This is a genomic window from Moorena sp. SIO3B2 (genome assembly GCF_010692525.1).
GTDB classification, from domain to species: Bacteria; Cyanobacteriota; Cyanobacteriia; order Cyanobacteriales; family Coleofasciculaceae; genus Moorena; species Moorena producens.
In genome coordinates, this window is the sequence record NZ_JAAHHE010000007.1 from 56,810 (window position 1) to 145,012 (window position 88,203).

An 88,203-nucleotide genomic window follows, 5' to 3' on the forward strand; every position below is an offset into this window, starting at 1 on the left:
TAAAGAGTTAACGGTTAATGCTATTGCCATCAACTCTTCTAGTTGTTCGAGAGTTAAAGCTTGAATTCTCAGGGATATCTCTAAAGGAATCTCTGAAAATCGCAGTTTAAGGATGCGCTCTAAACTGCCTCGACGTTCTTGTTGGATGCCTTGCTCAATGCCTTGTTCAATCCCTTGTTCAATGCCTTGTTCAATCCCTTGTTCAATCCCTTGAGCAACACCCTCTTGTAAAATTTCCTGATACCAGGGTGATTCACGTAATACTGTCATATCCCACCTCATGATTTGTTGAATTAAGGGTATTTCTAATACAAAGCTAGCGAAAAAAGCTAACAACGGTTCTAGTTGGTTCAAGGTTTGATCTGCTCTTAGTGCCTGGACGGCTGAGCGCAATTTCGCTTCACTACCACCTCCAAATAAAATTGGGACAAATGGTAATAATGATGTCAAGGGTTGTGCCAGTACCAAGTCAGCATCTACTTCCCACAGATTAATTACCCGATAATCTTGATACGCCTTTAATCCCATGAATTCGCTTTCGTAGCAATTTTCAATGGTAACGGTGGCTGGAGGCGGCAAGATGTTAATTAATACTGGATAAGTGGATAGGTTGTATTTTTCTTCCGCTAAGGCGACATAATTGCGCATACGCTGAGGCATTGCCTGACTATAGCGTAGTTGCAATTCATTGAGAATCAGAAATTCTTGATGTTCAGGACTATAAGCTTTTACAATGACATCGCTTTCTCGACTAATCCATTGAAATTCAGCATCGAGTAACTCCGATGCTCGCACTTGAGGATTACCAGTTACCCATTGCACCCAAGCATTGGGTGCTAAACTGATTAAGCGTTTGCTACCAATATCTGCACGTTTTGCCATAGACAATTACCGAATTAAGACTAATTACTGAGTCACGCCCAGGGCTGTTTCTGGGGTCGGACTAAAATTTGATTACTGGGAAGCTGGGTCTCCCGCACTTCCCACACTCCCTGCTCCTTAAGATTCTTCGTCTATAGGCTGGTCGTCTATAGGCTGGCCGTCTATCGGGTCTCCTAAATCGAAGATAATAATAAAATCAGCATCAGGCATCAGTCGTTTCAGAGCCTGCAAGTGCCCCTCCGCATCTGATCGGTTGCGAAAACGACGCACAACCATCCGCTGCATCTTCGGCAATAGACGAATGAGCGCCCATGGATATAGGCGTTGAGAGTAGGACATAAAATATTAGGTATCTCCTTAACTGGGGGTCTAGAGCCAGCCTGGGGTCCTGGAGAAACTGTCGGCTGGCTCTTACCGTGGAGCGTTTTAGCGCCCACGGTATTTTTATTATAACACAAATAATCTTTAATTATAACATATTTTGAAAATTTTTGTAACAAATTTTTTAGGGAGTAGGGAGTAGGGAGTAGGGAATAGGGAGCAGGGAGCAGGGAGCAGGGAGTTGTGGAGTGGGGAAAAATCCTGTGTACCAAGCTCAATAATTAATTGATTAATTATTTTAGTGAACTAACTATTGCGATAGGGATTGGCTCCGCTGCGCGATGCTCAGTACGAGCCGCTACGCGATTGGCCTTAGGCCACGCTACGCGATGCTCGGTACGAGCCGCTGCGCGAACGCATCCACCAACCATATCCTAAATCTTCCGTCAATTCCCGATTCCCGATTCCCGATTCCCTGACATTGTCAATTTTTCTTTTATCTATTAGACTATTATTATAGGAATAGTTAAAGGAGAGTCAACTGATGAACAAGTGTGTTGGTACTACTGAAGCAGCATCTTTATTAGGAATTTCCTCTAGACGATTGCGACAACTCCTTGAGAAGGGTCGCGTCCGGGGTGCCTATAAAACCGGGAAATTCTGGATTATTCCTCTGTTCAACCATTTGCCACAAATTACTAAAGGTACCCGTGGACCAAAGGGCAAATGGCGTACCAGTCGTCCCCCCGCTTTAGCTAAGATTAATGTCAATCGCAATCACATTGGCTCGAATATCAAGAAAAGCCCCAAAGATCGGAAGCCAGTGATTTCAGTAAAACGAAAGGGCACTAATCTCTACGGCAACGAAGTCGAAATCCTCGGTCCTTGTAAGATTGTTTATCAGCCGGATAATCCACTTGATTGTGGCGCTCGTTTGTGGATCGAAACTTTCAGTGATATTCACTTCATTGGTGGCAGTTTCCCGGCTAGTAGCTGATCATCATAGTCAGAGTCAGGGACTGTAAACGGGATTGACCCTAGGTTATGCTAAGCGATGCTCGGTACGAGCCGCTACGCGAACGCATTCGCCAATCCTAAGATTTACCTGATAGCAAAACCAGTATCTGCTCGCCTAATTGGTGAGATAAATCCTAATACAATATCTGATTTAGGAATTGATAGCTCTACCAATTTCTCAGCAATACGCAAATCAGTGCCATCGTAGTGTACCCAAACTTTTCCATCATGACTAACATCAATATGTAGATAACAACCGTAAGTGCGTTTAGAGCCACGCCATCCGTTGAAATACAGCAGGTAGTGTCCCCTCTCATCATCTAAAATAATCTGACTCTTAACCTGATCATCAGGACGCTCACCCAGCTTCCCAGTTTCTATGGTAATTTTACGAACAATTGACTTATACTTCCCTAGTTTATCCATCGCTCAATAGTTGCTTCATCGATCCGATACACCAACATTTTAACCTGATAGCGAGCCAGTAGTTCTGTAATAAAGTCTTCCTTGAAAAAATCTTCATAGGTATCATCTGGTACAGCTAAAAATAATGTTCGTTCCGGCATCTTTTTTTCAAGAGCATACTTATAAAAACTAAACTGACCCAAAGCTTGATAAAAATCATGAAGCGTTGAGACACCAATAAAGCTTTTTATTTCTATAGCAATTTTTTCACCATCTTTTTCAGCAGCAATTAACCGTTCAGCTCCTAAATCAACCTGAATCTTACGTTTGCCAGCTTCTACAATGAGGGGGTCATCCGTAATCAACCATCTTTCCTTGACTAGCGCTGCTTTTACTAATTCATGATACTTGTCTCTTGCCATAGTAGAATAGCAACATCTCTAGACAAACCCTACCGATAATAAAATAGTGATACCAAAATCCTGATGCCCGGCAGTATTCCCTACCACTGTAACGGTAAGCAAACCGTAAATATACTTCCTTTGTTTAACTGCGATCGCACTTTCACACTCCCCCCCATCCCCTCGACCAAAGTCTTGACAATGGATAGACCCAAACCCGCGCCACCGGTAGAACGAGTTCTAGTTTCATCGACCCGATAGAAGCGGTCAAAAATACGGGCTTGTTGTTTTAAAGGAATACCAATACCACGATCACAGACCTCAATTCTGCCACGGCCATCCACCTGAGTTAACTTAACAGTGACTGGTTTATCGACACTAGAGTATTTTACGGCATTATCAATCAAATTCAGTAGGACTTGTTTGAGGCGATTGATATCACCTTTGACCCAAATTCCAGGTTTAATACACTCAACCTTAATAACTCGCTTAGTATATTGTCTTGCCATCTCAGCCACCTCTTCGACCAACTCATCTAGGACAAAGGATTCTAGATTGAAGTGTATATGACCACTATCCGCTCGTGCCAAATCCAGTAAATCCTGCAACATTTGCACAGTGCGGTCAGCTTCTGAAGAAGCAATTTCTAGGGCTTCGCGCTGAGGTGGACTCAAATTAGCACCGCGACGTAAGGTACTTTGGACGTAGCCAGAGACTAAGGTTAAAGGAGTGCGCAATTCATGGGATACATTGCTAACAAATTGCCGTTGATTTTCTAAGGCTTCATTCAGACGCACTAGCATTTCGTCAAAGGTTTGTGCCAATTCTCTGACTTCAGTGGGAGCATTATCGAGCTGTATTTGCACATCCCCCAAATCATCAGCAGAAATACTCTCAGTTAGCTGACTCATCAACTGTAGTGGTTGGAGCGATCGCTTAATATAGAATGCGATCGCAATACACATCCCTCCAATAGCCAGTGCTGTAGCAATCCCCAGACTCCGGATCAGCTGCAAAAACATCTGTTGATCACTAGTAATGTCTTGGGCAATGTAAAACTTACCGAGATTGGCTTGCTTAACTTCCAAAGTAGTGCCGCAAACCACCCAGTAACTTCCATTTACTTCCAAGACTTCTGGCATGGGCGGTATCCGTGACAAATACTTTGGAGAAGTCAGAGTGTCCATAACCTCTAGGGCTTCAGATTGAGCAACAATACCATTGTTGGGATGCTTTACCCAGAGTAGGGTGTTACTATTGCTGAGTTTATCAATTGCCTTTTGCATCCCGGTTTCCGGGGTAACCATATCGCTATAGATTTCCACATCCTGGGGGAAGCGCTCTGCAATATAACTAATACTCTGTTTGTGAGTGGAAACCAGAATATGCTGCATTTTCCAGCTGGTCCAAATTGCCAAACTGCCCATACCTAAGGCTGAAACAGCGGCAATTCCTAAGGTTAGTCTTACCCGTAGGGAACGTAAATCAAGCTTTAGGTAGGAGTTATTCAAGAATTTTTCCAGCAAACGGCTGGGGAACTTCATCAGTCTTTGTAGGAATATTTATATTAATATTACTGATTATCAGTTTGACAGAACAATCTGAGAAATTACTGATAGACTAGTTAGAATCAGATAACTAATATCTTGTTCGGGACCATGGGGATTGTCAAGCTAGGGGAATTGGGAATTGGGAATTGGGAATTGGTAACTATAATTACTATTTATCCATAACTACTGGACTAGAAACACTACCGATAAGGGTAGATCTCATATTTGTCAAAAAGAAGGGGAGTGTGGGGAGTGTGGGAAGTGTGGGAATTTTATTATAATAATTTTTTCCTAATTTCATCCATTGAGATGCACCCAGCCTAAGGTTAGTAACAGTCTAAGCTATCAGCTAATGGGCTACTTGAGGTGTTACTTGAGGTGCTAATGGGCGACAGATGGTGCTACAGATGGTGCTATTAGCTTATGGCCGCTTGGGCAAGCTACGACAAAAGGTTTTGAATAAAACAAGCAACCATTCGTTTAATCTGAGTTCAATCTGCTGTTCGCGCAGCGTGAGCCTTTAGCTCACGGCTGACAGCTGACTGCTGAATGCTTATATTTCATTTGATGAACATAGCGCAATTATGTGTATCGGTAATCAGTAAAATAACGTATATTTATACTATCTACCAATCGTAATTCATTTGTGAACAATAACAAGTGGTGAGAGGCTTACCTATCACCCGATAACTCTATTACCCTATCACCTGATCTAAGCTTGGGTATATTAGACCTCTTGCCAAAGTCCAAAAGTAGTCTCCATAATCCTTCCGAGATCAGATATCCGAAGTTTTCTACTTCTGTAAGAAGTCTAGTTTCTAGTTTTATCAATATCCCGTTCTAGTCATTAGCGACCATTTAATTATGAAACGTTTTGGAAATTTACTGCTAATTTTGTCAGGAATCCTAATGGCGGGTGAAGCCTCAACTGCCTTAGCTGAGTCTCCTAAAATCGGGGAATCGGAACCAATCCAACACAGTAGTGAACCTCTAACTGTCTCACATTTAGGGGCTACTGAGGTTTCTGACATGTCAGAGGATACTGAAGTCCTTAGGTCAGAGGATATATCTGAGACTGAAGCACCGACTACCGATGCCCCTACCGAAACTTCGGATACTGGTATACCTATACCTATAAATCCTATAGATATAGAAGTGCCATTACCGGATAATTCCACTGAAGACACCGAGCAGCCAGATATCTTAGTGGATAGGGAACTTCCAGAAACAGACACTTCTACGACAACTGTACCTACAATAGACTCAGATACCAAAGATACAGAAGCTTTGGATACAGAAGCTTTGGATACAGAAGCTTTGGATACAGAGGCTTTGGATACAGAGGCTTTGGATACAGAAACTTTCGATACAGAAACTTCGGATACAGAGGTAGAGAAAGAAGAAAGCACAACTGCTGAAGACGCTGAAGAAAAAGACCTGGAAGCAGAAGCTGAAGAACTTAGCCCAGAAGAACTGGCAAAACAGCAGAAACTTATTGAAGCCGATAGACTTTATCTAAGTGGAGATATAATTGCTGCTGAACAGTTATATCGTGAAGCAAAGAATCCTTTTGATAATCCAGAACCAGTTCAAGAACTACCGGAGGCAATTTACGACACCGCTCAACTCTCTCCTGCTGGGGGAGTGTATTGGCGTAACTATGAGTCAGGGTTAGAAAAGAATTTAGAAAGTAAAATTCTGATTCCCCTCAAGTTTTTAGTAGAGCAGCAACCAGAATTTATTCCCGGTCATATACGCTACGCTCAAGCTCTAAAAGATTATGAGCGGCTTGATGAAGGCTTATTAGTTTTAAAGCAAGCTAAAAATCTATATCCCCATGAGCCGGAATTAATCAAGGTAACCATGGCAATGCTAGCAGAATCAGAAAATTGGTTTGAAGCATCTCTGGTAGCTCGTGAATTTGCCCTGTTTAATACTGAGCATCCTCAATCGGAAGAGTTTCTCCAGCTCGCTGATCAACATCTAGACCGCCACATTTCCCATCTCCGGAATGAAATGACCGGTAATACAATAATGAATGTGATTACTGGAACATTAGGTTATGTTTTTACTGGCAATCTTTTTGGTCCGCTATCGGCAATAGAGTCAACTGTATTAATGCTCCAGGGAGAATCAGGGATTGGGAAAAGAATTGCTAAGCAAGCACAAAAGCAATTACCGATGCTAGAAGACGAAGAAGTGTTGGAGTATGTGCGCGAGATAGGCAATAAACTTACCAAGGTAACAGGTCGCGATGAGTTTAACTACGAGTTTTATGTAGTCATGGATGACCAACTCAATGCTTTTGCTCTACCAGGAGGTAAAATATTTATCAACGCTGGGGCTATCCTAAAAACCAAGTCCGAAGCAGAATTAGCTGGTTTACTGGCTCACGAACTATCCCATGCTGTCTTATCCCACGGTTTCCAGTTAGTCACTCAAGGTAACTTGACCGCTAACATTGCCCAATTTATTCCCTATGGTGGCACTGCTGCTAATTTAATTGTACTTAACTACAGCCGAAATATGGAACGTCAGGCTGATGATTTAGGAAATAAAATTCTTACTGCTAGTGGCTATGCAGCAGATGGATTGCGCAATTTGATGATTACCCTCCATGATCAAGGTGGACCAAAACCATTATTTCCTTGGCTTTCAACCCACCCAGAAACTAAAGAACGGATTAATAATTTAGAAGCTATAATCGACAGTAATGGTTATAACCGTTATACTTATGAAGGTGTAGAAAAGCACCTAGAGATTCAGAAGCGAGTTGCTCAACTCCTGAAAGAGTATGAGGAAAAACAGAAGGAAGAAGAGGAGGGCAAACAGGAGGAAAAACAAGAAGATGAGCAGCAGCAAACACAGGATAAAGAACAGGAGCTAAAACCAGAAAATGAGCAGGAGCAACAACAGTAGGAGTAATATTGTAAGTATTCAGCTAATGCGCTACGCGCACGCTACGCGAACAGGGATCAGCGGTCAGCGGTCAGCTTTGTGGCACAGGCTTCCAGCCTGTGACTTCACTGAGATTAAACCAATGCTTACGTTTTATTCAATAGCTGATAGCTTATAGCTGAATACTTACGATTACATTGCTTCGAGTTCCTTACCTTTGGTTTCCCGAACTGCGAAAACAACTAAGAAAAAGGAGATAGCAGCAGCAATGGTATAAAGACCATAAGCAGTACCTAAACCAAATCTAGTCAGGAGAATGGGGAAGGTGATGGTAATGAAAAAATTGGCCAGCCATTGAGTTGAAGCACCAACAGACAGTGCAGAGCCTCGAATCTGGTTGTTGAACATTTCCCCTAGCATCACCCAGACCACTGGTCCCCAGGAAAAGCCGAAGCAGAACACATACAGGTTAGCGGCTAAGAGGGCAACAATCCCTTGAGAGTGAGTCAGAATCAATTCACCAGCGCTATCCAACTGGGCGAAAGTAAAAATAAATGCCATTATCCCCAAGGTCAAGGTCATGCCAATAGACCCAAGGAGCAGAAGGGGTTTGCGTCCAAACTTGTCTATGAATGCGATCGCTAAAAGGGTAGTAAGAAGATTAATAGCGCCAGTAATAACATTAATTAGCAGGGAATCCCCTTCTGAAAACCCTACCTCTTGCCATAACACATTACCATAGTAGAATACTACATTAATTCCCACAAACTGTTGGAAGATAGATAGCCCCATGCCGACCCAGACAATGGGAAGCAGCATACCATTTTTACCAATCAGATCAGACAGTTTAGGCTTGCGCTCCTTGAGAACTGTTTGCTGAATTTCCAAGACCTTGGCTTGGACATCACCACTCTCAATCTTGGCGAAAACAGCAGCAGCTTTTGTCAAGCGGCCAATAGAGACCAAAAACCGGGGAGATTCCGGAATCAACCAAGCCCCCACCCAATAAACAGTTGCTGGAATAAGCTCCATCCAGAACATCCAGCGCCAAGCCGGTATAGAAAACCAAAGTGGTGCTTCTGCTGAACCGGTAGCCATACTAATCAAGTAGTTGCTGACAAAAGCAATAAAAATACCAATAACAATGGCCAATTGCTGCAGAGAACCTAACCTTCCCCGTAGGTGAGCTGGAGAAACCTCTGCGATGTAAGCTGGACTAATTACACTAGCGGCACCCACAGCAATGCCACCCACCAGTCGATAGACTACAAAATCCCAAATACCGATTGCTATACCAGAGCCAATGGCACTGATAGTAAATAAAGCAGCAGTCATCAGCATCACCTTTTTGCGGCCATACCAATCTGCCATCTGTCCAGCGTAAAACGCCCCAACTGCAGAACCTAGCAGCATCGAAGATACTGAAAATCCCGTCCCGACACTAGTGGAGTTAAAGGCTTTTTGCAGTGCTGTAATGGTGCCATTAATCACTGCACTGTCGAAACCGAATAAAAAACCACCAATGGCAGCCACTCCGGAAATCAGGATTACAAAAGATATATGGTATTCTTGTTTGTCATTTATCATTGATAGCAGTTCTCAATGGGCTTAGGTACTTTCGTCTTGGATTAATGGGAGTAGGGAGTAGGGAGTAGCGCTGGATCGCTTTTCAATTTTCCATGTTCATCTATACCTAGAAGCTTTTGCTCTAATTCTTTAGGTGGACAAGTTGCCAGTTAAGCAACTGTCTATGGAAAGAACAACCTCTTACCTTAGGCATAGCACGGTCCAATAGTAGACAGAGCTAGGATTAGAGCCAAATATTGCCAAGACCCTAACTACCACGGGATTGTGTACAGGTTTAAATAGTGGCATGGGATACCTCACCAGGCTTTAGATAACGAAAGTAGAGTTTAAAGGTAAGGTAAAGCTCAGGGAGCAGGCAGCAAATGGAATCAACTAAAAACCCCACCATGGAAGAGATGAACCTATTCTCAGAGCCTGGCACTGGCAAGGTAGAAAAGACAATTACTCCTCATAAGCCAGGACGAGTCAAGTATAAAGCAACTTACTGGCCAGCAGAAGTATGCTCCGATTTTCAAGTCACCCTTGAACCTGAAGACCCAGTTACAGTTGTTGGTCGGCGCGGCATTACCCTGATTGTGGTACCAGTGGGTTATATTTTTCCCGACGATTCCCAAGAGTCGAGCCATAACCTAGCCACAGGGATTGTCTCACGCTTGTTGAGTTGGACTCAACGATTAGCTTGAGTGTTTACAGTATTTTCACATTAAACCAAACTAATTAACTTCAGAAGCCCAATACTGTCCACGGGTCAGTATTGGGCTTCTGGGTTTACTTGAACTTTGGCACTAATAGCAAAGGGAATAGGGAACAGCGGATCTCGGAGTAGAAAACAAAAATTATCACAATTCCTACACTGATCCCTAAAGATCACTTTTTGACGGACTTAGAAAATAAGGCGTTGCTTAATTTTTAATAGTTTTGTGGAATGGGCATGTTTGCGTGGAACTGGCATCTTGTGTAGAACTGGCATCTTGTGTAGAACTGGCATCTTGCCAGTTTCATGCTTATTGTCGGGCGGGCAGGATGCCCACTCTACTCCTATTCAGCGCGAAGACTGACGCAACGCCAAAAATAACTCTACCGCTAAAGTTAGTTATTAATAATCATCCTACTTTATAAGTGAGTTTACTAGAACTTTGACAATAAGGTAACTTTTTAAGTTATAATAGTGTTATCGGTATAGTTTTTGGAGACAACTATGAATAAGTGCGTTTGTACTACTGAAGCGGCATCTCTTTTAGGTATTTCTCCTCGGAGATTGCGCCAACTCCTAGAGAAGGGTCGGGTCCGAGGTGCCTATAAAAGTGGGAAATTCTGGATTATTCCCCTGTTCAACAATCTGCCCCAAATCATTAAAGGTACTAGAGGACCAAAAGGAAAATGGCGTACTAGTCGTACTCCGGCTCTAGCCAAGATTAATGTCAACCGCAATCACATTGGCTCGAATATCCACAAAAGCCCGGAAGAGCGCAAGCCAGTGATTTCAGTAAAACGAAGTGGCAACAATTTATACGGCAACCAGGTAGAAATCCTCGGTCCTTGCCGGATTACTTATCAGCCGGATAACCCACTGCCTTGTGGCGCTCGTCTGTGGATCGAAACCTTCAGCGATGTTCACTTCATTGGTGGTAGTTTTCCTGCTCGTGGTTGAAACCCAAGTTGCTAGATGCAGAGCAAAACACAGATATCAAAGTTTGTCGAGAATGGCAACAACTGATCACAAAATTGTGATCACAAAGCTATGGAAAGCCCCCGAATTTTATCCGTGGCCATTGACTTGATGCAAAAACTTTTCCAAGCGATCCATCCCCTTCTCAATGGAAGCCATATCCGTAGCATAGGAAAGACGGATACAATCATCAGCACCAAAGGCAATACCAGGAATTGCAGCAACTTGCTCGGAACTGAGTAAGCGATCGCAAAATTCCAAAGAGCTTAAACCCGTTTGACTAATGTTAGGGAATAAGTAGAAAGCAGCGTCTGGCTTCAGACAAGTCAGTCCAGCCATGGCCGTGAGCCGCTCTAACATGACCTGTCGCCGTTGGGCAAAGGCTTGGCGCATCTGTTCTACACAGTCAAGGGAACCTTCCAAAGCTGCGATCGCACCATACTGAGCAAAGGTACAAACATTGGAGGTGCTATGACTTTGAATCGTGGTCATTGCTTTAATTAGCTCTACTGGACCTGCTATATAACCGATACGCCAGCCAGTCATAGCAAAAGCTTTAGCAAACCCATTACTAATGATAGTGCGCTTGAATATTTCTGAGCTTACTTCCCCAATACTAAGGTGTTGAGCCCCATCGTACCGAATTTTCTCGTAAATTTCGTCAGAAACCACCAGAATATCTTGCTCTACCACTACTTCCGCCAAGGCTTTTAGTTCTGCGGGAGTATAAACCATACCGGTGGGATTAGACGGAGAGTTGAGAATAAATAATTTAGTTTGGGGTGTAATGGATGAACGGAGCTGAGCCGGTGTAATTTTGTACCCTTGAGTGGCATCTGTAGGAACAATCACAGGTTTACCACCAGCCAGCTTCACCATTTCTGGATAGGAAAGCCAGTAGGGAGCAGGAATAATCACCTCATCTCCCACTTCAATCAGAGCCAGCATCAAGTTGAATAGGGATTGCTTACCGCCATTGGTGACAATAACGTTCTGTGTATCGTAATTGAGGTTATTCTGATGGCGCAGTTTATTTGCGATCGCAGCTCTTAGCTTCGGTTCCCCAGCGGCTGGACCATACTTAGTCTTTCCTTCATCCAGGGCTTGCTTACTGGCTGCTTTAATATGAGCGGGAGTGTCAAAATCCGGTTCTCCAGCGCTAAAACTACAAACATCAATCCCATCTGCCTTCATGGCTTTGGCTTTAGCAGCAATGGCTAAAGTTAAGGAAGGGGTAACTTGACCAACTCTTGATGCCAGCTTCATTCTCACAAATAATAACTGAGGAATTGTTAATGCGATTGCCTTGACAATCTTATAATTATCCCATAATGCATAGCCATTTTGGACTAATTTTAGATTTATTTTAGATTTATTTTAATATTTATTTTATTTTTCAGCCTTGTCCCTTTGTTACCTAATCAGGGCTAATCAGGGCTAATCAAGGCTGTAGAGGTTTGCTGTCAAACCATGAACTTACGTTAACTAAAGACTAGAAACTATATATTTCTTAAATTGATGTGTTTTTTTGCTGCAATTGACTGGCAATTAATTCAGACTTAAATTTATTGTTTACTTGACTAACTAGCAGGGCAAACGCATCTAAATTCTAGAAGCCTTACTCAGAAAAGATTGTCAAATTAATAAGCAAAATTACTTATCAAATCACTCTTATATCGAGTAAGCATTTCAAAACAAGATGTGTTTACCCTGCACTAAGTAGGTAGCTATAAAAGAAAAAGTTTGTTAGTTCTAAGTGTCAAAGTCCTGAGTTTTTTAGTTAGGAACTGACTCAAGGACTTTCATCACAGCGCGAAATTTGCCCCGACAAGTTTGTTTGGGCTTCTTTGTGTCTACTAATTGATTTTCCTGTCACTGTCGGAAGAGGATATTGTAAATGTTAGAGGTAGAGAAATACTACAGAATCCTGGAGCTGGAGCCTGGAGCTTCACAGGAGGAGATTCACCAGGGCTACCTCGATTTGACCTGGGTATGGCATCCTGACCGTTTTTCTGGTAATCCCCGGCTACAACAGAAAGCTCACTGCAAGCTGCAACAAATCAATGAAGCTCATGCCCAATTGCGCTCTTTACAAAGAACTCTCGGTTGGAAAAATAGACACCCCAAGCCTAAACCCCAGAAGCAATCACCATTAAAGAACCAATATCGTCAGTCAGGTTTATATAAACGGGAAGTTAATCCTGTGACCACCGAAGCTAGTGAAAGTAAAACTGGGAGTCAGAATCAGGGAAGTCCAAAGTCTAGGCGTGTCTATACTAGCCAGAAAATTGATGATTGGTTAGATTAACTGACTGGTGATTACTTGTGATTACTTGATTGGTGCTTTAATTGCTTAACGTTTCTACATCTTGTCGGTAGGCAATTAAGGCGTGACGCTTCCGGTATTCGGCTATAGCACGCAGAATTGCATCAGACACTTCCCGGGATACGATCGTCTTAATTTCAACATTGGTGTTGTAGCCCGCAATATCTCCTAGGCGTCTGCCGTGACCACCTTCTCCCCGTACATCACTAACAGTATAACCAGTAGCCCCGTGGCTTTTGATGAGCTTCACAAGGCTTTCTCGAATTACTGATTCACCAATGATGGTGACTAAGACAGCACTATTGATGGGAGCATCTTCTGTAGACATAGGAAATTCCTTAATTCCTGATATCTATTAGTCTATAAGCATCTAGTATAGACTTTTATAGTTGTCAATGGTTAGTTGTCAACGGGGTTGCCGGTAGATCAGGCTACGAGATTAACCTATGGTCACGCTAAGCGAACCCATTGACAACTAAGCTCAACTATACCGATTAGTGGGTAATTTCAAATCCCTGCAAACCTTCCGGTGTCTCATTCTTAACCACCACATTGTCAACCACAGCATTTAACGGTCCGGTATGACACCAACGCACCATAGCTTCTACTGCTGCGGTATTCCCTTCAAACACCGCTTCCACACGCTTATCAAGAAGATTTCTCACCCAGCCATTCACCCCTAGATGCTTAGCTTGAAGCATTGTGGAGTAACGATAACCAACTCCTTGAACTCTTCCGGAAATGAAAACATGGGCGCGAATTTGCTTGTGTGGTGTTGATGAGTTTTGCATTTAGCAGTTTGCTGTTGACTACACCAATTAATGTTGAAGGTTGTTCGCCGTAAGCGTCCGAAGTAGGGTAAGTTGACTGTAACACTAGGGATTACGGTCAACCTTCAACCAACCTTCAACATAGTTACCCCAAAGCATGGAAGTTGATCGTATTGTTTAGCTACAGCGCACCAGCGGCTGTTTTATCCAATACACCTCCAGATAGGTGTGTGGTGATATTCATCGCTTGCAATACTGGGGCTTTGTCTAAGCCTTGGGGATAATCAATTACGCTGACAGCCCCATTTCCCTGCTTGATATTCCAAATTAATGCTGGACTCAAGCCAAGAATGTCACAAAGTACTACTTTATTGATAGCATCATGAGCCACCACTAAGCCAGTCTGAAATCCTGAACCAGATGCCGTAGCCGATTGAACCATCCCATTCCAGGATGCTACTGCCCTTTCCAAAACATCCTGTAAGTTCTCTCCTTCTGGCATTTGTACCGTTTCTGGGGCAACTTTCCACTGATTGAGCAATTCACCATACTCTTGGGAAATCTCTGATTCTAATTTACCCTCCCATAAGCCATGACTGATTTCCCGGAGTCCATCATCAACTTGTAAATTGACATTGGGGTGAGACTGGAGAATAATTTCAGCAGTTTCCTTAGGACGCAGCATGGGGCTACTTACTGCAAAATCAATGGGTATATCTTTGAGAAACTCAGCCGCCTGATGTCCTTGTTTACGACCATTGTCATTTAAAGGCACATCAATCTGTCCTTGAAAGCGAGACTCACGATTCCAATCGGTTTCACCGTGGCGCACCAACAACAGACGCAACCCTTGGTCAATATCTCCCCTTCTTGGCAAGGTTTCTCCCAAGTGGGAGGTTTGATTGAGGGATTCCAATTGTACGGTTTCTCCCCAACCACCAGTGAAATTGAGTACATTGATACCACAATTGGATTGCCTGATACTATGGTAACGATCTGGAGAAACCCCAATCGCACTGCTAATTAAGCAGCGATTGATACCATTATGGGCTACGATTAAAATCGTACCTCCTTGATAGAGGGGGATAACCTCTTGCCAAAACTGCTGTGCTTGTTTGTATAGTTCAAGCACAGGGAAATGTTCTTTAGACCCGACCGCTGTGGGAATGACCATGGAAAATTCATGGGGACGTTCTTTCCAACGGTGGTACTCTTCTGGGAATTTTTCCTTAACTTCGTTCTTTTTCAGATTTTGCCAAAGGGGTAAATCGATTTCCATCAGCTGATCTGATGGCTGTAACTGGGGAGCGTCTGGCAAATAGGATAGGATAACCTCTGCGGTTTGCTTTGCCCGTTGTAAAGGGGAGCAGTAGATGGCATCAAAGCTGAGGCTACTCAGGGCAGTACCAACTTTTTGGGCATCAGCACGACCAATGTCTGTCAAGACTGACTGATCACTGCGTCCTTGAATGATCTGCTGAGTGTTGTAAGTACTTTGACCGTGACGGACAATAACGACGCGGGTAGCCAATCTCTTATTCCTCCATGAGCAGGTATGTGGTTCAGCTGGGTCAGCTAGGGTGACAAATGTATACTGGGTCTACTGAGATGATTCCGAATCATCAAGGTAATTGTAACCTAGCTAGATCATCCCTAAACTGGCAGTGTAAAGTTGGTGACTAGTTACTTGGTTAGTAGTCCATTGAGCAGCAAAAAACTATGTAACTAATGAGCAAAATGCTTGTGTGTTGGGGGGTTGGATGACTATAAAACGGTTGGTTTTAATTGTACTGACGATTTTTGCGATCGCTAGAATTGGCCTTTCTCTGGTAGAAAGCTGGGGTCAGCCCCAGATTCAAACTAGTCTGGAACTTCGCCAAACCAATCTAGTACTCCATGGCTGGGAGTGGCAGAACACAAACCCTGATTCTGCTACATCTGAGCAGTCTAATCAGGAGTCTAAGGTAGATTGGACTGTGGCTCGTAATGCTTTGATTGGTGCTGAGCCGTTTCAATCTGCTCAAAAACAGTATGAAACAGCCCGTCAATTGGCTCAGACCAATCAGTCAAAGGTCCTGACCAAACTCCAAAAATTTTCCATAGGGAAGGTAACCACACCAAATGATGGAGCGCCATCACAATCACCAGCCACTCCCCTGACCGAAAACTCCTATCCCTCCCAGCAACAGCAATTGCAAGAGTCATTGTCTGACATCGAACAGCTGATTGCTAAGCTGGATTTGCGTATTGGAATTCTCCAAGCTCAACAAGGAAAAACCGATGCTGCTATTGAAACCTGGGATGCACAGACATACCCTAAGGGCTTAGTGGAAACTGCTGGGGTATTAATGGGTCTATGGAGTGAGCCACCTCTGGTACTACCAGATGCTGAGCAAAAAATTGAACAAAACTTAGATAATTGGTTCCGGTATCGCGCGTTGAGTCAGCTGTATCAAGTGCAGCAGCGCCAAAGTAACCTATTATCACTCCAAACCCAAGAACAAGAAACGGCTGAACAAGCAATTGTCAAATTATTCGTTATTGCTGTCATGCCAGGATTTAACACCCTATTGGGTTTGGTAATCTTAGTGTGCTTGGTTGGTCAGTTGTTGTTTCAAGGTAAGCAATCCCTGATAGCAACCAATCATAATGTCCCATGGAAAACAGCTTGGGATGGGGAAATTATTTGGCAAGTGCTGATTTTTGGCTTTTTCGCCATCGGTCAACTCCTGTTACCGCTTTTAATTGGGCTCTCACTGGGGATTGTTGGGATTAACCCAGCCAATTTTACGGTACAGATGAGTGCTTTCTATGTGTTGCTAACTTACCTAATCATGGCATTTGGTGGCTTGTTAGTGATGTACCTTTCCATTAAGCCCTTTTTGCCCCTGCCACAGGATTGGTTTCGGTTCAAGTGGCGCAGCAACTGGATTGTCTGGGGAGTCGGTGGCTATTTGATAGCACTCCCCTTGGTGATTGTGGTATCTCTGATTAACCAACAGTTATGGCAAGGAAATGGCGGTAGTAACCCACTGTTGCCCCTAGCTTTGGAGGGACAGGACACCATAGCTTTAATCATATTTTTTCTGACAGCAGCTGTGGCAGCACCAGTGTTTGAGGAGATAATCTTTCGAGGGTTCTTGTTGCCCTCTTTGACTCGTTATCTACCAGTTTGGGGAGCGATCGCATTAAGTAGTCTGATTTTTGCGATCGCTCATTTGAGTCTCTCAGAAGTCCTACCCCTAGCCACATTGGGAATTGTCTTGGGATTCGTTTACACGCGATCGCGTAATCTCCTAGCTCCCATGCTGCTCCATAGTCTCTGGAATAGTGGTACGCTTCTGAGTTTGTTTGTTTTAGGCAGTAGTTAACAATTGAGTATGACGTGTGAAGTATCAAGTGTTAAGTATTAAGTGTGAAGTATGACGTATTACATTCTTCATCCTTCAAAAAACACCATAAAGCTGTTTAATAAGTACCATAATCTGATTCCCGTACTCCAAATCTGGATTCCAACGTCTGCCTAAGTCATAAACTGAAGGAGCAACACCTCTGGGCACATAGTCAAAACGAGGGTCTACTATCGGGGGCTCGTTAATCATATCAGTACTGGCATATGCCTTCAGGTGCTCAATGTGAGCTTTAACTCCTGTTTTCGGGTCAGGAAATGTAGCACCAGCAGCACTAGCCTCAACAGTACCCAATCCACAGAAGTTATTCTGCTCAGGTTTGACCTTCCCTCCAAAGCGTAAATAATCGGTTTCCAAACACATCTGACAGAAGGCAACATCGTGGTTAACTAACTCATTTTCCGCTTCTTCTATGTAAAGTCTGGGTAAGTCAGGAAATTGTTTTAAACCGTCTTCATTGTTTTTCTCAAGAAAGCTTTTCAATTGGCTTTCCGTGGCATTTCCCATCCCCATAATTTGGTCACCATCTTCCAGTAAGGTGCGGGGAAGTGAATTTAAAATTACAGTTTTTGTCTGATTTTCCCAGGATGCAGCTATATTAAACTCTTGTAAGTCTACCGCTTTGACATATACCACATTTCCGTAACTGATTTGCCGAATATCTTCCCGATCAGTTAGGCTAATCCCGAGCATTTCCACTAAATCAACGGGAATAAAGGCATTGCTATTAATTAAAATACCTTTTTCGTCATACTTCTGTTGTTTAATAAAGATATTGATAGTAGGAAATTCAGGAGTTTTTGGAGTCTGACCGCTCCATTGAATTAACCCTTGAGCAATCCCTTTTGCAAATTTTTCCCGCTGATTTTGCAGTAACTCTAGGTCTTGAGGATTGTCGATAAAACACAACTGCATGAGTACCGAAGAGACTGCTACCTGACGACAAAAGGATAAGCCACGCCGATTTGGAGAGTGGATATCCGGTTTAACGCCACGACTGGGAAGTTCAGGAATTTCTTGGAGTAATGCATTAAGTAAGAGCTGAGCATCCAGCTGCCTTTCATCGTTACCATAGATGTAAAAGGCTTGAGCCCCTCCCAGGGAACCGTTAAAGGCATTGCCATCAATTTCCAAGGCTACGTCACCAGGCACAGCATTGGCATTGATCCATCGAATCGTGTCTCGACGGCTGAGAGAGTCAGGAACAACAATACAATCTACTCCCCGTAATTCCAGCTCTTTAACAATTTCGTTACGGGTAAGTATCATTTCCCGAGATTCTGTTGTGCCTAAAGCCACTACTCCCGGGTCTTTGAGGTCATGACCAGCGGAAATTAGAATACGTGCCATGGGTTGGTCTCTTCTCCTTAGTTTACCGTTTTTTGGTCGGAAAATAATTCGGTAGATAGCTTTAAAAAGTCGTGCTAATAGCTTACGCATTTAAATTGTCAGTTACGGAGAAACAATCAATGAAACAATCAATGATGACTTAGGAATGATGAATACCTCTGGAACTTGTGAATGAATGATACATTGTTTTGCCATTGACCATTGGGTTAGGGTCAATGGTTCTCGATTAAAGTCCCATCTTGGCACGGGTTGCTGGGCCGACAACTCCATCTACATCTAAGCCGTTTTGTTCTTGGAACTGCTTTACAACTCCCTCACTACCTGGTCCATAGACACCATCCGGCTCCAGACTATAGCCTGCTTTGGCCAAGGCTTGTTGAATAGCACGTACGTCTTCTCCCTTCATGTAAGGTTGGCTTAGGCGCAGTACCCGAAATTGTATTGACTTGTCAGATTCGGTCTTGGGGGGTACCGAGATCGAAAACCCTTCTGAAAAACTATTGTTTAGTCGTCTCTCGGTTGATGGTCCGTAGGAACCATCTTCGGCAATCCGGTCATTGATATTATAGCGGTTCCAAACTCGCTGGAATGCCCGCACTGCTAGGGAGCGAATGTCTCGGGTACGTCCGCCTACGTAGTCGAAATGAACTGGGTCCCCCCAACCGAGCCATCGCCAGCCGTACTTCTGGAGGTAAGGTCGCCAGCTCAGGTAATCTGAAATATCAATGGCTAGACCACTTTGGTGATTACTTCGAGACGGACGGGCAGCAATGGGAATACCGCAACGGCGATTTCTGTAGTGGTTATATAACACTAATTGCTGGGCAATGGTGCGATAGGCTGAATTGATTACCATGGGAACGCCCCGGTCTTGAATAGCACGTTCGAGGGCTCTTTTGGCAGCGGGTTGCAGCATAGCCCAGACAGCAGGACCTAGTTCCACATCTAAATCATCAAAACTGATTAGTACATTCGGGATGAGTCGGTTCATTTCATCAATAATCTGTTTGTCTAGCCCCCGAACCACTTCTGTGGAGCAGGAGGTAACATTCCTGACCTTGATGGATATTTTCTTAGGGAACAACTGCTTGTCGTCATCCCAAACTTCCACATGGGGTTCGTAGACGTACCAGGTATTCTTGCCATTAAATTCATCTTTGGTCAAAGCAACCCGCAGGTAAGACTTCTCTTCTTTGAGGTCTACCCAGCTGTGCAGCTCTAGTTCCCTGCCTTTTTTGACCCAAACTTTATCCTCTTCATTTTCGATCTTCTGGCTGGGTACAGGTTGCTGTTTTAGGAAGGTATCATGTACGATTTTCAAAGATAAGACCATCAGTTTCCCTCATAGATGAAATGGTGGCAGTAGTCGTGATTGGTGAGTCGTGATTGGTGAGTGGTAATTGGTGTTTGTTAGTTCAAGTACACTCCTGCCTAGGAGGAGTTATTAGGACGTTTCAAGCTAGCTGTTGTTAGCGGTACCTAACTCAAGACTCTTACACTATATATTTATATTCAATACTAGAGCCTGGGATTATGGGCAAATCCTTGAAAAATTAGCCATAATCCTCCTCTGGTAACGGTTAGAGTCAAGAGGATATCAATGTTGGTGCTTGGTTAGACAGTGAGCAGCTACTGACTCGATTCCTAAGCCCAATCCCTGTTACTGTAATCAGCATTCGAGCCTTAAGTCCTATTATGTCTGCTTTAACAATCCCTCGGGAACCTCTATTAAAATGGGAGGACAAAAATTTTTTTTGCTTGTGCCAGTTTAATAACTAGCATATTATTTAGGAATAAATTACCGATTTGTGATAATGAGCAACTATTATAATAGTTAGGGCGCACCTCGGTGCGCCCTAAAAATAGCTTTAATCTTCTGATGCAAGCGCTGTTTGTTGTTGACAGCGCTTCACTTCCCATCGATTAAGATTGTTCCATTATCTCAAACATAGCGATCTGCGAGAATTTCCAAAGCACGGTCTGAGCATCCCATTAACCACAGGTTTGACATCCCAGTTTTCTCCCCTAGCAAAATTCGCCGTCTACAGCGGAAGGTTTCTTCCTCCAAGTAGGCTCCTAGCAACGTTCGTTTCAGGAAAGGACTCCAGATACCAGTACGTCCATGGAGCACTCGCCAGTTGTCAACTACTAACACCTGTCCGGAAGTCAGTAGAAATTCGGCATTATAGTCAGGATCTTGTAACAGTTGGGAAAATCTTCGGTAGGCTGTCAATAGGTCTTGAATCTTATCGTAGGAAACTTCTAGAGGTATCCTGGTGTTGTGGTTATACCGAATCTGATAAACTTCTCCATTTTCATCTAAGTTAATTAGATGATTACGTCGATAAGCTTCCCATTCGTATTTTCGGGGGCTGAAATCATTTTCCGATAGTTTCTCTTCTACAGAGAGTCGCCGACGACCTGCTGGTATATATTCTGTGGTAAGTAGCTCAAAGAAGTAGGGGTTTTCTGTTTTGATTACCTCTGCTAATTTGAAACCATCAACGACGGTAGAATAGGCTTGTCTGTCGTTATCCGGGTTGTCGTAGAGGGTACATTGCAGATATTGGATTCCAGTGGGAATATCGAAGGCAGTAACGTCTGTATGATTTCTTAAACGCCCCAATTGATAAGAGTGTTGGATAGCTTGAGCAACTGTGTTTTGTCTATCCATAGTAAATACATTGGTGGGATGATAACGTTGCCGTAAAGGCCCCACCCGTTCCACCAATGCCCGAAAGCTTTGTTCGTCATTTGGAGCATTCTCAATTATTGCTACCCCTAGTTCGACGAGCTGATTTAAGTAAGACAATAAAACGTCGTCATCATTCATCACCTCATGATAATCAAAATAAGAGATAGATACTGATGCATCCCAAAGTTGAGGTTTTGATTTTTGTTTAAGGGCTGGGTCATTGTAACAATGAACTCGTAGCCAGGAAGGATCGAATACACTGTGATGCCCTGTTTCCTGACCACCCCAGACAATATCCAAATTCCCTTCAGGATCAATTGTCACCTTTTCAGTAGTTGGGTTTAAAGGAATTTTGAGGAGGTCATGTCCGCTATTGAGGCTTAAGGTATCTCGCTGAAAGCATTTAGGACAGCGACAGCTATCTAGGAGCCAGAGATTATGGTAAAAGCTTTGATGGCCATCTTTCCAAGTGATCTCTACGCCATTGTCACTGGTTGCCATGGATTTGATACAAAAAGCAGGTTTGAGTTGTCGAAGTAGCGTGGTCATGTTAATTTCAAGCTCCTATGTATCAAGCTGCTATGTATGTCGTTTCTTTAGATTGTGGTGCGGTCTGCCAGAATTTCTAAAGCACGGTCTGAGCATCCCATTAACCAGATATCTGACATACCGCTTTTCTTACCTAGTAACAGTCGCCGCCTGCTACGGAATGTTTCTGGCTTCATGTAGGCTCCCAGTAAAACTCGTCGCAGCTGAGGATTATGAATGGCGGTACGCCCGTGGAGTAATCGCCAGTTGTCGTTAACTAATACTTGTCCCGGAGCGATCAGAAATTCGGCGTTATATTCAGGAGCTTCAGCTAGCGCTGTAAATGCTTGGTAGGCTGCATATAAGTCTTGAATCTTATCAGGAGAAACCTCTAGTGGCACTCGGTCTGTTTCATGGTGACGAATCTGGTAGACTTCACCCGTTTCATCCAAATTAATTACATGCTGACGATGATAAGTTTCCCATTGGTACTTCTTGGTGCCAATTTCATGCTTAGATACTTTTTCTTCCACACCCAGGCGACGGCGACCTGTTGGCACATACTCTGTGGTCAGCAACTCGAAGAATTTTGGCTGTTGGGTTCTGAGAACTTGGGCAATTTTAAATCCATCCACTAACGTGGAATATGCCTGTTTGTCATAGTCTGGGTTGTCGTATTGGATACATCCGAGAAATTGCAGTCTGGGAGGAACGTTGTAAGACACATGGTCTGTGTGATTATGTAAACGTTGCATATACTGATAGGCGTGGTGAATATTCCCTGCCAGTTTGTTTGCTGTATCCAACGTAAAGATATGGGTGGGATGATATCGTTCTTGGATCGGTCCAATCCGCTCTATCAGTGCCTGAAAACTTTCTCGATTCTTGGGCACGTTGTCAATGATGACTACTCCCAATTCCAGCATCTTGTCCAACCACAGCAACAGTGCCCAATCGTCTTTCATCACTTCGTGGTAATCGAAATGAGGGATGGACACTGATGAATCCCACAGTTGGGGTTTTCGTCGCTGTTTGAGAGCGGGGTCTGTTTGACAGTGAACTCGCAGCCAAGATGGATCGAATACACTGTGATGTCCAGGTTCTTGACCGCCCCAGACTATATCCAAATTGCCTTCACGATCAATCTTGACCGCTTCAGTGATGGGATTGAGTGGCATTTTCAGGGGGTCATGTCCTTCCCCTTCTGAGCTGTTAAGGCTCAATGTATCCTGCTGGAAGCATTCGGGACAGTGGCAAGCATCCCGCAGCCAGAGGTTATGGTAAAAGCTATGATGACCATCTTTCCAAGTGACTTGTACACCGTTGTTGTTCACTGCAACTGATTCAATCCGAAAAGCGGCTTTGAGTTGCCGAAGTAGGGTTGTCATCTTTCACCTTTATGCTTTGTATTACTTGCTTCCGATTTATTTGAAAACAGGACTTACGCGCTTAAGTGTATTTAGCACCCCTATCTACCAAATTATGGATATTTATGGAAAGTAATGATGTCAAAATACCCCAAAATTGGGTAATTTAGGAGGCAAATGCGTAAGTCCTGGAAAACTAGGCTTCAGCCCCCACCATTACCTCTGACTTAGAGGTCAATTGTTTGCCGTTACTGGTTTGATAGCCGTTGTATTCCAGTTTCTCTCCATTAGGGGTGAGAGTAGGGGTGAGAGTCTGGTAAAAAACTTCTTGACAGCAGTTGTTTTCATCAGCAATCAGTACCCGCGCTTGGTGTCCGCTACTCAAAATTTCAGCGCGATCGCATTGCTCGTTTGCCCAGATAATCAAGGTATCTCCCTCTTTGCACAGTAGCGCTCCCCCTCCATTGGGACAAATTTTTCCTGAACCTGCTTCTCCTGGCAAAACATAGGTTGACCAGCGATTGCCATTGTCAATGTTGACAATTTCTACTTCTTCGAGGGCTAGGATCCCTACCTGTGCCAGCAAGTCGGAGTCAATCGTGACACTGCCCACATAGTGGCGGTTTGCCTCAGTCACACGCACTCGATGTAGCTTGGCGTGCATTAGTTTGATGGTCGCCATGATTTATTCTCCGTTGAGTTGAATGAATTTAAATTCAATTGACTTGAACGAGCCTATTTCTCGACTTAGCGATTGGCATTTTACAATCTCTGTTTGAGATTGCTATACCATCGCTCCAACAATCACCAAAAACCTAACTAATTTCGGTTAATCAGTGATTTATGAGTCTCGAAATAGGATTCTTTTTTCGTTCACAATTATGACTAAATAGGCGCTTTTTAGCAGCTATCTAGTCATCGAATCGAAGTTCACACATTTGTCTTGATCCAGTCGCTCATGGGGGAAACCACGGCAGTCGCTCATGGGGAGGGGCTGTGTGCGGAACCTGCGTCCGCACCTTGTAAGCCCCGTGGGGACCCCCAAGACCGCGCTGCCTCCCCAAGACCGTAATGGTGCGTTTTCCGTAGGCGAATTTAATTCGCCACGGGTCGCACCTCTGCATCGCTTTTTGATACATCACTATTTTCCGGAAAATACATCGATTTACCTTTTTCCCTCCCGCCCTATCCATTTCTATCCATTGCTAAAATAGCCACTTTCAAAGTTATTTAACTGGCGCTCTAGATCCTTTAAAAGCGGCTAGGGAAAATCCTTGCACTTCAAATTATATAAAATCATCTGTTTCTATCCATTCCGTGCTGTGTTGGCTATCTATATTGTCAGTCTTCTTGAGGTTTACGAAGGGGAATCTTTAGACAAGTATCTTGCTCCTTCAACAATAGACAATCTACTGTAGCATAGATACTGCCTTGTTTATTTTTATAGACTACTTCTCCAGAAAGCGGTAAGGGAGCTGTGTGCCATACTCCAGGATGAATTGATATGCCGTAACTACCATCGGAGTAAAGCGCTACAAAATCTTCTGCTTTGACATTGTCCCCAGGAGGAGCTAATAAAAAAATGCTAGGTTCACCATTTTTAGGAATAAAAGCTTCTCCTGCATCTAGATGGGCGCTAAGCCAATTAACTAACACATAGTTAGAGTTAGTCTCAGGATCAACTACAGCCTTTCCTGCTGCCCCACCGCGAGCATTTTTATGGTCAGCGGAAAGCACGGTAGAACCACGCCAATATACTTTGAACTCGTCTTCAATCAATGTACCATAACCCCCCCTAGCAATAAGAGGTCGTTTTCCTGGGTTTGGCCATTTACACAACTCTATTTCAACATCTTCAAAATCCGTGAATACAGTTCCTAATCCTTCAGCATTTTTTGAGTTCAGCTTTTTTAATGGAACGTCATAGTATTTGCATGGTGTAGCCATGATTTTTCCTTAAACTATCAGCAATTAGTGCTTTTTCAGCACTAGAGCAACCATTGGTTCTGATTCAAAGATGTTAAATTCTACTCGGTCGAGTATACTCCATGAAAGCTCTTCGAGAATCTCTTGTAATGAATCGTTGCTTTCGTAGTAGTCAACTCGCAGGGTTAGGACAAAATATCCTCCAGACTTCAATAGTTTGAATAAGTTTCGCAACCCTTTAGGATGGGCGTGACCAAAGGTGAATACCCCCAACACCACAATCCCGTCGAACGCCTCAGGAGTAGAGAAGGTTAGAGGTTCTGCCACGTTCCCTTGGTGCAAGGCAGTGTAAACTTGCTTCTTCCTAGCTACCTCCAGCATTTCCTCGGAGAAGTCAACTGCTGTAATGTTGGTGTATCCTAGCTCTGCCAGAGCCTCACCCACCATTCCTGTACCTGCTCCAACATCAAGAATGCTTGCTGCTTTATTTGGCAGTACTTTTGCCAGAGCCCTAGCGGATAGAACGGGAGAGCAGCGATAGGTCTCGTCTAAGTCAGCATCGTAAATCGTCGCCCAAGCATTGTACTTATCTTGTAACGTTTTTTCATCATTAGTTCCGTAGATCCACGACACGCGATCGCTGACCTTTTGAGAGCGATAGAAACTCCATCCGAGTTCCCGAGCTGCGATCGCCTCACACATCTTATTATAGGAAGCGCTAAGTTTCGGATACTTGCTCAGAGCTAGCTGTGACAAGAGTTGGTAGCTCTTATTGAGGTGTTCGCTCAAGTCTTTAGCCTCCAACACCATCAAGCCAATGTCTCTGAGTGTTTTTGCGTAGGACTCATAGCTAAATGTTGGTTCAAACAGTAGTCGTTGATAAACGTGCTTTTGGCCTTCTGGGCTGATCTCGGACACTGGAGTGATCAGATCATCGAACAGGAAGATGCCTTGTTCCTGAAGAACACGGTAAATCTCCTTCAGAGCTAGCTCTCGCTGGTGGACATGGTAAATGGTGGCTTGGCTCCAGACATGGGTAAAGGAATTGTCTGAGAAAGGTAGGCTAGTTACTGATGCTTTCTGAAAGGACAGGCGTAGGGAGGGATACTCCTGAGCCAAAGCGTTGGCATTGCCAACCCGGACTGCACTGATGTCAATGCCCACAACTTCACATCCTGTCTGCTGGGCTAGCCAGATAGCGGTGTTGCCGTTGCCGCAACCGATATCAAGTACCCGAGATTCACTAGTCAGCCCACTGCAGGCGAGCATATATTCATTCCAACGGTGGCAAGCTGGGACAAAGTCTTGAGCACGAGCGTCAGCTAAGTTTTCAAAGTAGCCCCAATGTAAACTGCCTTCAGAATCCCAGAAGCTACGATACATGCTGTCTTCGTGGTCGTAAAACGCTTCTGTGTCGGCTTCTGTATATTTTTGTGTCATGTTGTTCGTCTAAGTTGAGACTTACAAGTGAGACTTACTAGATTTTCAGGGAATTTCCCTTCATGAGGATAAAATCATAACTGCTCGCTTCTTGAAATACTTCATATTTACTTTATATTTACTTGATATTTTCCTTCATATTTCCTGGCCTTTTGGCCTTTAGGCCACGCGTGCGCGTTCGGCCACGCTACGCGAACAGATTTTTTAAAAATCGGGATCGGGCGTTTTAAGGTATCGTTAGCCCTGGGGTCAACTCTGAAAATCCAATGTTAGCGCGACCTGGGAGTATCAATTAATTTTGGAAAGCTCCATTACAGCAGCTAGGGGATAGTTTAGCCGAGTACTTTACCTATGGGGAAATTGCAATCGCAATTCTATTGACTAAGCTGCTGGCAAAGCTCATTGATTTGGGGCTTTTTTTTCTACACTATTCATACCTCCAAAACTTGTCGAAACCCTTAAGTTAGTGCTATCTCGATTATCTAAGCTGACGGAGCTTTTTTTCCAAGTGTTCTGCTGTCGTGATTAACATAAAAAATAAAATAATGATAACCATTAATAATACCCACTGTAGCCTAGTTGAGCAGCTCTTAGCTTAAGCTGGAAATTAGAGGAATATGTTGCTCTTAATCCTCTAGGCTTTGCCACTATTCCTGAAGCTGTTCACTAAATCTATGCCAAAATCTATCCCAACTTATCCCAAGACTACCTTAACCCAACCAGCTTTGCCTGTAGAAACGATCACATTAGATGTAACTGGCATGAAATGTGCTGGTTGTGTTGGTGTGGTGGAACGGCAACTGAGCAGTAACCCTGGAGTATCGAAAGCCTGTGTCAATCTGGTAACTGGGGTAGCTGTGGTCGAGTATCAAGCTGGTGAGGTGGAACCAACTGTCTTAGCTGAGCTGCTTACATCAAAAGGGTTTCCTAGTCAACCCCGTTTACCTGAAACTGAACAGGGAACTAAGAGCCAGGATAGGTTAACACCAGCCCAGAGACATCAGCAAGAAGCTAGAGCATACCGCCAGCAACTAGTGATTGCTGCTGTCCTGATTGTCTTCTCTACAGTCGGACATATCGGTCATTGGTTCCATGGACCAATGCTGCCAGTATTGAGTACTTTGTGGTTCCATTGGGGACTGGCAACTCTAGCGCTATTATTACCTGGACGCTCTATTATAGTGGAGGGTGGGCGCGGTTTGTGGCACGGTGCTCCCAATATGAATACGTTGATCGGACTGGGGGCAGTGACGGCTTACACCACTAGCTGTGTGGCATTACTATTCCCTAACCTGGGATGGGAATGTTTCTTTGATGAGCCAGTGATGTTGCTGGGTTTTATTCTCTTAGGTCGGACCTTAGAGCAAGGAGCAAGATATCAAGCTACTGCTGATTTTGAGTCTTTGCTATCCCTACAGCCTCAGGTCGCCCGTTTGATTGGAACATTAGACAGTACAGAAGGTGATCAAACGGGTATCGAAATTCCTGTGGAGCAAGTCCGGGTGGGAGAATGCTTAAGGATATTACCTGGGGAAAAAGTTCCTGTAGATGGGGAAGTGATTACGGGAGTGTCATCGATTGATGAGTCAATGCTGACGGGGGAATCCCGACCAGTATTGAAGCAACCAGGGGACATGGTTACTGGTGGTACATTGAATCAATCGGGAGTGCTGGTGGTAAAGGCAATCCGTACTGGTAGGGAAACTACTCTGGCACAAATTGTAGCACTAGTGGAGGAAGCGCAAACTCGGAAAGCGCCAGTACAGCAGTTAGCGGATTTGGTAGCAGGGTATTTTACCTACGGGGTGATGGCGATCGCATTTTTAACCTTCCTATTTTGGTACGTGGCTGGGACTAAAATCTGGCCAGAGGTCTGGTCAACCATGGCGGCTTCTCCATTACTGTTGAGTTTGAAATTAGCGATCGCAGTTTTAGTGATTGCTTGTCCCTGTGCCTTGGGTCTAGCCACACCTACCGCCATTCTAGTCGGTACCAGCCTGGGGGCAAAGCGGGGTTTATTAATCAAAGGTGGTGACATTTTAGAACAGGTGCATCGGCTGGATACTGTGGTTTTTGACAAAACTGGTACCCTAACTCAGGGTCAACCTACGGTTACCGATTGCCTGCTGATTCAACCTGAGACAGAGAATGACCAACAGAGCGCTATTGGTACGAAAACCATTGCTCTATCTTCTGCTAGCCAATTGCTGCAACTGGCAGCAGCAGCAGAAAGTGGCACATCCCATCCCTTAGGTAGCGCAATTCTTACCGAAGCTCAACAGCAACAGTTACCGATGTTAGGGGCTCAAGATTTTTACACAGAACCAGGATTGGGACTATCAGCTTTAGTAGAAAACCAACGGGTAGTGCTTGGCAGTGCAGACTGGTTGAGTAAGCAGGGTGTTACCATCAGTGATACTGCTCAAGCTGAAGTCAAGGCTTTGGCAGATGGGGGGAAAACAGTAGTTTACGTAGCCGTTGATGGGCTACTAGTTGGGTTAATTGCTGTGAATGATGTTCCGAGAGTCGAGGCTAAACAAACAGTAGAACACCTCAAAGACCAGGGATTGCGGGTGATGATGCTAACTGGTGACAGACCCGAAGTGGCGGCTGCTGTGGCCAAAACTTTGTCAATAGAGCCAGAGGATGTTATTGCTGGGGTGCTTCCCGATGGCAAAGCTAATGCGATCGCAAACCTTCAAGACCAGGGAAACTGTGTGGCTATGGTGGGAGATGGCATCAATGATAGTCCAGCTCTAGCACAAGCTGATGTTGGGATTGCCTTGCATGGGGGAACCGATGTGGCAGCGGAAACAGCAGGAATTATTCTGATCACAAATAACTTGCTCGATGTGGTCAAGTCCATAGATCTATCACGAGCCACCTTCAACAAAATCCGCCAGAATCTGTTTTGGGCATTCGGTTACAATATATTGGGTATTCCCATTGCCGCTGGTGGGCTACTACCAGGATTTGGCATGGTACTTTCTCCTGCTGCTGCTGGTGCCTTCATGGCTTTCAGCTCAATCAGTGTTGTCACAAATTCACTGCTGCTAACCCGTTTACGGAATTAGATCAAGTCCAGTTGAATACCTATAATAGACCATCAGAGCAGCAAGGTTTCAGAAGGCTACAGTATCCTGGGTCGTCGGAAGCCACCGCCATAGGGTAAGCTTCGCGTCTGGTAGTTTACTTTTATTGATTCAAGGGATAATCAGATAATGCTCAGCAATCAGGAGAGTTTTCTAGGTAAATCAGTACCTAAGGAATCGCGCAAAAATAACTTACCTATTACAGGTTAGTTGAAACAAGGATTTAATAACGCCATTCCTTGAGCAGCAAGAGTTACACCTCTGAATTAGTATGCACAAATGGTAAACTTATTACTGTGCAATTCCTAAGTCAGTCGCAAGCTGGTTGAGAGCTGTGTCAATGTAAGTAAATAAGAGCATTGTTCTCAACCAATTACCCTTTTGATCACGAGCGATTCATGGCTACACAATCTGACCACAACCATTTATTGATTATTGAGGATGACAAGGGAAGCAAGCAGATTCCTTTGGAAGAGGAGGTATATTCTATCGGTAGAGATCCAGAGTCTGATATCCGCCTGTTTTCAAAGTTTGTGTCTCGCCGACATGCCACCTTAGTAAGGCGTAGACGTTCTGATGGTAGTCCCTACTACCGAATTTTTGATGGTAACCTCAAAGGTAAGGCTAGTTCCAATGGCATTTTAATCAATGGTCGTAAGCTTCAAGCCCATGATCTCGAAGATGAAGATGAGGTAATTTTTGCGCCTAAGGTCAGTGCTAAATATTATCTACTCAAGCGAGAGAATACCCCAACTGATCCAGTAGATCAAATGGATGAGTATGATATTACCCTAATTAATCCCGGTATGATTGATGATTCGGAAGAATGGGATAATTAGTAAGTAAATGACCGCCAAGATAACCTTAAAATTGATAATTTTAAGGTTATAGTTTGAGCGGTTAGCTACAGGATGTTAAAGTCTACCAGTCGCAACGGGAGAATAGAACACTCAGAAAAGACTTGCGCCAAGGAGTCACTGGGGGGTCTCCTCCCCGGAAAGTCGCAGTACGATTATCCTTGGTGTTCCACGGTGCCAAGGGTAAGTGACCTTCCTCGGCTTTGTTTTTGTTGAAAATTTCTGCAAACCAGTTGACTTTTTCCCACCACTCGTACCATGTTTCATCTAATAATTTATCATACTCTCCCTTGGGTAAGCCACGCTCAGCAATAATTTTGTCCAAGATCTGCTTTTGTACACTGAAGCCAAACTTGCCATCTGAGTGTTTGACCCAAAGCGTGTTAAGAGTACGTAGCTTTTGGCAGGAGAAGTTTTTGATATCTGGGCGATCGAGCCAACCTTCTTTTTCTCGATCAGCGATGTAAAGCATGATACGAACATTTTTTAGGTCAGCATCTTTCCAGTTTGCAGACTTCATAAAGAAGTGAATTTCAGCTAGGAAGTGATTGAAAAGAGAGTTTTTGACCATTTGATAGTCTTGACCGTTTTCAGATAGTAAATAAATGTATTCTCGATGAAAATTTTCTACGGCATTCGTTGAAAGTATTGACTGTTGTTGAGGAAGAAAGCTAGGTATAGGAATTTCTGTATCGAGATCAACGTTTGGAAACTTTTTCCAAGCAGTATCAAGTCTATCAAAGGCTTCCTTGTAAACTTTTAATGCTTCCTCTATCTTCCCTTCTTTCCTCAGCCTACTCCCCTGGACTCTTTTGACATGAACATAAATTGCCCATTCTTCGGGGACATCTAGATTTGGTTGTGAGGGTAAGAGATTTTTTTCCTTTATCTGTTTAATCCTTTGCCTAGCCTCATTCCACCGTTCGGTTGCTTTACTATCCTGTTCAAATTCTTGGTACTTCTGGCTAAGTTGCTGATTTGCTAAAGAAATCGAAGCTAGGAGCATGGCTTGCTTGAGATGGCGTTTGTTTTCTAGGATTTTAGTAGACTGACTGGCTTGACGCCATGCCTCTTGTGCTTCAGAAGACAGCCCGTTGTTTTGGAGTTCTTCGGCAAGTTCAGAAAGGCGATTAAGGGGTTCGATATCTTCTTTGAGTATTTCATAATCAGCTTTAGTTTTTTGTAATTTGATCATTTCCTTTCTTGCCACTAATCCTGAAACAATTGCTCCCAACACAGCTATACTTAGCACCACAGCGCCAATCTGAATCCGCCGTTGAGCCTTCCGATTCGCCTCAGTTAGTACCTGATTTCTCTTCTGGGTCGCTGCCCGATCCTTCCTCTCTCTGTCTAATTCCGCTTCCAGCTTCTCTTGAGCAATTTGCTCCTCAATCCCCTTCTTTTCACTGGCCGCCAAAAACTGCTGATCCAAATAACTTAAATTCTTTCTTTTCGCCCAAGCCTGAGCATCCTTGAGAGCCTTCCCCCGCAACAACAGCGATTCATCCTGAAATCCCGACGCCACCCAAGCCCTAAACCCTTCCGAATAGGGACGTAATGCAGCTAATTCTTGCTCAATCCAGTCTTGATTAAAGACTTGATGGTAAATACGGTTATATACTTTAAGAACTGGAAAAGCTCCAACTCTCTGCTTTACCACTAATCCAGATAACTGTAACTTGCCTTCCTCTAAACTGTTATTAGCAACAACTTCCCCCTGTTGCCACACCTGCTGATACAATTCCAACAAGTAGGCAGAGCGTTGCTCATTACTCAAGATGCGGTCGCGTATGGTCTTCAAATGTTCTGGCTCATCGGTAGCTTCCCAGTTGGAGATCACATGCGATCGCACCAATTTCTCAATCCACTCACCTTCAGCACCAGTGGGTATGGCACTGCCATCATCACAAACCAATTTACAGAGCTTTTGGGTAAGAAAGGGCTGTCCTCCTGTCCAGTCTAATATCTCCTCTATAACAGCCTGGGGGTTGCTGACCTTTCCCTCCAATCCCCTGACTAACGGCTCAACTTCATCTCTTTGAAAGCCATGTAACTCCACCGCCCGTCCAATATTAAAAGGGGTTCGGTCTTTATATCCAATCAAATCCCCCGGTGTAGCCACCCCCAACAGCACAAAACTAAGGCGATTATAAGCAGAATTTTCCGCCCGTTTGTTGTAACAAGCTCGAATTAGGGCAAAGAAGTCATCTTTGAAGCTTAATTGCAGAACGCTATCGATTTCATCAATAAAAATAACAATTGGTTGAGCAATATATTCAAACAATACCTCTTTGAGAAACTTACCAAAGCACTGCACCGGAGAAATCTTTTGGTGTTGTTGAAGCCAATGGTATTCATCAAACCTGTCGTAGAGTTCTAACTCAGACACCAACCCACTAATCAAACCGCCATACCATTCCCGTGGAGGAATCTGTTGCGATCCCAGCATGGTAATATCAATAGAAGCACAAACAATGTCTTCTTGTTGCAACCGTTTTATGGTTTGAACTTTCAAGGAAGATTTGCCCATCTGACGGGAATTTAAGACATAACAAAATTCCCCTGCTTTTAGGTATTGATACAACTCCTCATCGGCCTGACGTTTGACATAACTGCTAGCATTAAGGGGTAATGCGCCGCCTACTTGATAGATTTGCATAGTCTGGGTTTCCATCATTGGGTCTCCTGGAATCGCGCTTGAAAATACTCCCGATACAACTGACAACGGAGAGTGACTTGATGTCCTTGTAAATTCACTAATCCCATACTGTGTAGTTTGTAAGCTGATCGGGATTCTAAGGGAATCGGACAACTGGCTTCAATCACATCTTTAAAGGCATCAGCCAAAGCTTGATGTTGCTGTAGCATCTGCCAGAGGTGTCGTAGATGATTGCGATAAATCCCAGCTTCGGTGGCAGCATTGTTTAATACTTGCTCAAGGTAACCAGTACCATTAAATTTGAGATGGTTAAAGCATTCGCCAATTAAATAGGGATGTCCCCCTACTAACCCCTGCAATTGCTCAACCTCAGATGCTGTACAATCAAGTTGGTATTGTTGGGCTAATTCAATAATTTGCTCTTGGGTCAATTCCGGTAACTCAATCGGAACACCAACATTAAACGGGGATTCGTTAAGGTTCAGGGGAATATAAACTTCTGTGGAATGAACTACCACTAATCGGAGGCGTTCTAAACGTTTACCCATCTTGGCTTTCTCATGCCAAGCCCTTAGCATTCCTAAAAAGTCCGATGCCACATCACGGTGAGGAAAAACTCGGTCAACTTCATCCAAACATAGGACTACTGGCCTGTTAACCTGCCTTAGCAAATACCGTTCAAAGTAGTTGGTACAAGCCATTTTACTAGTCGATAATCCTTCGTACCAGTAATCAGCTAATCGATTAGCTAATCCTAAACTCTCACTAACACAGAAGCTAAACCACTTGAGTAATGAATTAAGATTGGCAAGGTCAGCGTGGTTAGCCAGGTGCAGGTTAATATACACAGTTTGATAGCCCTGCTGGGCAACCAACTTTCTCAGCACTCTAGCTATCAGTAAGGTCTTCCCCATTAGACTTGGTGCTTTAATTCTCACCAAGGCACCGGGACGTAAAAGTGTTTGATAACAAGTGGTTTCAATGGGAGGACGTTCAACATAATAGTCAACGTCAGGGATAGACTCGTCCTGATCTAAATCCGGTTTCCACGGATCTGGATTAACATTGCTATTGCTTGGTGTGCTTTCTTGATCTAGAAGAGCGATCGCTTTCCAGTCTTGTCCCAATTTTTCACTAATTTCTTGAAAATTCAGGTTATCGACAGGTCGGCCATTGAGATAATTATTGAGGGTTGATAGAGATATCTCCAATTCCTCAGCTAAGTCTTTCTGGCGAGGATAACCGTTGCGCTTAAGGGCTAATTTAACCTGGTCAATATACTCTGGATGAACTCTGAGTGAGCGAGACATAGTTGTCGGTTCGATGAACTACTCAAACTATAACTATCTTTTATAGTCACTCAGCCCAACTCAGGTACAACTCAGGTACAAGTCGGCAATGAATTATAAGTTGGCCATAACTCACGTCAGCTCAACAGCTTCCAAGGTTTGAACTGCTTTAGCCCCAGGGTTTGATGAAATTGTAGTTGACCTGAAACAATTTTCATGAACAATCTCGAAAACTTCCAAACCCTTCTGGAAATTGTGTTACTAGTTCTAACCCTCTCTACTGAATCTCCATTGTTAGGTATTGTTGCTGCTATTTGTGCATTGTTGTATTTGTTGAGCGACTCTGATGATTCAGATAACGGTGAGGAGTGAAGCGGTTGTCTAGCTCCGGAGATGGGAAGATAGGGAAATGGGAAGATAGGGAAATGGGGAGATAGGGATATGAAATTGATCTTTAGTCCTAATTTCCAGCATTGGTATCAAAATACCAACTTCATCGATAACTACTTGATACACAAGTACCGATTCCCGATTCCCGATTCCCGATTCCCGATTCCCGATTCCCTGGGCTATAGTCGTTAGTTGTTAAACTATCGAAATAAAATTATACTACAAATTTTGCCGATTGACTAACTGAATTTTATTGACAAAATAAGCTTCGCGATGCTGCAATGATTCAGCCAAGTCTAGCCCCTTTTGAAATGCTGCTAAGGCTTGAGGATAATTGTTCATCTCCAGATAAATTTGACCAATGTTGTCGTAAGTATTCATCAAGCCATAGTAATTATAGGACTGTTGTTCAACTTGCAGCAAAACCTCATAAACTTGCAAGGCAAACTCTGGCTGCTTAGAGGTAAGGTAAAGTTGTGCTAGAGGTTGTAGTGCTTCGCTAGCATGGGCAAACTGCTGTAGAGACCAGGCTAAGGCATAGGCTTCCTGATAGGTTTGACGAGCTTTTTCTGGTTGATTGAGGCTGTTGTAGTCAGATGCGATCGCAATTTTCAGGGCTGGAATCTGGGTATCATTACCTTGATTTAGGTAAATGTCCACTAATTGCTGCTTTTTGGGCAATGCCTGGTCCGGTTGTTGGTCTTGGTCGTAGATATAAGCTAGCTCTTGTAAATAAGCCACTTCTTCATTTATGCGTTCGCGAAGCGGTTCCAAAGGAACATCGGTCTGAACTTGAGCCAGTAATTCCTCATAGGTTTCTGCTGCTTTGGGATAATCAAACCAAGCCATGTGCAATTCACCCATGGTCTTCAAGGTAGCCTCAACCGCTGCCATATCGCCCTGGTTTCGAGCATCAGCGAGAATTTGCTCATAGACTGTCAAAGCTTGTCCTGGCACTCGAATCTGTTCATAAGCCTTACCCAAAGCTTTTAACAGTGGCAGATTGATCGAGTCTTCTGCTTCATTTTCCTGCTGAATCTCTTCTAACCGTGCCGTAATTAGTTGCACTGACTGCTTATTGTTTTCATTCCAGGCAACTCCTCCTACTCTGCCCAAGGTTTGCACTTCTGCCACGGGATCCCCAAGCACTCGCCGCAGTCGGATTTCCCGATACCAGATGTCAAAGGCTTTGGATTGATTACCAGCTTTGAATTCAGCTTCAGCTTCAGCATTCAGTTCATCCAACGCTTGCTTGAGTCTAGAACGTTCGGAAGGGTTGAGCGGTTCGTCTGGGGATAATGAAGGCAGGAGGGGATCAGGAGCAGTCAGTTCCAATGGATTGGGATTATCATTATCACTGGATTGGGATAAGGTCACACTAGCAAAACATAAGGGGAGTATAGCAGCGGATAATGCTATGATTATCCACTTGCTTAGTTTGGGTCCGAGAAGATGTAAGCGCAAGGTAGCCATAAGGAAACTAAAGAAGGTTACTACAAATTAGGCTAGCGATTTTAGGTTCAAACTGACCGAAAGCCCTGAGGGCGCAAGCCCCTGAATTCTATTCATGGGGTTAGCCCGAACGGGAATTTATTCCCTAACTGTCCGGGAACTTTTCTTTCGAAGTACCGACTATAAGAGTAAGTAAAATAGCAAACTAAGGATGTGATGAAAGAGTGTTGGTTATGGAGTTCAAGGCTGTCCTAAAAGAGCCTCAAAAATTAGCAATAAATGAAGCTATTAGAACAGCTCGCTTTGTCCGGAACAAAGTGCTTCGGTACTGGATGGATAATCGCGGGGCAGGGAAAAAAGAGCTCTATCGCTACAACACTCAGCTAAGAGATGAATTTAAGTTTGTTAAAGACCTCAATAGCCATGCTTGTCAAGCCTCTGTAGAGAATGTAGAACGTGCCATTAAGCGCTTCTTTGACAACTGCAAGAAAAAGAGTCCCGGAAAGAAGGGGTATCCTCGTTTTAAGAAACACTCCAGGTCAGTCGAGTACAAGCAATCTGGATGGAAGTTGTCCCCAGACAAGAAGTCCATAAAGTTCACCGATAAGAAAGGGATTGGGAGACTAAGACTCAAAGGAACCTGGGACTTGTGGCGTTTCGATTCGGCAAAGCCGACGCTACGCGAACAGAAACTCATTAAACGGGTTCGTATTGTCCAAAAAGCTGATGGCTATTATGTTCAGTTCTGCGTCAAAATAGATAGCTCAGAGCAGTTAGAAGCTACTGGTTTCACTGTCGGGTTGGACGTAGGTCTAAAAGAGTTTTATACCGACTCTGATGGTTACTCAGAACCCAATCCCCGTTTTTACAGGAAAGGCGAAAAACGCGCTATATTTTATCAACGTAGAGTTTCTCGGAAAAAGAAAGGCTCTGCTAACCGAAATAAAGCTATTAATAGACTAGGCAGACAACACCTTAAAATAAGTAGGCAGCGTGAAGAACATGCCAAGAGACTGGTTAGAAGTTACCGTAAGATAGTGGAGCCTTATTACAAAAGATTTAACCCTTTTATGCAAAGCCGAACACCCATAAAGGCTCCACTATCTAAGGTTTCGTCTCCGGCACGTTGCGTAATCCGGTCTAACGACCTGGTCGCCTATGAAGATTTGAAGGTCAAAAACTTGGTTAAAAATCATTGTCTTGCTAAATCTATTAACGATGCAGGTTGGTACCAGTTCCGGGAATGGCTAGAATATTTTGGTCAAAAGTTCGGTCGGATAACTGTTGCAGTAAATCCTGCCTATACAAGCCAGAATTGTTCTAGTTGTGGCGAAGTGGTTAAGAAGTCATTATCAACTCGAACCCATGTGTGTAAATGTGGGTGCCAGTTAGATCGCGACCACAACGCCGCCAAAAATATCCTAACCAGAGCCTTGAGTACCGTGGGGCACACGGGAACTTTCCAAAACGCTTGGGGAGAATCGACCTCTACTCTTCTTGGTTCCGACCTGGTTGAGCAAGTTGGCTCGTTGAACCGAGAATCCCCTGGCTTCTAGCCATGGGGAGTGTCAAATCTGGCCCTATTCTGCAGTAAGCCACCTGATCCGCCTGGGGAGTTATACCAATTCTTAGGGCTTACACACCTACACATCAATTTCATCTGGCCATCTCCCCATCTGGCCATCGGGTGCATCTTAATGCATGCAATTAGGCAAAAATTCTAATAAAATCTCCAGACTTCCCGCGCCCGGGCCCCGCGCCCGGGCCCCACACTTCCCGTCTTTTTTACAAATATGAGATGCACCCTGGCCATCTGCATCTGTAGTCCTACTTTGAAGAATTGGTATTATTTCTGCCTGCCTGCACTAGTCTGACCGCTTCCGGGACGAAGTTTGTTCCTGCCACCAAGATTTAGGACTGCTAGATGATATCATAACGCCTTCTGCTCCAGGTCAGAGAATAACTCCAGCAGTCCTTTAGTATAAGGAAGCAAGAGGTACATCTGATCTGACTCTATACGAGCGTTTAGTTCATCCACCAGCAACTGCAACATTTTTTCCGCCAGCTTCCAACTTACGTCTACGCTAGGAAATACCAGTAAACACAACGGCAACAGTTCCTGTTCTATTGATGTCATATTCCCCTCCAAAGCACATAGCCATAGGTAACCCTGGAACATTTCTAAATCTCTGATAGTCGAAGCCTTAATTCCTGGATCGTCCAACCCTCCCCGACGGCTAAAATGACCAGAGTGCAATTCCTCTGTGCGTTGGTAGACAGTCTGAGCAATATCCTGACTAACAGGTAAGAGTTGCTCCACTAAGGCTAAGGTAGGTGAGTTAAAATCATGCAAAGCCGCTGCATTACAGATTCGTTGCCAGGGGATAGAAACTTGCTCCTCGACAAACTTAAAGTAGGGACTGAGCAAAATTTGTTCTGGCAATGTCAGCCGATTGAGTACTAACTGAGTGCTGAAGTGAAACTGTGTGGTAACAAAACCAATGGCTCGACGGTCTTTTGCTGATATATGTTGCTGCCGCAGTTGCCGCAATACAGGTTCGAGAGAGGTGGCTAGCTTTTCTATAGCTGGCAACTCTAGCGCTACCATTGTCCACGGGCTAGAGAAATCTGTGAAGAAATTAATTGTCTCCCCTAGTCGTATTGCTGCCATTAAACTAGGATTCGGTGATTGCTCTTGGTAAATTTCCAGTACCTTTTCGTAAACGGAGCAAACAAATTCAGCAATTCGCTTAGCCTCGGTCAAATTAACCACATTAGGAATATAGGAGAACATAGCATCTGTTTTAATTCCCGCACACTCACAGTTAATCTGGATTAAACGCTGTAACTTGGTAACCGTTTTATTGCGCCCCTTTCTGGAAGCAAATTCTAGCAAATCATAAATCTTTAAAACACCATTTTTGGAAGCAATAATTGATAAATCGGGTACATAGCGATTTGACCAAAAATTTACTAATCGCTCAACCGATGTTTTGTTGAATCTTGGAGTGTTGATCAGCAAAGCTTTTTCCTCGGATGTCTAAAAAACTATTTCTATAATCCCTTTAAGTCAATTTTTCATTGTGGCGTTAAATCCAACAATTAATTGTGAAAGCTTTAAAAAAGCTGTAGAGCACTCCATGACAACTAATAGCAAATACCAATTATTCGGTAGATTTACAACAAATAAATCCCCTGAATAATAGGTAATGGCTAGGGAAGAATTAGTAATGAGGAATTGGTAATGGGTCATGAGTCATGGGTAATTTGAGTAGGTGCATCCCATTGTCATAGAAATAAAATTTTGTCAGAGGAGGTCAGGAAAATTGCGGAGGTTCCAACCGATGACTAAAATCTCCGCCAGTTTCATCTTGCCCATCTTCCCCATCTTCGCCATCTTCTGCAAACAGATTCCCTTGAATTGCCCTCACTTATTTAGTGTTTGTATTATTTATACACATGATAAACGTGATTCATGATCATTATGTTAATTTTTGTTAAAGTTTATTTAAAAAAACAACACAATGATCAGATATAGCGTTTCTAAATGAGTTGTGAACGCAAAACTAGCTGAAAGTCTTAGTTAAAGACAGTGCTTGTTTCCAGGGCTATAACATTTCTGAAAATGCGCTCTTTGTGTGTCTAGTCCAAACTGGCACCGTCTTTGAGCCTGAGCCATATTTGAAAAGTCATGAGAACGATAGATATTTAGAGCAAAGTTACGAGCAACGGCAAAGATTTGAGGTAACTGATGCATGGGAATACGTGAAGCATCTTCACCCTGAGTAACCGAAGCGCACATAATCAACCTTGTTCTCTACACCCCAATATCCAAGGGATGCCCTGGGCAAAGGACTCAGCAGACAAGGGCGTAAGAAGCAACATAGTAGCGTGTTTCCTTTTCCAGACGGTGTTGCCTCCCCTTTTTGAATTGTCGAACACTTTCCACTCGAATCAGAGTCTAATGCCCTGGCCAGGGCTGGATGTTGTCGAGTTGGTTGCAGATGCGTGCCAGCCTATGTCACTTATGCTAAAGAATCTGAGGGCTTTTGCGAGTTAGCACAATTGTTACTGCTGAAGACCTTTACTGGATAAGTGGTTTGGGTTGCACAGCTTTGCTGATTAATGGAATGATTGAGGGTAATTGGTAATTGGTAATTGGTAATTGGTAATTGGTAATTGGTAACAGGTAACAGGTAATTAGTAAATTGTAAAAGGTAATTAGTAACATTTTACAATTAATTATTAACAGGTTATTTGTAATTATTAAGTGGTAATTTATAACCAGACATAATATCAGTTGTTAATTTTGCTATAGCGTTTCGATTTGATGTGTGAAACAAGCCAGGGCTGATCAAAAACTGGGTTCAACTATTGATGCTGACTGCCACTTGGCATAATCGCTTTGCTAAGTTTAGCTTCACGCAGGTTAGCCTGATTCAGATTAGCATCAATTAAAACAGCTTCAATCAATATTGCCTCGCTAAGATTCGACCAACACAGGTTAGCTCGGTATAAATTAGCCTTGGTGAGATTAGCACCATGGAGAATTGTCCAACTCATCCTTGCTCCTCTGAGATTCGCATCCGTTAGGATAGTGTTTCTCATGGTGCAGCCACTTGCTATTGCACCACTCAAGTCTGCTTGATTGAGATTGGCCTTAGTCAAGTTGGCTCCACTGAGCAGGGTATGGGACAAATTTGCCCCAATCAGATTCGCTTCGATCAGAATACAATTGTTGAGGGATGCTCCCTCCAAAATCGCTCCGTCCAAGAGGGCTTGGGAAAGCTTGGCTCGGTTCAAGGATGTGCTAATCAGTTTTGCGTGACTCAAGTTAGCATTCTGGAGAATTGCCTCACTCAGAATTGCTTCACTCAGATTAGCTTTACTGAGGTTGACTCCAATCAGGCGGCAACTGCGTAGATTAGCATTACTCAAGTTAGCCTTAGTTAGATTTGCCTGACTCAGGTTACTAACAATAAGGTTGGCTTCACACAGGTCACTTCCCTGTAGATTAGCACCAGATAAATTCGCTTCTCGCAGATTGACACCTTTAAGAATAGCGCCCTTGAGACAACTCTGGCTGAGATTAGCACGTCGTAGGTTAGCTTGGCTCAGGTTTACTCCCGCCAGAGATACTCCCTGTAGATTAGCTTCTGGAAAGTCCCGTTCTCCAGCAGCATATCGCTTCAGTAATTCTTCCCCATCCATCATCATTCCTGTAACCTTGACAACTAATAAGCTAGGTGGTATTGCTCTATGGCATCTAATATGAATTATTATTGCTAGACTATGCTACTTTTATTTGCCAAAGTGCCAGCAAAAAGCGCAATGATAGTGTAATCGTGTATTGGTCAGACAATTATGAAATATTAGGGAATCGGGAATCGGGAATCGGGAATCGGGAATTTGGACGGGGGAATCACTAGAGTGTGTTTGTGTTAACCAAGAGATAAAGGTGCGATTGGTTCCGGTGTCTTCCTCCTCTTTCGGTTTCTTCTTAATCTCACCACTTACTTATCTAAATTTGCTATATAGACCAAAATTATATTATAATGGTTAGTTAACTCCTCACTAAAATTTGGTGTTCATGGCAGACTTAACTGGCACTTGGCTCGGAACTTACTGGCAAGGGGGAGTACCCACCCGGTTTGAAGCAACTCTGGTTCAAAGCAAGAATACAATCACTGGGAATATTTTGGACGACGGTTACTTAGGAGAAGCCCAGCTAAGTGGAGAGGTAATCGGACGGCGCATCCAATTTACTAAGCGATACATCACTAGCTCATCGACTCCAATCCAGTACATTGGTACCTTGGCTGAGTCAGAAGACTTGATGAATGGGCAATGGATAATCGATCAGTATAACACTGGTCCTTGGCAAGCTCGTCGTAGTGGCAATGACCTACTTGCAGACCTAAACACTCGTCTGAGTGAGCGGATGCCTGTGGCAGTTCCATGAGCCCAGAACATAGGAGTTACTTTATGCTGGTATGTAGAGCTATGGAAGGTCTCAGATAAGGAAAATGTGATGCTATCAGGTTGGCGAGTTGGCTCTCTATTCGGAATCCCACTGTTTCTAGACCCATCGTGGTTTTTCATCTTGCTACTGGTAACGATGATTAATGCGCGAGAGTTCGACTCTAGCCTAGGGTCGATTTTAGCTTGGGTAGCTGGATTGGCGATGGCACTGTTGTTATTTAGTTCTGTACTTTTACATGAATTAGGTCACAGTCTAGCTGCCCTCTCTCAGGGTATCAAAGTTAATTCGATTACCCTATTTATATTTGGCGGGATTGCGTCGATTGACCGAGAATCGAAGACTCCAGGAGAAGCCTTTCAAGTAGCGATCGCAGGACCATTAGTGAGCTTCATCCTCTTTGGTCTGTTTTATGTCCTAACTCTGACATTACCCACCTCGGCTTGGGCATATACTATCGCCAATGAGATAGCGAGAATCAACCTAGTCTTGGCATTATTTAACCTAATTCCTGGTCTACCTTTAGATGGTGGACAAGTGTTGAAAGCAGCAGTCTGGAAACTAACTGGAGATCTGTTTACAGGTGTGCGTTGGGCTGCCAGAACGGGTAAGGGGTTTGGGCTGATAGCCCTATCCCTAGGATTAGGCATGACTCTGCTGACCGGTACCTTGGCATTCATTTGGCCAACTCTGATTGGCTGGTTTATTTTTCGCAATGCCAGTGCCTATGACCAGCTAACCACCTTGCAAGAAGTCTTACTTAAGCTGATGGCATCTAATGCCATGACCCGTGACTTTCGGGTGGTGGAAGCCAACCAGACCTTACGTTCTTTTGCTGATGAGTATATCTTAACCGATAGGCAAAACCCAATGCCCTACTACGCTGCAACTAATGGACGCTATCGTGGGCTAGTGAAAATTGAGGATTTACATTTTGTGGAGCGTAGTCGTTGGGACACTGAGACCTTGGAAACTATAGTGCGCCCTTTATCAGAAATTCCCACAGTGCAAGAGAAAACACCTTTGGTGGAGGTGATTAACAGCTTAGAGGAGCTTAACATTAAGCGTGTAAGCGTACTTTCTCCCGCAGAAACTGTGGCAGGTGTCATTGACCGGGGTGATATAGTCAGAGCTGTTGCTAGAAAGCTAAATTTGGCTATCCCACCGGCTGCTATCCAGCGCATCAAAGCTGAGGGGGTTTATCCTCCTGGGTTTCAGCTGGTAGAGATTGCTAAAACTCTAAGTTCGGTGACAAACACTTGAGGATATAGCGCTACCCGCAAGGGCAAAAGGCAAAAGGCAAAAGTTTACTATGAATAGCTTTTCAGCCCAGAACTGCTTGTAATCGTTGCAATGTACGAGTATTCTCCTCAGGAGAGCCCACAGTGATCCGCAATCCTCCTCCAGTATGACGTATTAGGGTGCCTTGATCTTTCATGGCCTGAGTTACCTGAGTCAGGTCTTTGCTAGTAGACTCGTTGCCGGATTGTCGTAGACGCAGGTAGATGAAGTTGGCAGCACTTGGCCAAACCTGTAAGGCTGGATGTTCTGATAGGGCTTTTAGTAACTTATCTCGCTCGGCGATAACCTGGGGAATTGATGCTAGCAGAGTTTGTCTGTGATTGAGAGCGACTATGGCAGCAGCTTGAGAAAAGCTGGGTAAGTTGTAGGGTAAGCGCATTTTTTCGAGAGCAGCAATTAGTTCTGGGTCAGCGATGCTATAACCAACACGGTGAGTGGCTAAACGAAATGCTTTGGAAAATGTCCTCAATATTACCCAGTTGGGATGGTCGGCTAATTCTTGGACTACTGAGGCTTGGCTGAATTCAAAGTAGGCTTCATCAATAACTACTAAAATATTCTCTGGTAGACCACGCAACCAGTCTAATTCCTGGGGAGTCAAGGGGTTGGCGGTGGGAGAGTTAGGATGAACTACAAATACTACTCGTATTGCTGCTCGTTGGGTCGAGGTTTCTGTGAGGGTCTGTTCAATGGCTGCTTGGGCATCGTCGATCTTGATTTCAAAGTTTTCTTCCCGACGCCCTACACTCACTACTGGTATTCCTAAGGTCTGTGCCAGTATCGAATACATGGAGAAGGTGGGATTAGCGATTAGGATCGAGCCTTCTCCTCCTAAGCAGGTGGCAATTAAGATAGAACGAATTAGTTCATCGGAACCGTTGCCTACGGAAATCTGGTTTGCTGTTACTCGGTCGTCTAGGGCAGCAGATTCGTTAACGTATTCTGCGATCGCATTTTTGAGTTTCCCCTGTCCGCCATCGGGATATCGATTAGCTTGAATCAGCTGTTGATAGCTCCAAGCTAATTTTTCCTTTAACTCTCCTGGTAAGTCAAAGGGGCATTCATTCGTATCCAGGCGATCTAGGGGAACCGTTGATTCTGGTGTTTTCCCTTCCTCGCCCCCAGGATGAGGTGTGTAGGCCGTTAATGCGGATAGATCAGACCGGATGAATTCTAGCATTATCAGTTCTCTGTTGTCGGTTTGCCTTTATCTAAGCATTCAGCCGTCAGCTGTCAGCCGTCAGCTTAAAATAAACCTATGCAGGCCTATGGCCACGCTAGGCGAACGGGACAATTTAATAATTCGAGATTAATGAGAATTGGAAGTCTGGGGATTTGCCCATCAGCCAAAGACTATGAATCCCATCGCAGCTTCCGGTAACTCAGCATTATTCCAATCCTTACCTGTTTTATTCAAAAGCTGTTCGCCTAGCGTGGGCGTAGCGCATCAGCTGATTGCTGATAGCTGATTGCTGAATGCTTACGCCTTTATACCTTTTACCTTATTCTTTCTCAAGAGGTGGATAGTGTATGGCTAGAAATGCTTTAGCATCAGCCTGATCCTGAATCACCCTGTCTAGGGTTGCCTCTAAGAGTGCATCCAGAATTTCCCGATAGTGTGCTCCTGGCTTATAGCCTAACTTTCTGAGATCATTGCCATCCAGTGGCGCTTTAACATTCCTCCAAGTGGTGAGATACTGCCAAATTTTACGTCGGATCGCTCTAGGACTATACACCCCAATCAATACTAAGGTAGGTAATTTATACTCGCGCAACATGTGGACGATTTGACTGTTTAGCTGGCATGTTGGTAGAGATTCTAGGAAATCCCCTTGCCATCCCTCAAGTTTTTGAAGACGCTCAACACTGTCTACGGGCAACTGTAAATTCTTGGCTACCTTAACCCGTTCGTCTGGTGCTAGATCAGCAATCAATACTTCCAAACGCATCTGCCAGTGTCTTAAGGTTTGCTTTGGGTCAAATCTCTGTAGCCAGCGCCCAACCAAACGCACTCGCCACCATAATGGTTTATCTAGGGTCAGGGTAGGATGAAGACACCGCAACGCTCCTAATGATGACAATAACTGCAATGCTGGTTGCCAGTAGGGGGCTTGCAACATATAGTTAAGTTCTGCTTTGAGTCGGGTTTGGAGTGCTGGGACTTTGGTGTTTTCCGCTTTAGTACGCTCATATACCCCACTCTGAATGGCATAGTGGATATATTCCCTGGTTTGGGGTTCAATTTCAAATCCCAATCGCACCGCAAACCTTACCGCTCGATAGATTCGGGTTGGGTCTTCAATAAAGCTATTGGCGTGTAGGACTCGAATTTTTTGCGATCGCAAATCTAACATACCCCCAAAGAAGTCCAACAGGGGCAATTGAGCTTGGGGATTAACCTTTGTCAGCCTTGCTGCCATGGCGTTGATGGTAAAGTCTCGGCGGTAAAGGTCTTGACGAATGGAACTAGCTTCGACTTGAGGATTAGCAGCGGGATAAGGATAGAACTCGGTACGAGCAGTGGCAATATCTACACAAAGGGAGCCAAATTTCGGGTCATTATGCCATAGCAAGGCAGCGGTTTGAAAAGACCCGTGTACTTCCAAGCGCACCTTACGGTAAATTTTACGGAGTTCCTTGGCCAGGGTGACTCCTGCGATCGCATCCGCTGAGCGGTGAAAGCCATCTACGACCAAGTCTATATCATTTAGCAGTAGTGGCTTGTTCCCATCCGCTAGTAACAAGTCTCTGACAGCTCCTCCAACTACGTACAGATGCCAACCCCGCTCCTGAGCTTTTTCGGCAGCTATGGTCAAAAGTTCCCACAGGCTCGAAGCCAACAGAGGCTTGATGTTAGCTGGTTTAAGGTTCGCCGGTTTCAGGTTTGACCCGTCAACCTTCAACTGCTTAACATTCAACTCTTCCTGAAACAGTTGCCGCAATACATCAGTGCGGGTCACTATCCCCATTAGTTGCCCATCCTCTAGAACGGGTAAACGCCCAATATCGTAAGTCACCATCAAGGACTGAATGTCTGCCATCGAGGTTTCTGGAGTAATGGTCTTAATATGCTTCGTCATGTAGCCCTTGACTGGGGCATGGCCAAAACCGTGGTGCAAGGCTAAATCCAGGTCTCGTCGGGAGATAATTCCTACCAGCTGGTCCTGTTGATCTACTACTGAAAGCCCCGAATGACCATAGCGCAACAAAATTCTCTGGGCTTCCTTAATCTTGGTATTGGGGCGAATGGTGCGCACGGGGGATGACATTAAATCCCGAGCCGTCAGAGGTTGGGGAATTTGGTCTTTTAGTTGGTTGACCAGCTGCTCTAGGATTGTCTGGGCCTCACAGTCTCGTAAGGTAACCGCAGCGGCTTGGGAATGTCCACCCCCTCCTAAGGGTTGCAACAACTGGTTCAAATCCGTTCCCTCAATTCGCGTCCGCCCAATTATCGTTAGCTTTGTAACTGAGGTTGACAGTTGTTCACCCTTGGCCTTCGAGTAGGGTAGGTTCGTGTCGGTTGTTGGTTGTTCGCGAAGCGTGGCCTTTTGGCCAAGGTTATTTGGTTGTTCGCGAAGCGTGGCCTTTTGGCCAAGGTTATTTGGTTGTTCGCGAAGCGTGGCCTTTTGGCCAAGGTTATTTGGTTGTTCGCGAAGCGTGGCCTTTTGGCCAAGGTTATTTGGTTGTTCGCGAAGCGTGGCCTTTTGGCCAAGGTTATTTGGTTGTTCGCGAAGCGTGGCCTTTTGGCCAAGGTTATTTGGTTGTTCGCGAAGCGTGGCCTTTTGGCCAAGGTTAGTTTGGGGTGTTCGCGTAGGGTGGCCTTTTGGCCAAGCTTGTTCGCCTTTGGGGTTCGAGTCGGGTAGGTGATTTGATTGAAAGTTAGTCTGGGTTTGAGTTTCAAGGTTATTTTGGCTTGAAGGTTGTATTTTTGAATTTTGCTTGTTATAATAATTTTCATAACCTTCAACCGTTAAACCGCCAACCGGCAACGGTGAATAACCTTCAACCTGAAACCTTACAACTGGTAAACCTGCCGGTTGTGAGGTTTCTCCTTTGGGGTTTCGTTGATACTCAGCCCCCAAAAGCAGGGCATCGCTTTCAGTTACTTCTAGTAAGCGTGACGCCAAACTGGATAAGCCAGGCACATGCCCAGGAGTGTTTAGGAATACCCAAGAAATGGTGTAACCCAAGTGGGTTTGTCGCTGCAAAAGGTCTAGAGATTGCCTAAATAATTTTTCCAATTGAGGAGATAGCCCTGGCTCAACATACTGAGCTATCTGACGCAGATTAGCTCCTTGCTCCATTAACCAGGTCAAAGCAGCCCCATCTCTTGGTGTTGTCTGGTCAAAGGTCAGGGAACCTGTATCCACATGGATTCCCAATGCCATCACCGTGGCTTCAGCAGTAGTTAACTGGATTTGGGATTGCTGTAGTTGCTCAACAATTAAGGTGGTGGTTGCTCCCACAGGTTCAATCTGTGTATAGGTAGCCGGGATATCAGTTTGGGGTACGGGATGATGGTCGTAAATTTCAATAGCCTTTAACTGTGGTAAGTCTAACCACTCAGCTGCTTTGCCTAAGCGATCGCGTTTTTGAGTATCTACAATAATTACGGAATTAATCTGAGCCAATTGTACAGAGCGGCGCTCGATCAGGGCATACTCATCCCGATGCAGTGCCAAAAAATCTCTTACAGCCGGATGAGTCCCCCCAGTTAGTACCGCTTTGGCTCCTGGCTTGAGGCGAGTCAGTCCTACAGCTGCTCCTAGGGCATCAAAGTCAACGGTGGTATGACACAAAATCAGATCCATAGTGATTAGTCTACCAATTCTGGAAATTAAGGCTACACATCAATTTCATCTGGCCATCTCTCCATTTTTCCCTATTGACTTTATTGATGCTATTAATAGTTTACACTACTTTGACCTTTTAATCCCTATAATCCCTTTTATGGCACTCCCCGCGCCCCCGCCCCGCGCCCGCGCCCCACACTCATCACCTGCATGGGAAAGTTAAAAGGGCATTGATTGCAACAAATTTTGGCAGAAAAGGTAAAACCATCTGGTAAAATCTATAGTGCTTAGCTAGGCATTAGCCTGTTTTAAACAAGTTTTAGGAAAGTTTAGCGTCAAGGTATCAGCACAGAAAATGACTATTATATTCCAACTATTACTCACTGCCCTAGTCCTATTGTCATTTGTCTTGGTAGTCGGTGTACCAGTAGCTTATGCCACACCTCAGAACTGGGAGCAATCAAAACGCTTACTTTGGCTTGGTTCAGGGGTCTGGGTGCTTCTCGTCCTTCTAGTCGGTGCCCTCAACTTTTTGGTGGTTTAGGTTATAATTTCCCTGAGCTAGACCTAAATTATTACTGTAATCAGCCTTTAGAACGATAGTCATGGCAGTTTTCGAGGGAAATTTTACATCATCTACCTCCCTGAGGTTTGCGATTATCATTGGTCGGTTTAATGACCTAGTGACAGGTAAACTCTTAAACGGGTGTAAAGATTGCTTAAAACGCCATGGCATTGATCCCAATCCCCAAGGTACTCAAGTTGACTATATTTGGGTACCGGGTAGCTTTGAAATTTCATTGATGGCTCGCCAAGCTGCTCTTAGCGGTCGTTATGATGCAGTGATTTGCTTGGGCTCAGTGATTCGGGGTCAAACTCCCCATTTTGATTATGTGTCTGCTGAAGTAGCCAAGGGCATTGCTGCTGCTGGTTTTCAAACCGGGGTACCTGTTATTTTTGGTATTTTAACTGTAGATACCATGCAGCAAGCTCTAGAACGGGCGGGAATCAAGAGCAATAAAGGTTGGGAATATGCCATGAATGCCATAGAAATGGCTAACCTGATCCGGAGTTTTCGGGGTCAAGAGTCAATATTAGGCTATGAAGAGTCTGAACAGGGAACTTTAAGCCAACAAACTCTACCATTCTCGACAAATTGGACAATTGCTTCAGAATCTGACCCTGATTCCTAACATATGAGTTAATCTTGGGAGATTTTCCTAATTTTCTTGAATCTGAAAGCTTATGTAAAAGGGGTTGACAAATTTTGGCTGATCTGACATACTAGAAAGAGATAAGTTGAGGTGCGGGTATAGCTCAGTGGTAGAGCGTCACCTTGCCAAGGTGAATGTCGCGCGTTCGAATCGCGTTACCCGCTTACTGATAGTCAATAAACCTGTCATAGCTGAAGTAATACAACTTTGGGCATGCTGCCTTCAGCTCAAGTATCCAACTTGATGCAAACCGTGGCAGTGTCCATCAATAACCTTAAAGAATAAGCTTATTATAATAGATGGGGACACCATACGCTTTATAGTGTCCCAATATTTAAATAATCATGCAGCACTACCAATTCAAGGTTTTTTGATAAACCTAACCAGATGTCTTTTGGTTTTTAATAACGCTTGTGCAATCTCAAAAAGGTCAAAAGATTGACTTAAACTCTGAGTATCCCTGCCCTTGTCGGCGTCGGGGTCATTTAGTGCCAATTACACTGACCGAAGCCCTTGGCTGCAATCGCTGTCAGCAAATTTTTGTGGTAGACGAAAGTGGTTATGTGATTGAGCAACTATCCACCCACTACCCCTATAAAAAAGCTTGGCTTTGGACAGGACATCGTTGGAATACAATCCATGGTAGTCTTGGGGAAAGCTACTTACCTGTAGCGTTGGGTATTGTCTTAGTTCTGCTGATTGTCTGGTTGCCTTTGGCACTTCACTCCCAAAAAGGGCCAGGTATCATAGTATGGGCATTACTGGCAGTACTGCTAGCAGTACTTCCGGCTATGATGGTTTGGCTAGCTTACCGGCGTTAACTAACAATGAACACAGACTCTGGGAGCAAGGCCTCGAAGTTACATGATTTAATGGCCAGTGTCCACCATGCTTCTCGGGCATTGGCAAACACCAAGGGAGAAGAGCGCTCTCGTGGCATCGAGGCCATGGCTCAAGCAATGGGAAACTCCTTTGATGATATTTTGGAAGCTAACACCCTAGATCTGGAAACCAGTAGGGACATGGCAGTGCCAGACCTAATTTTGGACTGGCTGAAGCTAACACCAGAAAGGCTACAGATGGCTATCGGGATCCTGGAAAGGATTGGAAATTTATCTGATCCAATCCGGCGGGTGATGAACGCTTCCTATCAAACTGACCAATCTCAGACCTACTGTCAGCTAATGCCGTTGGGAGTGATTGCTCTAATTTATGAGGCATTCCCTGAACTAGGTGCAATTGCCGCAGGCTTTTGTCTCAAAACTGGTAACTCCCTGATTCTCAAAGGCAGTAGCGAAGCCAGTCAATCTAACCAGGTGATTGCTCAAGCGTTGCAAAATGCTTTGGATGAGGTCGGTTTGCCAACGGGATGTCTGGAACTATTCCCCTCTGGACAGGGAGCTTCGATTCGGGATTTGGTCACTCAAAATCCATATCTGAATTTGGTAATTCCCCACGGACGACCAACCCTGCTCAAGCAGGTGATCCAGCAATCAACTGCACCAGTTTTGCAATCGGCCATTGGTAACTGCTACCTTTACTGGTCTGCTAATGGTAACGTCGATCTGCTTAGGCATATGGTTTTAGATAGCCACGCCAGTCAGCCGGATCCGGTCAATGCTATTGAAAAAATTCTGATTAACCAGAATCAAAAAACCTCTGCCTTAGTTACCCTGTTGAACAACCTCAAGGAAAACGGTTTTGAACTCAGAGGTGATGCCCATCTAGTGGCTAAGTTTCCTGAACAATTGACCTTAGCAGCAGAATCCGAGTGGGGTCAAGCCTATTTGAGCAAAACTATTGCGTTGAAAGTGGTAGATTGCATAGAGTCAGGGATTGCTTGGATTAATCAATATAGCAGCGGTCATGCTGACTGCCTGGTGACAGATTCTTATCAGGAAAGCCGTCAGTTTGCCTTAGGTGTAGATAGTGCATCGGTTTACATTAATTCTTCACCAAGATTTTCACGGAATCCGCAACCAGGAGACTCCGTGTTTCTAGGTATGTCTAACCAAAAAGGACATCATAGCGGCATGATTAGCCTGGAGACTCTCACTACCCTTAAACACGTAGTTCAGGGTAATGGGCAGTTTTAGGCGTTGGTCATTTGACCATTAGCTGCTCTCAACCGGGAGGGGATAAATCGATCCATCCAGTATTCCAAATACGCTCGATTTTCCTCAAGTTCAGCAGGATCCGTGGTATCCATGGGATGAGGGGCTAGCCCCAAAATCGCAGCTGTAGTTACACAAAACATAGATTTCTGGAAGGTTTGGCAAATTCTAACCCGCAAGTCAATTTCACCCCGATGCGATCGCATATAAAAATCTCTGAGATAGTTGGGTAGATAATGCCTCATATCCTGCATCAGCAATGTCGGTGGAATTCCAGAACCACCAATAGGCAATGGGTCAGCATACAACGCGCCATAGGTAAATCGAGTTTGATCTGGGGAAATCTGGTACGCTTGGGCATTCATAGATACTGTGCCCAGAAAGGGTGTTCCCCGGAAGAAAATTGCCTCTACATAGGGTATTCCTGTATCAGACAGGAAGGTCAAACCAACCGATTCGGGAATAATCTCATACCTTTTATCCCCAATCTTAGGGGCATAGGTAATGGGTTTGTTTGCTGCTGCGACTAACCCTGCTTTAATATGGTCTACCACTTGGGGAATCGACTTAATTTCCCCTTGGTCATAGCCCTGAGATAGGGACATAAATATATCACTCATCACCCGCCAGAATTGCCCTAATCCACTGTAATAGGCAAGCATTCGCACTTGTTCGGGCAAGAATTCAGGAAATAGCTTGTTCATTCCCAGCATCAGGGGATTGGTCTTAAACTTTGCCTGAATTGCTTTGGCACATAGTTGCTCAAATTCATCGGTGTCGAGATAAGTATCTAAGCCTCCACCACCGTGCCATAACATCGAGCGCATACAGTATTCAGCGTACTCAAAGTTAATTCGGTCGTGCCACCAATGACGTAAAAGCTTTGATAAGGAAATCTCCCCATTAAAGTATTTAAAGAAGGGAAAAAACACTAAAAATTGATGATCGGCAGTGTAGATAAGATTGCGGGAGTAAGCATCTAAAACAATGCCGTAGCTGTGAAGTATCCCGACTACTTCCATAAGGTTTTGTGGAGAATCTGATAGGAGGGCACTACCAGTTTGTAGTCGCTTGATATACTCCTCTAGGGGATGATTTTGTTTGTTTTTTTGGCTCAATAACATAATAATTATGTTGACGATTGTTTGGTTTAAGGTTGAAGGTTGAAGGTTGTTGAAGGTTGTCTGTAAAAATGTAGAATGCAGAATGTAGAATTATAAATTCGCGCATTCGCGCATTCTACATTCGCGCATTCTACATTTCGGCCAAGCTACGCGAACAACCTGTTAAGCTTCAACTATTAGTTGATACCTTCACAGCTACATTCGGTGGTGTCGTTACCAAAGTTGCTGTGATCGGTTCACTTAAATTAAGTAACCATCCTGGTTGTAGTCCCAGAACCACAATCAATAGCGCTAAAACCAGCCCTGGTAATTGTTCTGTGAACTTAACGGTCGGTAAATCAGTTAAATGGGTAGCGAGACGACCAAAGAAGGCTCCACCAACTAGTTGTAAAAAGTAAACAACCGTTAAACCGGTGCTGAGCATGCATAGGATAGTTGGGATTGGCAATACCTGGAGACTACCCCAGTAGACCAGAAACTCAGAGATAAATCCCACCATGCCAGGGATACCAGCACTAGCCATTACACCAAGCACCATCAAACTACCAACTACTGGCAGACCCCGTTCTGGATTTAATAGACCATTGAGGATAGTGATATCCCGTGAGCCAGTTTTCTTATAAATGATACCGACTAATAAAAACAGTAGCGCTGATATTAACCCGTGACTGATCATCTGTAAAACTGAGGATACCAACGCTAACTCAGTGGCAGCAGCAGCAGCTAACAGAATGTATGCCATGTGAGCGACAGAACTATATGCCACCATTTTTTTCATGTCTTTCTGGACAATGGCATTAAAAGCTCCGTAAAGGGAACTGACTGCTGCCCAAATTCCCAACCAAGGTGCCAGAATTGTCCAAGGTTCCGGAAACAAACCTAAGCCAAACCGCAACAAACCATAGGTACCTAATTTCAGGAGCACACCAGCTAATAGAATTGAAACTGGGGTTGATGCTTCCACGTGGGCATCTGGCAACCAGGTATGGAATGGCACAAAGGGAATTTTAATCCCGAAGCCAATTAGAACCGCTCCTAAGAGAATTAATTGCTGAGCAACGGGTAGTAATGATGCCAGCTCCCTGGTCTCGGTGTAGCTAAAGCTAGAGGAACCACTCAAAAACACTAAGCCGAGGAATGACGCTAGAACCAAGGCTCCGGAAAGGGCTGTGTAGAGGAGAAACTTGGTTGCAGCATAGCCTCTGCGCTTACCCCCCCAAATGGCAATCAACAAATATAGGGGAATGAGTTCTAGCTCATAGAAGATAAAAAACAGCAGTAAATCCTGAGCTAGGAAGGCACCGGCAACAGCGCCATTCAGCAAGAGCATCAGAGCGTAATACAACCTAGGGCGAATGACGTTGGAATCTGTGCAGTACAGGGCAATTGCGGTTAGCAGACCATTTAGGATCAGTAAGGGCAATGATAGACCATCTACCCCTAAACTATAGGTCAAACCGATCCCCTGAATCCAAGGAAGATTTTCCTGAAATTGTAGATTCACGTCACCGGGGTTAAACATGGTCATCAATATTACTGACCAGAGGAAAATACCACCAGTAACTACCAAGGAAATTTGACGAGCTGCTTTAGCAGTGACATTCCCGGGCCAAAACCCCACTATAGCGGCACTCAGTATTGGTACCAAAATCAAGGCACTCAACATAAATCGACCAGTCTCCTAATCATTTGTTTACTAACTGTTGTCATGGGGTTGTTTGGTTGCAGGTTGTTTGGGGTTGAAGGTTGAAGGTTGTTTGGGGTTGAAGGTTGAAGGTTGTTTGGGGTTGAAGGTTGAAGGTTGTTTGGGGTTGAAGGTTGAAGGTTGTTTGGGGTTGAGGGTTGAAGGTTGTTTAGGGTTAAAGGTTGTTTGGGGTTGAAGCTTCAACAGTCAAAGGGCTAACTTTGGCCTATTGGCCACGCGATCGCGTTCAACCAGCTAACCTTCAACCAGCTAACTTTCAACCAGCTAACTTTCAACCAGCTAACTTTCAACCAGCTAACCTTCAACCAGCTAACCTTCAACCAGCTAACCTTCAACCAGCTAACCTTCAACCTTTAACTAATGACCTATGAACAATGACCACTGCTCCAAAGACCACTGACTCAAAGACCACTGATTCAAGGGCCAAGTGATGAAGATTGCCAATAAGCTGATTCCTAATAGGATAGTCAGTACATAAAACTGTGATTTACCGGAAACGCTGTATTTTAGGCCTTGACCACTAAATACTGTTCCTAAACCAACCAGATTGACTAACCCATCAACGATATATCTATCGATCCAAGCTGTAATGTTGGAAAATAGGAGAACAGCAAACACGATGGTGTAACGATACAGTTCGTCCAGGTAAAAGTCATAGGCGAATAGGTCTTGGAACAATTTCAACGGCATCCGAATTGACCGCGACCAGGTTCTGGGTAGGTAAATTAAAGCCCCTGCAGTGCAACCTACGACACCAGAGATTACCAAGGTTACCTCGGCTAGGGGATTGAGGTACTCCCATTCCGATAGCAATTCCATCGGACGCATTAGCACTGGTACCAGCAATGTCAGTATGGTTAACGCTACCATTGGTAATGCCATAGCCCACGGTACTTCTGGTGCTCGACGGGTCTTCGCTTGGGGTTTCCCTAGGAAAACGAGCCGAAACACCCGGACTAAACCTAAGGCAGTAACTGCGTTAACGAAGAGAAAGGGTATGACCAGAAGAGGGGCATCAAACCAAAAGGCGTTAATCCCTTCACTCATTGCCCAAAAGCCACCCAGGGGGAAAAGTCCAATCAGACCAACGATACCCACGGCAAAGGCAGTGCTAGTAGCGGGCATTTTTGACCCTAAGCCCCCCATTTCAGCTAGATTTTGGTTATTGGTGTTCAAGATTACCCCCCCGATGCTCATAAACATCAGGGCTTTAGCAAAGGCATGGGCAACCAGTAAAATCACACCAATATCAGAGCGCTGCATTCCAACCGCGATAAATACTAAACCAATGTAAGCGCTGGTGGAATGGGAAAGCGATCGCTTAATATCGATTTGTGCGATCGCTACCATTGAGGTGCCTAGTGCTGTGATAGTACCAATAACTACTAACACTGATAAGGTCAACGGTGAGATCATGGTCACAATCGGCACCAGTTTAATCAGCACATAAGTACCACAAGTCACCACCAAGGAATTCCGAAGTACTGAGGCGGGATTCGGTCCCTCCATCGCCTCATCCAACCATAAATTCAAGGGGAATTGGGCACATTTACCAATTGGACCAGCAATCAAAGCCAATCCCAGTAAGTTACCTACGAGTGGCGGTAGATTAGCTGAATAAGCCCAGGTATACAAGTCTGAAAAGGTTAAGCTTCCCGCAAAGGTGGCTAAGCTCACCACCCCAATTAGCAGCAAGATATCTCCTACACGCTTGGTTAAAAAAGCATCTCGGGCAGCTTTGAGTGCTAAAGGCTGAGCATACCAAAAACCCACAATTAACAAAGTACACAGCGTGAGCATCTCCAACAGAGCATAGGTCAGGAATAAGGAATTACTCAAGACAATTCCAATCAATGCCCCTTCAAAAAATCCCATCAGGGCAAAGAAGCGAGCTAATCCCCAATCTTTCTCCATATATCCAAGAGCATAGAGTTGAGCCAATAGACTTAGGCTGGTGATAAACTCCATTGCTGCAGTACTCACTGGTGAGACTTCCAGAACAAAGGATATGTCAATATCAGCAACCATTAGCCAGTGAAACTGTATCTCTTGCACGGCTTCTTGTAATGAAGCCTGGAAGATTAGCCAGCCATGAATGCAGGCGAAAAGTGTCATCAACAGGTTAAAGTAAGCCGCTGGTCTTGGTCCTGTACGACGCACTATTCCTGTTGCCCAGGGGATAGTTAAAAATGCCCCAATCCAACTGTAAATAGGAACTACCCAAATAGTCTGAGTAAGGAACTCAGTCATCACGCCTTGACCTCATCATTTCATTGAATCAATTAAATAAAAATCGGGACTAATTAGCCCAAACGAATTTTTAAAGTGACGATTTTCCTCGCTTTACAGCTAATAATGTGGTGATTTGTCTTAAATCATTAGTATTTTTATAACTTTATCAGTTAAGGGTTATCTTGGACATAATCCAGGCAGATTTTTCCAGAATATTTTTTTGATCATTACCATAAAACGTGGTTATTGACATCATGACAAGTAACCTTTATAGAACCGATAACGCTAACTGATTAAAGGTCAATTCGGGCTTGACAACTGATCAAGCTAATGTATTAAAGCTCAAATCAGGCTTGACAAGCCATCTATCCACCCATCTCTCCTTAGTCAGGTTAGAGCGACCCAGTTCCCCGTGTCGTAACCCAGGAACTCGGTGACCGCACTCAAATTCTGGCGCTTAGTGAGGATTACTTATCTAAAAGTTATAAAAAAATTATAAAACAAAAGCAACCATTCTCCAAAACGGTTAATTTTCGTTAACTAATCTAGCTGACCCCCTCGGAATGTTAAGTTTTGTTAAGGTCTCTCATTAAGAAGTATTATCATATTTTATATTGTCAAATACGCCAAGGTTCTCTATGCTTAGTTTTGGTTGTCCTTTAAACAAAGATGTTGGGGGCATTCCCCGTCTACTATCTTTGTTTGAGCCGGGGTGTTAGCGTAGCTTGGCCGAAAAGCCAGGGAAACAATGACTTTTGGTCAGGCCAACCCACACCCCCCTCCACCCTTTAATCCCCCCCAAACTAACCATGAGGCGGATTAAGCGGGGAGCAAGGGAAGCACAGAAGCACGACCAATACACTTAGCTACCTGATTTAGCTAGGTGAATTAGCTAGGTCAGTTAGCTAGGTCAGTTAGCTACCTGCAATGGGCTTGGTCGGCTCACGTTCTGACGGTGTATCGAAAAGGCCGATTTACCCGGCAACATTGCAGTTACAGGACTTACGCAAGTGCCCCATAAATCCCCCAATTCTGGGGGACTTTGACATCATTACCCCCCAAGCGAACAATCCCTCGCTTGGGGGGGCAGGGGGGCAAAACCAACTAAACTTCGTAAGTCCTAAGTTATCTGCAATGCCACAGAAACCCTAACTACACTGCCCTAACTACACTGCCAGGTGAGTTAGGGAGCGTTCATCACTATTATTTGACTAATCCACTAGGAGAAAAGCGAAATGCCAATTGCTGTTGGAATGATTGAAACTGAGGGCTTTCCAGCTGTTGTAGAAGCAGCTGATGCGATGGTTAAAGCCGCTCGCGTCACCCTTGTGGGTTATGAAAAAATCGGTAGCGCTCGTGTAACCGTGATTGTGCGGGGAGATGTTTCCGAAGTGCAAGCTTCCGTATCCGCTGGGATAGAATCAGCAAACCGGGTGAATGGAGGTAAGGTGGTATCAACCCACATCATCGCTCGTCCCCATGAAAACTTAGAGTATGTCCTACCAATTCGTTACAGCGAAGCTGTGGAACAGTTCCGTAGCTATTAGCCAAGATGCTCCTAAAAACCATAGAGAGTCTAGAGGCAATTGGCACAAGCTTGGGTGCTGAACTGGTTGGTATGCAGTGACTATAGGTTTAGCAAAGAGCGCTTATATGCCGTCACAACCATCCCACGTGTGGTCAGCGCGTGGGTTGATCAAAATCTTGATAAACGTCTAGGAGTAAAATTCATGTCAATTGCTGTGGGAATGGTGGAAACCCTTGGTTTTCCAGCGGTTGTAGAAGCCGCAGATGCTATGGTGAAAGCGGCTCGTGTCACCCTTGTGGGTTATGAAAAAATTGGTAGCGCTCGTGTAACCGTGATTGTGCGGGGAGATGTGTCTGAGGTGCAAGCCTCCGTATCCGCTGGGGTTGATAACGTTAAGCGTGTTAATGGCGGTCAGGTATTATCTACCCATATTATTGCTCGACCTCACGAAAACCTGGAGTATGTTCTACCAATTCGTTATACCGAAGATGTGGAACAGTTCCGGGAGAGTACTAACGCCATCCGTCCGATGAACCGTCCATAATCGTCCGTCAATTTGAGATTCAATACATGCCGGTGTCAAGTAGGGGATGTGCTTACCATGAGGGGAGAGATTGCTTGATCCACTAGTTTTGGCTTCGCCATATAACTGCTCCCTAATCCATCTCCCCCCAAGTCCTGTCACCCCAAGTCCTGTTATAAGTTAGGTCAATGCAAATTGCCAAGGTCCGAGGCACGGTCGTTAGTACTTATAAAGATCCTAGTCTTAGAGGAACTAAATTCCTTTTCCTGCAATACCTAGATGATGCAGGAGAACCACTCCCCAAGTATGAGGTCGCAGCTGACATAGTCGGTGCTGGTATAAATGAGTGGGTGCTAGTCAGCCGTGGCAGCGCGGCTCGGCAAGTCGGTGAGAGTGACAAGCGTCCCATCGACGCTATGGTGGTGGGGATTATTGACACGGTCAGTGTGGACAATAGCATGCTCTACAGCAAAAAAGACCAGTATTAGTGAGTAGGTTCGGACAATAGTAGCTTTGGGTAGTAGCTTTGGGTAGTAGCTTTGGGTAGTAGCTTATCCCTGGTTATCCATTGCTCGATTCTGACTTGAGCCCTATAGCTTTCCAAAGCAGTTATTTGTAACGATAAGCCATAACGGTAGAGGTTAACTATTAACAATCCAGCAATTTCTGCGTGATTACAATTCCCGAGTGGGAGCAGCAGAAATAACTAACCCCAATCCTCAAGTGTGGGGCTTGACAAAAATCTATTTCATGACAGTGTATCTCAAATAAAAATTAGGAGGAAAACATCTATGGCATTTAGCACCCAGGCAGCTCCCCCAACACCGTGGTCAAGGAATCTGGCCGAACCAAAAATTGATGACACAGCTTATGTGCATTCTTTTTCCAACATCATTGGAAATGTAGAGATTGCGGCCAATGTATTGATTGCTTCGGGAACCTCGATTCGAGCTGATGAAGGGGGAGCATTTTACATCGGTGAAGGCACTAATATTCAAGATGGTGTTGTGATTCATGGTCTTGAAGAAGGTCGGGTTGTTGGGGATGACCAGAAAGAGTACTCGGTCTGGATTGGCAAGAATGCATCAATTACCCACTTGAGCCTGATTCATGGTCCTGCTTATATTGGGGATGATTGCTTTATTGGCTTTCGCTCTACGGTGTTTAATGCTAGAGTTGGCAAGGGCTGTATTGTGATGATGCATGCCCTTGTTCAGGATGTCGAAATTCCTCCCGGTAAATATGTGCCTTCCGGAGCGGTGATTACTAATCAGCAGCAAGCTGACCGACTACCGGATGTAGAAGAGCAAGATAGAACGTTTGCTAACCATGTGGTGGCAATCAATGAGGCATTGCGGGCGGGTTATCAGTGTGCAGAGGATGATTCCTGCATGATGCCCATCCGCAAGGAAATTGCCGAAAATGCTGACTCTAATGGTCATAGTAGCCCTGATAGTTCCCATAAATCTTTCAGATCAATGTCTTCAAATACAGGATTAAGTTCAGAGCTTCAACAACGAGTTCGTCAACTGTTAGGCCAAGGATACCGAATTGGTGCTGAATATGCTGATGAGCGTCGCTTCCGTACTAGTTCCTGGAAGAGTGCTTCCGGAATAGACTCCGATCGTGAATCAGAAGTGCTCCAATCCTTGGGTGATTGTCTGGCAGACCACGCTGGTGAGTATGTCCGACTAATTGGGATTGACCCGAAAGCTAAACGCCGGGTGTGTGAAGAGATTATCCAAAAACCGGGTGGCCAAGTGTCTCGGAGTTCCAGTGGATCTGGTTCAAGCAGCTACAGCCCCTACAGCTCTGCTCCCCAACCTGCTGCGGCTGTATCTAACAATGGCTTAGAGGCATCAGTGGATGATCTAGTTCGTCAACTGTTGTCCCAAGGGTATCGCATTGGTATTGAGTATGCTGATGAGCGTCGCTTCCGGACTAGTTCCTGGAAGAGTGCTCCTGGCATAAACTCCGATAACGTATCACAGGCTGTGGCAGACCTGGGAGCTTGTTTGGCAGACCACGCTGGTGAGTATGTCCGACTGATTGGGATTGACCCGCAAGCTAAGCGCCGGGTGATGGAAAAGATTATTCAAAAACCTGGGGACACTGTCAACCCTGGTGCTAAATCTGCCCCTAGTAGTAGTAGCTATACTCCCCGTTCAACGCAATCCTCAGGATTTAATGGCAGCAGCGCTTCTGGTTCATCCTTGAGTCAAGATATCATTGATAAGATTCGTAACTTGTTGTCCCAAGGTTTTCGCATTGGTACTGAACATGCGGATAAACGTCGATTCCGCACCAGCTCTTGGCAGAGTTGCTCCCCCATTGATTCTACTCAGGTTTCAGACGTGGTTGAAGGTCTAGAAACCTGCTTGGTTGAACATTCGGGTGAGTATGTAAGGTTGATTGGTATTGATCCGAAAGCTAAACGGCGTGTTCTAGAGACGCTGATTCAAAAGCCGTAATCCATAATTATAGCACAGGGAACAGGGAAAGAGGGGGAAGTGTGGGAGGTGTGGGAAGTGTGGGAAGTGTGGGTAGATGGGGGGAAGCCCCAATACCGCACTGCATCCCTTAGAAAAAAAACCGTCAAACCCTATCCCCCTAATCCCTTGCTGTCAGAATCATTCAATTTAAATCAAGACCAGCTTATTGATAGCTATTAGACTTCTTGCAACGGTAAAGAAGCCATCAAAAATGATAGTGCTAGAGTCAAATTTAATCCTAAAACCCTTTACCCAGAATTCTTTACCCCGACAATTGCAGCGAAGTCTACTGTGCCCAAAATTATGCACTTGCCTAAACTTCTATTGAGTAATAATTCTCATATACACGTGGAAGGAAATGTGAGCATTGATCCTAGTGCTGCTATTTCAGCAGGGGTAATTTTGCGAGCGGATCCAGACAGTAAAATAACGATTGCAGCCGGTGTTTGTATCGGTATGGGAGCAATTATTCATGCTCACAAAGGTACTGTGGAGGTGGAATCAGGAGCGAGTTTGGGAGCTGGGGTTCTGGTCGTGGGGAAGGGAAAAATTGGCGCTAATGCTAGTATTGGCTCCCTGACGACAATTTGGAATCATTCTGTAGAATCCTTACAAGTGGTACCATCAGCCTCCGTGTTGGGGGATAAGGGGCGTCCATTACCGGAAGAGTCTCAACCAACTCCTGATAGCTTGGAGCAGAAACCTCAGGAGTCGTCATCAACTTTACCTGATCAAAGCTTTACCACTGAATCTGTGAATGGTCAAGTGCCATCCACCAGTAATACGGTGGCTACAGATACCACCGAGACTAATACTACAGATACCAATTCTATAGAGACAAATACAACAGAGACTAATACTATAGATACCAATACCACAGATACCAATACCACAGAAACTATTGAAGCTGAGACGACGGCGGAGTCGCAGACAGAATCACCAGCCCCTAAGACTCAACCTACTGTTCATGGGCAGGGGAGCTTGAACCGATTACTGGATACTCTGTTTCCCTATAATCAATCTTTTAATAGTCCTAGCAAAGATACATAGCACCTGCACCGTCTTGACAAAACCCAGTCGAGGCTGGTAAAATAATCCGGGCTTTATTACGGAATTTAGGAAAAATGTCTCCAGAAAAGTTTTTGTCATCCAGTGTTTGGGTTGCCAGGGTGAAAACTTTCTTCCAGGCCATGGATGTCGATCGAGATGGATTTTTGTCCCTCTCGGACTACGAACATACCGCAGATAGGTTGGTGGAACTTGGAGGTGATCCGTCGAGGTCTGAAGAAATCCAGGAGCTGTTTCGCGCCCTGTTTAAGAACATGATGGCTGGAGGGGCTCCGGTCGATGGCAACACCAGAATCAGCGAAGAAGAGTGCCTCGCCAACGCTGCGAAGGCAGTCACCTTGGTCGAATCGGCACGGGAAGTGGCTAGGCGCAAGAACGAAGTCTTCTTTGATCTCATCGACACCGATAACTCCGGAGAGATATCCAGTGAAGAGTACCGGAAGTATCTGGCCATATATTTCGGTGAAGAGGACTCTGAGCGAGCCGATCAGGCTTTCGATAGCATTGATGTTGATGGCAACGGTTCCATCAGCCGCGACGAGTTTATAGAAGGTCATATACACTACTGGTTTGAAGACGGTAGCGACCCAAGCTTTTTTCCCCTTCCCTATGGGCCGTTGGTCGATTAATAGAACTCTTTAATCAATATTTTGTGGCATTTTCTTCGACTTTGGGTAGTATTAACAATCTTGCTGTGTCTTGATGCAATAGCGAGTGGGGATAACCCCCGCAGGTCGGCGCTGCAGTCAAAGTTTGGGGAGTTTGGGGAGATTTTGATTAAGGGTAATTATCGGTATATAATATAATACCTTGGCTGGAGCAGGAAAAGATGACTGCTACTATAACAGGCTTAGTAAGAATAAATTAGCGATCGCATAAGCGCGGAAGCTGAGGCCTTTGGGCCACGCTTTGCGAACGCTTCATCGCGTAGCGTGACTTTTGGTCAATCCCGTAGCAGCTCCCTAGACTCATCCCTTGTTTGCGAACGCGCCCCGCGTGACCAAAGGTCAATCGCAAACGCAGCTACCTAAACCTATCCCTTTTTTGCGATCGCGTAGCGTGACTTTCAGTCAATCCCGTAGCGTGACTTTCAGTCAATCCCGTAGCGTGACTTTCAGTCAATCCCGTAGCGTGACTTTCAGTCAATCCCGTAGCGTGACTTTTGGTCAATCCCATAAAAATATTACCATTTTGCGAACGCGCCCCGCGTGACCTGTGGTCAATCCCATAACAGCTCCCTAGAAGTATCCCTTACGGTCATGATCACCAAATTTGGTGATCCAATTGTTTGGCATGGGTGACGTTCCTACACTTCACTATCCGTTAAGTGTAAGCTTCTAGCACTCCTTAGAGCTACTAAAACTTCCTTTGAGGTACTATTAGTTATAGAGCTATTTATAACCGGATTCCCTTTACATACGTCCTGTAAAGTATTCGCCGGAACTCGGGTAAAGTCCAGCAATTCACCTGAATGGACAACTGTCACCAAGTCTTTTTTCCAGATTGGTAACAGCTTTTTTTGACTGAAATAACCGGGGTTATCTCTGAGTTCTGGTAGATAAGTAATCAACGGACAAGAATTAACAGCAGTGCGGTTTTCATTCCACCACCGAAAGCGATCGCCCAACTGCCAGTTGTACCAGTACCGACAAATCCGTAGCCAATCATTTAGTTCTAGTTTTTGTTGACTACTTGGATAAGCCTGGTATTGGTAGTTGAGCAGCATCACGATCACCTCCTAGTTTTTATTGCGCTTTACATATTATAGACTGTAGTGCTTCTCAATTAGGTGAGGGACTTTCGTCTTAGGGAGTACGGAGATGGAGAGATGGAGATTGAGATCAGCAAGAATTGTCGTTTCGCCGATCAGCGACTGCATCACTACTCCCTGTTCTCTGTTCCCTGTTCCCTTTTATATATTATCAATCCTATACTAATCAGGCAATTTGGCATCGGCACTTTTAGGGCTTTTGATAAAGTATTGACATAGAATTTAAAGGTAAGTATAATTCAAGCTAACTCTATTTTTTTAAATCGATTCTGATAAATCATAATAATTTATCATAGCAAAAAAATCCTGTTAACTATTTCGTAAGCATTCAGCCCTCAGCTGTCAGCTTTCAGGCGTAACTCAGATTAAACGTTCCCGTAGCCTGGCCTTTATCCAAATCTTACCTATTTTCTTCAAAAACTGTTCCCGTAGCGTGGGCGTAGCGCATTAGCTGAATGCTTACACTCTTTCCTACCGTTCCCTGTTCCCAGATCCGCTGTTCCCTATTCCCTATTCCCTATTCTACACATACTGAACGAGGATACTTTCTGTGACTAATCTTTCTCACCAATTCGCACTTGTTACTACTGCTGTCGCTTTAACCTCTGCTACTGTTGCAGTTTTACCGGCTGCTGCTGAGCAGATAATTAACCAAGAATTCAGCGGCGAACTTGAATTATCGGATTTTCCTGATTTTCTGCTAGAGCCTCCTCCCGAAACTAGAGATTACGAGGGGTTTGTTGAGTACAATACTGAAGGGGAATTACTCTCTTGGTTTCTTGATGTAGAAGGCTTAGAGCAAGTCGGTTCTGATATTACCCTTGAACCGTTGCCTTCTCCTTTTCCTTCTCCTCTTCCTGTTCCTCCTAGAAACTTTATTACTACCTTTGACGCTACCCCTGATAGTTGGATTCTAGATATCGATTTTGGTAGGGCTGTTGATGCCGGGGCTTATACTCTTACCTGGAACAGAGACTCAGGAATTACCTTTACTCTTGGGGGTTCGCTATTACCTCCAACTGTCTATGTTGATCCCAATCCTACTTTTAGCGAAACGATCACCAAGGATCCCTCAAAGCCAGATCCAACTAGTGTACCTGAACCGGCTTCTGGATTAGCGCTACTGGGACTTAGTGCTTTAGGTGCTGGTTCATTGTTGAAAAGAAAGCAGCAATAATAAGGGATTATGGTTAAGTTATATTAACTAAATATAGAGCGATTTTAGTCCATTTTTATGGACTTTTTTTTTGTTATATATACTTGTAATGGCTGATATAACTTACAAATAATGTATCAATATTGCAAATAAACGGGCGGCAGATGCAGACGCTATCCCAAAAAATAGAAGTCAGTAAAATGGCCTATAAGTTAATTTAATCTTTCCCCTGTTGTTATTTTTTGTGATAGTCTAATTTTAGCAAATGTGATCGAGTTATTTTTTTTGCCAAAAGAATAATTCGGCGTAAAGGTTAAAGTTTTACCAGATTAAATCGTCTGTGTGATAAATTATTCGGTGCTTGAGATTTTTTGGGAAACTATCCAAAATCTTAATTGCCCACTTTGTGGTGCAATTAACTCAATTTGTCTACTTACTCAACCAGGAGAATTTCTTTGATTAATTTTTATAAACAATTAGGTGTTGTTACTACTGCTATCGCTTTAACCTGTGCTACTGTTGGAGTTTTACCCGCTGCTGCTTTCCAGATAATCAAGCACGAATTCAGTGGCGAACTTGAATTGTTGTCTTCTCCTAGATTTGGTCTGCCGTCTATATTTATATTGGATGAGTCTAGTGGTACACTAGAACCTTTTTCCCAAACTAAAGATTACGAAGGGTTTGTTGAGTAAACTACTGAAGGAGAATTACTCTCTTGGTCTCTTGATGTAGAAGATTCATCTCGACTAGGTTCTGATACGCTTGAACCTTTGCCTTTTCCTGTTACTCTTGATCCTAGAACCTTTGTTACTACAGTAGGTTCTGATCTTACTTTTGAAATTTTGCCTACTACTCTCCCTATTATTCCTAGAACTTTTGTTACTACGTTTAAAGCTACCCCTGATAATTGGACTCTAGATGTCGATTTTGGTAGGTTTATGGACCTAGGAGGTCAGACCCTTAGCTGGAACAGAGAGTCAGGAATTAGGTTTACTCGTGACTCAGTCTTCTTTCCTCCAACTATCTATGTTGATCTCAATCCTAATTTTAGCGAAACTATCACCAACCTTCCCTCAAACTGGGTTGATGTTGATCCCAATCCTAATTTTAGCGAAACTATCACCAGCATTAATAAAGTTCCCTCAAACTTGGTTAATCCAGCAAGTGTACCTGAACCTGCTTCTGGATTAGCACTACTGGGACTTAGTGCTTTAGGTGCTGGTTCATTGTTTAGAAAAAATAAATAATTAAGAGCACCAAGTAAAAAGTTTATCTGTAAAGGTAGGCAACATAGAACAGGTCTATCGTTAAAATTAATACAAAAAAAAGCGATCGCATAATCTTTGCGATGCTCTGAAAGAGCCGCTACGCGATCGCTTTTTTTTTACCCTTAAAATAACCCCCAAAAAAATTATAAAAACCCCTTGACAAATTAATACTATAATCATTACAATAATCATATAAACAAAATTCAACTCTTGAGCTATGTCGCAAGAATTTATCCCTAACCCCGACAATAATCCTGAACATCCAATTCCTGGCATTAATCTTGAAGATCTTTTCCCAAAAGAACAACCTGTTCAGCACATTTTAAAGGGGCCTCGTCAAGCAGTAACTAATACTATTCATACCCTCTCTGCCATGGGCTACGCACAGGCTTCCGAGTGGAGTCCTCTGCAACCTACGGGCATGCCAGGAGAGGTGATTACTATCATCACTAAGTATTGGATGCTACGTTAAAACGTTAGTTTTTCGGGGGGTTTCTCCCCCCTTGGCAAAAACCAAGGTTCCGGTATGATTAAATAGGATCATATTTCGATGGGTTCGGGAACTGAGTGACATAGCGATGCAGCGCGGTCTTGGGGGTTTCCCCCATGAGCGACTGCATCAAGAGAGCGATTTAACTCCACTTACTGTGGACTTGAAATAGCCGTGGACATGATTTATACGGCTATTTTTTTTGTTGTTAAGGGGAGCATGTCAATTTTGTTAATCCCTGATTTAGATCCCCCTAAATCCCCCTTAATAAGGGGGACTTTTGAATCTAATTCCCCCCTTTTTTAAGGGGGGCTAGGGGGGATCTATTTACCTAATTACAAAGGTGACATGCTCCCGTTGTTAAGTATCTAATTGGGTAGGGAGTAGGGAATCGGGAATCGGGAGTCGGGAATCGGGAATAAAATTTAAATGAACCTCACGCTTACTAAAAAGCGCTATAACTCTACTACTCAGTTTTATGGTTAAATCCTTAATTAGATCATGGTTGTTGTACTTAAGTCTATCCTTAGTTTTAATAGCTTGCGGTGCTCCTAGCCTTAACAATCAACAGCCAGAAGTGGTGAGCCTAACGGTATCAGTGGCTGCTAGCTTACAAGATGCTATGAAAGCTATCAAAGTACTCTACACTAAGCAAACACCAGACGTTACAATTATTTATAACTTTGCATCCTCTGGTTCGTTGCAGCAACAAATCGAACAGGGAGCGCCAGTGGATGTTTTTATTTCAGCAGCTCCGAAACAGATGACTGCTCTGGAATCTAAGGGGCTTTTACTAGAAGGTACCAGGCAAAGTCTTCTTAATAATCAGGTAGTTTTAATTAGTCCTAAAGACGAGACTGGTATCTCTAATTTTCAGGACTTAAGGTCTGATAACATCAGTAAAATAGCAATGGGAGACCCGGAAAGTGTACCAGCTGGACAGTATGCTAAGGAAGTTCTCTCTACTCTTAATATGTTTGACCAGCTCAAACCGAAGTTGGTTTTTGCCAAAGATGTTCGCCAAGTTCTATCTTATGTGGAAACCGGTAATGTGGATGCTGGATTGGTGTATGCAACAGATGTTGAGGTATCAAACCAAGTTAAACGAGTTGCTACTGCTCCGCCAGAGTCTTACTCCCGGATTATCTACCCAGTAGCGGTATTGAAGGAGTCTAAAAACCCTGATCATGCTAACCAGTTTGTGCAGTTTCTTATGGGTGATTCAGCTAAAAATGTATTTTTGAGGTATGGGTTTACTATGGCAGATAAGGGAGTAGGGAGTAGGGAGTAGGGAATAGGGAATAGGGAACAGGGAACAGGGAACAGGGAACAGGGAACAAATAAAAAATTTTTATGTACCTTATTAGACTAGTAAACGCTATATTTAAATATACCAAATTATCGAAAAATACTTCTTCTCTCTCCCCTGGTGGTGCGTTACGGGACGGGCTTGCTAAGGCTGACGACGAGGCGAAAAATCAGTTCGAGCCCTTCCCTAACGCACCCTACGCAATTTGCCACACTACCCATACTCTTTGTTCAACACTATGGAAGATTTATCTCCTTTATGGATTTCCCTAAAAACTGCTGGCTTGGCTACTATCTTGGCTTTCTTTCTAGGAATTACAGTAGCGGGCTGGATGTTTAGCTATCAAGGGAAAGGTAAAGGAATTATTGATAGTATCTTAACCCTTCCGATAGTGCTACCGCCTACAGTAGTTGGCTTTTTATTACTGTTGTTACTAGGTAGAAATAGCCCAGTGGGACAGCTATTGAGGCAATTGGGAATATCTGTAATCTTGTCTTGGCCTGCGACTGTGATTGCTGCTACTGTAGTTGCCTTTCCTTTGATGTATAAAACTGTATTGGCAGCTTTCAAACAAGTCAATCAGGATTTGATTAATTGTGCCCGTACCTTGGGGGCTTCTGAATGTAGGGTATTTTGGCAAGTGTTGCTACCGTTGGCTTGGCCAGGGGTGATGGCGGGGACAGTTCTGGCGTTTGCTAGAGCTTTGGGAGAGTTTGGCGCTACTCTAATGCTAGCCGGGAGTATTCCTGGCAGAACCCAAACCATTGCGATCGCTATCTTTTTTGCAGCCCAAGCCGGGAGGATGGGGGAAGCACTACTATGGGTGTTGATCATGGTAGCGATCGCTCTCGTGGCAATCACTATCATTAACTATGAACAGGGAGTAGGGACTTCGGAGCAGGGAACAGGGAACAGGGAACAGGGAACAGGGAAAAAATCTAACATAGAAGTAAGTAAGGGATCCCCCCTAACCCCCCTTAATAAGGGGGGGACAAGAACTTCCCTGATTAAGGGGGGGACTAGAGCTTCCCTTAATCAGAGAGGAAAAGAGCAGGGAGCAGGGAAAAAATCTAATATAGAAGTAAGTAAGGGATCCCCCCTAACCCCCCTTAATAAGGGGGGGACAAGAACTTCCCTGATTAAGGGGGGGACTAGAGCTTCCCTTAATCAGGGGGGAAAAGAGCAGGGAGCAGGGAAAAAATCTAATATAGAAGTAAGTAAGGGATCCCCCCTAACCCCCCTTAATAAGGGGGGGACAAGAACTTCCCTGATTAAGGGGGGGACTAGAGCTTCCCTTAATCAGGGGGGAAAAGAGCAGGGAGCAGGGAAAAAATCTAATATAGAACCAAGTCAAGGACTGTTAGTAGAGTTACGAAAAGAGGTAAGCTCTAGCTTTACCCTAGATGCTAAATTTACTGCTAATGGTAAGCCCTTAGGAATCTTAGGGGCTTCTGGTTCTGGTAAAAGTATGACGCTACGGTGTATTGCTGGTTTGGCTACACCAAGATGTAATAGCGCAGTGGATCTAGAAGGGTCAATCCTTGAAACAAAGGAGGCATGGCTTCAATGGGGGTGTAAGCTCCAGATAACTGCACTAGAGGCACATTAATAAAAAGCGTGGTCAGGAATGCTTGTAGCATATTCTGGTTTAGCAGACCTAAGATTAGTCCTAGTTCAGATGTCAGCAGAATATAAACAATTGTGCTAGTCATAAACATTAGCCAACTACCACGAAATGGTAGGTTGAAGACAACTTGGCTAAACCCGTTTGTGATTAGCACCATGACTAGGATAATCCCCAAAAGGGGAAGCAGTTTGCCTAGAAGCACTTCCCAAGGAAGTAGGGGAGTAAGCAAAAGTTGTTCAAAAGTGCCATAATCTTTTTCTGCTGTCATGGTGGAGGAAGCTGCAAAAGTGCTAATTGCCGTCAAAATTACCCCCAATACCCCCGGCACAAAATACCAACTGCTCACCAGTCCGGGATTATATAGAATAGTTGTCTGTAGATTAATCAGGGAAGAGTCAGGGGAATTGTCATTACGATAGCGATACTGACGGATGATTTGGCTCAAATAACCCTGAAGAATACCGACTCGATTAGCATCAACACCGTCAATCAGGAGTTGCACCTCAGCTAAGTTACCTTGAGAGAGTTGCTGATCAAACTCTGGCGGAATTACAAGAGCAACCTTGATTTTTCCTGCCAGTAGCGATCGCTCTAAATTCTTTTCTTGTAAAGTTTGTACAGTGGGCACAACCACATCACTAGCAGTTAGAGTCGCCACAAACTCTCGACTGGCTGAAGTCTGGGCATAGTCCACTACCCCTAAGCTAACCTGTTCAACACTGGGGTTAAGGGCAAAGCCGTAAAACATCACGAAAAAAACTGGTACCAAGACAATTGTGGTAATAAGCTGGCGATCGCGGAAGATATTGGTCATTTCCTTGAGAACAACTGCCCAAACACCTTTACCTGGGAAAAATCCGAGCTTCCTCTTCGCCATGCTGGATTACGGTTTTCTATATCTGCCGAATTCGCCACCACGATAACATGAACATTCCAATTGTCAGCAGGAATAGAATAGGAATAACATGGCCAATACGAAGCCAGCCCACACCTACTACAAATGCATCTCGGGTGAGTTCAATATAGTAACGAGCTGCCACGACATTGGCAACCAGTGACAGTGGCCAAGGAATATTTTCCACAGGGTAAATAAAACCTGACAGCCAGGTAGACATTAAAAGTCCAGTATTCATAACACTCTGCACAGCAACCAAGGCTTGCTTGGAATAAACGCCAACTACCAGTCCATAAACCACACTGACCATCAAAAACAGCCCAGTGCCCACTAGCAGCGGCCAAGGATTTGCTACTGGCCAAAGGTCAAACAGCAACCCCCCCAACCCCATCAACAGTACCGCTTCGCCAATGGCAATCAGTACATAGGCCAAAGCCTTCCCCAGAAGAAACTCCCAAGCACTAATCCCTGATGCTTTGACCTGAACTAACGTCCCTTGTTCTTTCTCCCGTACCACCGCCATTGCTACTATCAAACCAGGATAACTAAATAAAATGACGGCATAAACACCCGGCACAATAAAAAGAGATTCTTTTCGACCCGGATTAAACCAGATACGGGTATGAGCGAAAACATCGGGACGCTGAGTCTGAAAACCTTGCTTTTCCAAGAAAAATTGAGTGGTAGCACGAAGGCTGTTCTGGATGACCCGAGGATTGTTCACATCTGTGCCATCGATTAAAACCTGGAGGGCATTGGTTTTTCCCTTTTTCAATTGCCGTGAAAAGTCGGGAGGAATAACCACTATTGCTTGAGCGATGCCCCGATCAAGCAAATCTATACCATCGGTTGTGGTAGCTGCTACAGGCTTAAACTGATTAGTGGCAAAAACCTGCTCAATATAGGCTCGACTGAGGGGGCTATTGTCAAAATCTCTGACGGCTAATGGTACATCCTTAATTTCAAGGCGAATGGCAAAGCCAAAAATCAGCATGGTCATTAAAGGCAACAAGAATACCAATGCTGCCCCTAGGCGATCGCGACGAAATTGCGCCAGTTCTTTGATGCACTGAGCCAAAATCCTGTCCATCGCGCTACCTTTTCTTAGGATGTTGTGAAATGTTGAGAAACGCTGCTTCTAAGGAGAAGGGGATGGGAGTGATTTGGTGAGGTTGGACTTCTACCGAAGCTAGATAATTCCGTAGCTGGGACATATGTGACGGCTGATCCAGAATCATCTGGATGCGATCGCCCATAAATACCATGCGCCAAGGCTCAAATTGTTGTTCTAAGCTATACAGGGTGTTTTTGGGAGAGGCAGACAAAATTTCTACGAGGGTAACGGTTTGCTGGGCTTTGATAGCGGCAGGAGACCCTTGCAGAATTAGCTCTCCCAACCGCATAAACAGCAAATTAGTGCAGTATTCCGCCTCTTCCATAGAGTGGGTAGTGACAACAATCGCTGTACCTTGGCGGGCAAACCCCTGAAGAATTTGCCAGAACTGCCGTCGCACCAGAATATCCATGCCACTGGTAGGTTCATCTAGAAACAGGATATCTGGCTCGTGTAGAATAGCGGCTCCGAAAGCTACTCGCTGTTTATTCCCCCCAGATAGATTTCTAAGTCGTTGATTAGCGGACTGGGTTAAGCCAAAAGTCTGAAGTATCCAATCGATGCGAGCATTACGTTGCTGACGAGGAACTCCATAAGCTCGACCAAAAAAAGACAAATTTTCTAGGATGGTTAAGTCTGGATACAACGTCAATTTCTGACTCATGTAGCCAATTCTTTGTTTTACTGAGGGTGAATGGGGTGGCAAATGCTCAGATGTGTAGCAAATTTTTCCGCTACTGGGGCGCAGCAGACCACATAGGAGCTTCATGAGTGTCGTTTTGCCAGCACCATTGGCCCCGAGCAGTCCCAAAATTTCACCTCGACTAATAGTAAAGCTTAGCGATCGCACGGCCTGAAAAGTACCATAAACCTTGCTGACCTGATCTACCTTCACTATCCAATTAACATTAGAAGCTGAGTTATGGGGTGGTGAAGATCTCTGGGACACTGTAGATAACAACCCTGGAAGACTTGCCTTTACCCCTGAGGATCGCTGCAAATGATTGGCCATGACATGCTCCAGGGTAGGATTGGCAGGCTGTATCCGAGCTGAGGGTAGTTGGTGAAGATGTAATATTTGTTGTATGGCCTCCTCTGCAGAGATAGCCTGTTTGCTGACAAAAACTATCATGCGATCCCCCAGGGGTTTGAGATCTACAACTGGAGTATGGTTATTTGCGATCGCATTTTGCAAAGCCTGTTCAGTTGCGGCAAAAATTGGCCCCGATGCCAACATTGGATCCTCAGGCACCACCTCAAAACAAGATAATTCCATACTGGCACGCAAATCTTCTGGAGGTCCAATTTGTTGAATGGTGCCGTTGTGGATTAAGGCAACGCGATCGCACCGTTCTGCCTCATCTAGATAATGGGTTGCCACCACAATAGTAGTTCCCTGCTGAGCAATTTTTGCTAAAAAGCTCCAAATCTCACGGCGGAAGACAGCATCAATACCAGTAGAGACCTCATCTAACAGTAGAATTTGGGGCTGGGTAATCAATGCACAGCATAGAGCCAGCTTTTGCTTCATTCCCCCTGATAAATGTCCTGCTAATCTATCAGCAAAAGGCTTAAGGGCTAACCATTGGAGATACTGCTTTCGGCGAGATTGAAAGATTTGCTCGGGTAGACGACGCATTTTAGCGTAGTAACGGAGGTTTTCCTCCACACTCAAATCGGAATACAGTGAAAACTGTTGTGTTAAGTATCCTAGGGATGACCTTACCATTGCTGGTGGTTGTCCCATGACCCGAATCATTCCCGACGTTACTTTTTGTACCCCAGCTAACGCTTTTATTGTGGATGTTTTACCAGCACCGTTGGTGCCTATCAATCCAAAAATCTCCCCAGGATACACCTCAAAGTCAATGCCATTGACAGCAGCAAATTTATCGTAATACTGTCGTAATCCTTTTACTTGAATAATGGCTTGATTTTGTTTCATTCCGGCTTTTTATTTTATTGAATCCTGTGCTATTACCACTGGCTTGCCTAGGGGAGGCATTGATGTTTTAACTGTTGAAGAAAATGATTGTAGACGTCAACAGATTCTATCAAGCAACAGCAATTGACTGGTTATGTGGCAATAAGGCGGCATCGGGAGCATGTCACCTTTGTAATTATCTACATAGATAACCCCTAACCCCCCGTGAACCTTGAGGGTAAATTTAGATAATTATTAGTTAATTATTACACAATTATAGTAAGCTATTAGCTAACTAAAACTCCTAAAACTAATTAGAGGGTATGGGAAGAAAATCGTAACCGCTGGAAGTGTTCTGATTCGGGAGAATTTTTACCAGTTGGACTGAGCCATTGCGATCGCCTGAACGCAAAAACCGAATTGAACCAGATACTCCAGGGGCTAAAAAGTCTGAGGATGAGAGGGCTTCTTGAACACCAGCACGAGTGGGATTACGTTTGAGGGCTTCTATCAAAGCTTGGGTTCCATCGTAAGCCATGGCTGTGCGCCAGTTAACCTCGGCATTCCAAAGGGCTTTGGATTTACGGACAAAGTCTGACTGAGGGTTGCTATCAATATCCCAAAAAACAGCTACCACCATTTCAACAGCATTTTCTGCACCTTTCTCTAAGGTCTTGGGAGAATACATTACATCTCCTCCCAACAGAATTAGACGTTTACCATTGACCTTAACAACCTCCAAAGCTTGATCTAGAACTGCTGAGTTAGGAGCTAAAAATAGCACCTGTGCTCCCCGCTGAATCGCTTGTTCTACAGGTATAGCAGGATTAAAATCTGGATTGGAGATGTCAACCTCATCAACAACTTGTCCTCCTCCTAGGGAAACGGCTGTGACAAATTCAGTTTTGATAGACTTGCTGTAGTCACTCTTATAATTATAGAAAACTGCTGCATTCTGCTTTTTCAACTGGGTGTTCATGTAGTTAGCTAAGGCTCTGGCTGAAAAAGCATCATTTGGCACTGAGCGAAACACATAAGGGCTAAAGTTTGACAACTTTACTGAAGTACTAACGGGAGAGATAGCTGCTAGTTTCCCGGAATTATATACTTCTCCTGCAGCTAAGGTTACACTACTAGCGGAATGACCAATTACAGCTAATATTTCCGGATTGTTGACCAATGCTGACGCAATTTTTTTAGCAGTATCGGGATTTTGATCATCACTCGTAATGACTACTTTGAGGGGTACGCCATTAATTCCCCCAGTTTTATTGATTTCATCTTGAGCTTGAGCAACGCCACGCAAAATTGCTAATGTGCCATCGGGGTCAGTAGCAATCGGTCCAGCTACAGCAATAGTATAGGATTTCTGATTACCAATGCGAGCATTATTTAGATAAATTAGAGTTTCAGGAGCGTTGGGGTATTTCCGAATTGCTGCTTCAAAGTCACTCACGGCTTTGTCATAATCCCCAGCAGCCATGGCTGCCATACCCTTTTGTTTTGCAGCTTGGAATTGCAGATTTGGAGTGCCTACCTCTTCTGTTTTAACTAGGGACTTTTCCCCAAGGCTAATTCGAGCTTGAATATTACTCTGATCAGGTGTTGAAGTTGGAGTAATTTGAGCATTCGTAGCAAGAGGTGATGGGTTGGGTGACTCCGTAGTCTTGGGAGTGTTATTAAATAAAAATAAGCAGATTAAATAGATAAGGATGCCAATAACAGTAGTGGCGACACCGATGGGAAGCAATAACCGACGAGGGTTTTGAGAGCCAACTCCGGAAGACTGAGACCCACCAAACGGTTGCGGCGATGAGGCTGGTGCTGGGGAAAGTTGAGATGGTGGTAATGAAATCTCTGTGGGTTGAGGTTGCCCAGACTGTGGTATCGATGGAATCCCTGTTGAGGGGATTGGAGAGTTCTGTTGCGGAATTTGTGTCGATTGTATTATTGTCGGCTGTTGTACTGATTTGTGTTGTGGTACTGAGACTTGTGGGTATGACTCCAGAGCCTGTATAACCTCTGTGGCAGACTGGTAACGTTCCCTAAAATGGTAGCGCACCATCTTAGATAGAATCCTCTTTAAGTCATCGCTGATCTTTGCCCAAGGTTCCCAAATCACTTCTCCAGTATTAGGGTCTTCTTGAATTTGATTAATCGTTAAGCCAGTTACTGCCTGGATAGCAATCATGCCAAGACCATAAATATCACTGTTGGCACGAGGATTACCTCTGCCTTGTTCTGTGGACATATAACCAGGGGTTCCAACGGCAATTGTGCCACTGACCTGATTGTTCGGTCCGCGAATTTGCTTGACTGTGCCGAAGTCAACTAAAACCAGCTTATTGTCCTGATGTCGTCGGATAATATTATCGGGCTTGATATCACGATGGATAACTCGATTTTGGTGGATAAAGCTGAGAGCTCTCAAGACTTCCTGAAGCATTTGACGAACTTGGCTTTCAGACCAGCTTTGACCAGGTTTGATTTCACTGCTGAGGGTGTTTCCTTCAATAAACTCTTGAACCAGGTAAAACTCTTCATCTTCCTCGAAGTAAGCTAAAAGCATTGGAATTTGGTCATGCTTCCCCAGTCTCTCTAGAGTTTCGGCTTCAGTTCGGAACAAACGTCTGGCATTTTCCAAGGATTTGGGATGGTTGCTAGGTGGCTTCAGTTGTTTGATAACGCACTGGGGATTAGTGGGTCGGCGAGTATCTTCGGCAATGTAAGTTTTTCCAAATCCACCCTGGGCTAGGGTATCAATTACTCGATAACGCCGATCAAGTAAATCATTTGGCTTGAAATCTGTCATAAAAGTTCGGATCTCGGAACTACGGATCACAGAATTACGGACGTTTTACACTTCTGGATGGATAAGTCCTGTACTTATTTATATATCTGCGAATTCTTTAGGTGCGACCCGTGGCGAATTTAATTCGCCAAGGTCAAGCGCACCTTTGTGATTTATAAACAGTAGCAGCGATCCCCTGACGACCTGACCCCCTCAGTACTTAGTACTACTGTCGAGATTGCATGGCAGGATTGAAGTAGAGCAGAGTTACCTGATTGTGGGGCAATCAGTAACAGAGCGATATAGTTGTTCATTTAAATGATTCACTAGTTTTCTTTTCTTTACCACATTTTATAGTTTTTGTCAAAATTATTCGCAGAACACCATTTTTTATATAGCGCTATATTTTTGATGCTGCCAAGCCATGCAATTCTATTCAGTAGATCTAAAACTGAGGAAATAATAAAAAATCCCCCACCAGAAGGCAGGAGATTTCAATTAATTACCTACAATTTAAATACCTAAAAAGCTAGTTTCAGCAACCATTAGCCAAATGCACCAGCTGTCGAGGCAATCAAGAATGCCGCGTAGGTAAGTATATAACCAACCGTGAAGTGGGTTAAACCAACCAGACGAGCTTGAACGATGGACAGCGCAACAGGCTTATCCTTCCAGCTAACCAAGTTAGCCAGAGGAGTACGCTCGTGTGCCCAGACCAAAGTTTCGATTAGCTCTTGCCAGTAACCACGCCACGAGATCAGGAACATGAAACCAGTTGCCCAAACTAGGTGTGCCAACAGGAACATCCAAGCCCAGACCGACAGGTTGTTCGTTCCAAACGGGCTGTAACCATTGATCAACGGAGCAGAGTTAGCCCACAGGTAATCCCGGAACCAGCCCATGAGATAAGTAGAGTTCTCATTGAACTGAGCCACGTTACCTTGCCAGACGCACAGATGCTTCCAGTGCCAATAGAAGGTCAACCAGCCTAAGGTGTTGAGCATCCAGAACATGGCGAGGTAGAAGGCATCCCAAGCAGAGATGTCGCAAGTACCGCCACGACCAGGACCATCACAAGGGAAGGCGTAACCGAAGTCCTTCTTATCGGGCATTAGCTTGGAACCACGGGCATCCAGGGCACCCTTGACTAGAATCAGGGTGGTGGTGTGCAGACCTAAAGCGATCGCATGGTGTACCAAGAAATCACCAGGACCAATGGTCAGGAACAGGGAGTTAGTTCCGCTGTTCATGGCATCGAGCCAGCCAGGTAGGTAAGCTGCACCAGAGCCAGCAGCTAAGCTATCGGGATTGGACAGCAGAGTGTCAAAGCCGTATAGCAGTTTACCGTGAGCCGCTTGGATGAACTGAGCAAATACTGGCTCAACCAGGATTTGCTTCTCGGGGGTGCCGAAAGCAACCACGACGTCGTTGTGGACATAGATTCCTAAGGTGTGGAAACCTAAGAACAGAGTTACCCAGCTCAGGTGAGAAATCAGAGCTTCTTTGTGTTCCAGCATCCGGGCTAACACATTATTCTTATTAGCCTCTGGGTCATAATCCCGCACAAAGAAGATAGCACCATGAGCGAATGCTCCAACCATCAGGAAACCAGCAATGTACTCATGGTGAGTAAACAGTGCTGCCATGGTGGTGTGATCCTTGGCTATGAACACATAGGACGGCAGCGCATACATATGATGGGCTACCAAGGAACAGACCACAGCCAAACAGGACAGAGCTAACCCTAACTGGAAGTGGAGAGAGTTGTTGATGGTGTCATATAGACCCTTGTGACCCTCACCTAACATGCCCCCAAAGGGAGTACTTGCCGGGGGATTGTGGGCACTATGAATCTCCTTGATGCTGTGACCAATACCCCAGTTGGTGCGGTACATATGACCGGCAATGATGAAGATCACTGCGATCGCCAAGTGGTGATGAGCGATATCGGTCAGCCACAAGGACTCAGTCTGGGGATGGAAGCCACCCAAGAAGGTCAGAATCGCTGTCCCTGCACCGTCAGAGGTACCAAAGATGTGTCCAGCGGTATCTGGGTTCTGGGCATAGACTCCCCAATTCCCGGTAAAGAAAGGTCCTAATCCAGCTGCATGGGGTTTGACACTCAGGAAGTTATCCCAACCAACCCGCTGTCCGCGAGATGCGGGGATAGCCACGTGAATCAAGTGACCTGCCCAAGCTAAGGAGCTAACACCAAACAAACCTGCCAAGTGGTGATTCAGCCTAGACTCTGCATTCTTGAACCAGCTCAAGCTGGGGCGGAATTTAGGCTGTAAGTGCAACCAACCTGCAAACAGTAATAGGGATGACAACAATAACAAGAACATGGCACCACCATGCAGTTGGTTATTGGTTGTCATGCCAATGGTGTAAAACCAGTGGTAAACACCGGAGTAGGCGATGTTTACGGGGCTAGAAGCACCAGCTTGGGTGAAGGCATCAATTGCCCCTGAGCCAAATTGGGGATCCCAAATCGCGTGGGCGATGGGCTTGACAGTTTCAGGATCTTTAATCCACTCTTCAAAGTTACCTTGCCAGGCGACGTGGAACAGGGTGCCAGAAGTCCACAAGAAAATGATTGCAAGATGGCCGAAGTGAGAAGCAAAAATCTTTTGATATAGATTCTCCTCGGTCATGCCATCATGGCTTTCAAAGTCATGGGCTGTGGCAATCCCGTACCAGATTCGACGTGTTGTCGGATCTTGAGCGAGGTCCTGGCTAAATTTTGGAAATTTTGTTGCCATATGCTTTAAGGAAATTCTCCTCGCTGACCTATGAGACTTATGCAATCATGCTGCTCATTGTTTTTTCTTAATTAACCCCCTGGAACCGAAGTTCCAGGTTGCTTAGGGTATCGACAGGCGAGACACAGGTTATGGTATCCCACTCAAGGTTTGGCATCGATTCCTGGTAAGCAGTTATCCCACTGACAGGATGCGTGCTAGGAAGAATGACCAGGTAACGACGATTCCTCCCAGGAGGTAGTGAGCTACCCCCACAGCCCGACCCTGAGTGATGCTCAGAGCACGAGGCTGAATCGATGGGGCTACTTTCAATTTATTATGAGCCCAAACGATGGATTCGATCAGTTCTTGCCAGTACCCACGACCACTAAATAGGAACATCAGGCTAAAGGCAAAGACGAAGTGACCAGCTAGGAACATTATGCCGTATGCCGACAGAGCTGAGCCGTAAGATGTGATTACATTTGAGGCTTGTGCCCACAAAAAGTCCCGTAACCAGCCATTGATGGTGATCGCACTTTGGGCAAAGTTGCCATTGGCAATGTGAGACACAGTCCCATCCGGGAATACTGTTCCCCAGACATCAGATTGCATCTTCCAGCTGAAGTGGAAAATAACCACAGAGATGCAGTTATACATCCAGAACAAGCCTAGGAACACATGATCCCAACCGGATACCTGGCAGGTACCGCCACGACCTGGACCATCGCAGGGGAAGCGGAAGCCTAGCTCAGATTTATCGGGGATCAGACGTGACGAACGGGCAAACAGTACCCCTTTGAGCAGAATTAGTACAGTGACATGGATGGTGAACGCATGGATATGGTGGACCATAAAGTCCGCAGTACCCAGCTCAATCGGCATCATTGCCACTTTACCCCCTACTTCTACCATGCCTCCGCCAAAGGCATAGCTAACGGTTTCCAAAGCATTGGGAGCAGTTCCTCCCGGCGCTAGGTTGTGGATGTTTTGAATCCACTGGGCAAAGATTGGCTGTAGCTGAATCGCCGTATCAGAGAACATATCCTGAGGGCGACCCAAAGCCCGCATCGTATCGTTGTGAACGTACAGACCAAAGGCATGGAAACCCAACCAGATACACACCCAGTTCAGGTGAGAGATAATTGCATCCCGGTGACGGATAGCCCTGTCTAGTAGGTTGTTCACATTCTTGGCTGGGTCATAGTCCCGCACCATGAAAATAGCACCATGGGCTGCACCTCCTACAATACAGAAGGCACCAATCCACATATGGTGGGTGAATAGGGACAGCTGAGTACCATAGTCTGTGGCAATGTACGGATACGGAGGCATCGCGTACATATGATGAGCCACAATGATGCTCAGGGAGCCTACCATAGCTAGGTTAATGGCTAGCTGGGCATGCCAAGAAGTAGTCAGGATTTCATAAAGACCTTTGTGTCCTTCGCCAGTGAACGGACCCTTATGAGCCTCTAGAATTTCCTTCATGCTATGACCAACACCGTAGGTATTACGGTACATGTGGCCAGCAATGATGAACAGGACTCCTAGAGCTAAGTGATGGTGAGCGGTATCTGACAACCACAATCCACCGGTTACTGGATTCAGACCACCATGGAAGGTGAGGAAGTCAGAGTAGACGCCCCAGTTCAGGGTGAAGAAGGGGGTTATGCCCTTAGCAAAACTGGGATAAAGATCTGCCATCAAGCCCTGATTGAATAAGAACTCATGGGGCAGTGGAATCTCACTAGGAGCCACCCCAGAATCCAAGAGCTTGTTGATGGGCAAAGACACATGGATCTGGTGACCTGCCCAACTTAGGCAGCCGCAGCCCAGTAGCACAGCTAAGTGGTGGTTCATCATCGACTCCACGCTCTGGAACCATGACAGTTTCGGAGCCTTCTTGTGGTAGTGGAACCAGCCAGCAAATAGCATCAGGGCTGCCATTACCAAACCACCAATAGCTGTTGCGTACAGTTGGGTGCTATTGGTGATACCGGAAGCACGCCACAGCTGGAAGAAACCAGAGGTGATTTGGATGCCGTGGAAGCCCCCACCAACATCCCCATTCAAAATGCCTTGACCAACAACGGGCCAAACCACTTGAGCACTGGGCTTAATACTAGTGGGATCACTCAGCCATGCCTCGTAGTTAGAAAAACGAGCACCATGGAAGTACATGCCGCTCAACCAGACAAAGACAACGGCTAGGTGACCGAAGTGTGCACTAAATATTTTGCGAGAAACGTCTTCTAAGTCACTGGTATGACTATCGAAATCATGAGCGTTAGCGTGAAGGTTCCAAATCCAAGTGGTGGTTTTGGGACCTCTCGCTAGGGTTCGATCAAAATGACCTGGCTTACCCCACTTCTCAAAGGAAGCTGGTACCGGGTCGTTATCGACCTCGAGTGGCATGAGGAATCTCCTCTCTAGACAAGGAACGACTAATACCCCTAGGGGAGTTTTATTTTTATGGATAAGAAAGCACTTTTTTAATCACTGCTTTCTAACCGAAGCAAGGACCTGTTCTGAATTTACGTCAAAACGGATACCTCCCTTAGAAGATAATAGGTCTTGCTTCAGGCGCTTTTTGAATTCAGTTAAAAATAGTTAACAATTTTTTGGATAATCGTTAACTATTCTCAATTAGCAGTATTAATAGGTATACCACTGTTTGTGTCTAAGCCGCCATCACAACAAATCAAAACTAACTATAGAAAAATTCAATGATAATTTTTTCAAAATGTTAAAAAATGTAAATAAATGCTAAATATTTTTTGAAAAAAGTGTCCCCGATCTAGACGGACGACCCTCAAGGGTTGAAGGTGTAGGGGTATGGTTGATAGAGAAGCGGAAGATTTATAGAAAAGCGGAACACTTGGAAGAGCGGTGGGACCCAGGCTAGGTAACCTTGCCAAGGAAATGCGCACCAAGAGGGGGAAAGTTAGAACAGACTTGATCATCCTGCCAATAGGCAACCCCAACGCTCATAGACCAACACCTAAAGACAAGGAGCAAGACTAGAGGTCAACCTGTAAGTTAAGATTAAAGGCTGGTGATCAAAGGAGATGGCTTGTTGGGTAGGAACAGCCAGTTAATCATGGTGAAAAGACTTTTTTTCTTCCTAATCACAACGATATTAGTTTGGGGTCTGGTGGCCTGTGGTAGCGATCGCATCAAGACATCGAAGGGGTTTGGCATCGATGCCAGCTCCCAAACCAAGCAAGTTAATCAGTTATCAGAAGTAGGGCCACCCCTAGCTATTCAAGAACTTAGTCAGAGCCTAGAGGCTTACCAGCCTCAAGTGTTCATTGTCAGACCTGGTGATGACATGGTGCTTGAAGATACAACAGTATCAGTGAAATTTCAGGTTCAGGACTTGCCAATTTTCCAAGATCCCGATCTAGGTATAGGTCCTCATCTGAACGTCATCCTGGACAACCAACCTTACCAAGCCATCTATGACCTAGACCAACCTCTAATCCTAGAGGATTTATCCCCTGGCACCCATACCCTGCGGGCATTTGCCTCTCGCCCCTGGGATGAGAGCTTCAAAAATCAAGGTGCCTATGCCCAGACCACATTTCATATCTTTACTAAAACTGACGACAACAACCCAGATCCAGCGCTGCCACTCCTAACTTACAACGTTCCAAAAGGCGACTACGGAGCAGAGCCGATTCTGCTGGACTTCTATTTGACGAATACCCCCTTGAGTAATACCCCTCTCCAGCTAGTGGCTCAAGACAATCTAGATGATGATAGTGTTGATTGGCAGATTCGGGTTACTGTGAACGGTCAAAGTTTCCTACTCGACCGTTGGGAATCGATTTATCTGACAGGGTTTAAAGAGGGCAAAAACTGGGTAGAGTTAGAGTTTCTCGATGGACAGGGCAACCCAGTCAAGAATGTTTTCAACAACACAGTACAGGTGATTAACTACCAGCCTAACGGTGAAGACACCCTTTCCCACCTAGTATTGGGTCAACTCTCGGCTGAGCAAGCTGGTGGTATTGTAGACCCCAACTATCAGCCACCGGCAACCCCAATACCTGTACCAGAAGAGACACCAGCTCCGAGTCCATCATTGACTACTTCGCCTACAGTAGAGCCAACACCAATACCCTCGGTTGTTCCGATAGTTGAAGAACCTCTCACCTCTGAACCGACCTCCTTAGAACAAGAAACTACAGAAGAAGACACTACACCACCAGGGGAATTAGCACCCACTGAAACAGAGCAAATACCAGAACTAGAGGAATCTGTAACACCCAGTGAACTACCAATAACTCTGGAGGAACCAACTCCTGAGGTTGAGTCCAACCTACCTGAGGTGGAAACAACTTTGGAAGCAGAAGAGCTAGTTCCTGCCAGTGAAACCCCAGCACCAGTTGAGGAAGCAACTACTGGGGCTGAATCAGTAACCCCTCTACCTGAACCGTCAGAAAAGCCAAAATTAAACATCTGGAGTCGCTTTGGCAGTTTCTTCGGACGTTCCGCTGTCACCCCTAGCCCCTCACCTGAAGCGCCAGAGAAACTCGACATTACATCAGAGAAACCTGTGGTAGCTCCAAAGGAATCTGAGTCCACTACTGTTGTTGAGGAGATCTCGGAAGAAGCGGTAGTAGAGACCGGGGAGTCTGAGTCCACTACTGTGGTCGAAGATAGTTATGAACAACAGGCGGTAGCTCCAAGGGAATCTGAGTCCACTACTGTTGTTGATGAGATATTGGAAGAAGCGGTAGTAGAGACCGGGGAGTCTGAGTCCACTACTGTGGTCGAAGATAGTTATGAACAAAAGGCGGTAGCACCAAGGGAATATAAATTCACTACTGTGGTCGAGGAAATATCGGAACAACAGGCAGTAGAGACCGGGGAGTCTGAGTCCACTACTGTGGTCGAAGATAGTTATGAACAAAAGGCGGTAGCTCCAAGGGAATATCAATCCACTACTGTGGTCGAGGAAATATCGGAACAACAGGCAGTAGAGACCGAAGAGTCTGAGTCCACCAATGTGGCAGAAGATAGTTCTGAATAACCGATAGTGGCCACACTTGAGTGCGATCGCACTATCACAATAGACAGTTAGCCCATTGCTAGCTCAACTGTTTGAGCACTAAAGGCGATCGCTTTTAGCGTGGCCTACGGCCAATCGCGTAGCGTGCGCCAATGGGCAATCCCTGACCTAGTGGGGATTGCTGGCCGATGGTCGATGTGCAGCTAGCGCTGGCTCCCCTGTTCCCTTGCTGCATCGATTTCAGTACTCAAATCGATTGTTATGACTTCCTTTATTAAGTTTTTTTGTAATAGTGCCAGCTATCAGCATAACTCCCCAAACTTTTCCCGATAACGAGCCAACAACGATTCCCTATCTGCTAATTGATTTATTACCGATTAGCTATTATTAAAGTGTATCTATAAACTCTCTCTAAGAGTAGTGTTGGTTTAAGAGTTTCCCTGGGTAATCTAGGATTAGGCGATAAGTCCAGAGTCAGCCTTCATCCTTAATCCTTCCTAAAAGTTTGTACTAATCAAAATACTGGAGTAGATAAATCAGGTGAAACCCTATTTACCAATCCAACTATTAACAACATTATTTGTAATCACAACCAGCACCCTGACTCCTGCTGTTTCTAAAGCTCAAATCGATTTACCCTGTTTCATGCGGGATGCCAATGGCAATCTGATTGACCTTGGCAAACTTTGCGGCATATCAAAGCCAAACAATTCAGGGGTGATTACAATCCCCATCAAACGCCGAGTCTATAACACTCCTGTAATTGATGTCACTTTTAATGGTAAACGAACCTTTGAAATGGTGGTTGATACAGGAGCATCCGTCGTGACAATTACCCCAAAAATGGCAAAAGCTTTGGCATTGAAGCCAGAAGGAACTGCCACGATGGATACAGCTAATGGTACAGTTGATGTACCCCTGGGTCGCTTGGCCTCCGCTGCCGCAGGAGGTATTGTGGCTAACAACCTACTGGTTGCTGTTAGTCCATCCCTGTCAATTGGACTGCTAGGACACAATTTCTATCAAGATTATGATCTCACGATTAAGCAAGATGTCATTGAGTTGCACCTTCGTTAATGCGTAAGGTTAAACACACGCTCTTTACAGAGGTTTCGGGCACTCGCCAACAAGAAAGCGATCGCTTAATCAAATCAATCATTTGGGCTTCGGTCAGGGTAGAGGCTGCTTCATCCCACATCACCCTGATCACGCGACCTCTACGAACTAGGAACTCGAAGACAATTTCACCAGCTACCCCTAGGGGTAGGTTCAATCGTTGCAGATGTTGGGTTAAACAGGTTGTCCCTATTTCATCTAATCCCTTAACTCTGACCAACTGTAACCTGTGATGGCTGATTGCCGCTGAGCTTAATATCTCTGACTTCACCTTTTTAATCAATCTAGGACAGACCAAGGTCAATTCAAAATTATCTGGTGATTGATTGGCTAAATAGTCCTCAGTAATAATTTTTGATGCCTGATGGGTATCATAGGGATTATCATTATCAGTGAGGCTATCCTGAACTGTCTTAGAAAGAATATAATCCTGAGGGCTCATTTCTGATGCCTGATGGGTATCATAGCGATTATCATTATTACAGGTTAGCTTAGATTCTTGGTACCTGTTTTGCCTATACTCTGACTGTTGAATCCAAGCTTTGCTTTTAACCCCCAATTTCCTATATTCACTTATTGGTAACACAGATCTTGGGATAGGAGAAGACCAGGCGGTGCCAGAAGATAAGGGAGAGAGGGAAAACAGTAACGATCGGTTGATCTTAGAGTTCTTCGGTTTCCCCTTTTTCCCCTGCTCATCAGGCAAGAATTTGGAATTGATGTCAATTGCTGCTTGTCTCCTGCTCTCCTTATCCCCTGCTCTCAACCCTGAACGCCACTTCTGTAGCCTGAGTCTATCCTGAATTGCACTAGCAAAAGTACTTTTGATCATGCCTTCCCAGTTAACTCCTTCTGGGATTGTTACTGGTACTTGCATCGATATGAGGTGGCTTTCACCTGCAACCGGTACCTGATCACTGACAGCCACAAAAGCGGTGTACTGGCACAATAGTTGATAACTCAACGCTGTTTCCGTCACTGCCTCTACCCCAGCTTTAGTTTCACAGCTCAACATTTGCTGCATCAGGTGTTTAATCCTTGCTCTACCCCACAGCTGGGCAATAGCTGGATTGTTGGCTTGATCAAAATTGAGGTTAAATCTTTTCTGGTAGTAACTACCATCCCCCCTAGTACCCGTAATCCTGAGAGTGCCAGTAGGGGTTGTTCGGGTAGCGTGGCCTTTTGGCCAAGGTTGGTTTGGGGTTAAGGTTGAATGTTGTTTGGTTGAAAGTTCTTCAGCTGTAACCTTCGAGTCCGGTAGGTTATTCTCCAAACTTTTAACCTTCAACTTGCTAACCTGCAACTGTTCTGCCTGGAACTCTTGAATGGGAGAAATACGTCCACAGATAACCAAAGGCTGCTGGGTAAATAGATCCGGAGTGGGATTGGGATAAATTATCGCTTCCCCTAGGCCTTCCCAGGTAACGTGAATATTGAGTTGCCACTGGACGGCGGAATGGGTTCTGGAATTTGTTCACACCTTCGATGAAGGGAACCAGCATCAGACCCAAGGGAACTGATCCCATAGCAGCAATACCCAAAAGTTTATTAGGGAGAATCCGCAAAATTTGGAAAACAGGATATAGATACCATTCCGGGAGGATTTCTAAAGGTGTGGCAAAGGGATCGGCTGGTTCACCAATCATAGCTGGATCAAGCACAGCTAAACCAATGCATAGAGCAATGGAACCCATGATTACCACTGGGAAAACGTAGAGGAGGTCATTAGGCCAAGCTGGCTCGCCATAATAATTATGACCCATCCCCTTGGCTAGTTTGGCACGTAAAATTGGATCGTCTAGATCCGGCTTTTTAAGAACTGACATTGCTTAAATTCTTCTCCTTAATAAGTAAAGGTAAGCAGGTGGCAGCAGCAAGGTTTGCATTTAGTTTTAACACTTTCCTGACTTTTAGTCAGTACAGATTTACAACGGACCAGAAATGCCCTGTTTGCGAATCATCAGGAAGTGCAGCAGCATGAAGACAGCGATAAACCAGGGCAGCACAAAGGTATGTAGACTGTAGTAGCGACTCAGAGTACCCTGACCTACACTAGTACCACCCCGCAGCAGTTCGACGATTAAAGAACCAACCACGGGAATAGCTTCAGGAACGCCAGATACAATCTTGACCGCCCAGTAACCAACTTGGTCCCAAGGCAAGGAGTAGCCAGTCACACCGAAGGAGACGGTAATTACTGCTAAAACTACCCCTGTCACCCAGGTCAGTTCACGGGGCTTTTTGAAACCACCAGTCAAATAGACCCGGAAGACGTGCAAAATCATCATCAGCACCATCATGCTGGCAGACCAGCGGTGAACAGAGCGGATCAGCCAGCCGAAGCTCACGTCAGTCATAATGTACTGTACAGAGCTAAATGCTTCAGCGACCGTCGGCTTGTAGTAGAAGGTCATGGCAAATCCAGTGGCAAACTGGATTATAAAGCAAGTTAGAGTAATTCCACCCAGGCAGTAAAAAATATTAACGTGGGGAGGTACGTACTTTGAAGTGATGTCATCGGAAAGTGCCTGAATTTCCAGACGCTCCTCAAACCAGTCGTATACTTTCGAGTCAGTGATTTGCTTAGAAAACATGAGGCCAGAGTTTCCGAAAGGATTTTGCCGT

75 protein-coding genes, 1 tRNA gene and 2 pseudogenes are annotated in these 88,203 nt (G+C 44.7%); 37 read left to right on the forward strand and 41 right to left on the reverse strand.

Annotation, left to right across the window (positions count from 1 at the left end; translation table 11 throughout):
• Both F6K38_RS02955 and F6K38_RS02960 read right to left on the reverse strand, forming a co-directional pair.
• Positions 1–882 (reverse strand): DUF4351 domain-containing protein (locus F6K38_RS02955; RefSeq protein ID WP_287356026.1); only part of this gene is annotated, 882 nt, incomplete at its 3' end.
• A gap of 117 nt (positions 883–999) precedes the next feature.
• Complete coding sequence (locus F6K38_RS02960; RefSeq protein WP_287253416.1) at positions 1,000–1,221, reverse strand: hypothetical protein; 222 nt, start codon at positions 1,219–1,221, stop codon at positions 1,000–1,002.
• A gap of 323 nt (positions 1,222–1,544) precedes the next feature.
• On the opposite strand from F6K38_RS02960, the gene F6K38_RS02965 reads away from it, so the two are divergent.
• Entirely contained in the window at positions 1,545–1,682 is a 138-nt protein-coding gene (locus F6K38_RS02965) for a hypothetical protein (protein ID WP_154659915.1), read from the forward strand.
• 65 nt (positions 1,683–1,747) lie between these two features.
• Positions 1,748–2,200: a MerR family transcriptional regulator gene (locus F6K38_RS02970; RefSeq protein ID WP_008188274.1), complete on the forward strand. Its 453-nt coding sequence runs from the start codon at positions 1,748–1,750 to the stop codon at positions 2,198–2,200.
• Positions 2,201–2,304: 104 nt separating this feature from the next.
• Here the strand turns inward: F6K38_RS02970 and F6K38_RS02975 are convergent, their stop codons facing one another.
• The 3 genes from F6K38_RS02975 to F6K38_RS02985 all read right to left on the reverse strand — a co-directional run bounded on the left by F6K38_RS02975 (position 2,305) and on the right by F6K38_RS02985 (position 4,570).
• A complete protein-coding gene (locus tag F6K38_RS02975; protein WP_008188276.1) occupies positions 2,305–2,646 on the reverse strand; it encodes a XisI protein in 342 nt (113 codons plus the stop codon).
• On the reverse strand, positions 2,634–3,047 hold the full coding sequence (locus F6K38_RS02980) for an element excision factor XisH family protein (RefSeq protein ID WP_008188279.1): 414 nt from the start codon (positions 3,045–3,047) through the stop codon (positions 2,634–2,636). Before F6K38_RS02980 ends, F6K38_RS02975 begins: the two co-directional genes overlap by 13 nt.
• Before the next feature lie 80 nt (positions 3,048–3,127).
• Positions 3,128–4,570, reverse strand: coding sequence for a sensor histidine kinase (locus F6K38_RS02985; RefSeq protein ID WP_008188281.1), 1,443 nt, complete (start codon positions 4,568–4,570; stop codon positions 3,128–3,130).
• A gap of 870 nt (positions 4,571–5,440) precedes the next feature.
• On the opposite strand from F6K38_RS02985, the gene F6K38_RS02990 reads away from it, so the two are divergent.
• A complete protein-coding gene (locus F6K38_RS02990; protein WP_287356028.1) occupies positions 5,441–7,495 on the forward strand; it encodes a M48 family metalloprotease in 2,055 nt (684 codons plus the stop codon).
• A 171-nt stretch (positions 7,496–7,666) separates the two neighbouring features.
• Here the strand turns inward: F6K38_RS02990 and F6K38_RS02995 are convergent, their stop codons facing one another.
• A complete protein-coding gene (locus tag F6K38_RS02995; RefSeq protein WP_287356030.1) occupies positions 7,667–9,061 on the reverse strand; it encodes a sugar porter family MFS transporter in 1,395 nt (464 codons plus the stop codon).
• Positions 9,062–9,423: 362 nt separating this feature from the next.
• On the opposite strand from F6K38_RS02995, the gene F6K38_RS03000 reads away from it, so the two are divergent.
• From F6K38_RS03000 to F6K38_RS03010, 3 genes are all read left to right on the forward strand, one after another.
• Positions 9,424–9,744: an NfeD family protein gene (locus F6K38_RS03000; protein ID WP_075903262.1), complete on the forward strand. Its 321-nt coding sequence runs from the start codon at positions 9,424–9,426 to the stop codon at positions 9,742–9,744.
• Positions 9,745–10,000: 256 nt separating this feature from the next.
• Positions 10,001–10,180: a hypothetical protein gene (locus tag F6K38_RS03005; protein WP_287312075.1), complete on the forward strand. Its 180-nt coding sequence runs from the start codon at positions 10,001–10,003 to the stop codon at positions 10,178–10,180.
• Positions 10,181–10,259: 79 nt separating this feature from the next.
• Positions 10,260–10,712 (forward strand): helix-turn-helix domain-containing protein, encoded by a 453-nt coding sequence (locus tag F6K38_RS03010; protein ID WP_271969066.1) that lies wholly within the window; start codon positions 10,260–10,262, stop codon positions 10,710–10,712.
• A 108-nt stretch (positions 10,713–10,820) separates the two neighbouring features.
• On the opposite strand, the gene F6K38_RS03015 is transcribed toward F6K38_RS03010, so the two are convergent.
• Positions 10,821–11,996, reverse strand: a complete 1,176-nt coding sequence (locus F6K38_RS03015) for a pyridoxal phosphate-dependent aminotransferase (protein ID WP_287255692.1) — start codon at positions 11,994–11,996, stop codon at positions 10,821–10,823.
• Between the two features lie 631 nt (positions 11,997–12,627).
• On the opposite strand from F6K38_RS03015, the gene F6K38_RS03020 reads away from it, so the two are divergent.
• Positions 12,628–13,038: a J domain-containing protein gene (locus tag F6K38_RS03020; RefSeq protein WP_287356032.1), complete on the forward strand. Its 411-nt coding sequence runs from the start codon at positions 12,628–12,630 to the stop codon at positions 13,036–13,038.
• A gap of 37 nt (positions 13,039–13,075) precedes the next feature.
• Here the strand turns inward: F6K38_RS03020 and F6K38_RS03025 are convergent, their stop codons facing one another.
• The 3 genes from F6K38_RS03025 to F6K38_RS03035 form a co-directional block, all read right to left on the reverse strand.
• Positions 13,076–13,384: a P-II family nitrogen regulator gene (locus tag F6K38_RS03025; protein WP_287257255.1), complete on the reverse strand. Its 309-nt coding sequence runs from the start codon at positions 13,382–13,384 to the stop codon at positions 13,076–13,078.
• A gap of 166 nt (positions 13,385–13,550) precedes the next feature.
• Entirely contained in the window at positions 13,551–13,847 is a 297-nt protein-coding gene (locus tag F6K38_RS03030; RefSeq protein WP_287257256.1) for an acylphosphatase, read from the reverse strand.
• A gap of 160 nt (positions 13,848–14,007) precedes the next feature.
• Positions 14,008–15,357: a histidine phosphatase family protein gene (locus tag F6K38_RS03035; RefSeq protein WP_287256127.1), complete on the reverse strand. Its 1,350-nt coding sequence runs from the start codon at positions 15,355–15,357 to the stop codon at positions 14,008–14,010.
• 229 nt (positions 15,358–15,586) lie between these two features.
• Between F6K38_RS03035 and F6K38_RS03040 the strand changes: the two genes are divergently transcribed.
• On the forward strand, positions 15,587–17,197 hold the full coding sequence (locus tag F6K38_RS03040; protein ID WP_287356034.1) for a CPBP family intramembrane glutamic endopeptidase: 1,611 nt from the start codon (positions 15,587–15,589) through the stop codon (positions 17,195–17,197).
• Between the two features lie 75 nt (positions 17,198–17,272).
• Here the strand turns inward: F6K38_RS03040 and tftA are convergent, their stop codons facing one another.
• The 7 genes from tftA to F6K38_RS03075 all read right to left on the reverse strand — a co-directional run bounded on the left by tftA (position 17,273) and on the right by F6K38_RS03075 (position 26,542).
• On the reverse strand, positions 17,273–18,586 hold the full coding sequence (gene tftA, locus F6K38_RS03045; protein WP_287252617.1) for a hormogonium tapered terminus morphoprotein TftA: 1,314 nt from the start codon (positions 18,584–18,586) through the stop codon (positions 17,273–17,275).
• A 226-nt stretch (positions 18,587–18,812) separates the two neighbouring features.
• A complete protein-coding gene (locus tag F6K38_RS03050; RefSeq protein WP_008188316.1) occupies positions 18,813–19,919 on the reverse strand; it encodes a peptidoglycan-binding protein in 1,107 nt (368 codons plus the stop codon).
• Between the two features lie 609 nt (positions 19,920–20,528).
• Positions 20,529–21,830 (reverse strand): TauD/TfdA family dioxygenase, encoded by a 1,302-nt coding sequence (locus F6K38_RS03055; RefSeq protein ID WP_287252615.1) that lies wholly within the window; start codon positions 21,828–21,830, stop codon positions 20,529–20,531.
• Between the two features lie 47 nt (positions 21,831–21,877).
• Positions 21,878–23,197, reverse strand: coding sequence for a TauD/TfdA family dioxygenase (locus F6K38_RS03060; protein ID WP_287356036.1), 1,320 nt, complete (start codon positions 23,195–23,197; stop codon positions 21,878–21,880).
• 175 nt (positions 23,198–23,372) lie between these two features.
• On the reverse strand, positions 23,373–23,858 hold the full coding sequence (gene panD / locus F6K38_RS03065) for an aspartate 1-decarboxylase (RefSeq protein WP_287356038.1): 486 nt from the start codon (positions 23,856–23,858) through the stop codon (positions 23,373–23,375).
• A gap of 659 nt (positions 23,859–24,517) precedes the next feature.
• Complete coding sequence (locus tag F6K38_RS03070; protein ID WP_287356040.1) at positions 24,518–25,123, reverse strand: ureidoglycolate lyase; 606 nt, start codon at positions 25,121–25,123, stop codon at positions 24,518–24,520.
• Positions 25,124–25,147: 24 nt separating this feature from the next.
• Positions 25,148–26,542 carry a methyltransferase domain-containing protein gene (locus F6K38_RS03075; RefSeq protein WP_287356042.1) on the reverse strand — a complete coding sequence of 465 codons (1,395 nt, stop codon included), beginning with the start codon at positions 26,540–26,542 and terminating at the stop codon, positions 25,148–25,150.
• Positions 26,543–27,216: 674 nt separating this feature from the next.
• On the opposite strand from F6K38_RS03075, the gene F6K38_RS03080 reads away from it, so the two are divergent.
• Positions 27,217–29,616, forward strand: coding sequence for a heavy metal translocating P-type ATPase (locus tag F6K38_RS03080; RefSeq protein ID WP_287265136.1), 2,400 nt, complete (start codon positions 27,217–27,219; stop codon positions 29,614–29,616).
• A gap of 416 nt (positions 29,617–30,032) precedes the next feature.
• A complete protein-coding gene (locus F6K38_RS03085; RefSeq protein ID WP_008188331.1) occupies positions 30,033–30,473 on the forward strand; it encodes an FHA domain-containing protein in 441 nt (146 codons plus the stop codon).
• 82 nt (positions 30,474–30,555) lie between these two features.
• Here the strand turns inward: F6K38_RS03085 and F6K38_RS03090 are convergent, their stop codons facing one another.
• Both F6K38_RS03090 and F6K38_RS03095 read right to left on the reverse strand, forming a co-directional pair.
• The gene (locus tag F6K38_RS03090; RefSeq protein ID WP_287253676.1) at positions 30,556–33,168 is read right to left on the reverse strand and encodes an AAA-like domain-containing protein; all 2,613 of its coding nucleotides are present in this window, start codon (positions 33,166–33,168) and stop codon (positions 30,556–30,558) included.
• Positions 33,165–34,460, reverse strand: coding sequence for an AAA-like domain-containing protein (locus F6K38_RS03095; RefSeq protein ID WP_287356043.1), 1,296 nt, complete (start codon positions 34,458–34,460; stop codon positions 33,165–33,167). The genes F6K38_RS03090 and F6K38_RS03095 overlap by 4 nt, the downstream gene beginning before the upstream one ends.
• A 195-nt stretch (positions 34,461–34,655) precedes the next feature.
• Between F6K38_RS03095 and F6K38_RS03100 the strand changes: the two genes are divergently transcribed.
• Positions 34,656–34,811, forward strand: coding sequence for a hypothetical protein (locus F6K38_RS03100; protein WP_287356045.1), 156 nt, complete (start codon positions 34,656–34,658; stop codon positions 34,809–34,811).
• A 69-nt stretch (positions 34,812–34,880) separates the two neighbouring features.
• Positions 34,881–35,021, forward strand: coding sequence for a hypothetical protein (locus F6K38_RS03105; protein WP_287356047.1), 141 nt, complete (start codon positions 34,881–34,883; stop codon positions 35,019–35,021).
• 27 nt (positions 35,022–35,048) lie between these two features.
• On the opposite strand, the gene F6K38_RS03110 is transcribed toward F6K38_RS03105, so the two are convergent.
• The gene (locus F6K38_RS03110; RefSeq protein ID WP_287356048.1) at positions 35,049–36,206 is read right to left on the reverse strand and encodes a tetratricopeptide repeat protein; all 1,158 of its coding nucleotides are present in this window, start codon (positions 36,204–36,206) and stop codon (positions 35,049–35,051) included.
• Between the two features lie 308 nt (positions 36,207–36,514).
• Here F6K38_RS03110 and F6K38_RS03115 point away from each other — a divergent pair, with 308 nt between their 5' ends.
• Complete coding sequence (locus F6K38_RS03115) at positions 36,515–37,837, forward strand: RNA-guided endonuclease InsQ/TnpB family protein (protein WP_502709562.1); 1,323 nt, start codon at positions 36,515–36,517, stop codon at positions 37,835–37,837.
• A gap of 374 nt (positions 37,838–38,211) precedes the next feature.
• On the opposite strand, the gene F6K38_RS03120 is transcribed toward F6K38_RS03115, so the two are convergent.
• From F6K38_RS03120 to F6K38_RS03130, 3 genes are all read right to left on the reverse strand, one after another.
• The gene (locus F6K38_RS03120) at positions 38,212–39,303 is read right to left on the reverse strand and encodes a hypothetical protein (protein ID WP_008188351.1); all 1,092 of its coding nucleotides are present in this window, start codon (positions 39,301–39,303) and stop codon (positions 38,212–38,214) included.
• Positions 39,304–39,864: 561 nt separating this feature from the next.
• Complete coding sequence (locus F6K38_RS03125) at positions 39,865–40,083, reverse strand: hypothetical protein (protein WP_131827195.1); 219 nt, start codon at positions 40,081–40,083, stop codon at positions 39,865–39,867.
• Between the two features lie 569 nt (positions 40,084–40,652).
• Positions 40,653–41,498: a pentapeptide repeat-containing protein gene (locus F6K38_RS03130; protein WP_008188357.1), complete on the reverse strand. Its 846-nt coding sequence runs from the start codon at positions 41,496–41,498 to the stop codon at positions 40,653–40,655.
• Positions 41,499–41,563: 65 nt separating this feature from the next.
• Here F6K38_RS03130 and F6K38_RS03135 point away from each other — a divergent pair, with 65 nt between their 5' ends.
• The 3 genes from F6K38_RS03135 to F6K38_RS03145 all read left to right on the forward strand — a co-directional run bounded on the left by F6K38_RS03135 (position 41,564) and on the right by F6K38_RS03145 (position 43,524).
• A complete protein-coding gene (locus F6K38_RS03135) occupies positions 41,564–41,710 on the forward strand; it encodes a hypothetical protein (protein ID WP_154659917.1) in 147 nt (48 codons plus the stop codon).
• A 161-nt stretch (positions 41,711–41,871) separates the two neighbouring features.
• The gene (locus tag F6K38_RS03140; RefSeq protein WP_008188360.1) at positions 41,872–42,243 is read left to right on the forward strand and encodes a hypothetical protein; all 372 of its coding nucleotides are present in this window, start codon (positions 41,872–41,874) and stop codon (positions 42,241–42,243) included.
• A gap of 69 nt (positions 42,244–42,312) precedes the next feature.
• The gene (locus tag F6K38_RS03145; RefSeq protein ID WP_287312053.1) at positions 42,313–43,524 is read left to right on the forward strand and encodes a site-2 protease family protein; all 1,212 of its coding nucleotides are present in this window, start codon (positions 42,313–42,315) and stop codon (positions 43,522–43,524) included.
• A 61-nt stretch (positions 43,525–43,585) separates the two neighbouring features.
• Here the strand turns inward: F6K38_RS03145 and F6K38_RS03150 are convergent, their stop codons facing one another.
• Positions 43,586–44,743 carry a histidinol-phosphate transaminase gene (locus tag F6K38_RS03150; RefSeq protein WP_008188364.1) on the reverse strand — a complete coding sequence of 386 codons (1,158 nt, stop codon included), beginning with the start codon at positions 44,741–44,743 and terminating at the stop codon, positions 43,586–43,588.
• A 322-nt stretch (positions 44,744–45,065) separates the two neighbouring features.
• Positions 45,066–48,374 carry a CBS domain-containing protein gene (locus tag F6K38_RS03155; protein WP_287356052.1) on the reverse strand — a complete coding sequence of 1,103 codons (3,309 nt, stop codon included), beginning with the start codon at positions 48,372–48,374 and terminating at the stop codon, positions 45,066–45,068.
• Positions 48,375–48,711: 337 nt separating this feature from the next.
• Between F6K38_RS03155 and psbZ the strand changes: the two genes are divergently transcribed.
• The 5 genes from psbZ to F6K38_RS03180 all read left to right on the forward strand — a co-directional run bounded on the left by psbZ (position 48,712) and on the right by F6K38_RS03180 (position 51,666).
• Positions 48,712–48,900, forward strand: a complete 189-nt coding sequence (gene psbZ, locus F6K38_RS03160; protein WP_070394766.1) for a photosystem II reaction center protein PsbZ — start codon at positions 48,712–48,714, stop codon at positions 48,898–48,900.
• 61 nt (positions 48,901–48,961) lie between these two features.
• Positions 48,962–49,549, forward strand: coding sequence for a 6,7-dimethyl-8-ribityllumazine synthase (gene ribH / locus F6K38_RS03165; RefSeq protein WP_287247641.1), 588 nt, complete (start codon positions 48,962–48,964; stop codon positions 49,547–49,549).
• 113 nt (positions 49,550–49,662) lie between these two features.
• A tRNA-Gly gene (locus F6K38_RS03170) sits at positions 49,663–49,734 on the forward strand.
• A 249-nt stretch (positions 49,735–49,983) separates the two neighbouring features.
• Positions 49,984–50,391, forward strand: coding sequence for a hypothetical protein (locus F6K38_RS03175; protein WP_287247643.1), 408 nt, complete (start codon positions 49,984–49,986; stop codon positions 50,389–50,391).
• Between the two features lie 6 nt (positions 50,392–50,397).
• Positions 50,398–51,666, forward strand: coding sequence for a glutamate-5-semialdehyde dehydrogenase (locus F6K38_RS03180; RefSeq protein WP_287247645.1), 1,269 nt, complete (start codon positions 50,398–50,400; stop codon positions 51,664–51,666).
• Here the strand turns inward: F6K38_RS03180 and F6K38_RS03185 are convergent.
• The 3 genes from F6K38_RS03185 to F6K38_RS03195 all read right to left on the reverse strand — a co-directional run bounded on the left by F6K38_RS03185 (position 51,663) and on the right by F6K38_RS03195 (position 54,696).
• Positions 51,663–52,808 carry a CO2 hydration protein gene (locus tag F6K38_RS03185; RefSeq protein ID WP_287247646.1) on the reverse strand — a complete coding sequence of 382 codons (1,146 nt, stop codon included), beginning with the start codon at positions 52,806–52,808 and terminating at the stop codon, positions 51,663–51,665. The two genes, F6K38_RS03180 and F6K38_RS03185, sit on opposite strands and share 4 nt — an antisense overlap.
• A gap of 169 nt (positions 52,809–52,977) precedes the next feature.
• Entirely contained in the window at positions 52,978–54,474 is a 1,497-nt protein-coding gene (locus F6K38_RS03190) for an NADH-quinone oxidoreductase subunit M (protein ID WP_287356054.1), read from the reverse strand.
• Positions 54,475–54,504: 30 nt separating this feature from the next.
• Complete coding sequence (locus F6K38_RS03195) at positions 54,505–54,696, reverse strand: hypothetical protein (RefSeq protein ID WP_271969070.1); 192 nt, start codon at positions 54,694–54,696, stop codon at positions 54,505–54,507.
• Between the two features lie 17 nt (positions 54,697–54,713).
• Here F6K38_RS03195 and F6K38_RS03200 point away from each other — a divergent pair, with 17 nt between their 5' ends.
• Positions 54,714–54,884, forward strand: coding sequence for a pentapeptide repeat-containing protein (locus F6K38_RS03200; RefSeq protein ID WP_287356056.1), 171 nt, complete (start codon positions 54,714–54,716; stop codon positions 54,882–54,884).
• Here F6K38_RS03200 and F6K38_RS03205 read toward each other — a convergent pair.
• Entirely contained in the window at positions 54,871–56,763 is a 1,893-nt protein-coding gene (locus F6K38_RS03205) for an NAD(P)H-quinone oxidoreductase subunit F (RefSeq protein WP_287356058.1), read from the reverse strand. The two genes, F6K38_RS03200 and F6K38_RS03205, sit on opposite strands and share 14 nt — an antisense overlap.
• 1,217 nt (positions 56,764–57,980) lie before the next feature.
• Between F6K38_RS03205 and F6K38_RS03210 the strand changes: the two genes are divergently transcribed.
• The 7 genes from F6K38_RS03210 to F6K38_RS03240 all read left to right on the forward strand — a co-directional run bounded on the left by F6K38_RS03210 (position 57,981) and on the right by F6K38_RS03240 (position 62,985).
• Entirely contained in the window at positions 57,981–58,292 is a 312-nt protein-coding gene (locus tag F6K38_RS03210) for a carbon dioxide-concentrating mechanism protein CcmK (RefSeq protein ID WP_008185070.1), read from the forward strand.
• Between the two features lie 183 nt (positions 58,293–58,475).
• Positions 58,476–58,817: a carbon dioxide-concentrating mechanism protein CcmK gene (locus F6K38_RS03215; protein WP_044493402.1), complete on the forward strand. Its 342-nt coding sequence runs from the start codon at positions 58,476–58,478 to the stop codon at positions 58,815–58,817.
• Positions 58,818–58,984: 167 nt separating this feature from the next.
• Positions 58,985–59,284: a beta-carboxysome shell vertex protein CcmL gene (ccmL, locus tag F6K38_RS03220; protein ID WP_008185074.1), complete on the forward strand. Its 300-nt coding sequence runs from the start codon at positions 58,985–58,987 to the stop codon at positions 59,282–59,284.
• Positions 59,285–59,587: 303 nt separating this feature from the next.
• Positions 59,588–61,267 (forward strand): beta-carboxysome scaffolding protein CcmM, encoded by a 1,680-nt coding sequence (gene ccmM, locus F6K38_RS03225; RefSeq protein WP_008185078.1) that lies wholly within the window; start codon positions 59,588–59,590, stop codon positions 61,265–61,267.
• Between the two features lie 39 nt (positions 61,268–61,306).
• Positions 61,307–61,468 (forward strand): hypothetical protein, encoded by a 162-nt coding sequence (locus F6K38_RS03230; protein ID WP_008185080.1) that lies wholly within the window; start codon positions 61,307–61,309, stop codon positions 61,466–61,468.
• Positions 61,469–61,591: 123 nt separating this feature from the next.
• Positions 61,592–62,338, forward strand: a complete 747-nt coding sequence (gene ccmN / locus F6K38_RS03235) for a beta-carboxysome scaffolding protein CcmN (protein ID WP_008185082.1) — start codon at positions 61,592–61,594, stop codon at positions 62,336–62,338.
• Between the two features lie 74 nt (positions 62,339–62,412).
• Positions 62,413–62,985: an EF-hand domain-containing protein gene (locus tag F6K38_RS03240; protein WP_081431912.1), complete on the forward strand. Its 573-nt coding sequence runs from the start codon at positions 62,413–62,415 to the stop codon at positions 62,983–62,985.
• A 394-nt stretch (positions 62,986–63,379) separates the two neighbouring features.
• Here F6K38_RS03240 and F6K38_RS03245 read toward each other — a convergent pair whose 3' ends face one another.
• Both F6K38_RS03245 and F6K38_RS03250 read right to left on the reverse strand, forming a co-directional pair.
• Positions 63,380–63,532 (reverse strand): hypothetical protein, encoded by a 153-nt coding sequence (locus tag F6K38_RS03245; RefSeq protein ID WP_287356060.1) that lies wholly within the window; start codon positions 63,530–63,532, stop codon positions 63,380–63,382.
• Between the two features lie 130 nt (positions 63,533–63,662).
• A complete protein-coding gene (locus F6K38_RS03250) occupies positions 63,663–64,082 on the reverse strand; it encodes a helix-turn-helix domain-containing protein (protein ID WP_008185088.1) in 420 nt (139 codons plus the stop codon).
• 595 nt (positions 64,083–64,677) lie between these two features.
• On the opposite strand from F6K38_RS03250, the gene F6K38_RS03255 reads away from it, so the two are divergent.
• The 4 genes from F6K38_RS03255 to F6K38_RS03270 all read left to right on the forward strand — a co-directional run bounded on the left by F6K38_RS03255 (position 64,678) and on the right by F6K38_RS03270 (position 67,023).
• A complete protein-coding gene (locus tag F6K38_RS03255) occupies positions 64,678–65,304 on the forward strand; it encodes a PEP-CTERM sorting domain-containing protein (RefSeq protein ID WP_008185090.1) in 627 nt (208 codons plus the stop codon).
• A gap of 434 nt (positions 65,305–65,738) precedes the next feature.
• A complete protein-coding gene (locus F6K38_RS03260; RefSeq protein ID WP_044493403.1) occupies positions 65,739–65,975 on the forward strand; it encodes a hypothetical protein in 237 nt (78 codons plus the stop codon).
• A gap of 78 nt (positions 65,976–66,053) precedes the next feature.
• Positions 66,054–66,530, forward strand: coding sequence for a PEP-CTERM sorting domain-containing protein (locus F6K38_RS03265; RefSeq protein ID WP_287356062.1), 477 nt, complete (start codon positions 66,054–66,056; stop codon positions 66,528–66,530).
• A gap of 238 nt (positions 66,531–66,768) precedes the next feature.
• Positions 66,769–67,023: a hypothetical protein gene (locus tag F6K38_RS03270; RefSeq protein WP_008185096.1), complete on the forward strand. Its 255-nt coding sequence runs from the start codon at positions 66,769–66,771 to the stop codon at positions 67,021–67,023.
• 378 nt (positions 67,024–67,401) lie between these two features.
• Here the strand turns inward: F6K38_RS03270 and F6K38_RS03275 are convergent, their stop codons facing one another.
• Entirely contained in the window at positions 67,402–67,605 is a 204-nt protein-coding gene (locus F6K38_RS03275; RefSeq protein WP_165691811.1) for a hypothetical protein, read from the reverse strand.
• Here F6K38_RS03275 and modA point away from each other — a divergent pair.
• Both modA and modB read left to right on the forward strand, forming a co-directional pair.
• Complete coding sequence (gene modA, locus F6K38_RS03280; RefSeq protein WP_008185099.1) at positions 67,520–68,332, forward strand: molybdate ABC transporter substrate-binding protein; 813 nt, start codon at positions 67,520–67,522, stop codon at positions 68,330–68,332. The two genes, F6K38_RS03275 and modA, sit on opposite strands and share 86 nt — an antisense overlap.
• 256 nt (positions 68,333–68,588) lie before the next feature.
• Positions 68,589–69,854: pseudogene (modB, locus tag F6K38_RS03285) on the forward strand (molybdate ABC transporter permease subunit); the annotation flags it as partial.
• On the opposite strand, the gene F6K38_RS03290 reads toward modB, so the two are convergent.
• From F6K38_RS03290 to psaA, 6 genes are all read right to left on the reverse strand, one after another.
• Positions 69,847–70,854, reverse strand: coding sequence for an ABC transporter permease (locus tag F6K38_RS03290; RefSeq protein ID WP_287356064.1), 1,008 nt, complete (start codon positions 70,852–70,854; stop codon positions 69,847–69,849). The pseudogene modB and the gene F6K38_RS03290 overlap by 8 nt on opposite strands.
• A 16-nt stretch (positions 70,855–70,870) precedes the next feature.
• Positions 70,871–71,962, reverse strand: coding sequence for an ABC transporter permease (locus tag F6K38_RS03295; protein ID WP_287264678.1), 1,092 nt, complete (start codon positions 71,960–71,962; stop codon positions 70,871–70,873).
• Positions 71,963–71,966: 4 nt separating this feature from the next.
• Positions 71,967–73,931 (reverse strand): ATP-binding cassette domain-containing protein, encoded by a 1,965-nt coding sequence (locus F6K38_RS03300; RefSeq protein ID WP_287251439.1) that lies wholly within the window; start codon positions 73,929–73,931, stop codon positions 71,967–71,969.
• A 289-nt stretch (positions 73,932–74,220) separates the two neighbouring features.
• Positions 74,221–76,722 (reverse strand): bifunctional serine/threonine-protein kinase/ABC transporter substrate-binding protein, encoded by a 2,502-nt coding sequence (locus F6K38_RS03305; RefSeq protein ID WP_287356066.1) that lies wholly within the window; start codon positions 76,720–76,722, stop codon positions 74,221–74,223.
• Between the two features lie 524 nt (positions 76,723–77,246).
• Positions 77,247–79,463 carry a photosystem I core protein PsaB gene (psaB, locus tag F6K38_RS03310; protein ID WP_287356067.1) on the reverse strand — a complete coding sequence of 739 codons (2,217 nt, stop codon included), beginning with the start codon at positions 79,461–79,463 and terminating at the stop codon, positions 77,247–77,249.
• A 174-nt stretch (positions 79,464–79,637) separates the two neighbouring features.
• Entirely contained in the window at positions 79,638–81,860 is a 2,223-nt protein-coding gene (psaA, locus tag F6K38_RS03315; RefSeq protein ID WP_008181182.1) for a photosystem I core protein PsaA, read from the reverse strand.
• A gap of 685 nt (positions 81,861–82,545) precedes the next feature.
• On the opposite strand from psaA, the gene F6K38_RS03320 reads away from it, so the two are divergent.
• Both F6K38_RS03320 and F6K38_RS03325 read left to right on the forward strand, forming a co-directional pair.
• On the forward strand, positions 82,546–84,483 hold the full coding sequence (locus F6K38_RS03320; RefSeq protein WP_287356068.1) for a hypothetical protein: 1,938 nt from the start codon (positions 82,546–82,548) through the stop codon (positions 84,481–84,483).
• Positions 84,484–85,002: 519 nt separating this feature from the next.
• Positions 85,003–85,539: a retropepsin-like aspartic protease family protein gene (locus F6K38_RS03325; RefSeq protein WP_202970544.1), complete on the forward strand. Its 537-nt coding sequence runs from the start codon at positions 85,003–85,005 to the stop codon at positions 85,537–85,539.
• On the opposite strand, the gene F6K38_RS03330 is transcribed toward F6K38_RS03325, so the two are convergent.
• The 3 genes and pseudogenes from F6K38_RS03330 to petB form a co-directional block, all read right to left on the reverse strand.
• A complete protein-coding gene (locus tag F6K38_RS03330) occupies positions 85,517–86,932 on the reverse strand; it encodes an after-VIT domain-containing protein (RefSeq protein ID WP_287356071.1) in 1,416 nt (471 codons plus the stop codon). The genes F6K38_RS03325 and F6K38_RS03330 overlap by 23 nt on opposite strands.
• Before the next feature lie 82 nt (positions 86,933–87,014).
• Positions 87,015–87,404 (reverse strand): annotated as a pseudogene (gene petD, locus F6K38_RS03335) (cytochrome b6-f complex subunit IV); the annotation flags it as partial.
• Positions 87,405–87,503: 99 nt separating this feature from the next.
• Entirely contained in the window at positions 87,504–88,172 is a 669-nt protein-coding gene (petB, locus tag F6K38_RS03340) for a cytochrome b6 (RefSeq protein WP_009149163.1), read from the reverse strand.
• Positions 88,173–88,203: the final 31 nt, after the last annotated feature.

Bases quoted from the DNA above. Each gene is read 5' to 3' on its own strand.
- F6K38_RS02960 (WP_287253416.1), bottom strand. From the start codon at position 1,221: ATGTCCTACTCTCAACGCCTATATCCATGGGCGCTCATTCGTCTATTG.
- F6K38_RS02965 (WP_154659915.1), top strand. From the start codon at position 1,545: ATGCTCAGTACGAGCCGCTACGCGATTGGCCTTAGGCCACGCTACGCG.
- F6K38_RS02970 (WP_008188274.1), top strand. From the start codon at position 1,748: ATGAACAAGTGTGTTGGTACTACTGAAGCAGCATCTTTATTAGGAATT.
- F6K38_RS02975 (WP_008188276.1), bottom strand. From the start codon at position 2,646: ATGGATAAACTAGGGAAGTATAAGTCAATTGTTCGTAAAATTACCATA.
- F6K38_RS02980 (WP_008188279.1), bottom strand. From the start codon at position 3,047: ATGGCAAGAGACAAGTATCATGAATTAGTAAAAGCAGCGCTAGTCAAG.
- F6K38_RS02985 (WP_008188281.1), bottom strand. From the start codon at position 4,570: ATGAAGTTCCCCAGCCGTTTGCTGGAAAAATTCTTGAATAACTCCTAC.
- F6K38_RS02990 (WP_287356028.1), top strand. From the start codon at position 5,441: ATGAAACGTTTTGGAAATTTACTGCTAATTTTGTCAGGAATCCTAATG.
- F6K38_RS02995 (WP_287356030.1), bottom strand. From the start codon at position 9,061: ATGATAAATGACAAACAAGAATACCATATATCTTTTGTAATCCTGATT.
- F6K38_RS03000 (WP_075903262.1), top strand. From the start codon at position 9,424: ATGGAATCAACTAAAAACCCCACCATGGAAGAGATGAACCTATTCTCA.
- F6K38_RS03010 (WP_271969066.1), top strand. From the start codon at position 10,260: ATGAATAAGTGCGTTTGTACTACTGAAGCGGCATCTCTTTTAGGTATT.
- F6K38_RS03015 (WP_287255692.1), bottom strand. From the start codon at position 11,996: ATGAAGCTGGCATCAAGAGTTGGTCAAGTTACCCCTTCCTTAACTTTA.
- F6K38_RS03020 (WP_287356032.1), top strand. From the start codon at position 12,628: ATGTTAGAGGTAGAGAAATACTACAGAATCCTGGAGCTGGAGCCTGGA.
- F6K38_RS03025 (WP_287257255.1), bottom strand. From the start codon at position 13,384: ATGTCTACAGAAGATGCTCCCATCAATAGTGCTGTCTTAGTCACCATC.
- F6K38_RS03030 (WP_287257256.1), bottom strand. From the start codon at position 13,847: ATGCAAAACTCATCAACACCACACAAGCAAATTCGCGCCCATGTTTTC.
- F6K38_RS03040 (WP_287356034.1), top strand. From the start codon at position 15,587: ATGACTATAAAACGGTTGGTTTTAATTGTACTGACGATTTTTGCGATC.
- tftA (WP_287252617.1), bottom strand. From the start codon at position 18,586: ATGGCACGTATTCTAATTTCCGCTGGTCATGACCTCAAAGACCCGGGA.
- F6K38_RS03050 (WP_008188316.1), bottom strand. From the start codon at position 19,919: ATGGTCTTATCTTTGAAAATCGTACATGATACCTTCCTAAAACAGCAA.
- F6K38_RS03055 (WP_287252615.1), bottom strand. From the start codon at position 21,830: ATGACCACGCTACTTCGACAACTCAAACCTGCTTTTTGTATCAAATCC.
- F6K38_RS03060 (WP_287356036.1), bottom strand. From the start codon at position 23,197: ATGACAACCCTACTTCGGCAACTCAAAGCCGCTTTTCGGATTGAATCA.
- panD (WP_287356038.1), bottom strand. From the start codon at position 23,858: ATGGCGACCATCAAACTAATGCACGCCAAGCTACATCGAGTGCGTGTG.
- F6K38_RS03070 (WP_287356040.1), bottom strand. From the start codon at position 25,123: ATGGCTACACCATGCAAATACTATGACGTTCCATTAAAAAAGCTGAAC.
- F6K38_RS03075 (WP_287356042.1), bottom strand. From the start codon at position 26,542: ATGACACAAAAATATACAGAAGCCGACACAGAAGCGTTTTACGACCAC.
- F6K38_RS03080 (WP_287265136.1), top strand. From the start codon at position 27,217: ATGCCAAAATCTATCCCAACTTATCCCAAGACTACCTTAACCCAACCA.
- F6K38_RS03085 (WP_008188331.1), top strand. From the start codon at position 30,033: ATGGCTACACAATCTGACCACAACCATTTATTGATTATTGAGGATGAC.
- F6K38_RS03090 (WP_287253676.1), bottom strand. From the start codon at position 33,168: ATGATGGAAACCCAGACTATGCAAATCTATCAAGTAGGCGGCGCATTA.
- F6K38_RS03095 (WP_287356043.1), bottom strand. From the start codon at position 34,460: ATGTCTCGCTCACTCAGAGTTCATCCAGAGTATATTGACCAGGTTAAA.
- F6K38_RS03100 (WP_287356045.1), top strand. From the start codon at position 34,656: ATGAACAATCTCGAAAACTTCCAAACCCTTCTGGAAATTGTGTTACTA.
- F6K38_RS03105 (WP_287356047.1), top strand. From the start codon at position 34,881: ATGAAATTGATCTTTAGTCCTAATTTCCAGCATTGGTATCAAAATACC.
- F6K38_RS03115 (WP_502709562.1), top strand. From the start codon at position 36,515: ATGGAGTTCAAGGCTGTCCTAAAAGAGCCTCAAAAATTAGCAATAAAT.
- F6K38_RS03125 (WP_131827195.1), bottom strand. From the start codon at position 40,083: ATGTGCGCTTCGGTTACTCAGGGTGAAGATGCTTCACGTATTCCCATG.
- F6K38_RS03130 (WP_008188357.1), bottom strand. From the start codon at position 41,498: ATGATGATGGATGGGGAAGAATTACTGAAGCGATATGCTGCTGGAGAA.
- F6K38_RS03140 (WP_008188360.1), top strand. From the start codon at position 41,872: ATGGCAGACTTAACTGGCACTTGGCTCGGAACTTACTGGCAAGGGGGA.
- F6K38_RS03145 (WP_287312053.1), top strand. From the start codon at position 42,313: ATGCTATCAGGTTGGCGAGTTGGCTCTCTATTCGGAATCCCACTGTTT.
- F6K38_RS03150 (WP_008188364.1), bottom strand. From the start codon at position 44,743: ATGCTAGAATTCATCCGGTCTGATCTATCCGCATTAACGGCCTACACA.
- F6K38_RS03155 (WP_287356052.1), bottom strand. From the start codon at position 48,374: ATGGATCTGATTTTGTGTCATACCACCGTTGACTTTGATGCCCTAGGA.
- psbZ (WP_070394766.1), top strand. From the start codon at position 48,712: ATGACTATTATATTCCAACTATTACTCACTGCCCTAGTCCTATTGTCA.
- ribH (WP_287247641.1), top strand. From the start codon at position 48,962: ATGGCAGTTTTCGAGGGAAATTTTACATCATCTACCTCCCTGAGGTTT.
- F6K38_RS03180 (WP_287247645.1), top strand. From the start codon at position 50,398: ATGAACACAGACTCTGGGAGCAAGGCCTCGAAGTTACATGATTTAATG.
- F6K38_RS03185 (WP_287247646.1), bottom strand. From the start codon at position 52,808: ATGTTATTGAGCCAAAAAAACAAACAAAATCATCCCCTAGAGGAGTAT.
- F6K38_RS03190 (WP_287356054.1), bottom strand. From the start codon at position 54,474: ATGTTGAGTGCCTTGATTTTGGTACCAATACTGAGTGCCGCTATAGTG.
- F6K38_RS03205 (WP_287356058.1), bottom strand. From the start codon at position 56,763: ATGACTGAGTTCCTTACTCAGACTATTTGGGTAGTTCCTATTTACAGT.
- F6K38_RS03210 (WP_008185070.1), top strand. From the start codon at position 57,981: ATGCCAATTGCTGTTGGAATGATTGAAACTGAGGGCTTTCCAGCTGTT.
- F6K38_RS03215 (WP_044493402.1), top strand. From the start codon at position 58,476: ATGTCAATTGCTGTGGGAATGGTGGAAACCCTTGGTTTTCCAGCGGTT.
- ccmL (WP_008185074.1), top strand. From the start codon at position 58,985: ATGCAAATTGCCAAGGTCCGAGGCACGGTCGTTAGTACTTATAAAGAT.
- ccmM (WP_008185078.1), top strand. From the start codon at position 59,588: ATGGCATTTAGCACCCAGGCAGCTCCCCCAACACCGTGGTCAAGGAAT.
- ccmN (WP_008185082.1), top strand. From the start codon at position 61,592: ATGCACTTGCCTAAACTTCTATTGAGTAATAATTCTCATATACACGTG.
- F6K38_RS03240 (WP_081431912.1), top strand. From the start codon at position 62,413: ATGTCTCCAGAAAAGTTTTTGTCATCCAGTGTTTGGGTTGCCAGGGTG.
- F6K38_RS03245 (WP_287356060.1), bottom strand. From the start codon at position 63,532: ATGGGATTGACCAAAAGTCACGCTACGGGATTGACTGAAAGTCACGCT.
- F6K38_RS03250 (WP_008185088.1), bottom strand. From the start codon at position 64,082: ATGCTGCTCAACTACCAATACCAGGCTTATCCAAGTAGTCAACAAAAA.
- F6K38_RS03270 (WP_008185096.1), top strand. From the start codon at position 66,769: ATGTCGCAAGAATTTATCCCTAACCCCGACAATAATCCTGAACATCCA.
- modA (WP_008185099.1), top strand. From the start codon at position 67,520: ATGGTTAAATCCTTAATTAGATCATGGTTGTTGTACTTAAGTCTATCC.
- F6K38_RS03290 (WP_287356064.1), bottom strand. From the start codon at position 70,854: ATGGCGAAGAGGAAGCTCGGATTTTTCCCAGGTAAAGGTGTTTGGGCA.
- F6K38_RS03295 (WP_287264678.1), bottom strand. From the start codon at position 71,962: ATGGACAGGATTTTGGCTCAGTGCATCAAAGAACTGGCGCAATTTCGT.
- F6K38_RS03300 (WP_287251439.1), bottom strand. From the start codon at position 73,931: ATGAAACAAAATCAAGCCATTATTCAAGTAAAAGGATTACGACAGTAT.
- F6K38_RS03305 (WP_287356066.1), bottom strand. From the start codon at position 76,722: ATGACAGATTTCAAGCCAAATGATTTACTTGATCGGCGTTATCGAGTA.
- psaB (WP_287356067.1), bottom strand. From the start codon at position 79,463: ATGGCAACAAAATTTCCAAAATTTAGCCAGGACCTCGCTCAAGATCCG.
- psaA (WP_008181182.1), bottom strand. From the start codon at position 81,860: ATGCCACTCGAGGTCGATAACGACCCGGTACCAGCTTCCTTTGAGAAG.
- F6K38_RS03320 (WP_287356068.1), top strand. From the start codon at position 82,546: ATGGTGAAAAGACTTTTTTTCTTCCTAATCACAACGATATTAGTTTGG.
- petB (WP_009149163.1), bottom strand. From the start codon at position 88,172: ATGTTTTCTAAGCAAATCACTGACTCGAAAGTATACGACTGGTTTGAG.